Genomic DNA, 112,420 nt, shown 5'->3' on the forward strand with positions numbered 1-112,420 from the left:
CCAGGTACACAAAGACGAACAGGGACAAGCCCGCGGCAAGCCAGGTCATGGTGGGTATCTCCAATGCAATCGCGCCGCCCCGGCGGCCTTCAGATGCGTTCGCAGCCGAGCAGGAACAATCCGCACAGGCCGATGCCGGCAAGGCCCAGCGCGAACAGCAGGGGAAGCCATAAGAAGAGGTTCATGAGCGTGTGCTCCACGTCGCCTGAAGCGCTGTGCCGGCCCGTCGGAGGCTGATACGGGAGGGCGCGCGATATCTGCATTAGCTATAGCCGTGCCGGCGGCATCATGCGGTAAAGATGGGCGGGCCCGATGTCAAATTTCCGTAAAACAAAAAAGGCGGCGTGCCGCGGCGCGTTCGCGGGTGAAGGATGTTTACGAAAAAAATATGCGGCTATCTGTGTCTTTACAGAATCTTTGCGGGATCCGAACTTATATGGAATCGAGATGACCGGCCGATACACGCCGGTAGCGAAACGATCAAGGATCGAGACAAGGGAAGGGGGCGACATGCTGAGAGTTCTGGTACCCGTCAACGGCTCCGCGCACGCGCTGGATGCGGTGCGTCATGCCGCCTTCATGTTCCGGGACCGCTGTGTGTCCGAGGTGGTCCTGCTCAATGTCCAGCCGCCGCTGGAATTCGGTCGCGCCTCGGCCTTCCACTCGCTGGCCGCGTTGCGCAAGCTGGAGGAGGCGAGCGGGGAGGCTGCGCTGCGCGATGCACGCAGCATCCTGGACGACGCCGGGGCCAGGTATGTTGCGCAGATCAAGGTGGGCGACGTGGCGCACACCATTGCGCAGGCCGCGGCCGCGAACGACTGCGATGCCATCGTGATGGGCACGGCCGGGCGCACGGCCGTGGGCGCGTTGCTGGCGGGACGGCTGACCAACAAGCTGATACGCATGTCGAGCGTGCCGGTGACACTGGTCAAGTAGCTCGCACTCTCACGGCACTCTCACGCCACGTTCATCGGCAGCAGCACCATCTGCTTTCCTTGCAGGTGCAGCCGTGCCTGAAGCTCGGCGGGGGTCTGGTTGTGCAGCCTGGCGGTGAGGAAATTGACGTGCTGGAAGATCAGCTTGCTGGCAAAGCAGACGCTGTTCGGGTACTCCGCCGTCACGGCATCGACCAGCGTCATGAACTCGAGCACCGGGTTTGTGCCGAATGCCGCACGCGAATCGGCCGCCAGGCCGTGGCGCTGGCAATTGGCGACGTAGTAGCGCAGTGACTCGCCAATCGCCTGCTGAAGGTGGTGCAGGGTTTCCTGGCCCTCGTAGCTCTGCGCATCGACCTCTCCTACGGCCAGGAAGATCATGTTCTTGAAGTGTCCCGGAAACAGGCGCTCGACCCAGAGCAGTGCATGCATGCTGGCGCCGCGATGCTTGCCCACCAGTACGATCGCGGTGGGCAATGTGCGGTCGAGCGGCCGCACGCGGCTGGCATCGACCAGCGGCGGGCTGCCGGCGAACAGGGCATCCGCACGGGCGAGCTCGGTGCGGATGGTCGTGTAGTGCCGCTTGACCAGCACGCACAATGCGATCACCAGGCCCGTTACCAGCACGGTCAGCCAGCCGCCGGCGGTGAATTTTTCCACCAGCGTGATCACCAGGACCGTAGCGGTGACCGTCAAGCCCAAGAGAGAGGGCGAAGCGCACGATCCAGCGCGGCTCGCCGCGATGGCGCCACCAGTAGATGCACAGGCCAAGCAGCGACAGGCTGAAGGTCAGGAACACATTGATGCTGTACAGCACCACCAGGACCGCAACCTGGCCGTGCGTCCACAGCAGGATCAGCAAACTGGCCACGCCCATGACGATGACGCCGTTCTGCCGCACCAGCCGGGCGGAGAGATCGCGGAAATGCCGCGGCACCCAGTAGTCCGCTGCCATGTTCGACAGCACCGCCGGGCCGTCCAGGAAGCCGGTCTGCGCGCCCACGAGCAGCAGCCCGGCCTCGGAGGCCAGCAGCACCGCGAGCAACGCATGGCGGGACCATGCCGAGCCGAAGCCGAGATGGTCGATGATGCGGTCGAAGACCACGGCGTTCAGCGTCTTGCCCTCCACCGGGGATGCATTCCAAAGCATATACAGCAAGATAATCCCGCCCGCCGTGAAGGCCAGTGAAGTCGCCATGTAGAACATCGTCCACTTGCCGTTCGGCACCCGCGGCTCGGCCAGCATGTTCACGTTGTTCGAAACTGCCTCCAGCCCGGTGTAGGTACCACCACCCAGCGAGAACGCGCGCATCAGCAGCGCAGCCACCACGATCGGCCCCATCGCCTGCGACATCCCGGACGCCTCGCCAATCGCGTTGGGCACGACCGCGCCAAGGTGATCGCCGTGCGCGGCAACGCCATACACGATCAGCCCGAGATGCAAGACCACGAAGGCCAGGAAGATCGGCATCAGCACCAGGATCGATTCCTTCATGCCGCGGAAATTGAGGCCCGTCATCATGACCACGATCGCCAGCTCGGTTGCCAGCTTGAGGGGTTGCGCCTCGACCGGCAGCAGGCTGAAGAACGCGTCGACGCCGCTGGCCAGCGAGGTCGCGACGGTGAGCACGTAGTCGACCAGCAACGCCGCGCCCGACACCAGTCCGGGGCGCGGCCCCAGCAAGGCCGTGGCCACGCGGTAGCCGCCGCCGCCGGTGGGGAACAGCTCGATGACCTGGTTGTAGCCGACCGCGATGATGAATACCGTGCTGGCGGTGGCAAGGGCAAGGAAGAGTGCCAGCGGCGTGTGGGTGCCAAGGGCCAGGAATGCCTCCTCGGGCCCGTAGCACGAGGAGGAAAGCCCGTCGGCGCCCAGCCCCACCCAGGCCAGCACCGGCACCACGGCGATCGCGTGGCGGGTTTCCGGCGCGAGCGGGTCGAGCGGCTTGCCGGCCAGGTGCCTCCACCACTTCGACAATGCCGCCATGTTCGCCACCTGGGATGCGATTGGGACGCGATCGGGACGCGATTGCGGCTGGCGGCGTCGCTGCCCGCGTGCCAGCACCGGGAGCTCGGCGCTCCCATGGAAGTAATGTAGGCGGCGAGCAGGCCGATTCGCAAGCACGGGTTCAACGCCGTGCTACGACGCCGGCTCGCCCCGCAGCGCGTCGATCACCTGTGCCAGCCGCGCGATCAGCCCGTCGATGGCGCCGGCCGGCACGCCGGCGTAGCCGAACACGAAGCCGTTGTACTGCGCCAGCGGCGTGCCGGGCAAGCGGTAGGTGCTCAGCGGCCGCACGATCAGTCCTTGCGCGCGGGCCGCGCGGGTGACCACGGTATCGGCAAGAGGCAGTTCCAGGCGCGCGGACAGGTGCATGCCGCCAGCGCTGGCCGATACCGTCACGCTGCCGCGCAGGTGGCGCGCCAGTGCAGCCTCCAGGGCGTCGCGGCGCAATCCGTAGCGCTGGCGCATGCGGCGCAGGTGGCGGGCGAACTGGCCGCTGTCGATGAAGTCGGCCAGTGCGATCTGCTCGGCCACGTGGCCACGCCGGGTGATCTCGCCAAGCGTGCCGGCGATGGTCTCGGCCAGGTAGCGCGGCACCACCATGAAGCCCAGGCGCAGCGCCGGGAACATGGTCTTGCTGAACGTGCCCAGGTAGATCACCGGCGCATCCTCGCTGAGCCCCTGCACGGCCGAGAGCGGCACGCCGCCGCGGCGGAACTCGCTGTCGTAGTCGTCCTCGACGATCCAGGCGCCGGCGGCGCGGGCATCTTCGATGAGCTTGAGGCGCCGTTCCAGGCTGAGGATGGAGCCCAGCGGATACTGATGGGATGGTGTGATGTAGATCAGCCGGGGCGGGGCGTCGCGCCACTGCTCGGGGCGGGGCGCCAGTCCGTCCGCATCCACCGCCACAGGCTCGAGCACGAGCCCGGCCGACTGGAAGGCGGCCCGCGCGCCGCCGTAGCCGGGATTCTCGATCCAGGCCGTGTCGCCGGCATCGGCCAGGATGCGCGCGCACAGGTCCAGGCTGGTCTGCGTGCCGTCGGTGATGAAGACCTGGTCCATGTCGCAGCGCACCCCGCGCGAGACCTTCAGGTACTCGGCGATGGCGTGGCGCAGCGCGGGCTGCCCTTCGACCTTGCCATAGCCAAGATGGCGGGGACCGAGCTGGCGCCAGGCGCGTTCGATGCAGCGCCGCCACGCGGCCAGCGGAAAGCCATCGAGGTCGGGCACGCCCGGCACGAAAGGCAGCAGGTCGTGCATGCCGTCGGCATCGCGCCGCAGTCCGCGCACGCGCTGCGACAACGCGGCGACGCGCTTGACCGCCCCCGCGCTGTGGCCGGCTTGCACCAGGCCCACGCGCGCCACTGTGGTGCCGTGCCGCGTCGGCACCACGAAGCCTTCCGCCGCCAGGCTCTCGTAGGCGTAGATCACCGAGTTGCGTGCCATGCCGAGCTCCGCCGCCAGCGTGCGCGTGGCGATCAGCTGGCTGCCCTGGGCGATCCTGCCGTCGAGGATGGCGCCGCGCAGGCATTCGTACAGGAGCCGCTGCTGGGTGAGCTTGCGGCCATCGAGCTGGCGCGTGAAGGTCGAGACCAGCAGGCCGTAGTCCATATCGTGGTTTCCGTGGGTTCCGTGTTTTCCGTGGTTCTAAAAACCGTGCGTTCGTTGGGTCTAGCCATGGTGCCACGAAAACCCTATCTTGGCTGCATCGCCGCAACGCGATGCATTGCCGTGCGGCAAGCCCACCCCCAACCCCATGACAAGGAGCCACCATGAGCCAGAAACCCATGCCGCCGAGCGAGCGTACCCGCGTGCGGCGCGTTGCCGAGCGCGGCCATTACGATCGCGCGACCCTGCATGCGATCCTCGACGATGCTTACCTGTGCCACCTGGCCTTCACCGACGATCACGGCACCCACTGCATTCCCACCGCGTGCTGGCGCGAGGGCGAGCACCTCTACATCCATGGCTCCAATGGCAGCCGCATGCTGAAGCTGGCCGCGACAGGCAGCCAGGTCTGCGTAACCGTGACGCACCTCGACGGCCTGGTGATGGCGCGATCCGCGTTTCATCATTCGATGAACTACCGCTCGGCGGTGATCTACGGCAGTTTTGAAGTGGTGGGTGGCGCGGCGAAGGCGGCGGCGATGGATGCCTTCCTGGAGCGCATTGCGGTGGGGCGTTCGGGCGAGGCGAGGCCAGGGGATGCCAATGAGCTGGCGGCGACCACGGTGTTGCGCATCGGGCTGGAGGAGGCGGCCACCAAGATCCGCAGCGGCGGGCCCAAGGATGACGAGGCCGATATGGCGTTGCCCGTATGGGCGGGCGTGCTGCCGCTGAGCCTGCAGGGGCAACGGCCGGTGCCGGATGGCTTGCAGCGCAGCGTGCCGGATTATGTGCGGCACTGGGGGAGGGCGCTTGCGCCGAGGCGGAGGTGCCGGGCAGGACAGTCGCAGTCGATGCTTGAGCCGGCAGCACGCCATGGCCATCCCTGTGCTTTCACGTCGAGAGGCCATCGCGCTGCTGGCCGTGGTGGGGCTGCTGTACGGCGGGGTGTTCGGTATCGCGCTGGCTTACCTGGCGCTGACCACGGTGAACCGCGCACTGCCGGCCATGGCGACGTCGCTCGGCCTGCTGGGGGTGCCGGTGTCCGGCAGCCTGTGTTCGGCCCTGGCGCTGGGCGAGCCGCTTGGGCGGCCGCTGCTGGGCGCGATGGCGATGATCGTGGGCGGCGTGGCACTCGGCATCTGGCATCCTGCCGGGGCGCCGCCGCGCCCGTTACGCTGAGCGCGGCCAGGCGGCCGCGCTGCGTCGCTGCCGAGGTCCTTAGCGGGCCGGCTTGGCGTTGTCCACCGAGAACGGGGACAGCAGGCGCACCATCTGCGCGAATGCCTTGGGGTTGCCGGCCAGCACTTCACCCTGCTCGAGCTGGCGCGCTTCGCCCGAGTAGTTGCCCACCAGGCCGCCGGCCTCGGTCACCAGCAGCATGCCGGCGGCCATGTCCCACGGGTGCAGGCCTTGCTCGAAGAAACCATCGGTGCGGCCGCAGGCCACGTAGGCCAGGTCCAGCGCCGCGGCGCCCGGGCGGCGCAGGCCGGCGCAGCTTCGCGTCATCAGCGCGAACAGTTCCATGTACTGGTCCAGGCCTTCCATGTCGCGATAGGGGAAGCCGGTGCCGATCAGGCAGTCGGCCAGCTTGTCGCGGCGGGACACACGGATGCGGCGGTTGTTCAGGAACGCGCCGGCCCCCTTGCTGGCTGTGAAGAGTTCGTCACGCGACGGATCGTAGACGACGGCTTGTGCCGGCACGCCCTTGTGCAACTGGGCGATGGAAACCGCATACTGCGGGAAGCCATGGATAAAGTTGGTGGTGCCGTCGAGCGGGTCGATGACCCAGACGTATTCGCTGGTGGGTTCTTCGCCCTCGGCCCAGGACTGGCCGGACTCTTCCGCTAGAATGGCGTGATCCGGGTAGGCCGTGCGGATGATCTCGACGATCGCGGCCTCGGCGGCGCGGTCGACTTCGGTGACGAAATCGTTGTGCTGCTTGCGGGAGACCTGAACCCGGTCGACGTCCATCGACGCGCGGTTGATGACGGAACCTGCCTTGCGGGCCGCCTTGACGGCAATATTTAGCATCGGATGCATGAATCTCTCCAGGCCGGCCAAGGGTGCGCGGCCTGGCGCAAAAGGCCGGCGCGCTGCCCTTCGGGGCGGCTGACAACACAACGGATTGTAGAAGAACGGGCGCGTCGCTATCGCATAAAACGGGCGGCGCACCGAAGATGAAGCCTGAATTGTATATGAACCCGCAGAACCAGACGAGCGCGGACGCCAGCGGCGCCCCCGCCGCAGCCCCCGCTACCCCGGCCGGCCCGGAGCTTGATCCCCCATCTGGCGCGACTTCCCAGGCAGTTTCCGCTGTCGCTGCGCAGGCCGCAGCCGCTGCGGCCCTGACGGCCCCCGCCGCGTTCGCCGCCGTGCGCTTCGTGCTGGTCGAGACCAGCCACCCCGGCAATGTCGGTGCCGTCGCGCGGGCCATGAAGACCATGGGTTTCGGTACCGAGCCGGGCAGCCTGGTGCTGGTTTCGCCACGTGAGCCGGCGGTGCGCGAGCATCCGGATGCCATCGCCATGGCCAGTGGCGCCGACGACGTGTTGGCGGGCGCGGTGATCGTCGAGAACATCGAGGCCGCGCTGGCCGGCACCGCTTACGCAGTGGCGCTCACTGCACGCCAGCGCGAGTTCGGGCCGCCCCGCCTGCTGCCGCGCGACGCGGTGGCGCAGGCCGGGGCCCGCATTGCCGCCCTGCAAGCAACCCCGCAAGCCACCCAGCAAAGCACCGCCGCCGTCGGTGCCCACGTAGCCTTCGTGTTCGGCAATGAGCGTTTCGGCCTGCCCAACGAGGTGGTCGACCGCTGCTCGGCGGTCACCCATATTCCCGCCAATCCCGCTTACACCTCGCTCAATCTTGCCCAGGCCGTGCAACTGGTGGCCTACGAGATGCGCCTGGCGCTGCTGGAGGTGAGGGCGACGCCGCTCGCCGAGATCGGCTATGCTGGCGAACCGGCCACGGCCGAGCAGATCGAGGCCATGTTTGGCCACCTGCAGTCGGGGCTGGAAGCCATCGGCTTCCTCGATCCGGCCAGCCCGAAGAAGCTCATGCCGCGCCTGCGCCGGCTGCTCGCACGCAGCGGGCTGGAGCGCGAGGAAGTCAATATCCTGCGGGGCATCGCCAAGCACATGCTGGCGGCCGCGCAAGGCCCCGGCGCACGGGCGCCAACCAAACAGGAGAAGTGAGCAGGTGGAGATTCCGGCCTACTACATGCGTGGCGGCACCAGCAAAGGCGTCTTCTTCCTGGCTGACGACTTGCCCACCGATCCGGGCGACCGCGACGGCGTGCTGCTGCGCGTGATCGGCTCGCCCGATCCGCATGGCCGGCACAGCGATGGCATGGGCGGCGCCACTGCCAGCACCAGCCAGGTCGTGCTGGTGCGTTCCTCGCAGCGTCCCGATTGCGATGTGGACTGCCTGTTCGGCGCGGTGGCCATCGGCGAGCCGCGCATCGACTGGGCCGGCAATAGCGGCGACCTGCTGGCGGCGGCGGGCCCGTTCGCGATCTGGCGCGGTTTCGTGCCCGCGCGCGACAGCGTCACCCCCGTGCGCATCTGGCAGCAGAACGTGGGCCAGGCCTGCGTTGCCCGCGTGCCTTGCCGCAATGGCCATCCGCTCGAGGATGGCGATCTTGCCGAGGACGGCCTGCCGTTTGCGGCGGCCGGGATCGTGCTCGACTACCTCGCGCCGGCCGGTGCGCCATTGCCTTCGCGCCCCACCAGCGCCCGCCGCCTGATGACCGGCCTGGTTCACGTGCCCGAGCGATGTTGATCGCAGGCGCCGCCTGTCCCGGATGTTCCACATGTCCCGCGGACCAGTCGGCGTCATTGCAGTCAATGTCCATGGCGGCAGCAGGGTAGCAAATCTCTTACACTCCCTGATCCCGTTTTCACCGGCCAATGACCATGCTGGCGATCGCGCGCCAGCCCTGGTGACCCAGGGCGCGCGGCGCACCGCGTGGCAACACGACACGACCAAGATGTTCACTCGCCTGAAGGAAGATATCGACGCCATCATGCGGCGCGACCCCGCCGCACGCAGCCGTCTGGAGGTACTGACCTGCTATCCCGGCTTTCACGCCGTGATGTTCCATCGCTTCGCGCATGCCTGCTGGAATGGAGGGTTTCACTGGCTGGGCCGCTGGATTTCGCACTGGGCCCGTTTTTTCACCGGCATCGAGATCCACCCCGGCGCCAAGGTGGGGCGGCGCGTGTTCATCGATCACGGCATGGGCGTGGTGGTGGGCGAGACCGCGGAGATCGGCGACGACTGCACCATCTACCAGGGCGTGACCCTGGGCGGGACCTCGCTCTACAAGGGTGTGAAGCGCCATCCCACGCTGGGTGCGAATGTGGTGGTGAGCGCTGGGGCCAAGGTGCTCGGTGGCTACACCATCGGTGACGGCGCGCGCATCGGCTCCAATGCCGTGGTGCTCAAGCCGGTGCCGCCGGGCGCCACCGCGGTCGGCATTCCGGCGCGCATCATCTTGCCGGACGCGCCCAGCGGGCAGCAGGGCGCCAAGCAGGAGTTCTCCGCCTATGGCATCACGCCAAACGCGGACGACCCAGTCTCGCTCGCGCTCAAGAGCCTGATCGACAACGCGGCGCAGCAGCACGAGCGACTGGAGACCGTGATGGCCGCGCTGGATCGCCTGGGCGAGCATCTCGAGAACACGCCGAACGACCGCTTCGATGCGAGCGAGCTGCGCAAGTTGATGAAGTGAGTTGATCGGGATGCGCGTCAAACCTCGGCCTTTCAGGTCGAGGAAGGATAGCGCGGACGCCGTAGGCGTCCAATGCTGAGCTTAGTGCGGCATTTTCTGCTGTTCGATGTATTGCCGCACAATCTCGATAGGCGCACCGCCACAGCTTCCAGCGAAGTAGGACGGCGACCAGAGAGCGCCGCCCCATAGTTTCTTGCGGATGCTGGGGTATCCCTTTTCTCGAATCGTGCGGCTGGACACGCCTTTCAGGCTGTTCACCAAGAATGACACTGAGACCTAGGGCGGATAGTTCACCAGCAAGTGAACATGGTCGTCCTCGCCGTCGAACTCCACCAGTTCGGATTCGAAATCCAAGCAGACGCTGGCAAAGATGCCGCGCTTGTCGCCGAGTATCTCCTTGGTGAACACATTGCGCCGATATTTGGTCACGAAGACCAAATGCACGTGCATCAGGAAAACGCAATGCTTGCCGTGCCGAATGTTCTGGTTCTTTCCCATGGGTCAAGTCTAAAATGGCCCGATGCAACGACTCCAGGCTTTCAAATACGAACTCATGCCGACCGGCGAACAGCAGCGCGACATGCGCCGCTTCGCGGGGTCGTGCCGGTTCGTATTCAACAAGGCGCTGGCGTTGCAGAAAGAGAACTACGAAGCGGGCGGCAAGTTCATCGGGTACGTCGCAATGGCGAAGCGCCTGACCGAGTGGCGTAATGGAACGGAGACACCTTGGCTCAAGGATTCCCCGGTTCACCCGCTGCAACATGCGCTCAAGGCTTTGGAGCGAGCCTACAAGAACTTCTTCGGCAAACGCGCCGCCTATCCGTGTTTCAAGAAGAAAGGGCAGCGCGACAGCTTCCGCTACCCCGACTCGAAGCAGATCAAGCTCGACCAGACTAACGGACGAATCTTCCTGCCGAAATTGGGCTGGCTGCGCTATCGCAATTGCCGGGATGTGTTGGGCAAGGTCAAGAACGCCACGGTATGCCGGTCGGGTGGCAAGTGGTTCGTTTCGGTCCAGACCGAGCGGGAAGTGGAGCAGCCGGTGCCGCAGGCCACCAGTGCTATCGGGATTGACATGGGCATTACCCGTTTCGCTACGCTCAGCAATGGCACCTACCTCGCGCCGCTCAACAGCTTCAAGAAGCACGAGGCCCGTCTGCGCCGCTACCAGCGCGCAATGCGCCGCAAGACAAAGTTCAGCAGCAATTGGAAGAAGGCGAAAGCCCGTGTCCAGCGAATTCACACCCGCATCAGCAATGCCCGCCGGGACTACCTGCACAAAGCCACGACCACGATCAGCCAAAACCACGCGATGGTGTGCATCGAGGACTTGCAGGTGGGAAATATGTCCAGGTCTGCGGCGGGAAGCACCGCGGCGCCGGGTAAGAACGTTCGGGCCAAGTCTGGCCTGAACAAAGCCATCCTCGACCAAGGCTGGTTCGAGTTCCGTCGCCAGCTCGAGTACAAGCTGGCGTGGAATGGCGGCTGGCTTATTGCAGTGCCGCCGCAGCACACCAGCCAGACTTGTCCGCGTTGCAGTCATGTCTCTGCCGAGAGCCGGCAGACCCAAGCTCGGTTCGCCTGTGTGGCGTGCGGGTTCGAGGAGCATGCCGACCTGGTCGGCGCGATTACCGTTTTGGCGCGGGGACACCGCGTTGCAGCCTGTGGAGAGCCGGCGCAGTCAGGCCGCTCTATGAAGCAGGAACCCACCGAAGCGGCTACGCAAAATATCTGCGTAGCGCCGTAGAATCCCTCCCTTTCCGCCGAAAGGCGGCGGCCGCAGGCCGAGGGAGGGGAGGATGTCAAGAAGTGATTTGACGAAGCAGACGGATGCAGCAGGGAAGGGGGATTCGGCGTCAGCCCACTTGCGGCAGCACGCTGAATCCACCCGCGTCGAGTTGCAGCACGGCGGCGCGCGGCCGCTTGCCGTCGAGGTCCCAGTCGGTCAGCACCCAGCGCACGCCTTCCGGGCTTTCATGCCGGGCGGGGCGGTGGGTGTGGCCATGCACCAGGGCCGGGGCCTGGCTTGCGCGCAGTAGCGCGGCCACGGCCTGCGGCGTGGTGTCGCCGTAATCGGGCGGGGCATCGCGGCGGGCCTGTGTGCGGCCGGCCTCGCTGTCCGCGCGCAGGCGGCGCGCCACGCGCAGCCTCAGCGTCAAGGGCAGCGACAGGAAGGCACGCTGCACCCAGCGTTTGCGGGTCCAGTGGCGAAACCGCATGTAGCGCGCATCGTCGGTGCACAGCATGTCGCCATGGCTGAGCACCACGCGCTGGCCGGCGCAATCGATCACGGTGGGGTCGGGCAGCAAGGTGGCGCCTGCGGCGCGCGCAAAGCGCTGCCCCAGCAGGAAGTCGCGGTTGCCGTGCATCAGGTAGACCTTGGCGCCGCGCTCGGCAAGCCGGCGCAGGCTGGCGGCCACCTGCGCCGCGAAGGGGCTGTCGGTTTCTTCGTCGCCAACCCAGAATTCGAAAAAATCACCCAGGATGAACAGGGCGCGCGCCTCTTGCGCCGCGCGTTCGAGCACGTGCTCGAAGGACGCCAGCGTGCGCGGCATGCCGGGGGTGAGATGCAGGTCGGAAATGAACCACGCCGGCGCTGGCACCGCGAGGGCGCCGGCGGCCGGGGTGGATGGGGTCACAGTCATGCGGTTGGAAAGAGAAGCTGGCCTGACGTCATGGTGCGACCCCGCGGGGCTCGGTGAAACGTGTCCCGGGATGGCCAGTGGCTTATTCGACCACCACGGCCTTTTCGATGACCACGTCTTCGAGCGGCACGTCCTGGTGGAAGCCAGCGCTGCCGGTACGCACGCCCTTGATCTTCTCGACCACGTCGGTACCGTCGACAACCTTGCCGAACACGGCATAGCCGAAGCCTTGCGGGGTCGGCGAGGTGAAGTTCAGGAAGTCATTGTCGACCGCATTGATGAAGAACTGCGCGGTGGCCGAGTGCGGTGCGTTGGTACGCGCCATGGCAACCGTGTAGCGATCGTTCTTCAGGCCGTTGCCGGCTTCGTTCTCGATCGGGGCATCGGTGCCCTTTTGCTTCATGCCGGGTTCGAAACCGCCGCCCTGGATCATGAAGTTCTTGATCACACGGTGAAAAATGGTGTTGTCGTAGTGACCCTTGCGCACATACGACAGGAAGTTTTCAACCGACTTCGGTGCCTTTTCAGCGTCGAGTTCGATGGTGATGACACCCTGGTTGGTGTGGAGCTCTACCTTGGACATTGGATTTCCTTTGTTCGGTGTTTGTTCGGCGGTTATTTGACGACGGTAGCCGACTCGATCACGATCGGCGTGGCCGGCACATTGCGCATCGGGCCATACGAGGTGGTGGGCGCGTTCTTCATCTTGTCGACGGTATCCATGCCTTCCACCACCTTGCCGAACACGGCGTAACCATTACCGTCCGGCTGCGGATAGTCGAGACTCGAATTATCCACCACATTGATGAAGAACTGGGCGGTGGCGGAGTTCGGATCGCTGGTGCGCGCCATGGCCACCGTGCCGGCCTTGTTCTTCAGCCCGTTCTGGGCTTCCAGCGGGATCGGCGCGCGCGTGGGCTTTTGCTTCATGTCCCGGTCGAAGCCGCCGCCTTGCACCATGAAGCCGTTGATGACGCGGTGGAAGATGGTACCGCTATAGAAGCCGCTCTTCACGTACTCCATGAAGTTCGCGACGGTCTTGGGCGCGGCGTCCGGATAGACCTCGAGCGTGAACTTGCCGGCGCTGGTGACGAACTGCACCCGCTCGGTTTTTGTCTGCTGTGCCTGCGCGGCCAGCGGCGAGAGCGCCAAGGCGGCGGCGATGCCGGCAAGGACGAGGCGACGCGAAAAGATCATGCTTGACTCCGTGGATCGGGGAAACGATAGGGCCGGGCAGGGTCGCGGCCCCGCCCGTTGGGCAAGGTAATTAAGGTTTGGGCGCGGCGGCCGGCTCGCTGGCGGCCGCGCCTGGCTTGCGGGTACCGACGGCCGGCGGCTGGGTGGCCGCGACAGGCTGCAATTGCTTGAGGCCGGCAGCGGCGCCCGCATCCTTGGGATTGCGGCGCAGGGCGTTGCGGTACGCATTCTCGGCCATGCGGCGGTAGACATCGCCAAGGTTGGCATAGCCCACGGCGAAATCGGGCTTGACATCGATCGCGAGCAGCAATTCCGCTTCGGCGCGCTTCAAGTCCCCGCGCTTGGCATACAGCAACGCCAGGTTGTTGTGCGGTTCGGGCAACTCCGGGAAGTCCTGGGCCATGGATTGCAGCGCCGCGATGGCCTCGTCCTCGCGCCCGGCCTGGGCCAGGGCCCATGCACGCTCGAAGCGCGCCTGGGCATTGCGCGGGTTGGTGGCCAGCACGCGGTCGAAACGGTCGATGGCCTCGCCATACTGCTTCTGCGCTGCCGCCTTTTCGGCGCCCGCCATGCCGGGGTCGGCCGAGCGCACGCCGCCGGGCGCGCTGCCCGGCACCGCGAGCGATAGCGGACCGTTCTGCGCGCGCGCGGGCGCCGCGACGGCAACGAGGCCTGCCAGGATCGCCGCCAAGGCGAAGGAGGCGGCCGCAAGGCGTTGGCGCGCGGGCTGGGATGAAGCGGTTGCCATGGTGGGCAGGAACAGGCTCATGTATGGGCGGTCCGTTATACTCCGCGGCATTCTAGCAAAGCGCGGGCATGCCGGCCCGGGTATCGGCGCGATGGCCTCGCCGCGCGGGCTTGCGGTGCTGCGGCGCAAGGCGGGGCAACGGCCCACCGCGCCCGGGCGCTTCCGGTAAGATATGGGTCGCGCCAGGCTTTAGGCAGGCGCCAGGTAGCCGGTCTCGCGAATGGCGCGACAATGGCGCAATCCCTCATCCATTCACCTCGTTTCATGCATCCTCTGAATATCTACAACACGCTCGCGCGTGAAAAGCAGTCTTTCGTGCCAATCGAACCCGGCCGTGTACGCATGTATGTCTGCGGCATGACGGTGTACGACTATTGTCACGTCGGCCATGCGCGCGTGATGGTGGTATTCGACATGGTGCAGCGCTGGCTGCGCACCGCCGGCTACGACGTGACATATGTCCAGAACATCACCGACATCGATGACAAGATCATTCGCCGCGCCGCGGAGAATGGCGAGACCATCGGCGCGCTGACCGACCGCTTCATCCGCTACATGCACGAAGATGCGGACGCGCTCGGCATCCAGCGCCCGGACCATGAGCCCCGCGCCACCGACTACGTGCCGCAGATGCTCGACATCATCAGCAAGCTCGAAGCCCGCGGCCTGGCCTACCATGCCAGCGACGGCGACGTGAACTACGCCGTGCGCAAGTTCCCCAACTACGGCCGCCTGTCGGGCAAGTCGCTGGAGGACCTGCGCGCCGGCGAGCGCGTGGCCACCAACGAAGCCAAGCACGATCCGCTCGACTTCGTGCTGTGGAAGTCCGCCAAGGAAAGCGAGCCCGCCGAAAGCAAGTGGGACTCCAAGTGGGGCTCGGGCCGCCCTGGCTGGCATATCGAGTGCTCGGCGATGAGCTGCGCCTTGCTGGGCGAGCATTTCGACATCCACGGCGGCGGCGCCGACCTGCAGTTCCCGCACCACGAGAACGAGATCGCGCAGTCCGAGGGTGCCAGCGGCAAGACGTTCGTCAACCTGTGGATGCACAACGGCTTCGTGCGCATCAATGACGAGAAGATGTCGAAGTCGCTTGGCAACTTCTTTACCATCCGCGACGTGCTCAAGGAGTACGACGCCGAGGTGGTGCGCTTCTTCATCCTGCGCGCGCACTACCGCAGCCCGCTGCACTACAGCAATGTCCACCTGGAAGACGCCCGTCACTCGCTGACGCGCCTGTACACGGCGCTCAAGGACGTGCAGCCCGATGCCCTGCCGCTGGACTGGGAAGAGGCGCATGCGCGGCGCTTTGTCGATGCAATGGGCGACGATTTCAATACGCCGATCGCCATGGCCGTGCTGTTCGACCTGGCCGGCGAAGTCAATCGCACCGGCTCTTCCGTGATGGCGCGCCAGCTCAAGGGGCTGGCCGCCACGCTGGGCCTGCTGGGGCGCGATGCCCATGCGTTCCTGCAAGGCGGCAAGCCGGCCGATGGCCTCGAGCCGGAGCAGATCGAAGGGCTGATCGCGGCGCGCAAGCAGGCCAAGGCCGATCGCAATTTTGCCGAAGCCGACCGCATCCGAGCCGAGTTGCTCGCGGGCGGCGTGGTTCTCGAAGACAAGCCCGGCGGTGCTACCGAGTGGAGGCGCGCTTGAACGCTGCCGTGCGCAAGACGGCGACGCCCACGGCGCCGTCCAAGACTGCTGCGACCACCAAGGCCAAGTCCGCGGCCAAGCCGCTGGCGCCCGCGAAACTGCTTAAGGCGAGCACGGCGGCGAAGGTGGCCAAGCCCGCCAAGCCAGCCAAGCTAGTGAAGGCGGCCGCCAAGGAAGCTGGCAAGTCACTTGGCCCGGTGCTAAAGGCGGACGGCAAGCCCGCGCTCAAGACCGGCGCGCGCGCGGCCAGGGCGCCTGTGCTGCCTGAAGCCGAGGCGCTGCCGCTGCCGGTTGAAACGGTGGTGGATGCCGTGCGCCCGGCCTACTGGGATGAGGCCTGCGCCGACCTGATGAAGCGCGACCGCATCCTGCGCAAGATGATCCCCACCTACGGCCCCGCGCACCTGATCTCGCGTGGCGACCCGTTCATCACGCTGGCCCGGTCCGTGGTGGGCCAGCAGATCTCGGTGAAGGCCGCGCAGACGGTGTGGGAGCGGCTGGTGGTGGTCTGTCCCAAGCTCACGCCGGCGCAGATGCTCAAGGCGGGTCACGACAACCTGGCCGCCTGCGGCCTGTCGCGCCGCAAGGCAGAATACATCGTCGACCTTGCCGAGCATTTCAAGGCAGGGCGCGTGCATGTGAATAGCTGGACCGAGATGGATGACGAAGCCGTCATCGCGGAGCTGACGCAGATCCGCGGCATAGGCCGCTGGACCGCCGAAATGTTCCTGATGTTCAACTTGATGCGGCCCAATGTGCTGCCACTCGATGACGTTGGCCTGATCAACGCCATCTCGGCGAATTATTTCAGCGGCGAGCCCGTCACGCGCAGCGAGGCGCGCGAGGTTGCGGCCAACTGGGAGCCGTGGCGCACCGTCGCTACCTGGTATATGTGGCGTAGTCTTGATCCCCTGCCTGTGACGTATTAGGCTGGAAGGCAGCAAAATTTGCACGGAAGTGCGCGAGACTGCATCCGCAGACTTGCGGTTTAGTGGGCGAATTCCGGTAGAATGCGCTCCTTCACAGACAGGTACGCGAGTCTCATGAAAACCACCTTCCTAGATTTTGAGCAGCCTATTGCCGAACTCGAGGCAAAGATCGAAGAACTGCGATTTGTGCAGGACGATTCGGCTGTCGATATCTCCGAAGAGATTTCGCGGCTGGCCGGCAAGAGCCAGCAGCTTACCAAGGACATCTACGCCAACCTGACCCCATGGCAGGTGGCACAGATCGCCCGGCACCCGCAGCGTCCTTACACGCTGGACTATGTGCGCGAGATCTTCACCGATTTCCACGAACTGCACGGCGACCGCGCCTTTGCCGACGATCTGTCGATCGTGGGCGGCCTGGCTCGCTTCAACGGGCAGGCGTGCATGGTGATGGGCCACCAGAAGGGCCGCGACACCAAGGAGCGCGCGCTGCGCAACTTCGGCATGTCCAAGCCCGAGGGCTATCGCAAGGCCAAGCGCCTGATGGAACTCGCCGACAAGTTCGGCCTGCCGATCTTCACCTTCGTCGACACCCCGGGGGCATTCCCCGGCATCGACGCCGAAGAGCGCGGCCAGTCCGAAGCCATCGGCCACAATCTCTATGTCATGGCAGGCCTCAAGGTGCCCCTGATCGCCACCATCATCGGTGAAGGCGGCTCGGGCGGCGCACTGGCGATTGCCGTGGGCGACGTGGTGCAGATGCTGCAGTTCGCTACCTACGCCGTGATCTCGCCGGAAGGCTGCGCGTCGATCCTGTGGAAGACCGCCGAGAAGGCGCCGGAAGCTGCCGAAGCCCTCGGCCTGACCGCGCACCGCCTCAAGGCGCTCAGCCTGATCGACAAGATCGTGAGCGAGCCGCTGGGCGGCGCGCACCGCGACGTCAAGGGCATGGCTGCCATGCTCAAGCGCTCGCTGGCGGATTCGCTGCGCCAGTTCCAGGGCATGAGCGTGAAGGAGCTGCAGGCACGCCGTCATGAGCGCCTGCTGGCCTATGGCAAGTTCAAGGAAACCGGCGCACCGGGCTGACCCGTCCGCCGGCCTGACCGACAAGGTCGCACAGGCGCTTCAGGCCGGTGCGGCCTTTGTTGTTTCTGGCGACGGCGCGCGGGCAGGCACGGTGGCGGTGGCCCTTTCCGGCGGACGCGATTCGGTCGCGCTGCTGCACGCGTTGCGTGCGGCCGTGGTGGCGTCATCGCTGCCGCTGCGCGTGGTTGCGCTGCATGTGCATCATGGCCTGCAGGCCGAGGCGGACCAGTGGGACGCTTTCTGCGCCTCGCTGTGCAGCGACTGGCAACTGCCGTTTTTCAGCCGCCGCGTCACCGTGACCCAGGGGCAGGGCGAAGGGCTGGAGGCAGCGGCGCGCCGCGCGCGCTACGCTGCGCTCGAGGCCATGTGCGATGAGGCCGGGGCGCAACTGCTGCTGTTCGCGCATCACCTGGACGACCAGGTCGAGACCGTGCTGTTGCGCCTGTTCCGCGGCAGCGGGCTGGCCGGGCTTGGCGGCATGCCGCGCCTGCGCCGGCTTGGGGAGAGGCAGCAGATCGTATTGCTGCGTCCCTGGCTTGAGGTCGGCCGCGACGACATCGATGCGTACTGCGCCATCCACGCGCTCCCCTGGATCGACGATCCTTCCAATGACGATGCCCGTTTCGCCCGCAACGCGCTGAGGCAGCAGATGCCGGCGCTGGCTGCCGCGTTTCCTGCATTGCGTGCCAACGTGGCGCAGGCTGCAGCGCACCTGGCGCAGGCCGGCGAATTGCTCGACGCGCTCGCCACGCAGTGGATGTCGGGGTTGGTGCGCACGCCGCGCGATGCCAGCACGCTGGCCGAGCTAGATCTCGCCGGGCTGCGCGCGCTGGCGCCGGCCCAGGCCGATGCCGTGCTGCGCCTGTGGCTGCGCGAGCTCGGCACGCAGGCCCCATCCACCGCGCGGCTGTCCGCCATGCGCGCGCAACTGATCGAGCACGAAGGCGGCGAGCCCGCCATCCATCACGAGGCCCTGGTCTTGCATCGCTTCCAGGGGCGCGTGCTGGCACGCTGCGCCGGGCCGGCCATCGTGTCGGAAGACCTGGCGCTGCATTGGCAGGGAGAAGCAAGCCTGCCTGTGCCCGCGTGGCATGGCGAGCTGCGCTTCACGCGCGACGATACCTTCGGCCTGCCGGAAGCGGCGCTGCGCCGCCCCATGCGCCTTGCTGCGCGGCAAGGCGGCGAGCGCATCGTGCTGCGCCCGGGCGGGCCAGCGCGCGCGCTCAAGCAGGCCTACCAGGAGGCTGGTGTGCCGATGGCGCGCCGCGCGCGGCTGCCGCTGCTGTGGTCTGGCGACCAGCTTGTGTTCGCGGCTGGCCTGGGCATGCACCGGCGCTGGCCGGATGCGCCGGCCGCGCCACGCTGGCGTGTCGAATGGGTCGAGTGGGTGGATGGGCCGGGCCACATCGCGCCGATCGATTGAGCGCCGGTAAGCCGCTTTCGGGCCGTTTTCAGGCCGCTTTCTGGCCGCAGCAACCCTTGCGCTCCACTTGCCGCGGCCGTCGTCCGATGCCCTCACGCCTTGCCTTGGGTCGCCCCTTCGTGTATTTTCAGGGGTTTTGCACAATCGCTGGTGTCGACAAACAGATGGCTCTCATCGTTCACAAATACGGTGGCACTTCGATGGGTTCTCCGGAACGCATCAAGAATGTCGCCAAGCGCGTTGCCAAATGGCATCGTGCAGGTCACCGCGTAGTCGTGGTGCCTTCGGCCATGTCAGGCGAGACCAATCGCCTGCTTGGCCTTGCCAAGGAAATTTCGGCGCAGCCGAGCCCGCGTGAGCTGGATATGCTGGCCGCCACCGGCGAGCAAGCCAGCTCCGCCTTGCTCGCGATTGCGCTGCAAGGCGAGGGCGTCGACGCGATCAGCTACACCGGCTGGCAAGTGCCGGTGAAGACCGACTCGTCCCACACCAAGGCCCGCATCGAGTCCATCGATGACGAGCGCATCCTGGCCGATCTCGACGCCGGGCGCGTGGTGGTGGTCACGGGCTTCCAGGGCATCGACGACAACGGCAACATCACCACGCTGGGCCGTGGTGGCTCCGACACCTCGGCCGTGGCGATCGCCGCCGCCATCGAGGCTGAGGAATGCCTGATCTACACCGACGTGGACGGGGTCTACACCACCGATCCGCGCGTGGTCGAAGACGCTCGCCGCCTGGACCAGATCACCTTCGAGGAGATGCTGGAAATGGCCAGCCTGGGCTCCAAGGTGCTGCAGATCCGTTCAGTGGAATTCGCCGGCAAGTACCGCGTGAAGACCCGCGTGCTGTCGTCGCTCACCGACCCCCTGATGCCCCTCGAGCAAGAAATGCACTCGGGCACGCTGATCACTTTTGAGGAAAATTCTGAAATGGAAGCAGCCGTCATCTCCGGCATCGCCTTTGCCCGTGACGAGGCGAAGATCACCGTCCTGGGCGTGCCCGACAAGCCCGGCATCGCGTACCAGATCCTGGGCCCGGTTGCCGACGCCAACATCGACGTCGACATGATCATCCAGAACCAGTCCGTCGACGGCAAGACCGACTTCACCTTCACCGTGCCGCGCGGCGAATACCAGCGCGCGCTCGCCATCCTCAACGATGGCGTGAAGGCCCATATCGGCGCTGCCAGCGTATCGGGCGACCCGAAGGTGTCGAAGGTCTCGGTAGTCGGCGTGGGCATGCGCTCGCACGTCGGCATCGCCAGCAAGATGTTCCGCACGCTGTCCGAAGAAGGCATCAACATCCAGATGATCTCCACCTCGGAAATCAAGATCTCGGTGCTGATCGACGAGAAGTACATGGAGCTCGCCGTGCGCGCGCTGCATAAAGTGTTCGAGCTGGATCAGGCGTGATCCATGCGAAGGCCGCGTGCGGCCTGCGCTTCTGACGGGCCGAGCAAGTTTTTTAAATTAGTCATCGAATCACCGTTGACCAATTGAAATTGGCCCGATAGAATACGCGCTTCGTTGTGTGGCCTCCCTCACACAACGGCAGATTTGGGAGACGTGGCCGAGAGGTCGAAGGCACTCCCCTGCTAAGGGAGCATCCGGGCCAAAACCTGGATCGAGGGTTCGAATCCCTCCGTCTCCGCCACTACACATCGTATTGGCGGCGGAACCCCGGAAGATTGCGGTCTTCCGGGGTTTTGTTTTTTGTGGCGTCGAATCGTGCGAGCGTGCGGCATGCGCGTTCCAGCGCGGAGTGGCACATCGATTGCCACTAGATGAAATCGCGCGGCAACGCGATGAACATCGACGACGGCGCCAGCCGGACCTGAGCCAGGTGCTGGAGCGGGTGGCGGGCTTCATCAAGGACCGCGTGGGGCACGGCTGAGAGCGAAGATCGGATTAGAATGCGCGTGCCAGCGCATGTTCACGCCTGACCCGGCGCCACCCCGGCGCGGCGGCGCATGCGTTTGATTGGCGGCTTTCAGGTTTTCAGGCTTACATCGTGACCATTCGCAGCTTCCAGGGCAAGGCCCCCAACTCGGCGACCGCGCGTTCGTCGACCCCAGCGCCGTCGTGATCGGCGACGTAGAGATCGGCGCGGACAGTTCCATCTGGCCGCTGGTGACCATCCGAGGCGACATGCATCGCATCCGCATCGGCGCGCGCACCAGCGTGCAGGACGGCAGCGTGCTGCACATCACGCATGCCGGGCCGTTCAACCCCGAGGGCTTCCCGCTCACCATCGGCGACGACGTGACGATTGGCCACAAGGCGCTGTTGCATGGCTGCACGGTGGGCAGCCGCATCCTGATCGGCATGGGCACCATCGTGATGGACGGCGCGGTGATCGAGGACGAAGTGATCCTCGGCGCCGGCAGCCTGGTGCCGCCGGGCAAGGTGCTAGAGAGCGGGCATCTCTATGTTGGCAGCCCGGTGAAGCAGGCGAGGCCGCTGACGGAGAAGGAGCGCGGTTTCTTCCGCTATACGGCGGCCAACTACGTCAAGCTGAAGGACCAGCACGTGGCGGAGTTGAAGGGCGCCTGAGCGCCTGCCCGCCGCCGCATTCGCCTAGACCACCTTGCCCGGATTCATCCGCCCCTGCGGATCCAGCGCCTGCTTGATCGCCCGCATCATCGCCAGTTCCACTTCGCTCTTGTAGCGCCGGTTCTCTTCACGCTTGAGTTGGCCGAGGCCGTGTTCCGCCGATATCGATCCCCGATGCGCGTGCACACTGTCATGCACGATCAGGTTGATGGCTGCCGAATTGCCGAGGAATGCATCATGGCTCTCGCCCACCGGGGGCGAAACGTTGTAATGCAGGTTGCCGTCGCCGAGATGGCCGAAGGTGACCATGCGCGCGCCGGGAAAGGCTTGCTGGATCAGGGCGTCGGTGGTGTCGATGAAGTCCGCGATGCGCGAGATGGGCAGGGCGATGTCGTGCTTGATGTTCTTGCCTTCGTCGACCTGGGCGAGCGGGATATGCTCGCGCAGGTTCCAGAAGTCGCGCGACTGCTGCACGGACTCGGCGACTACCGCGTCTTGCACCACGCCGGCTTCGAAGGCGGTTTCCATCAGCGCTTCGAAGATGGCGCGCGCATGGTCTTCGCTTTCGTTGTCGGAGAGTTCCAGCAGCACGACTTGCGGATGCGGCCGGTCGAACGGATAACGCAGTTGCGGGTAGTGGGTCGTGACCAGCGACAGGCACCGCTCCGACATCAGCTCGAAGCCGGTGAGCATGGCGCCGGCGCGCTGCTGTGCGATAGCGAGCAAGGCCAGCGCCGCGCGCGGGCTGGCCACGGCGGCCAGCGCGGTGACGCGGGCGCGTGGCAGCGGGTAGAGTTTCATCACGGCGGCGGTGATGATGCCGAGCGTGCCTTCCGCGCCGATAAAAAGGTCGCGCAGGTCGTAGCCGGTGTTGTCCTTGCGCAGGCCGCGCAGGCCGTCCCAGATCTCGCCGGCAGGCGTTACCACTTCCAGCCCCAGGCAGAGCTCGCGCGTATTGCCATAGCGCAGCACGGCCGTGCCGCCCGCGTTGGTGGAGAGGTTGCCGCCGATGGTGCAGCTGCCTTCCGCGGCCAGGCTCAGCGGGAACAGCCGGCCGTGCTCGCGCGCGGTGTCTTGCAACTGCTGCAGGATCACGCCGGCTTCCACGGTGATGGTGTTGTTGAGCGGGTCCACCTGCCGCACCCGGTTCAGGCGCTGCAGCGAGATCACCACCGACGCGGGTTCCGCCTGCGGCGTGGCGCCGCCGCATAGCCCCGTATTGCCGCCTTGCGGCACCACGGCCAGCTTGTGCGCGTGGCAGGCGTGCACGGCGGCGGCGACTTCCTCCGCCGAGCCCGGCCGCAATACCGCCACTGCCTCGCCCGTGTAGCGCTTGCGCCAGTCGGTCAGGTAGGGGGCCTTATCGGCGGCGTCGGTCAGCACGTGCTGCTCGCCGAGCGCGGCGCGGCAAAGGGCAAGGAAGGAGTCGAGGTGCGAGGCGTTCATGGCGGTGGGTCCGGGAGGGCGGCCGCCGTGGCGGCGGCCGCGCTGGGATGGATCGGTGCGGGCTGACGGCGAGCTCGCCGGCGTGGTCATTTGCCGGGCTTGGGCGGCTGCAGGGCCTTGGCGCGGCGCTTGTAAGGGCGCAGGTAGAGGATGGTGCCGAAGAAGAACACAAGCGTCAGCGCGACCTCGATCCACGCCAGCGTGGAAGATGGCGCGCGGTCGCTGGTGGCGCGCACGATGCCTTCGGTGAAGAACAGCAGGATCAGCATCGAAGACCACTGCATGGTGTAGCGGTTGCGGGTCAGCACGCCGCGCAGCGGCAGCAGCAGCGGCAGGAACTTGAGGATCAGCCAGGAGCCGCCAGGGCGCAGCGGCGCCAGGAACCATTCCCAGGCGATGCACAGCACGATCAGCGCGATCAGGCTGCCCGCGCTCAGGCGCCACAGGGCGGCATTGTGCAGCGCGCCGTCGCTGGCGTTGGCGGCGGACGATGCCGCGGGGTTCGGGGCGGCGCTCATGCGCGGCTCCCGCCGGCCAGCCGCAGCGCAGTCTCGGCCAGGCGCTTGCCCATGGCGCGCGCGAGCGCGGCTTCATCCTCGGACACCGGCGCGCTGTTGTCCACGCGCGCGTGGTGGCTCGGGCCGTAGGGCGTGCCGCCGCCGGTGGTGGTCATCAGCGCGCTTTCCGAATAGGGCAGGCCCATGACCAGCATGCCGTGATGGAGCAGGGGCAGCATCATCGACAGCAAGGTGGTTTCCTGGCCCCCGTGGAGGCTGCCGGTGGCGGTGAACACGCAGGCAGGCTTGCCGGTGAGGGCGCCCGACAGCCACTGGGCCACGGTGCCATCGAGGAAGTACTTCATCGGCGCGGCCATGTTGCCAAAACGCGTGGGGCTGCCCAGGGCCAGGCCGGCGCATTCCTCCAGGTCGCGCAGTTCCGCGTACGGCGGGCCATCAGCGGGGATATCCGGGGCGGTGGCTTCGCTCACGGTCGAGACGGGCGGCACTGTGCGCAGGCGCGCCTGCGCGCCGGGTACGCTGTCGACGCCGGTGGCGATGCATTCGGCCAGCTTGCGGGTGCTGCCGTGGCGGCTGTAGTAGAGGACTAAGAGTTCGGTCATGGACAGGGCTGCGGCGCCCCACGGGTAACCGGGGGGCGCCAGGATGGGGCGGTCCCGGGAGGCAGGCCGGGTTTGTGCCTTGCGCGGCGCGCGAAGGCGATGCGCGTATTATAGTTGCGGCCCCGCCACTGAATCCGGTTAGGAGTTTGCCCCAGCATGTTTGCCGCCCGCATCGTTCGCCTGCGCAGGGAATGGAACCTGCAAAAACTGCGCGCGCTCACCCGCTACGCGCTGCGCCGCGCCGGCGAAGGCCGCTTGCCGCAGGTCGCGGCCAGCCTGACATTCACCACGGTGCTGGCGGTGGTGCCCGTGCTGACGGTGGCCTTTGCCTTGCTGGCGGCCTTCCCGGTGTTCCGCGAGTTTCGCAGCGAGACCGAGTCGTTCCTGTTCCAGAACCTGATTCCGGGCAACGTCAGCAATTCCATTACCAGCTACCTCGGCCAGTTCGCCAAGAACGCCAAGGGCCTGACCGCCGTGGGCCTGGGCGGCCTGATGGTGACTTCGGTCCTGACCATGCTGACGGTGGAGGACGCGCTCAACGCGATCTGGCGGGTCAAGCAGCGCCGCCCGCTGGCGCAGCGCGTGCTGGTCTTCTGGGCCGTGCTGACGCTGGGCCCCGTGCTGATCGGCGCCAGCCTGTCGATCAGCTCCTACCTGATCTCGGTCTCGGCCGGCTATGTCGGCACCATGCCGTTCGGGCTGGGGCTGGTGGTGAGCCTGACGCCGGTGCTGCTCTCGGCGGTGGCTTTTGCCTTTCTCTACACCGCCGTGCCCAACGCCAACGTGGAATGGCGCGATGCGATTGCCGCCGGCCTGGTGGCGGCGCTGGCCTTCGAGCTGGCCAAACGCGGCTTCGGTTACTTCGTCACCCATATCCCGACCTACACCGCGGTCTACGGCACCTTTGCCGCGCTGCCGATCTTCCTGCTGTGGATCTACCTGAGCTGGCTGGTGACCTTGCTGGGCGCCACCATTGCCGCCAACCTGCCGGTGATCCGGCAGGGCTACTGGCGCCGCCGCACCTTTGCCGGCAGCGAGTTCTTCGACGCGCTTGGCGTGCTCTACCTGCTCTACCGGGCGCGGGACGAAGTGCCGCGCAGCGCTGGCGAGCTGGACCTGGGGCGAAAGCTGCGGGTCGAGGCGGATTACCTGGCGGACCTGCTGGGCAAGCTCAAGGCCATGCATCTGGTCGGCAGGCTGGCGCAGGATCGCGGCCAGGCGCACTGGGCGCTGCTGTGCGACCCGGGGCAGGTGACGCTGCGCACGCTGCACGACCGGCTGGTGCTGAACCTGCCGCGCCTGCCGCGCACGGCCCTGGCGCAGCAGCTGCAAGGCGCCGATGCACTCAAGCAGGTGCTGGACAACCCACGCCTGGACCAGCCGCTGGAGGCGGTGTTCCGGCGCCAGCAACAGGATCAGCAGGGGCAAGCGCAGGCAGGGTCGGCAACCCAGGAACGCCCGGCCGATCCCGCACGGCGCACCCTTGAAGTGGTGCCACCCGGTTGGCACGGCCAGGTTTGATGGCCGCGTGGGCTAGAAGGGAATCCTGCCGCGCCAGATCTCGCTGTACATGACCCAGTCGCCCATCAGGCTGTAGAGCGGATGGCGGAAGGTGGCGGGGCGGTTCTTCTCGAAGGCGAAATGGCCGACCCAGGCGAAGGCATAGCCTGATACCGCGGCCGCTGCCAGCCACCACCAGTTGCCGCTGAGGATCAGCGCGAGCAGGCACAGCAATGCCACTGTGGAGCCGGCGAAATGCAGGCGGCGGCAGGTGGGGTTGCGGTGTTCGTTCAGGTAGAACGGGTAGAAGGCGGCGAAATTCTCGAACTCACGGGGGTGGGCCTGGGGCATGGCGGGTTCCTGTGGGGGGTTCGGGGGAGGTTTTAGTTTATTTGGGGTGTGGTGGTGACTGCAACTGCAACTGCCTAACGTCAAAGGCAACTGCAGTTTCACCTCCCCTTCGGGGAGGCGACCTACTTTTTTGTCTTGCCAAAAAAGTAGGCAAAAAAGCGCGCCGGATGGGGCGACACCCCCTCGGGATTCGACGAAAAGAGCGGCCGGGACCCAAACTCGCATCGCCTTAAGGCGATACTCAAACATGGGTCCCTCTTTTCCGCTCTTTTCGCCGAATCCCGAGGCGCCCCATACGGCCTTGGCACACCTCCACGGCTCGCTTCGCATCGCGCGTGGGTGTTTCCCGCCCCTTCGGGCGGGAAACACGGCTACCACAGTTGGTTGATCTTGCCGCTGGTTTGCTCCCCTCTCCCACTTGTGGGAGAGGGGCCGGGGAGAGGGCGGGCGCCCGCGGCGCTGCAGCGTTCAACCTGCCGCTACCACCTTGCGCGCAAACGCCGCCAGTGCGTCGAGTACCTCGTCCGGCCTTTCCCCCATCAGCGCGTGCCCGCAGGGCACCGTGACCGTGCTGGCCGAGGCCATCTTGGCCGCGAGTGCTTGCGCGGCTTTGGGCGAGGTCATCATGTCCTTGCTGCCGCTGATGAACAGGGCGGGGCAACGCACGCCGGCCACGGCGGCGTCGCCGTTGGCGTAGGCGTTGCAGGCGGAGAAGTCGTTGTGGAAGACGTGGCCTTCGGGGTTGCGTTGTGCCACGCGTTCCATCAGGCGCTGGCTGCCGCCTTGCATCCACGAACCCGGTCCCGGCGAGGAAGGCTTGTTGGCTAGGCTGGAGTGCGACCAGGCGTTGACCATGGCGATGGCCTGGTCCACGCGGTTGAGCGAGGCGTCGAGCAGGGCGTCGGCGACTTTCATCGGGTAGGCCGTGGCGAGCAGGGCGATGGCGCGCACCGCGTCCGGGTGGCGGGCGGCGGTTTCCAGCGCGATCAACGAGCCCATGCTGTGCCCGAAAACCAGCGCGGGGGCGCTGACCCCGGCCGCGCGCACCAGCTCGACCACCCAGTCGGCCATGGCCTCGACCGTCTTGAGGGGCGCGCCCTCGCTACGGTTGTGGCCGGGCAGGTCGACCGCCAGCACGCTGAAGCCATGGTTGGCGAACCAGCGCGTCTGCAGGGCCCAGACGCTATGGTCGTTCTGCGCGCCGTGCACGAACACGGCGCAGGGCAGGGCCGGGTCGAAGGGTTTGCCTCCGGTGTAGGCGTAGGCCTTGCGGCCTGCGATCGTCAGTTCCATCAGGCTTGCCCTCCCTTGGCGCTCATGGCTTTCTCGGCGGCCTTGAGGCCGCGCTTGAGGTCGTCGATGAGGTCGTCCGGGTCTTCCAGGCCGACCGACAGGCGGATGGTGCCTTCGCTGATGCCGGCCGCCTGCAGCGCCGCGGCGTCCATGCGGAAGTGGGTGGTGGAGGCGGGGTGGATCACCAGCGAGCGGGCATCGCCCACGTTGGCCAGGTGCGAGAACAGCGCCAGGTTTTCGATGAAACGCTGGCCCGCGGCGCGGTTGCCCTTGAGGTTGAAGCTGAACACGGCGCCCGCGCCGCGCGGCAGCAGGCGCTTGGCGAGCTCATAGTCAGGGTGGGATTCCAGCTCCGGATAGGCCACCGACTCGACCATCGGGTGCGACACCAGGAACTGCACCACCCGGCGCGCGTTCTCCACGTGGCGGGCCATGCGCAGCGGCAGCGTCTCGATGCCCTGCAGCAGTTGCCAGGCGGCCATCGGGCTCAGGCAGGCGCCGAAGTCGCGCAGGCCTTCGCGGCGCGCGCGCAGCAGGAACGGGGCCACCGTGCTTTCCTCGGTAAACACCATATTGTGGAAGCCCGCGTAGGGCTCGGACAGCTCGGGGAAGCGCCCCGAGGCGTCGAAGTCGAAGGTGCCGCCTTCCGCCAGCACGCCGCCGATGGTGGTGCCGTGGCCGCCCAGGAACTTGGTGGCCGAGTGATAGAGCAGGCCGGCGCCCAGGTCGAAGGGCTTGAGCAGGTAGGGCGTGGTGAAGGTGGAGTCGACCAGCAGCGGGATGCCGTTGTCCTGGCCGAGCTGCGCCAGGGTCGGGATGTCGAGCACGTCCAGCCCGGGGTTGCCCAGGGTCTCGCCGAACAGCAGCTTGGTCTCGGGCCGGATGGCGGCGCGCCAGGCGTCGATGTCGCGCGCCTGCACGAAGGTGGTCTCGATGCCGAAGCGGCGCAACGTGTAGTGCAGCAGGTTGTGCGAGCCGCCGTACAGGGCGCTGGATGCCACGATGTGCGAGCCCGCACCCATCAGCGTAGCCACCGCCAGATGCAGCGCGGCCTGGCCCGAAGCCACGCCGATCGCGCCGGCGCCGTTCTCCAGGGCGGCGACGCGCTCTTCGAAGACGGCGACCGTGGGGTTGGAGATACGTGAGTAGACGTGGCCCGCGCGTTCCATGTTGAACAGCGAGGCGGCGTGCTCGCTGTCTTTGAAGACGAAGGATGTCGTCAGGTGGATGGGCGTGGCCCGCGCCCCCGTGGCGGGGTCGGGGGCGGCGCCGGCATGCAGCGCCAGGGTGTCGAAACGGGTACCGGACATGGCTTCAAGGGCTAGAGTTGTCTCCGGATCGCATCGTAGCATCCGCTGCCGCCGCGGAGCACGGCAAATGGCCCTGGCGGCCCCGGCGGCGGCCCGTGCTTTACTTGGGCGGCTGGTTTCGGCTAGGATCGGCGCATCAGGCCATGCCGGCAGCGGCAGGCAATAAACAGCAAAACAGCAGATTCAGCAAGCGGAGACCATCATGAAAGTCAGCGACATCCTGCAGATCAAGGGCAACACGCTCTATACGGTGAAGCCGGAAACGTCACTGCTGCTGGCGGTCAACATCATGGCCGAGCACGATATCGGCTCGCTGGTGGTGATGGAATACGGCGACCTGGTCGGCATGCTGACCTTCCGCGAGATCATCAAGACGCTCTCCGCCAACGGCGGCAACGTCGGCACCACCAGCCTGCGCAAGGTCATGGACGACGCGCCGCTGACCTGCACCATGGAGACGGACGTCAATGAAGTCCGCCGCATGATGCTGGAGCGCCACACCCGTTACCTGCCGGTGCTGGATAACCGGACGCTGATGGGCGTGATTTCGTTTTACGACGTGGCCAAGGCCGTGGTGGAAGAGCAGAGCTTCGAGAACCGCATGCTCAAGGCCTACATCCGCGACTGGCCGGAAGAAAAGACCGAGTAAGCCGCTCGTTGCGCGCAGGCGCCAGGTAGCGGCGGGCGGCGGCCTTGGCCGATCGAGGTGCTGCGGGTTGCCCTGGTCCGGCAGCATGTGCACCCTCCTGGGGCACGGCCCGTAATCCGTATAAATGATAAATGCCGCGCAACGACGCGGCATCTTTTTGAGCCGACCGCTACATGAGCGCTACATGAGCCAACAAAACCAGTTCCGTCTGCTCCGCACGCGCCGCTTCGCGCCGTTCTTCTGGACCCAGTTCCTGGGCGCCATGAACGACAACCTGTTCAAGGTCGCCTTCACCTCCCTTGTCACCTACCATACGGCCCTGTTCGACGGCGTTGACGCCAAGAGCGCGGCGTTCCTGATCTCGGCCATCTTTATTGCGCCGTTCGTGCTGTTCTCGGCCACCAGCGGCCAGATCGCCGACAAGATCGAGAAATCCCGCCTGATCCGGCTGGTGAAGACGCTGGAAATCGCCATCATGCTGCTGGGCCTGGCGGGCTTTGCCATACACAGCGCGCCCTTGCTCTACACGGGTACCTTCCTGATGGGGCTGCACTCGACGCTGTTCGGCCCGGTCAAGTTCGCCTACCTGCCGCAGCACCTGGACGAGACCGAGCTGGTGGGCGGCAACGGGCTGGTGGAGATGGGCACCTTCGTCGCCATCCTGCTTGGCACCCTGCTTGGCGGCGAACTGGCCGGCCTGACCCATGGCGAGGAGATCGTGGGGCCGCTCTATGTCGGCGCCGCCTGCGTGCTGCTGGCGCTGGTCGGGCGCATGGTGTCCGCGCGCGTGCCGGATTCGCCGGCGCCGCAGCCTGACCTGCGCATCAACTGGAACCCGTTCTCCGAAACCTGGCGCAACCTCAAGCTGGCGCGGACCGACCGCACGGTGTTCCTGAGCCTGCTGGGGATTTCCTGGCTCTGGTTTTTGGGCGCGACGTTCCTCACCTCGTTTTTCAGCTTTGCCAAGGACGTGCTGGGCGGCGACCAGAATGTGGTGACGCTGCTGCTGGCGGTGTTCTCGGTCGGCATCGGCACCGGCTCGCTGCTGTGCGAGCGGCTGTCCGGGCGTCAGGTGGAGATCGGTCTGGTGCCGTTTGGCTCGATCGGCATGACGGTGTTCGCGGTCGACCTGTTCTTTGCCAGCAACGGCGAGCATCATGCAGAACTATCCGGGCTGGCCGGCTTTGCCGCCGACCCGCGCCACTGGCGCGTGCTGATCGACCTGTTCCTGCTGGCGATGTTCGGCGGCTTCTACAGCGTGCCGCTGTACGCGCTGATCCAGAGCCGCTGCGCGCCGACGCACCGGGCCCGCATCATTGCCGCCAACAACATCCTCAACAGCTTTTTCATGATCGGCTCCTCGCTGCTGGCGGTGGTGCTGACCCAGGCCGGTTTCAGCATTGCGCAGCTGTTCCTGGTGGTGGGGCTGCTCAACGCGGTGGTCGCCATCTACATTTACTCGCTGGTGCCGGAGTTCCTGCTGCGCTTCATTGCCTGGATCCTGGTGCACACGGTGTATCGCCTGAAGCGCGTCAATGCCGAGCACATTCCGACCGAGGGTGCGGCGGTGCTGGTGTGCAACCACGTCAGCTTTGCCGATGCGGTGGTGCTGATGGCCGCGAGCCCGCGTCCGGTGCGTTTTCTGATGGACCACCGCATCTTCAAGGTGCCGCTGATGTCGTGGTTCTTCCGCCAGGCCAAGGCTATCCCGATCGCGCCGGCGCACGAGGACCCGGTCATGCTGGAGCGCGCCTACGACGAGGTCGCGCGCGCGCTGGCCGACGGCGACCTGGTCTGCATCTTCCCGGAGGGCAAGATCACGGCCACCGGCGAGCTCAATCCCTTCAAGCAGGGCGTGCAGCAGATCATCCGGCGCACCCCGGTGCCGGTCGTGCCGATGGCGCTGCGCGGGCTGTGGGGCAGTTTCTTCTCGCGCAAGGGTGGCAACGCCATGTCCCGGCCATTCCGGCGCGGCATCCTCAACCGGCTGGAACTGGTCGTGGGCGACCCGATTGCGCCGGAACTGGCCACGCCGGAGGGGCTGCAGCAGGTGGTGCAGGGCCTGCGCGGCGAGTGGCGCTAACGACAAGCGGAAGGCGGCAACCATGATCACCCTTTACACCTTTGGGCCGGCCTTCGGCCTGCCCGATGCCAGCCCCTTCGTCACCAAGGCCGACATGCTGCTCAAGCTCGGGGGCTGCCGCACCGCTGCGCCCAGGGCGGATTGCGGCGCGCGCCCAAGGGCAAGCTGCCCTATCTCGACGACGAGGGCCGCGTGGTGGCGGACTCCACGCTGATCCGCTGGCACCTGGAGAAGACCTACCATATCGACTTCGACGCAGGGCTGACGCAGTCCCAGCGCGGCACGGCCTGGGCGGTCGAGAAGATGCTGGAAGATAACTTCTACTGGGCGGTGGCCGACGCGCGCTGGAACCACGACGCCAATTTTGCCCGGGGTCCGGCAACGTTTTTCCGCGCCGTACCTTGGCCGCTGCGCGGCCTGGCGATCCGTTTTGTGCGCTCGAAGATCCGCCGCATCCTGTGGACGCAGGGGCTCGGGCGCCATAGCCCCGCCGACCTGGCCGCGATCGCCGGCCGCGATGTGGCGGCCGTGGCCGACGTGCTGGGCGAGCAGCCTTACCTGATGGGCGACAAGCCTTGCGGCGCCGACGCCACCGTCTTCGCCTTCATGGCCGGCGCGCTGTGCCCGTTGTTCGACACGCCGATCCGCACCGCGGCTGAATCCCACCCCAACCTGGTGGCCTACGTGGCGCGCATGCGCGAGCGCTACTATCCAGACCTGCAGGCGGCGCCAGCGCGCTGAGCGCGAGCCGGGGCGGGCCTGAAGGGCGGCAAAAGCCTTACAATGTAGCCCGTTCCCCAATTCTCACGCCCCGCGCGGTCTCCCATCATGTCCGGCAATACTCTCGGCCTGCTCTTCACTGTCACCACTTTCGGCGAATCGCACGGGCCGGCCATCGGCGCGGTGGTGGATGGCTGCCCGCCGGGCATGTCCCTGACCGAGGCCGACATCCAGATCGACCTGGATCGCCGCAAGCCCGGCACCTCGCGCCACGTCACGCAGCGCCAGGAGCCCGACCAGGTCGAGATCCTGTCCGGCGTGTTCGAGGGCAAGACCACCGGCACGCCGATCTGCCTGCTGATCCGCAATACCGACCAGCGCAGCAAGGACTACGGCAATATCGTCGAGACCTTCCGCCCGGGCCATGCCGACTACACCTACTGGCAAAAGTACGGCATCCGCGACTATCGTGGCGGCGGCCGTTCGTCGGCGCGCCTGACGGCGCCGGTGGTGGCGGCGGCGGCCGTGGCCAGGAAGTGGCTGCGCGAGCAATACGGCACCGAGATCCGGGGCTATATGTCGCAGCTGGGCGAAGTCCGCGTGCCGTTCGTGGACTGGGCGGAAGTGCCGGAGAATCCCTTCTTCGCGCCCAATGCGGAGATCGTGCCGGAGCTGGAAACCTATATGGACGCGCTGCGCCGCGACGGCGACTCCGTCGGCGCGCGCATCGAGGTGGTGGCGAGCAATGTGCCGGTGGGCCTGGGCGAGCCGCTGTTCGACAAGCTCGATGCCGATATCGCGCATGCCATGATGGGCATCAACGCCGTCAAGGGTGTGGAGATCGGCGCGGGGTTCGAGAGTGTCAGCCAGCGCGGCAGCGTGCATGGTGACTCGCTCAGCGCGGAAGGCTTCCGCGGCAATAACGCCGGCGGCATGCTTGGCGGCATCTCGACCGGCCAGGACGTCACCGTCTCGCTGGCGATCAAGCCTACCTCCAGCATCCGCACCCCGCGCGAATCCATCGACAAGGCCGGCCAGCCCGCCACGGTGGAAACCTTCGGCCGCCACGATCCCTGCGTGGGCATCCGCGCCACCCCCATCGCTGAGGCCATGCTGGCGCTGGTGTTGATGGACCACGCGCTGCGCCACCGTGCCCAGTGCGGCGACGTCAAGGTCGATACCCCGCGCATTCCCGCCCAGTCGCCGCAGTCCGGCCAGTCGCGCTGAGTTGGCGCAGGCGGAACAACACGCCCGCGCCGCGGGCGCCGGGCGTGTCTCCGAGACGCGCTTTGGCCTGTTTTACCTCGGCTACTACGGCTACGTCGGCGTCATCTCTCCCTATGTGAGCCTGTTTTTCGCCGGGCGCGGTTACTCCCCGGTGCAGATCGGCGTGCTCATGGCCTGCTTCCAGGTCAGCCGTATCGTCGGCCCGTATTTCTGGGGCTGGCTGTCGGACGTGATGCACACCCGGGTGCGCCTGCTGCGCCTGGCCGCCGTGACTTCCTTGCTGGCGTTCCTGGTGGTGCCCGGCGTCACCAGCTACGGCGGCATGATGGCAATGATGATCGGGCTGAACCTGATCACCAGCGCCATGTCGCCGCTGGGCGACGCGCTCACCATCTCCACGCTGCGCCGCTACGGCGCCTTCGATCATCGCTACGGGCGCATCCGCATGTTCGGCTCGGCCGGCTTTATCGCGGCCGTGCTGCTGGGCGGGGCGCTGTTCGAGCGCTACGGCATGGAGGTGTTCCCGTGGCTGGCGAGCGCCATGCTGGCGCTGTTCCTGGTGGTGGTGTTCGGCATGCGCGATGCGCCCGACGAGGGGCCACGCGTCAAGCCGCCCCCGGCGCTGCCGCTGCTGCGCCGTCCCGATGTGAGCTGGTTCTTCGGCTCGGCGTTCCTGATGATGTTCGCCCACGCCGCGCTGTACGTGTTCTATTCGCTGTACCTGGAACAGCTTGGCTACAGCAAGTTTTCCATCGGTGTGATGTGGACCATCGGCGTGGTGGCTGAGATCGTTTTCTTTTTCTACCAGGGACGGCTGTTCGGCAGCGTCCCGCTGCGCACCATCCTCGCCGGCACCTTCGTGCTGGCCGCGATCCGCTTCGGCCTGACCGGCTACTTTGCCCAGTTGTCATGGCTGATGGCGCTGGTGCAGGTCCTGCACGCGGCCACCTTCGGCGCGCACCATAGCGCCAGCCTGAAGCGCCTGCAGCGCTGGTTCGCCGGGCCGCTGCAGGGACGCGGCCAGGCACTCTACACCGGCCTTTCCTACGGCCTTGGCGGCACCTGCGGCGGCCTGGCGATGGGGTGGACGTGGAAGGCGCTTGGGCCCGCCCACACGTTCGGGCTGGCGGCGCTGGCGGCGGCGGGCGGCGCGCTGTGCGCGTTCATGACGTTCCGTACGGAGGCGGCTTCGGACGCCAAGGCAGACGCTGCCACAGCCGGGCGCTGACTGGCGCCGGCGTTTGGCGTTTGCTGAGGCCAGGGCTTCAGAGCAGGCTTGCCACGTGCTCGGCCAAAGCCAGCGAGGAGGTCAGCCCGGGCGACTCGATGCCGAACAGGTTGACCAGCCCCGGCACGCCATGGGTGGCGGGGCCATCGATGCGGAAATCCGCCGCCGGCTCGCCCGGCCCGCTGATCTTGGGGCGGATGCCAGCGTAGCCCGGCTGCAGCGCGCCATCGGCCAGCCCCGGCCAGTAATTCCGCACTTCCCCGTAAAAGCTGTCGGCATCGGCCGGATCCACGCCGTACTCGATCTGGTCGATCCAGCGCACATTGGGGCCGAAGCGCGCCTGGCCGCCCAGGTCGATGGTCAGGTGCACGCCCAGGCCGGCGGCCTCCGGCACCGGGTAGATCAGGCGCGAGAATGGCGCACGCCCGGCCAGCGTGAAATAGCAGCCCTTCGCGTAGTACTGCGGCGGAATGTGTTCGGCAGGCATGCCCTCGATGCGGCGCGCCAGCGCCGGCGCGGTCAGGCCGGCCGAGTTGATCACGGTACGGGCCAGCAGCGTGGTGCCCGCCGCGTCATCCTGGCTGCCCACCTCGAGGCGGATGCCATCCGGCGTCACCGCGCCGCCTGCCACGGGCGACTGCACCGCCAGCATGGCACCGGCATTCTCGGCATCGCCCAGCAACGCCAGCATCAGGCCATGGCTGTCGACGATGCCGGTAGACGGCGAGAGCAGGGCGGCGCGGCATTGCAGGTTCGGCTCCAGCGCCTGCGCTTCGGCCTGGCCAAGCCATTGCAGGTCGTGCACGCCATTGGCCGCGGCCTTGGCGCGGATGGCTTCCAGCGTGGCTACCTGGGCCTCGGTGGTGGCTACGATGAGCTTGCCGCAGCGCTGGTGGTGGATGTGATGCGAGGCGCAGTAGTCGTACAGCATGGACTTGCCGCGCACGCACATCGCCGCCTTGAGCGAGCCGGCCGGATAGTAGATGCCGGCATGGATCACTTCGCTGTTGCGCGCGCTGGTGATGGTGCCGAAGGCGTTCTCGGCTTCCAGGATGATGACTTCGCGGCCCTGCATGGCCAGTTGTCTCGCCACGGCCAGGCCAACCACGCCCGCGCCGATTACCACGCAATCTACTTGTTCCATTGTTGTTCTCTGCTGTTGCGGCCGGCGCCTGTCATGCCATGCGTGCCGCGGGTCCCTGGATTGTGTTGTGCCGTCGATTGGCCCTGTGCCTTGCGCGCCAGGGCTTAACTCAATGTCAGCCCCATGCGCTTGGCCGCCGCACCGAGGTGCCGGCGGGCGGCCTGGCGCGCCGCGCTGGCGTTGCCGGCGGCGATGGCCGCAACAAGCGCGGCGTGCTCGCTGTCCGCGCCCTGCGAGCCGCCGCGAAAGCGCGCGGCGTTTTCCCAGGCCGTCTGCCGCGCCGCCAGCATGTGCTGGCCAACGAAATCGGTCAGGCCGGTGAAGCAGGGGTTGTGCGCGGCCTGCGCGATGGCGTGGTGGAACGCCACGTCGGCGGCTGCGGCACTGGCGAAATCTTCAGCGTGCTCGCGCATCGCGCACAGCGCGGCGTGGATGGCGCGCAGGTCGTCGTCGGTGCGGCGCAGCGCGGCCATTTCGGCGCAGGCGCATTCCACCACCATGCGCAACTCGAACAACTGGGCCGGAGTCGGGCCGCCTTGCAGTTCGGGGGCCATGCGCCATACCTGGCCGCCGGGCATGTCCGATACATAGGCGCCCGAGCCCTTGCGCGTGACCAGCAGCCCGTCCGCCTTCAGCTGTGCAATGGCCTCCCTGACGATGGGGCGGCTCACGCCAAAGGTCTCGCCAAGGGCGGCTTCGGCCGGGAGCCGGGCGCCGGCGGCAAAACGGCCGGCCGCGATGTCGGCGCGCAGGGCGTCGGCGATACGTGCGGCAAGCGAGGCGGGGCGGCTCAGGACGGTCATCGATAAATATGTAAGGCTGTCTGACAGCTTGTGGTGGGATTTTGCGAGGAAAGCGGGGCGGCGTCAAGGCAAGCCTGCGCCATGGATTTGCGGATCGTCCTCAAGGTTTACTGGGAATGCGCCGATAGCAAGCTGAATGAGATGCGCTATTCACCTGGTACCTCGCGGCGGCCCACAGCAGCCGCGCCTGCCGCGCCGTGCACTGAGCGCCTCGCTAGGTGGTGGCCGGGCCGTACGTTCGTGCGTTCCCGTGGCCGCCGTTGGATCTGCCACGCCTGCTGCCTGGGCGTTCACCGGGGCTTCCCATGATTGCACTTACCCCTAACGATCTCCCCGTCGGCCAGCCCTTGCCCTGGTCCTTGCTGGACGAGGCGGGCAACCTCGTGCTCGGCAGCGGCAGCGTGATCCCCGAGGACCGCGACGTTGCGCTGGTGTTCCGGCATGGCACGGTATGCCGGCCGGAGGACGAGCCGGGCGAGCCGGTGGATAGCGGCCGGTTCGCCAATGTGGGGCCGCTCGGCCTGCAGGTTGGCACCCTGCTGCAGGTCAAGTCGCCGGGGCAGGCAGGGCGCGCCGCTGCCAGCCGGCTGATCGGCTTTGTCGAGCAGGGCCTGTTCGCGACCTGGCCGCAGCTGGGCGGCAAGGAGTTGCAGCTTCAGCCTGGCGAGAAGGTGCTGCTGCGCGGTTTTTCCGGTCACGCCATCCTCAGCTTCGAGTCGACGGTGACCGCGATCTGCCGCAGTCCCTTCCGTTACCTGGTGTTGTCGGCGCCGGCCGATCCGCAGCAGATGCCGGTGCGCAAGGCGACCCGCGTGCCGACACGGCTGGCGGCCTACCTGGTGGATCCCGGCGGCACGGACGACGATGCGCCGGCCTCTCACCAGCCAGCCCGGCTGGTGCTGCTGACCGACCTGAGCACCGGTGGCGCGCAGATCCAGATCGCCGGCGCGGTGCCGGCGCCTGGCGCGGCGGTGCGCTTGTGCTTCCATCTGCGCACTGCCGCGCTGGACAGCGAGATCATGGTCGACGGCGTGGTGCGCAACGCGTCGCCCGCCGAGGGAGACGTGGAGTTTCCCACGTTCGGCGTTGCGTTCGATGCGCTCGGCGAGCGCGAGCTGACGCTGCTCCAGTGCTTTATCTATGAGCAGTTGCTGGCAGGCGCCAGCATGCAGGTCAGCGCCTGATGCCGGCGTTTGGAGTCAACCTGCTAACGCAGCCTGTTGCCCGAAGCCCGTTTCCCGTCTCTACTGTCCTCCTGCAAAAAGTGGATACGGCATTTCGGAATGCCGATAACCCGACCACCATCACGAGGAGACAGCATGAAGCGGAACCCGCGTTTCGGCGCGCGCCTGCGCGCGCCCATCCTGGCGGCCCTGCTGGCCGTGGCCATGCCCGCCATGGGCAATGTCGCGCAGGGAGCAGGCCAGGCGAGCACATTGTCGAGGGATGAGCCCGCGCTGGGGTTGGAAGCTTTCTCAAGCTCAAGCTCAAGCTCAAGCGCTGGCAAGCCTGCCGGCAGCGACGCCGGCACTGACGGTGCGCGCCTGCTGGTCGGGATGTCGCCCCTGGATATTGCCTCGGCCACCGCCCTCGGCAAGCCGCGCGAGGCTGGCGGCATGACGGATGTGGTGCTGGCCCTGATCGACGGGATCGGCCAGGTGCCGCTCGCCGGCCCGGCACTCATCACGCTGATTGCCGGCGTGGCCGATGTGATCGGCTGGTATCAAAGCGTGGCGGACGACAAGCCGCTCTACCACGATTCGCTGACGTCGCCCGCGACGTCGAGCCCGCAGGTCTGAGGCAAAAAAACGGCACCGAATCCGGTACCGTTTTTCTTGCCATGCGGCGAACTTACATGCCCACGTAGTTCGGGCCGCCGCCGCCTTCCGGCGTCACCCAGACGATGTTCTGCGTGGGATCCTTGATGTCGCAGGTCTTGCAGTGCACGCAGTTCTGCGCATTGATCTGCAGGCGTTCCTTGCCGTCTTCGTTCTGCACGAACTCGTACACGCCGGCCGGGCAGTATCGGCTTTCGGGGCCGGCAAACTTGTCCCAGTTGACGTTGACGGGGACGCTGGCATCCTTGAGCGTCAGGTGGGCCGGCTGGTTTTCCTCATGGTTGGTGTTGCTGATGAACACCGAGCTGAGGCGGTCGAAGGTCAGCTTGCCGTCCGGCTTGGGATAAGCGATCTGCGGGCACTCGGCCGCTGGCTTGAGGTAGACGTGGTCGGGCTTTTCGCGGTGGATGGTCCAGGGCGGGTTGCGGATGCCCAGCTTGGGCAGCAGCCATTGCTCGATGCCGGTCATCAGCGTGGCGGTGGTGCGGCCCTTCTTGAACCACTGCTTGAAGTTCTTGGCTTGCAGCAGTTCCTTGTGCAGCCAGCTGTTCTCGAAGGCGGTCGGGTAGGCCGCGAGTTCGTCGTGCTGGCGGCCGGCCTGCAGCGCATCGTAGGCGGCTTCGGCGGCCATCATGCCGGTCTTGATGGCGGCGTGGCTGCCCTTGATGCGCGAGGCGTTGAGGTAGCCGGCGTCGCAGCCGACCAGGGCGCCACCCGGGAATACGGTCTTGGGCAGCGACAGCAGGCCGCCTGCCGTGATGGCGCGCGCGCCGTAGCTGATGCGCTTGCCGCCTTCGAAATACTTGCGGATTTCCGGGTGCGTCTTGAAGCGCTGGAATTCCTCGAAGGGAGACAGCCAGGGGTTGGTGTAGTCCAGGCCTACCACGAAGCCCACCGCGACCTTGTTGTCTTCCATGTGGTACAGGAAGGAGCCGCCGTAGGTGGCCGGGTCCAGCGGCCAGCCGGCGGTGTGCACCACCAGGCCTGGCTGGTGCTTGGCGGGATCGATCTCCCACAGCTCTTTGAGGCCGATGCCGTAGCTTTGCGGATCCTTGCCGTCGTCGAGCTTGTATTTCGCGATCAACTGCTTGCCCAGGTGGCCGCGCGAGCCTTCGGCGAAGATGGTGTACTTGGCGTGCAGCTCCATGCCGAGCTGGAAGTTCTCGGTAGGCTCGCCTTCCTTGTTGATGCCCAGGTTGCCGGTCGCCACGCCCTTGACGGAGCCGTCGTCGTTGTAGAGCACTTCGGCAGCGGGGAAGCCGGGGAAGATCTCGACGCCCAGGCCTTCGGCCTGCTGCCCCAGCCAGCGCGTGAAGTTGGACAGGCTGATGATGTAGTTGCCGTGGTTGTGGAAGCATTCCGGCAGCAGGGCGGACGGCGTGGCCTTGGAACCGGTTTCGTTGAGGAACAGGAACTTGTCTTCAGCGACCGGTTGGTTCAGCGGGGCGCCGAGTTCCTTCCAGTTGGGGATCAGCTCGTTCAGCGCACACGGGTCCATGATGGCGCCGGACAGGATGTGGGCGCCGGGTTCGGAGCCCTTCTCCAGCACGCAGACATTGACCTCGGTGCCTTTCTCCTGGGCGAGTTGCTTCAGGCGGATGGCGGTTGCCAGGCCGGCGGGGCCGCCGCCAACGATGACTACGTCGTATTCCATGGCCTCGCGGGGGCCGTACTGCTCCAGGAGCTGTTGCTGATTCATTGTCTCTAACCCTCTATTCTTGGCAACTTGCGCGCAATTGTGGGAAATGCCGTGTTCGTGGTACCGGGGATGCGATGATCGGGGGGAACTTGGGGCAGGGGCGGGGCGGCGCGGGCGCTAAATCGTGGCTGCCATGCGCGTTTTTCCTCTTTCCCTTTGTGGCCCGAGTTCTTAGAATCTCCGGCATTGTCCGGGACTCGCCATGGTCAGGCAAGATTTTTTTGGAACGACCGTTCTTTTTTTGATATGCTGCCTTCGGTTTCAGCAGGCAGATTTCGCGAGGAGCGCCCGTTGGCCGTGGCCATGGCAGGCGGCGCCGGGGGCTCCCGAACATAGAGGCCATTATGGGTTTGTCGATCAATCTGGAAGGCAAGGTCGCGCTGGTGACAGGCGCTTCAAGCGGTCTGGGCACGCGGTTTGCCCACGTCCTGGCGAGCGCCGGCGCCAAGGTCATCCTGGCGTCTCGGCGCACCGAGCGGCTCAAGGAGCTGCGTGCCGCGATCGAGGCCGAGGGCGGCAGCGCGCACGTGGTGCAGCTCGACGTGACCGACCACGACAGCATCCGCTCGGCGGTGGCGCATGCCGAGACCGAGGCCGGTGCGATCGACATCCTGGTCAATAACTCGGGCGTCTCCACCACCCAGCGCCTGACCGACGTGACCCCCGACGACTTCGATTTCGTCTTTGACACCAATACCCGGGGCGCTTTCTTCGTGGCGCAGGAAGTGGCCAAGCGCATGATTGCGCGCGCCAAGGGCGCCGAGAAGAACGGCAATCCGCTGCCGCAGTCACGCATCGTCAATATCGCGTCGGTCGCCGGGCTCAAGGTGCTGTCGCAGATCGGCGTGTACTGCATGAGCAAGGCCTCGGTGGTGCACATGACCAAGTCGATGGCGCTGGAATGGGCGCGCCATGGCATCAACGTCAACGCCATCTGCCCCGGCTATATCGATACCGATATCAACCACCACCATTGGGACACCGACGCCGGCCAGAAACTGATCCAGATGCTGCCCCGCAAGCGCGTGGGCAAGCCCGAGGACCTGGACGGCCTGCTGTTGCTGCTGGCGTCCGACCAGTCGGCATTCATCAACGGCGCGATCATCACCGCCGACGACGGCATGGTGTGACCGTCGCAAGGGGCGGCGCACCCTTGCGTGCGCTTGCCGGCAGGTCGGCCCTGGCCCGCGCCAAAAGCGGGGCGGGGCCCGCGATTCTCGGTCCCCGGGCTTATCCGGTCCCCTTGGGCACCTTGCGGAATCGATGACCTGCCGGGTCGCCCCAATGGCCCGATAGCCGCCAGTTGGCGCGAGCCAGCGCGGGGCGCATGGGTGCCCCTGTCCAACAGGCGCGACGCGCGCAATGGAGCAAAAGTTCCCGCGCGTTCTGCAAGTCTTGGCATAATCCGCCATGTCTTGAGATTAAGTCTTTACATAATTCAAAGAGAAAATCCGCGCGCAGCCTGCGGCGCCGCGCGGACCGGACCGGAGGCCGGGGAGATGCAAGCAGAACAGGAGGGGCGGCGCGATGCCGACCCAAAACACGTCACGGCCATGCCGGACGAGACTGGCGCCAGCCAGCAAGAGGACAGCGGCTTCAAGGTATCGCCGCGGATTGAAGACTGGGTTGGCGTGATCGTCATGGTGCTGCTGGTGTGCATCACCTTCGCCAACGTGGTGGTCCGTTATTTCACTGATGAATCGTTTGCCTGGACCGAGGAATTCTCGGTCTTCCTGATGATCGTGCTGGCCCTCGTGGCAGGCAGCGCGGCCGTGGCGCGCGACCGCAACATCCGCATCGAGTTCTTCTTCGATCGCGGCAGCGCGGCACGGCAGCGGCGCCTGGCGGTGCTATCGGCGGTGGCCGTTGCGGTCATGTTCATCGCGCTGGCGGTGCTGGGCGCTCGCGTGGCGTGGGACGAATACACGTTTGGCGAGACCTCGCCGGGCATTGGCGTGCCTAGCTGGTGGTACTCGGTCTGGCTGCCGGTGCTGTCCGCCGCCATCGCGCTGCGGGCGCTCGGCGTAGCGGTGCGCAACCTGCGCGCGCTCAAGGCCCTGCATGCCGAGCGCCTGAATGGCGTGGCGGCTTCGGAGGCCGCGCCATGACGCTGATTGCCATTACCTTGTTCGTGGTGTTCCTTGGCCTGATGATGCTGGGCGTGCCGATCGGCGTGTCGCTGGGTCTCGGCGGCCTGGTGGCGATCGGCCTGTCCAACCTTGACACCCAGATGTTCGGCCTGCTGGCCGTGCCGCAGAATTTCTACGCCGGCCTGGGCAAGTACCCGCTGCTGGCGATCCCGATGTTCGTGCTGGTCGGCTCGATCTTCGACCGTTCCGGCGTGGCGCAGCGACTGGTGACCTTTGCCATTGCCATCGTCGGGCGCGGTCCCGGCATGCTGCCGCTGGTGGCCATCCTGGTCGCGATGTTCCTGGGCGGCATCTCCGGCTCCGGCCCGGCCAATGCGGCCGCGGTGGGCGGGGTGATGATCGCGGCGATGTCGCGGGCCGGCTATCCCGGCGCGTACAGCGCGGCCGTGGTTGGCGCTGCCGCCGCGACCGATATCCTGATCCCGCCGTCCGTTGCGTTCATCATCTACAGCGTGCTGGTGCCCGGCGCCTCGGTGCCGGCACTGTTCGCCGCCGGCATGATCCCCGGCATCCTGGCCGGCGTGGCGCTGATCGTGCCGGCCGTCTGGCTGGCGCGCAAGCACAATATGGGCGCCATCGAGGCCGGCTTGCCGCGTCCGCCGTTCTGGAAGAGCCTGCGCGAAGCGGCCTGGGGCCTGGTCGCGCCGTTCCTGATCCTGGGCGGCATGCGCGCGGGCTGGTTCACGCCGACCGAAGCCGCCGTGGTGGCGGTGGTCTACGGCCTGTTCGTCGGCATGGTGATCTACCGCAGCATCGGCATGCGCGATTTGTTCGTGATCTTCCAGGAGGCGGCGGAGACTTCCGCAGTGATCCTGCTGGTGGTGGCGCTGGCCGGCATTTTTGCCTACGCGCTGTCCACGCTGGGCGTGATCGATCCGCTGGCCAATGCCATCGCGCATTCGGGACTGGGCGAATACGGCGTGCTGGCGCTGATCGTGGCCTTGCTGATGACGGTGGGGATGTTCCTCGACGGCATCTCGATCTTCCTGATCTTCGTGCCGCTGCTGCTGCCGATCGCCAATGCCTTCCACTGGAACCCGGTGTGGTTCGGCGTGGTGCTGACGCTCAAGGTGGCGCTCGGCCAGTTCACGCCGCCGCTGGCGGTGAACCTGATGGTCTCGTGCCGGATCGCGCGCGTGCGCATGGAAGAGACCGTGCCCTGGGTGGTGTGGATGCTGCTGGCGATGTTCGTCGCCATGCTGATGGTGCTGGCCTTCCCGCCGCTGGCGACCTGGCTGCCTGACTACCTCGGTTATTGAAGTATCGACGTATTGACGTATTGACGTATTGAAGTCTTCGTTGCCCATAAGAAACACACAACAGATCCTGAGAGGAGAGAACGCATGAAACGTCGTGCCTTGATGCTGTCGCTGGCAGCTACCATCGCTGCTGCCGCCCTCGCGCCCGCTGGCGCCATGGCGCAGAGCTACAAAGCCGAATACAAGATGTCGCTGGTGCTCGGCCCGGCCTTCCCGTGGGGTAAAGGCGGCGAGATCTGGGCTGACCTGGTGCGCCAGCGCACCAGCGGCCGCATCAACATCAAGCTGTACCCGGGCACCTCGCTGGTGGCCGGCGACCAGACCCGCGAATTCTCGGCGATCCGCCAGGGGTGATTGACATGGCGGTCGGCTCGACCATCAACTGGTCGCCGCAGGTCAAGGAACTGAACCTGTTCTCGCTGCCGTTCCTGATGCCCGACTACAAGGCACTTGATGCGCTTACGCAAGGCGAAGTCGGCAAGTCGATCTTCGCGACCCTGGACAAGTCCGGTGTGGTGCCGCTGGCCTGGGGCGAGAACGGCTTTCGCGAAGTCTCCAACTCCAAGCGCGAAATCCGCAAGCCGGAAGACTTGAAGGGCATGAAGCTGCGTGTGGTGGGCTCGCCGCTGTATATCGAGACCTTCAATGCGCTCGGCGCCAACCCGACCCAGATGAGCTGGGCCGACGCGCAGCCGGCCATGGCCTCGGGCGCGGTGGATGGCCAGGAAAATCCGCAATCGGTGTTCGCAGCCGCCAAGCTCTACACGGTGGGCCAGAAGTACGTGACCACCTGGGGCTACGTGGCCGACCCGCTGATCTTCGTGGTCAACAAGCAGATCTGGGAAAGCTGGACCCCGGCCGACCGCGAGATCGTCAAGCAAGCTGCCATCGACGCCGGCAAGCAGGAAACGGCACTGGCCCGCAAGGGCCTGGTGGAGGAGGGCGCGCCGGGCTGGAAGGACATGGAAACCCATGGCGTCAAGGTTTCGCAACTGACGCCGGCTGAGCACGACGCCTTCCGCAAGGCTACCGGCAAGGTCTATGAGAAGTGGAAGAAGCAGATCGGCGTGGAGCTGGTGAGCAAGGCGGAAGCCTCCATCGCCAAGCGCTGAGCCGGGGCCGGAGCGCTGGGGGCGGCGTCAACGCTCCCCCACCGCCCGGGGGTGTTGCGGGAATGGCACATGCTGGCAATTGTTACAAAACGCGGCCTGAGGCGGGCAAGCTTGTTACAATCCGCGATCGGCGGGGTGCGCGAAGCGCATCATCGCCCAGTTTGGGTGTCGCATGGCGCACCCCGATTTTCTTGAACCATCGTGCCTGTCCAAGCCGGAACGCCATGTTGAATCATTCCTGCCGCGCCCCTTGCTTGCCAGCCTCATCGGCTTGGCCCTGTCCTTGTCCGCCTCCGGCGTACTGGCAGCGGGCGAGCCCATACCTCCCTTCGCCGCACCGGCGCCGCTGACGGCCATCGTTAGCGGTCCCCAGGCCTCCGCCTCGTCACTGGGGCTGGTATCGGAGCTCCAGCAGCGCCTGCGCGACCGGTCGGTGCGTGAGCTGCGCACCAGCTACAACGGCGATTACGGCACCACGCTGATGCTGGCGGACGACCAGGTGGTTTGCTACGTGGCGCTGTTCTACCAGAAGAACCTGTGGCGGGTGTTCCGTTTCGAATCGATCGGCCCGGCCGAGCAGGCTTATCGCCAGGTGACCCAGCAAAGTGCAACCTGGGCCAGCGACGATATCCGCCGCCAGGTGCTGGCTTCGCAGAAGCGGGCATTCGACAAGGCTTTGCAGGAAACCGAGGCGCGCGCCAATGCGCTCAATGAGGATGTGCGCGTGATGCAGGCACAGCGCCAGCGCATCGCCGAGGAGCAGAAGGCGTCGCGCGCCGAGGTCCAGAGCGCGGAAATCGAAAGCCGTGCCTCGCGTATCCGCCTGGAGCAGCTGCAGCAACAGATTCGCCGCATGGAGTCGTCGCTGGCGGACTCCGGCCTCGCCGTTCCCGGCCAGGTGCCGGATGGCAACCGCCCGGCCCGCCGCCAGTAAGGCACTTTGCCATGCCGGCGGCCCGCGCCGCCGGTTGTCCGGTCTTTCTCCTGCGGCCAGGATGGCCCACGCTCGCCCCCGTTCCTTGTCACGCACTTGCGTGCAGGTCCCGATTGAGGAATTTTCCGTACCCAGAAAGAGATCCGTCTGATTTCTCCGCAGGGACTGCGGCGCTATGATTTTTCGCTGACCCGCTATCGCTCGGATAGGCCGGCGCGGCCGGGTCTCGCATGCGCTGTAGAGGTGAGCCGTGTCTCGTTTCCCCGTGTCCCGTTCCCCATACCCGTCTCCATCTCCGCCTCCCACGCTCGATGTGCCGCCCCCGTGGGGGACGAGTTTCGATGTGCGCGATACGCTGAAGACATTGCGCAGCGAGGCCATCCGGGACCATCTCGCGGCCACGGCGCCTGTCCATGCCCAGGCATTGCGCCGCGAACGCCAGCGGGGAATGGCCACCGGCGCCCTCGGCGGTGCTGCGGCCGTGCTGCTCGCATGGTTCGCCGCGGTCATGCTGGCGAGCCCTGAGCCCAGGCCCAAGCCCAATCCGTTGGCCGCTTCGGCAGCGGCCGAAGCGCAGGCCGACATCCCGGCGGCCGTGGCAGCGGAGGCTCCGCTCGCGCCGCCCGAGCCTTTCGCGCCCTCGCTGGCGGAAAGCGCCAGCCCGCAGGCCGCCCCGTCCGCCATCGACGAACCCATGATCATGGACCCGCGGGACCGGGTGCGGGTCCGTGAAAGCCGCGCACTGGGCATGGTGGCGTTGCCGGACGCCCATGCGGCGCCCCGCACGCAAGCGGTTGCCCTTGCGGCGCCGCCATCCAGGCGGCCCCGCGCCGCGCCCGTCCTGGCCGCCCCGGCCGCATACGCCAGCAGCATCCTGCATCCGCGCGCCGAGGCCGGCGACCCGCCGCTTCCCCCGCGCCGGATATCGACCTGCGCCCGAACGCGGTGGCCTTCCTGCCGCCCGAAATGGGCTTCGAACTCCCCGGGCACGCCCGCTTGATCGACAATTGATGGACGACTGAGACGGCATGCCTGGCTCGGCGCGGCGGAACCGTCGTTTCCGCCGAGAGGAAACGGCGCGTCGCCGTGGTAGGCTCGGGTGCATGAAACCCGTATTCACTCTGCGCATGCCCATCCGGTGGGGCGACATGGACGCCATGGGCCATGTCAACAACACGGTCTACTTCCGCTACCTGGAACAGGCGCGCATCGCCTGGTTCGAGTCGCTTGGCCACGGCGGCAAGGATGCCAGCGGTTGCGGGCCGGTCATCATCAACGCCCACATGAGCTTCCTGAAGCAGTTGCGCTATCCCGGGGATATCGAATGCCGGATGTTTGCCGGCGAGCTGGGCCGCACGAGCTTCGAGACCCGCATGGAGATACTGCGCACCGACCAGCCGGACGTGGTGTATGCCGAGGGCGGCGCCAAGGTGGTCTGGTGCGACTACGAGGCCGAGAAATCGGTGCCCGTGCCGGCGGCGCTCCGGGCGCTGATGGAGTAGGGCAGTGGCACTGGTCCGCGGACTAGTGGTTGACCAGGCGCTGCACCAGGTCGACCGAGGTATGGGCCCCGTATTTCTTCATCAGCCGGGCCCGGTAGATGTCCACCGTGCGCGGGCTGATGGACAGCAGCTTGCCGATCTGCTTGCTGGTCTTGCCGTCCACCAGCTGCGCGGCGATGTCGCGCTCGCGCGCCGTCAGCTCGGCGGTGACCGGGCGCTTCTGCGAAAGGTCCTCGAAAGTCCAGATGCCGGCGCCCAGCGGCTGCCGGCGGTCCAGCGCGCGCCCGGTGACATGGCACCAGAACAGGTCGCCGCCGGCGCGCTTCATGATGCGCTCGTCGGAGTAGGTGCCCTTGGCGTTCATGATCGGCACGATGCGCGCGCCGGTGCGCTCGAACTCATCGGCGGTGGGATAGAGTACCTGGAACGACTCGCCGATCAGGGCGGCCCGGGTGGTGCCAAAGATGCGGCAGAGCTCGTCGTTGCAATCCTCGATCATGCGCTCGCGCGACAGCACGAGGCCGACCGGGGCGAGCTGGAAGGCGGTCTGGTAGTCGATAGCGGGCATTTGCTTATGTAATTGTACGTATTGGCGTGGGATGCAACGCTTGCGTATGCTGTCGGACGGTTGGCAGCCGGACGATCTCCGTCCGATTGTACCGTTACAATTTCCCTGCGTGACTCGCCGGCATCACCCGGAGGCGGGCGCAATGACAGGAAATCACCGAGGAAGGAGCAAACATGAACAAGGTCTACGCCAGCGCCGCGGAGGCGCTCGCGGGCGTCGTTCGCGACGGCCAGACGATCGCGGTTGGCGGTTTCGGTCTGTGCGGCATCCCGGAGGCGCTGATTGCCGCGCTGCGCGACAGCGGCGCCAAGCAGCTCACCTGCATCTCGAACAACGCCGGTGTCGACGGTTTCGGCCTGGGCCTGCTGCTCGCTACGCGCCAGATCAAGAAGATGATTTCGTCGTACGTGGGCGAGAACAAGGAGTTCGAGCGCCAGTACCTGGCCGGCGAACTGGAGCTGGAGTTCACCCCGCAGGGCACGCTGGCCGAGAAGCTGCGCGCCGGCGGCTCGGGCATCCCGGCCTTTTTCACCAAGACCGGCGTGGGCACCATCGTGGCCGACGGCAAGGAAATCCGCGAGTTCGATGGCCAGCAGTACGTGATGGAGCGCGCGCTGACCGCCGACGTGGCCCTGGTCAAGGCCTACAAGGCGGATCGCGCCGGCAACCTGGTGTTCCGCCGCACCGCGCGCAACTTCAACCCGATGTGCGCGATGGCGGGCAAGGTCACCATCGTCGAGGTCGAGCACCTGGTCGATACCGGCACGCTGGATCCGGATGAGGTCCACACCCCGGGCATCTTCGTGCAGCGCATCGTGCTGAACGCCAACCCCGAGAAACGCATCGAGCAGCGCACCGTGCGTGCCGCGGGCTAAGGAGAAACATCATGGCATGGACACGTGACGAAATGGCGGCGCGCGCCGCGAGCGAGCTGCAGGATGGCTTCTATGTGAACCTGGGCATCGGCCTGCCGACGCTGGTGGCCAACCATGTCCCGCAAGGCATGGAAGTGTGGCTGCAATCCGAGAACGGCCTGCTGGGCATCGGCCCGTTCCCGACCGAGGCCGAGGTCGACGCCGACATGATCAACGCCGGCAAGCAGACCGTGACCACCCTGCCGGGCTCGTCGATCTTCTCCTCGGCGGATTCCTTCGGGATGATTCGCGGTGGCCATATCAACCTGGCCATCCTGGGCGCCATGCAGGTCAGCGAGAAGGGCGACCTGGCCAACTGGATGATCCCGGGCAAGATGGTCAAGGGCATGGGCGGCGCGATGGACCTGGTGGCCGGCGTGGGCCGCGTGGTGGTGCTGATGGAACACACCGCCAAGAAGAAGGACGGCAGCGAGGACATCAAGATCCTGGCGTCGTGCGCGTTGCCGCTGACCGGCGTGGGCGTGGTCAACCGCATCATCACGGACCTCGGCGTGATCGACGTGACCGAAGCCGGCCTCAAGCTGGTGGAGACCGCGCCGGGCGTGAGCCGTGAGGAGATCCAGAGCAAGACGGGCGCACCGCTGCTCTGATCCGCTGCTGCCGTAGTAAAAAACCCCGCGAGCTTGCGTTCGCGGGTTTTTTATTCACGGCGCCTGAGCGCCTTGGCCATTGTCAGGTGCTGCGCTTGTTGTAGCTGGCGAAGACCGATGCGCCACCATCGGCGCGGACCAGCAGGACATCGAACGGGTCCTTGCGCGAGCCCTGTTCCATGCCCGGCGAGCCGACCGGCATGGCGGGCACCGCCAGGCCCACGGCCTTGGGCTTGCTGGCCACCAGCCGCTTGATGTCGGCAGCGGGCACGTGGCCTTCGACCGCATAGCCTGCGATGCGGCCGGTATGGCAGGAGCCGAAGCGCTCGGGAATGCCGAAGCGGGCGCGATAGACGCCGGTGTCTTCCACGTCGCGCACGGTCACGGCAAAGCCGTTCGCGCGCAGGTGCTCGACCCAGCCCTCGCAGCAGCCGCATTGCGGGCTCTTGTAGACCTCGATGGCGAGCGGTGCCGCGGCGGCACTCGCGCCGGCGCGCAGCCCCAGCGAGACGGTGGCGCCCATGGCCAGGGCGCGGAGAAAGTGGCGTCGTTGCATGGTTTGTGGTTTTCCTGTCATTGCGCTCCTTGCGCTCATTGCGCCACCCAGCCGCCATCCATGTTCCAGGCCGCGCCGCGCACCTGGCGGGCCGCGTCGCTGGCCAGGAACACGGCCAGCGCGCCAAGCTCGTCGGGGGTGACGAACTGGCCGGAAGGCTGCTTCTCAATCACCAGTTCGTGCTTGGCCTGCTCAACGGGAATGCCGTCCTTCTGGGCGCGCGCTTCCACCTGCTTTTGCACCAGTGGGGTCAGCACCCAGCCCGGGCAGATCGCATTGGCGGTCACGCCAGTCTGCGCGGTTTCCAGCGCGGTGACCTTGGTCAGGCCGACGATGCCGTGCTTGGCGGCCACGTAGGCGGATTTCTGCGCGGAGGCCACCAGCCCGTGGGCGGAGGCGATATTGATGATGCGGCCCCAGTCCTTGCGCTTCATGCCGGGCAGGGCGAGGCGGGTGGTGTGGAAGGCGGAGGTCAGGTTGATGGCGATGATCGCGTCCCCGCGCTCGGGCGGGAAATCCTCGATATTGGCCACGTGCTGGATGCCGGCGTTATTGACCAGGATGTCGGCGCCGCCGAATTCCGCATCGGCGTAGCGCATCATGTCCTCGATCTCGGCGGACTTGCTCATGTCCGCGCCGTGATAGCCCACGCGGATACCCGCGCCGGCCTGCGCGATCTCGCGCTTGGCGGCGTCCGAGTCGCCGAAGCCGTTGACGATGATGTTGGCGCCCTGGGCGGCGAGCGCATGAGCGATGCCGAGCCCGATACCGCTGGTGGAACCCGTGACCAGTGCCGTCTTGCCTTTAAGCATGTTTGCCTCTTCGTCGGAGTGTTTTGGACGTTGGATTTGGACTGCGCGAAGGACCCGTCGCGCGCCAGCGGCAAAGGCATGGCGGCGAGAACCCCGATGCTGTGGCATTGTAACTGCTGCAGCGTACAATCCACCTTTGCCCAACCTGGGCGCCGCCATGCCGGCGGCGCCGTTCTTGCTACCGTCTTGCCAGGGAGTTCAGATGTCGTCAGTCAGTCCGCGCCTCGGCTTCGTCCAGTGCATCAGCCCGGCGGGCCTTCACCGCATGGCCTATCACGAATGGGGCGAGCCCACCAATCCCCGGGTGCTGATGTGCGTGCATGGCCTGACGCGCACCGGCCGTGACTTCGACACGGTGGCCGCCGCCTTGTGCGGCGAGTACCGCGTGGTGTGCCCCGACGTGGTCGGGCGCGGCCGCTCGGACTGGCTCGCGGACCCGCGCCGCTACGTGGTGCCGCAGTATGTGTCCGATATGGTCACCCTGATCGCGCGGCTCAATGTCGAGCAGCTCGACTGGTTCGGCACCTCGATGGGCGGCCTGATCGGCATGGGCCTGGCGGGGCTGCCCAAGTCGCCGGTGCGCAAGCTGCTGCTCAACGACGTGGGCCCGCGCATTGCCGCCTCGGCGGTGGAGCGGATCGGCGCTTACCTGGGCCTGCCGGTGCGCTTCAAGACCTTCGAGGAAGGCCTGGCGTACCTGCAGACCATCAGCGCGTCTTTTGGCCGTCACACGCCCGAGCAATGGCGCGAGCTCAACGGCGCCATCCTCAAGCCGGTGCAGGGTGCCGAAGGCCTGGAATGGGGCTTGCATTACGATCTGGCGATGGCGCTGCCGTTCCGCGAAACCACGCCCGAGCAGGTGAGCGCTGGCGAAGTGGCGCTGTGGCAGATGTTCGAGGCCATCCAGGCGCCCACGCTGGTGGTGCGCGGCGCGCAGTCCGACCTGCTCACGCGCGAGACGGTGGCGGAGATGGTGGCGCGCGGGCGCAACGTGACCTCGGTGGAGGTGCCGGATGTGGGGCATGCCCCGACGTTCATCGATCCCGCGCAAGTGGTCATCGCCAAGCAGTTTTTCCTGGGTGCGGCCTGAGGTTTGAAGCCTGATGCGGCCGCGGCCCGGATCCGATGCCTTTGATGTTTTACCCGACGACTAAAGTATTGCCATGAGTACCAATGAACTGAAGCGCGCCCATGTGGGCAAGCGCCTGTCCGAATACGCGATCTACAACGGCGTGGTCTACCTCGCCGGCCAGGTGCCGGAAGTCGATCCCACCGCGGACCTGCGTGGCCAGACCGGCGAGGTGCTGGGCCATATCGAGCGCCTGCTGAACGAAGCCGGCAGCGACAAGAGCCGGATTCTCTCGTGCCAGATCTTCCTCACCGACGTCGACCAGATCGGCATCATGAACGAGGTCTGGGACGAGTGGGTGGTGCAGGGCAATACGCCCCCGCGCGCCACCGTGGAGGCACGCCTGGCCAATCCGCAATACCTGATCGAAGTGGTGGTCACCGCCGCGCTCAAGTGAGGCCGGGGCAGCGAGATGGTGACGTCGACTGACCTGACCGGGCAGATTGCCGGCACGCCCGATGCCGGGCTGGTGGAGCGCGCCCTGGCGTTCGTGCGCGAGCGCGGCAGCGCCGCGTTGCTGCCCACCGGCGAAACCGTGCTCTCGCATGCCGAGGGCATGCTGCGCATTCTCGATGGCCTGCGCGTCGATGATGCTGCGCGCGCGGCGGCCTGCCTGTTTGCGCTGGCCGCGTTCGTGCCTGGCAGCGAGGTGGAAATCGAGCCGCTCTTCGGCGAAGAGGTGGCGGGGCTCGTCAAGGGCGTGCGGCAGTTGTTGCGCATCGGCGCGATCGCGGTGGGCCACAGCGGCGCGCCCGAGACCACCAAGGACGAAATCGCCGCGCGCCAGGAGCAGGTGGAGGCGCTGCGCAAGATGCTGCTGGCCTTCGCGCAGGACATCCGCGTGGTGCTGGTACGCCTCGCCTCGCGCCTGCAGACGCTGCGCTGGCTGGCGCAGGTCAAGGCGCAGCCGCTGCCGGGCGTCGCGCGCGAAACGCTGGACATCTACGCGCCACTGGCCAACCGGCTGGGGATCTGGCAGATGAAGTGGGAGCTGGAGGACCTGGCCTTCCGCTTCGAGCAACCCGACACCTACAAGCGCATCGCGCGGCTGCTCGACGAAAAGCGCATCGAGCGCGAAGGCTATATCGCCAGCGCCATCGCGCGGCTGCAGTCCGAGCTGGCATCGGCCGACATCCGTGCCGAGGTGAGCGGGCGCCCCAAGCATATCTACAGCATCTGGAAGAAGATGCGCGGCAAGGAGCTCGACTTTGCCGATCTCTACGACGTGCGCGCGTTTCGCGTGATCGTCGAGGACATCAAGGATTGCTACACCGTGCTGGGCATCGTGCACCATATCTGGCAGCCGATCCCGCGCGAGTTCGATGACTATATTTCCCGGCCCAAGTCGAACGGCTACAAGTCGCTGCACACGGTGGTGATCGGCGACGACGGGCGCGCCTTCGAGGTGCAGATCCGCACCCAGGAGATGCATCACTTCGCCGAGTACGGCGTGGCCGCGCACTGGCGCTACAAGGAAGCGGGCAGCAAGGGCTATAGTGGCCAGTTCTCCGCCAGCGAGCGCTACGACGAGAAGATCGCCTGGCTGCGCCAGCTGCTGGCGTGGAAGGACGACGCCGATCATTCGGTGGCGCACGACGAGTCGCCGTGGGAGCAGCTCAAGCACGCGGCCATCGACGACCACATCTATGTGCTGACGCCACAGGCGCGCGTGGTGGCGCTGCCGCAGGGCGCCACGCCGGTGGATTTTGCGTATTACCTGCATACGGACCTCGGCCATCGCTGCCGCGGCGCACGCGTGGATGGCACCATGGTGCCGCTGAACACGCCGCTCAAGAACGGGCAGACGGTGGACATCATCGCCGTCAAGCAGGGCGGGCCATCGCGCGACTGGCTCAACGCGGAACTGGGCTACCTGGCCAGCCCACGGGCGCGCGCCAAGGTGCGGGCCTGGTTCAATGCGCTGGACTCGCAGGAGACCATGTCGCAAGGCCGCGCGCTGATCGACAAGACCTTGCAGCGCGAGGGCAAGACCGCGGTCAACCTGGATGACCTTGCCACGCGGCTCGGCTTCAAGACGCCGGACGATTTGTTCGCCGCGGTCGCCAAGGATGAGTTCAGCCTGCGGCATGTGGAGCAGGCGCTGCGGCACCCCGAGGGCGAAGCCGCGGTGGTGCAGAGCGAGGAAGAGGCCGTCACCAAGAAGAGCCGCGCCACCAGCGTGGCGCGCGGCGCCAAGAGCGGCGTGCTGGTGGTGGGCGTGGATTCGCTGCTCACGCAGATGTCCAAATGCTGCAAACCCGCACCGCCGGACGAGATCGTGGGCTTTGTCACGCGCGGGCGCGGCGTCTCCATTCATCGCCGCACCTGCCACACCTTCGGGCAGCTCTCGGCGCGCGCGCCGGAGCGCGTGATCCATACCGAGTGGGGCAAGCGCAGCGATGCCGTGTATCCGGTCGACATCCAGGTGGAGGCGATCGACCGGCAAGGGCTGCTGCGCGACATCTCCGAAGTGCTGTCGCGCGAGAAGATCAACGTCACCGGCGTGAAGACGCTATCGAGCAAAGGCGTCGCGCGGATGCAGTTCACCGCCGAGGTTTCGGAGGCCACGCAACTGCAGCGCGCACTCGGTTTGATCGAAGATGTGGTGGGGGTCTTGCAGGCGAAAAGAAAGTGATGCTATACTTTCGTTCTCCGTAGGCTCGTAGCTCAGCTGGTTAGAGCACCACCTTGACATGGTGGGGGTCGTTGGTTCGAGTCCAATCGAGCCTACCAACGAACAAGCAGTAAGAAGTCATTGCAGCAGGACTTCGGCAGTAGAGTTTAAGCAGTACCGTTCAAGCAGTACCATAGGCTCGTAGCTCAGCTGGTTAGAGCACCACCTTGACATGGTGGGGGTCGTTGGTTCGAGTCCAATCGAGCCTACCAACGCATAGCAGTAAGCAGTAAGCAGTAAGTGGTAAAGCAGTAGTGGTAAAAGCAGTAAATCAAGCAGTACCGAAGCAGTCCGGTTGATCCCGATAACCTGGAACGGAAAAGGCGCCATGTTCAAGACACAGCGAACTACTACCGCTAATTAGCGACAGTAGTCGAGGTGCGCCTTCGGACCCGGTGGATTGGGGTTGAATCGAAAAACAACGCAGCCTTGGCTGCGTTTTTTTCGTCTGTCGCTTCTTGGCTCCCTGCTATCCTGCTCGATCGCCCGTGGGTGGATCCGAGCGAAGTCCCCGCTGCCGGGTCCATGCTGGTTTGACAAAGTGGCATGAGCCCGGCGCTACAAGATGCTTTTTATTCGCTTGCCGGCGCAACGGCGCCGGCGGGTGGAATTCTGATGAGGTGCAAGATGATCGCAATCACGCTGCCGGATGGTTCCCGACGCGAATTCCCCGGCCCGGTGACGGTCGCCGAAGTGGCGCAGAGCATTGGCTCAGGCCTGGCCAAGGCTGCCCTCGCGGGCAAGGTGGATGGTCAGACGGTCGACACCAGCTTCCTCATCGAGCGCGATGCAGCTCTCGCCATCGTCACGGACAAGGATGCCGACGGCGTTGATGTGATCCGTCACTCGACGGCCCACTTGCTGGCCTACGCTGTCAAGGAGCTGTATCCCGAGGCGCAGGTGACGATCGGCCCGGTGATCGAGAACGGCTTCTACTACGACTTCGCCTACAAGCGCCCCTTCACGCCCGAGGACCTGGTTGCCATCGAGAAGAAGATGGCCGAGCTCGCCAAGAAGGACGAGAAGGTAACGCGCGAGGTCTGGAGCCGCGATGAAGCCGTGAAACTGTTCGAATCGATGGGCGAGAAGTACAAGGCCGAAATCATCGCCTCGATTCCGCAGGACCAGGAGATCGGCCTGTACCGCGAAGGCAAGTTCGTCGACCTCTGCCGTGGCCCGCACGTGCCGTCCACGGGCAAGCTCAAGGTCTTCAAGCTGATGAAGGTGGCTGGCGCCTACTGGCGCGGCGACGCCAAGAACGAGATGCTCCAGCGCATCTACGGCACGGCCTGGGCCAAGAAGGAAGACCAGGAAGCCTACCTGCACATGCTGGAAGAGGCCGAGAAGCGCGACCACCGCAAGCTGGGCAAGCTGCTCGACCTGTTCCACCTGCAGGAAGAGGCGCCGGGCATGGTGTTCTGGCACCCGAAGGGCTGGCAGGTGTGGCAGGCGGTGGAGCAGTACATGCGCGGCCGCCTGACGCAGGCTGGCTATGAAGAAGTGCGCACACCGCAAGTGATGGATCGTTCGCTGTGGGAGAAGTCGGGTCACTGGCAGAACTACAAGGAGAACATGTTCGTCACGGAGTCGGAGAAGCGCGACTACGCGATCAAGCCGATGAACTGCCCCGGCCATGTGCAGATTTTCAATCACGGCCTGCGTTCGTACCGCGACCTGCCGCTGCGCCTGGCCGAGTTCGGCGCCTGCCATCGCAACGAGCCCTCGGGCGCGCTGCATGGCTTGATGCGTGTGCGCGGCTTTGTGCAGGATGACGCGCACATTTTCTGCACGGGAGAGCAGATCGTTGCGGAGGCCAAGGCCTTCAACGAACTGGCGTTCTCCGTGTACGACGATTTCGGCTTCAAGGACATTGCCGTCAAGCTGTCGCTGCGCCCTGACCAGCGCGCCGGTTCCGACGAGGTCTGGGACCATGCCGAGGAAGGCCTGCGCCTGGCGCTGCGCGCCTGCGGCGTGGAGTGGGAAGAGCTGCCGGGCGAGGGCGCCTTCTACGGCCCCAAGGTGGAATACCATATCAAGGACGCCATTGGCCGGTCCTGGCAATGCGGCACGCTGCAGCTGGACCTGGTGCTGCCGGAGCGCCTGGATGCCGAATACGTCTCGGAAGACAACTCGCGCAAGCGCCCGGTCATGCTGCACCGGGCCATCCTGGGCTCTTTCGAGCGCTTCCTGGGCATCTTGCTGGAAAACCATGCCGGCGCGCTGCCTGCTCGGCTGGCGCCGGAGCAGGTCGTGGTGTTGAATATTGCCGACTCGCAGGCGGAATATGCCGAAAACGTCGTGCAACTGCTGCAAAAACAAGGATTTAGGGCTAAGGCGGATTTGCGTAACGAGAAAATTACGTATAAAATCCGCGAGCATTCCCTTCAGAAGATTCCCTACCTCCTGGTAGTGGGCGACAAAGAACGGGATGCCAGTCAAGTGGCCGTGCGTGCCCGTGGCAACGTGGATCTGGGCGTTATGCCCGTTTCCGCGTTTGTGGAGCGTCTGCAACAGGACGTTGCCAGCAAAGCCTGATGGGATGAGCACGGCTTGTTTTTTGTCTTCTTGAGGTAACGCAACATCGCTACAGACAAAGGTCATCGCATCAATCGCGAAATCAGCGCACCCGAATTGCGCCTGGTCGGGGTTGATAACGAGCAGCTCGGCATCGTCAAGTTCATGGACGCGCTCCGCCTGGCTGAGGATAAGGACTTGGACTTGGTGGAAATCGCTCCTACAGCGGTGCCGCCGGTTGCCCGTATCATGGATTACGGCAAGTTCAAGTACGAGGAAGCCAAGCGCGCGCACGACGCCAAGCTGAAGCAGAAGATCATCCAGGTCAAGGAAGTCAAGTTCCGGCCGGGTACGGATGATGGCGACTACAACGTCAAGCTGCGCAACCTGAAGCGCTTCCTCGAAGACGGCGACAAGACCAAGATCACGCTGCGTTTCCGCGGCCGTGAGATGGCGCACCAGGAAATCGGCGCGCGCGTGCTCGAACGCCTGAAGGCGGACCTGGAAGAAGTTGGCCAGGTCGAGCAGATGCCGAAGATGGAAGGCCGCCAGATGGTGATGGTGCTGTCTCCCAAGAAGAAGAAGTAAGATTTTGCGCGTCGCTGCGGCCTGGAGGGGAATCCCTCCGGGCGCGGCGTCGTGCGAAAGCAGCGCAGAGGCCGCACGCGGCTTTAGCGCAACAATAAGTGGATGCGGGTTTTGCAAGTGTCGGCGCCAGCTGGCCACCTGCATGCATGTCATAGAAGCTGGAGTATTTCATGCCGAAGATGAAGACCAAGAAAAGCGCCTCCAAGCGCTTTACTGCGCGTCCGAATGGTTCGTTCAAGCGTGGCCAAGCCTTCAAGCGTCACATCTTGACCAAGAAGACCACCAAGAACAAGCGCCAGTTGCGCGGCACCCAGGACGTCCATGAGACGAACCTGAAGTCCGTTCGCGCAATGATGCCTTACGCATAACCCTAACGAAAACGAAAGGAGCATTACATGCCTCGAGTAAAACGTGGGGTCACTGCACGGGCCCGCCACAAGAAAGTCATCGTCGCTGCCAAGGGTTTCCGCGGCCGCCGCAATAACGTCTACCGTATCGCCAAGCAGGCGGTCATGCGTGCTGGCCAGTACGCATACCGCGATCGCCGCAACAAGAAGCGCGTATTCCGCGCTCTCTGGATTGCGCGTATCAATGCTGCTTCGCGTGAGCATGGCATGACCTACAGCGTGTTCATGAACGGCCTGAAGCGGGCTTCGATTGAGCTGGACCGCAAGGTGCTGTCGGACATGGCTATCCATGACAAGCCTGCCTTTGCCGCCATCGTCAACCAGGTGAAAGCCACCGTTGCCTGATGCCGGCTCCGGGGCGCCGCGCTAGTGTCTGGCGTGGCTTCCCGGGCAAGCACCGACCGCAAGGTCGACAGCATTTCCGCTGAATTTGCCTGAGCAGCGCTCGTCGCCGCGACGGCGATTCAGCCGGACCTGCAGAAACGGGGCTCCTCACCGAGCCCCGTTTTTATTTCGAATGCCGTTTTGCATCGTAGACGACATCCGAAACGAAGCCCGCGCCGCCCCCGGTGCCGCGCGGACTCTGCACCCACATCGCACCTAGTGCCAACCCACGCCCGGGCCCAGCGTGACCCGGACGCCAAATTTATCGCCGACCGCCGCCATGTCTCTGGATCCGGATCAAATCGTCGCCGACGCCCAGGCCGCCTTCGCTGCAGCCAACGACAACGCCACGCTGGAAAACGAGAAAGCCCGCTTTCTCGGCAAGACCGGCGCGCTTACCGAGCTGCTCAAGAGCCTCGGCAAGCTCGACCCGGAAACGCGCAAGAGCGAAGGCGCGCGCATCAACCAGGCCAAGCAGCAGGTCGAGGCCGCGCTGCAGGCGCGCCGCCAGGCGCTGGCCGATGCGCTGATGAACGCGCGGCTGGCCGCCGAGGCCATCGACGTCACGCTGCCGGGCCGGGCCGTTGCCCGCGGCAGCCTGCATCCGGTGATGCGTACCTGGGAGCGGGTCGAGCAGATCTTCGGCTCGGTCGGCTTCGACGTGGCCGATGGCCCCGAGATCGAAACCGACTGGATGAACTTCACCGCGTTGAACAACCCGGACAACCATCCGGCCCGTTCGATGCAGGACACCTTCTACGTGGACGGCCGCGACAGCGAAGGCAAGCTGCTGCTGCTGCGTACCCACACCAGCCCGATGCAGGTGCGCTACGCACGCATGCACGTGGAGAAGTACAAGGGCCGCGAGATGCCGCCGATCAAGGTGATCTGCCCGGGCCGTACCTACCGCGTCGACAGCGATGCCACGCACTCGCCGATGTTCAACCAGGTCGAAGGGCTGTGGATCGGCGACGACGTGAGCTTTGCGGATCTGAAGGGCGTGTACACCGATTTCCTGCGCAAGTTCTTCGAGCGCGATGACATCCAGGTGCGTTTCCGCCCCTCGTACTTCCCGTTCACCGAGCCGTCGGCGGAAATCGACATGGCCTTCGGCAATGGCAAGTGGCTGGAGATTTCCGGCTCGGGCCAGGTGCACCCCAACGTGCTGCGCAATATGGGCCTGGACCCCGAGCGCTATATCGGCTTTGCCTTCGGTTCCGGCCTTGAACGCCTGACCATGCTCCGCTACGGCATCAACGATCTGCGCCTGTTCTTCGAAGGCGACGCGCGTTTCCTGCGCCAGTTCGCCTGAGGCGCGCACGCGCGCCAGAGCACATCGTCACCGACACCACAGAACAGAATACTTACCGGATCAGAAGCGCCATGCAATTCTCGGAATCCTGGCTTCGCAGTTTCGTCAATCCCGACAAGATCTCCACCGATGCGCTCTCGCACAGCCTGACCATGGCCGGGCTGGAAGTGGAAGAGGTCGGCCCCGTTGCGCCGCCCTTCAACAAGGTGGTGGTGGCGCGCGTGCTCTCCACCGAGCGCCATCCCAACGCGGATCGCCTCAACGTTTGCCAGGTCGATGCCGGCACCGGCGAGACCCTGCAGATCGTTTGCGGCGCGCCCAACGTGGCGCCCGGCGTGCTGGTGCCGTGCGCGCTGGTCGGCGCGGTGCTGCCGCCGTCAGAGGCGGGCGGCAAGCCGTTCGAGATCAAGGTGGGCAAGCTGCGCGGCGTGGACAGCTACGGCATGCTTTGCTCGGCGCGCGAACTCAAGCTGTCGGAAGACCACGGCGGCCTGATGCTGCTGCCCGAAGATGCCAGGATCGGCATGGACATCCGCGAGTACCTGGACCTCGATGACCAGGTCTTCGTCATCAAGCTGACCCCCAACAAGGCCGACTGCCTGTCGATCCACGGCGTGGCGCGCGAAGTTGCCGCGCTGACCGGCGCCCAGCTGCACTTGCCGGAGATGAAGCCGGTGGCTGTGACGCTGGCCGACAAGCTGCCTGTGAAAATTTCGGCGCCCGACCTGTGTGGCCGCTTCTCCGGCCGCGTGATCCGCGGCGTGAACGCGCACGCGGCCACGCCGGCATGGATGGTGCAGCGCCTGGAGCGGGCAGGGCAGCGCAGCCTCTCCGCGCTGGTCGACATCTCCAACTACGTGATGCTGGAGCTCGGCCGTCCGTCGCACGTGTTCGACCTGGACAAGATCCACGGCGGGCTGGATGTGCGCTGGGGCCGCAAGGGAGAACAGCTCAAGCTGCTCAACGGCAATACCGTGGAGCTCGACGAGCAGGTCGGCGTGATCGCCGACGACAAGGAGATCGAGAGCCTGGCCGGCATCATGGGCGGCGACAGCACCGCCGTGACGCTGGACACCACCAACATCTACCTGGAAGCCGCCTTCTGGTGGCCGCAAGCCATCCAGGGCCGCTCGCGCCGCTTCAACTTCTCGACCGATGCCGGGCATCGCTTCGAGCGTGGCGTGGACTACGCCACCACGGTTGAGCATATCGAGCGTATCAGCGCGCTGATCCTCGAGATCTGCGGCGGCCAGGCCGGCCCGGTCGACGACCAGGTCGTCAACTTGCCGCAGCGCAAGCCGGTGCGCTTGCGCGTGGCGCGCGCCGAGCGCGTGCTCGGCATCGAGCTGTCGCCGGCGGTCATCGCCGATGTGTTCCAGCGCTTGCAACTACCGTTCACACGCGAGCAGGGCGCGCACGGCGAAGTGTTCGTGGTCACGCCGCCGAGCTATCGCTTCGACCTCGAGATCGAGGAAGACCTGATCGAGGAAGTGGCCCGCATCTACGGCTTCGAGCGCATCCCGGCACGTCCGCCGATCGCCGAAAGCGAGATGCGCCCGACCGACGAAGCACGCCGCTCGACCCATGCCGTGCGCCACGCGATTGCCGCGTGCGACTACCAGGAGGTGATCAACTTCGCCTTCGTTGAAGAGAAGTGGGAGCGTGACTTTGCCAACAACGACAACCCGATCCGCCTGCTGAACCCGATCGCCAGCCAGCTGGCGGTGATGCGTTCCACGCTGATCGGCGGCCTGCTCGACAAGGTGCGCTACAACCTCAACCGCAAGGCATCGCGCGTGCGGATGTTCGAAGTGGGCCGCGTGTTCCATCGCGACGCAACGGTCGCCGACGGCGGCCTGACGGTGGCTGGCTATCACCAGCCGATGGTTGCCGGCGGCATTGCCTACGGTCCGGCCTTCGAGGAGCAGTGGGGCATTGCCACCCGCCCGGTGGACTTCTTCGACGTCAAGGGCGATGTCGAGTCCTTGCTGTTCCCGCGCGTGGCGCGCTTCGAGCCGGTATCGCACCCGGCGCTGCATCCGGGCCGCGCCGCACAAGTGGTGATCGACGGCAAGGTGGCCGGCGTGATCGGCGAGCTGCATCCGCGCTGGCTGCAGGAGTACGAGCTGGCGCAAGCGCCGGTGGTGTTCGAGCTGGACCTGCAGGCACTGCGTGAAGTCGGCCTACCCGGCTACACTGAAATCTCCAAGTTCCCGGCCGCCGTGCGCGACCTGGCGCTGGTGGTGAAGCAGTCGGTGCGTGTGCAGGATCTGCTCGACGTCATGCGCGAGGCCCTGGAAAAACAAGGCTTGGCCCGCTATTGCCAGAGCCTGGTGCTGTTCGACGAGTTCCGCCCGAAGGCGGCTTCGGCGGCCATCGGCGCGGACGAGAAAAGCCTTGCGTTCCGCCTGACCTTGCAAGATACTGGGGCGACCCTCCAGGACGAAACCGTCGACAGTGCGGTGCGTTGCATGGTCGAAGCCGCCAGCGCTGCATTCCAGGCGCGGATGCGCGGCTGATCCACCAGCTGACATGACAATGGAGCGCCCGGACTTCCGCATCCGGGCGGATCGCCACACTGAATGACAATGAACGATCGACACGCGTATCTCATGGCCTCTGCAATGGGTGAAGCAGGCGACCGCCAGGCCGCCTCACTCGACGACGATACGTCCGACGCCCGCGCCGCTGAAGTACCGACCCTCACCAAGGCCGAGCTCGCTGAAATGCTGTTCGACCAGGTCGGTCTCAACAAGCGCGAGTCCAAGGACATGGTCGAAGCTTTCTTCGACGTGATTCGCGAAGCGCTGGAACAGGGCGACAGCGTCAAGCTCTCCGGCTTCGGCAATTTCCAGCTGCGCGACAAGCCGCAACGTCCCGGCCGCAATCCCAAGACGGGCGAGATCATTCCCATCACGGCACGACGCGTGGTGACCTTCCATGCCAGCCAGAAGCTCAAGGGCCTGGTGGAAGAGCGTGCCGGCCTGGTAGCGGTGCCCGGCTGATCGTTTGCCAGCAGCACGACGACTCGTTATCCTGCTTGTTTCGTGTATCACGCTTGTTCGCGCGCTAGCCCGCGCGAAAACCACAACCTCTCCCGGCACGGCCTGAAGCCCGCCCATTCACCGTATGTCGGAAAGATCCAGCGAACGCATTTTGTTGCCGCCGATTCCCGCCAAACGCTACTTCACCATTGGTGAAGTCAGCGAGCTTTGCGCCGTCAAGCCGCATGTGCTGCGCTATTGGGAGCAGGAGTTCACGCAGCTCAAGCCCGTCAAGCGGCGCGGCAACCGGCGCTACTACCAGCACCACGAAGTCCTGCTCATCCGGCGCATCCGCGACTTGCTGTACGAGCAGGGCTTCACGATCAATGGCGCGCGCAATCGCCTGGACGAAGGGCGACAGCACAGCCATGCAGCCGCCGAAGACGAGCAAGCGCTGGCTGCGGAGGCCGCCGGTGAAGCGCCGGTTTTTTCGCTCGACCTCAGCAACCTGCGCAACGAACTGGTGGAAGTGCAGCACCTGCTCGCGCAGCTTCAACAGATCGCAAAGCACGAATAAAAAGTGCACTAACGACTAGCCATTTTCAAAAAGCTTCTGATATAATCTTTTTCTTTCGGGGCGTAGCGCAGCCTGGTAGCGTACCTGCATGGGGTGCAGGTGGTCGGAGGTTCAAATCCTCTCGCCCCGACCAGTACACAACCCGCACAGTCATTGGCTGTGCGGGTTTTTTACTTTCTGCCGGGTAGCGATTTAAATCGTTTAGCCGGATGACATCCAATTAAGCAGCGGCAAGGTGTAAATGCCCTTGAAACCGGCATCGTTGAAACCGGCACGTCGCGCTGTTTAATATATCCCTCGGTTGTTGCGCGGTCCGCATGGGCGCCAGAGACCTGCAGGGCGTCGATGCAGGTCCTGCTCGCTCATCCATCTTGTGTCCAGCGGCTTCTGCTCCCAGTCTTGCCGGGTTGTCCCAATCATGCGTTGTGCTGCTTTGTTCATATCTTGTATGGCTGCGGCCGAACTTTGGCTGCGATGTATAGCGGGTGCTTCGGGCTCCCGTCCTGGTTCAGCCCGAGCTGGTGGAGCAGGGCGCCGCGGCCGCACATCCTGACCATGCGCAGCACCTCCGCCGCGCGCGCCGGCGCCGCCTTGTGCGCGCCCCAGGCGCAGATCACCAGCGAGCAGCGGTCCAGTGCATCCATGATCGAGCCGTTGGCCGTGTCCACGCAGCCAAGCGGCGCCGGGTGCGTCAGCAGGCCGTCCGGGTCGGTCGAGCGCAACGGGAACAGGTTCACCACCTCCAGGCGGCCATAGCGGCGGCTGGCCAGCGCGCGCTGCAGGCAGCGGGTGATCGTCGGGTCGTTGACCTGGTGATCGGCGGTGGACGGGTTGAGCATGATGAAGCCCAGGGCCGGCCGGGCGGCGTCCCATTCGCGCCAGAGGCGGTAGCGGTACTGCTCGCAGTCGGATAGGATCGCACCGGCCTCGCCGTCGATGCTCTGCGTGGTTAGGTGCTTCATACTGGAAGCCTTAGGAACGTTTGGGGAGCGCTATGGCCATCGAAAGCTACAACGAATACACAGTTCGCGGCTTCGCGAAACCACTGGTTGATGGGATGTTCGAAGCAACGGGTGCCGTTGAGAAAGATGGTCGGATCCTTGAGGGTTCTGAGCCACTTGGTTACTACGCGTCGTTCGAGACGGCGGTCGCGGCAGGGATCGCATGGGCAAAGGAGTGGGTCGATGCTCACAGTTGAATCCTCCTGAACTTGACCACCCACACCCAAGGGTTGGCATCCCAGTCGCCGCCGGTGGAGTTCCAGAGCGCCGAGAATGCCCAGCGCCCGGCAGAGACCGGGGAACCCGCATTGGCATGGTTCTCGCCCTCGTTGTAGCCGGGTCCCGCTGCCCATGTCTCGCGCACGTACAAGCGGTCGCCAGGCTTGCAGCGGGAGCACAATGAGTTAGCGGGATCCGCGACATACTCAGGCGTGAACCCGTCCGGCGCGAGCAGCCCCAGGGAAGCCCTTCGCCACACGCCGAGTCGGCGTCTTCCGGCCGTCCAGGATGGCGCGCACCATGGCGCCGCTGAAGAGGATGGGGCGTTCTTTGGTCATGCTAGGATTTCCTTGATCTTCCACTGCAGGAGCTCGTCATGAATTGGTTCGTGGTTCTTTCTGGCTCGCACTGGCGAAATATTTCCAACGTGGTGTTCCAAGAACACAGCCGAATGGATGAATGGAGCCAGGTGTTCTGTGATGGATTTGATGCAAGTGGCGCGATGGTCGAGCTGCAGAAAAATGGCTCCACGATTCTTGTGCCGCATAGCTCCGTCATCGTCGCCGTCAACATGAAGGACAGGACGCACCCATTGGGCTTCATTGATGCTGAGGACGGTGCGAGCTAGAGCTACGTGGGAAAGAGCTTTGTCCGAGTTCATGCCGAGCCACCTCGAGCGTCCGGATTGCTATCGTGTGCTGCACGCCGTCGCGTAGGCGGCCAGTGGCCTTCTTGCCGACTTTTGTCACCGGGTAGCGCCAGCCGTAGCAGGGTTCAATGACGCATGCCCAGGTAACGTGGTGCATATGGTGGCAACCGCTCATGCATAGGCGCTCGTTCTGGGGATCCCGCTTGGCGAACCTCGGGTATGGCTCGATCTCGCTCATGCTACGATCCTCTGGAGCGATAGGGGGCGAGCCATGGCGAATTTCGAAACCGATGCCGAAATACTCGATTGGATTGCTAAACACAGCGAGGACGAATTCCGGCAGTACGTAGAGCACCACACGTTCGGCGACAGGCGTTTAGAGTACGCTCGGGCGTATCTCGAGAGGATCGACGGCCAGCGAGCGGAGATACGCGAGGATCGGGCGCTTCTGGCGACGGAACAGGCGGCGGGAGCAGCGCTAGACCAAGCCGAGACTGCGCGACAAGCACTCCGCATTTCCAAATGGGCCTTCGGTATAGCTATCGTTTCCGCATTTGTGACAGTGGCTGGCTTGTTATCCGGCAGATAGCCCATTGCATCACCTCCGCAGGTTGCGCCACCGACAGCGCCACGGCCACCGGCCGCACCCTCACACCGGCGTGGCCGGCAGCATGAACGTCTCGCCTGGCTCGGCCAGCAGCAGGGTGGTGTCCATCACACGGCCGCAGAGCCCAGCACCCGGTGTCCTAGACTTCAAACTGTGGCTCCAGTGTTGGGAGCGTTCGACGAGGAGAGTGCTATGAAACGTACTCGGAATTTGCCTCTGGTTTTGGTCGCAGTTGCACTTGGTGGCTGCGTATGGGCGCCTGGCGATTCGCGGCCGGGTCGCTATGATCAGGGCAGTGGCTACCGGCAGGAAGGGCGCGGCGACCAGCGCACGGAACGTGGCGACCAGCGCGAACGTCGGGATGATCAGGACAAGCGCGGGGGTGATCAGCGCAGCTATTGAGCGACGCGCCGAAACTTCGGTCCGTTGGGGCGTAAGTGCGGCGTGGGAGGGCATAGGCTCTCGGCGGATCCATTCGCGCTCCTCCTTCTTGCTCAGCGAGTAGGCCACGCCAGCGCACGGCGCCGAGGTGTACATCGTACCCGGCTGCTCGGCCGGGCGCGCGCGTCGGGTAGCGATCCGCGCGGCGTCGACAGTGGCATCCAGCTTGGTGCCCGTGTTTTTGATAAGGATGCCGTTGCGGCCGATGCTCACCGGGGTATTGCGCGCAGGCCGCGTTGGGGGGCGATCCTTCCTTGCGGATGCAGCGCTGGAAGTGGGATTGGAGGGAGATGGTCGCGGGACGGTAGGTGTTCGTGGCTTATTGTTTCCCGCGGGCAACCGGCTTGACCACGAAATCGGGCGCATTGAATTCGATGCGCGGGAGCTCCCCTTCGGCTTGCAGACGACGCACGTCGACATGAACGTGAGCGGCGACGTGGCCGCGCATCGCCTTGCCATAGGCAAGGCCGCCGATATGGTATGAGCCGCAGGAGGGACAGACATACGAATAGCCGTCGTGTGAGCGGAGGGGCGCTCGCTCGGCAGGAGATCTGCACAGAGGGCAGTCGGCAGGTTCGAGTGACATATCGGTCTCCTTTTGGTTGCTGGTGGATGGAGATAACAATCCTTTCACCCCGACCAGTATCAAGAAAATCTCGCACAGCATTTGTTGAGCGGGTTTTTTTGTTACCTGTTCAAAACGCCTGCATTTAGCCCGACAAAAACACGCGGCAACCAGTACTGATCGGCCGGCTCCTCGAGCGTGGCATAGTGGCGCTCGCCACGTGTGCGCACGCGAAGCGATCTCGCGTCGAGAAAATCGATGCCTTGCGCGAGCGAGAAGCGCAGCCGCGCTCCATCGTGCTCGATCACCAGGCTGTCGATAGGACGGGGCAGGGCCTTGAGTGCGGCAGTGTCGATGCCCATCAGATAGAGCGTTGCACCGGCGGCCTGCGCGGCGGCCTCGGCTTCCGGGTTCCAGGTATCCGCCGTGAGCAGTGGGTCGTCCACGGTCAGTGTCTGGCACGTGATGGCCACGCCGTGCGTGTCGCCGATGTTGTGGGTGTTGGGCGTGTCGTGGGTGTAGAGATAGATGATGCCCGGATCGCAGGTGAACATAGCTTCACTCAAAAAACACTGTATGGATATACAGTATAGCCGGACTATTTGCGTCCAGCCAGGCCCTCTGTCGCCTGTGCTAACGTATCGGCGTCCAGACCATCCGGCGAGTGAGAATGGGGGAATTTCTAGTTTTTCTCGGAGCGCAGATTGCTGACGCTGTAGCCAGTTACATTGGCTACACCCGGAACCCGGCGAAGAATCTCTACCTCTGGATATCCGGCCTGATCATCCTCGCTTGCCTTGCGGCGCTGGTGGTGTCGCGCCGGTAGCGCTAAACGAACTAATGCATCTGTCCGATGGCGTTGCCGACGAAATGTTTCACCATTGGATGATGGCCGCGGTTGGCGATCCCACCGGGGTCTGAGCAACTCTTTGGATTACGGAGTTCGCTCCACAGTGGAGAGCGCCATGATGCCGCCCGTGAAAACCAAGCATACCAACCTCGTGGTCGGGGAACCCCTCGACTGGGATGCCGCCAGGCAGGGCGAATTCTCGGGGCTGCCGGTGCACCTGGATACGCTGAATGGTGTGATGCATTCTTTCTGGCAGCCCACGGAGCAGGATATTGCCAACATACTGGCCGGCATGCCCATTCGCCTCTCCGTATTCGGTGAGATGCACCCGCCCGTGGCGGTCGCGGTGACCAATGACGTGATGGACTAGCGAAGCCTTCGCCAATCAATCAGGTTTGTCGCTAAGCGGCGGCGGACTCTACAATCAAGCCATGGACCGCGCGGTGTGCATGTCTCTTCAGGTAGACGTTTGCTGTGCGCGTGGTCCCGGGGCACTCGTTTGGCCGGATGCCGTTTACCATGTGTTGCGCATACGATAGGAGTACACGATGGCCAAACGCGAGCGCGCTGCCAGGGCCTTGCAGGACGAGGTGAGCCGGCGCATCCAGCGTATCGATGACATTGTGGAGGACGGCGCGAAGATCCGGGTGCCGGCGCCGCAAGCGCATGCACGCGATGCGCGTGGGCGCAACTGGGATATGAAGGTCTTCGGCAATGCCGCGGGCTATGAGCGGAGTATCCGGGCCGTGGTGGACAAGGCGCGTGACGAGTTCGACCTGACCGAGGTGCCGGGCCAGCAAAGCGCTGATCCCTTTGGCACTCCGCCCTCGCTGGAGTGAGCGTTTCGTTGGAGTCAGTCATGCAGGCTTGCGATCTCTGCCATCTTCTCGTTGGTGCGCCGACCACGGTGGAGCCGCATGAGAATCTGGCCGCATCGGGTGCGGGCGCACTTGGCATGAACATCAACTCGCGCTGGGTGGACCGGCCCTGGCGGTGCACGGTCTGCGGCGCCTGGATGTTTCAGAATGCCGCCCACGGCGAGCCGCCCAATGTCTGGCGCATGGGGCGCCGCCCACAGGATCGCCCGCAGGGCCGGACCTAGGCCCGGCACTTCCACGGCTGCTGGCCGGACGCTGCGGCATGCTACGATGGCCGGCAAAGGGAGACGCAATGAATGAATCCAGAACACAGCATTACCGAGGCTACGTGATTTTGATCTCGGTGCAGCAGCATGAGCGCGGATGCCTTGTTAGTGCCTCGATTGTCCAGGAGGCCAAAGGCGCGGTGCGCAATCCGTCGCCGCTGCAGTCGTGGGTGGGGCATGAGCAGGGCGAACTGCTGGAAGTCGCCGACCGGGCCCAGGCCCGCGCTTGCCGGCTGATCGACGCGACGGTGGACCATGTTGCCTATGCCGCGGGCTGATTGATTGGTCTGGACGGCCTGCGTGGCCATGCTTTGGCTCGCGCAGAAGTTTTGCCGGTTAGCCTACATGGCGCGGGATCGCTGTCGTTAATCCGGGTATGAACTCATTCGATGCTTCCGAAGAATGCGCCGCAAACGCCGATGCCATGGGTTGGGGCTCGTCGCCGCCGCATGTGCTGGCCGCGGTGCTCAATACCGCCCTGGCCGCTGAGGACCTGAACGGCTTTGCCGCGCTGTTGTCCGATATGGCCCGCGATCGCGGCCTCAAGGGTGCGCGTGGCTCGCACCAGTCCATCTACGACATGCCCTATGCCAGTTTGTTGCCGCGCCAGCGGCATCTGCTGGCCGATGCGTTCGAGCTGTTCATGCGCCTGGGCCTGGAGTTGCAGCCGCGCAGGCCACGCATGCTCGGCGACAGCCCGGGCAGCCTCCTGGCGCATGGCAACCACGAGATTCCAGCCGACTAGCCGCCAGACAGAGTCCACGCGGTGGTGCGCCACGCGCGCCACGTGCGCCATGGATGCCACGACGGCCACGCTGCGTGCTAGCATCACGCGAAAGCAGGGTGGTGGCACAGCGTGGCGCTAGCCCTGATCAACCAGATTGCCGCACTGACGGCGACGTATTGCCCGGTCCGATGCCGATCCCGACCTGGCGATGATGCTGACACGGCACGCGCGCGCACGGCCGTGGTGTTCGAGGGAGCGATCGCGTGTCGTGGAGGTTGCAATGGACGAAGACGAACCTTTCGGGGTAGTGTTCGAGGATTTTCGCGTCATCTGGGTGGCGGAGCGCTTGCAGGACGGCACATGGACGGCGCGTTATTGCTGGAGTCCCGGCACGTCGGAGGCATCCGGCAAGGCACTCCAGGAGGCGGTGCTCAGCGGCAAGTCAAAGCGGCTGCTGGGCGATTTCAAGACCGAAGAGGAGACCATCGACGCGATCAAGGCGGCGGTGCTGCTCGAGGCGAAATGGGGCCGGTGAAGCCTGGCATTAAAGCCTAAGGCCAGAAAAAGCCTTAGGCCAATCAAGGCCTAAGGCTTGGAAAACTCCGGCAGCACGACGCTGCTCCATTTCCACGTCCATATGCCTTGGCGCGTCAGGCCAATGAGAATACGGTCGCCATTGTCCTTGGTGGCCGAGGCTTCCACGGTGTTCAGTGCCCGATAGGACAAGCTGTACTTGAGCGCGTCCTTGGCGGCCTCCTCCTCCTTCTTGGCCGGCCTCGCTGGTTCGCCTTTGTTTTCCGCAGGGGCGGGCGGCGTGGGGGGCTTTGGCTGCGGCGTCGAGGCGGGCTTCTCGCCGGCCATGAGCGCCATGACGCCGGCGGGCGACACCATGGTGTCGATCATGGTGTTGATGACCGCCAGGCCGATCGCCTGCCCGATCCCGGCAAAGGGCGTGTTCTGCAAGGCGGGCGTGCCGAGCTTCTGCTGCAGGCTCAGTGTCAGTTGCGCCTTCAGGCTTTCCCGCAGGGCCGGATAGTCGACATAGCGGGAGAACCTGTCAGCATCGCGCGCTTCGATGGCAGAGCGCATCTGGTAGATCGCCCAGTAAGGGCTGGCGTAGCTGGTGGCAGCAACGACGATTACCGCGGCAATCGCGGCTTTGACGGGTTTGTTCATCGGGTGTCCGGTGCAAGCGCGCTGGCTAAGGCCCCCATTGTCTCCAATCGGCCGCGCCTGCGTCTACCCGCCCTGCTGGCTGCGCTCCAGCAAGCCGATTTCCCGTACCGCCACCGACAGCATCGACAAGCCGGCCGCGCCCGATGCACGCTGATCCGCCAGCATGCGCGAGAAGCGCTCGATCTGCGCCTGGCGCCCGCCGCGCCATGCCTCGATCAGCTGTGCCGGCGTATCCAGCTCCTGCGGCTGCGCCAGCACGCTGACCGTCAGCGCGCGCTTGAGGCGCCCGAGGTCTTCCAGCGTCGTGGTGCGCGCCAGCAGGTCCCAGTGGCTGTCGGCGGGCAAGGCCAGGGCGCGTTCGCGCAGCCAGCCAAAACTGAACTCCGTATCGAGCGCGAAATAGACGCCTGCCACCAGTGCCAGGCCGCGCTGCGTAGCCGCCGCCACCTCGGCGATATCCAGTGCCGCCGCGGAGATTTCCCCGCGGCTACGCACAGGGCCAGTTCATCGTCCACGCCGGACTGGCTCAGAGCCTGCCGCCGTTCCGCCAGCGCCGTGGCCTCCGGCCCGGCCAGCAACGCGGGCAGCTGCGGTGTGAGCCAGGCCGCGGCTTCGGCGTAGCGCGCGCTGTTGCCATCGGTGGGGCCGCCCGCGTGCGGATGCCGCAGGAACCACAGGCTGGCGTGTTCCAGCAGCCGTCCCACGGCGACGAACATGCGCGCCTGCACGTCGTCGTCGACCCGGTTGTCCAGCGCGTCGATGCGCAACCAGAGCGGGTCCAGGCCGAACACGTCGCGCGCAATCAGGCAGGCGCGCACGATGTCCGCGGGACGCGCATCGGTTTCTTCCTGCATGCGGTGGACAAAGGTGGCGCCGATGCGGTTGACCAGCGTGTTGGTGAGGTGCGTGGCCAGGATCTCCCGGCGCAGCGGATGGCGCAGCATGGTGTCGGCGTGCCGCTCGCGCAGCGGCTGCGGGAAATAGGCGGGCAACAGGCCGGCCACCAGCGGGTCTTCTGGCAGCGCCGACGTGAGCAACTCGTCGTACAGCCACATCTTGCTGTAGGCCAGCAGCACCGCGCGTTCGGGCGAGGTGAGGCCAAGCCCGGCGGCTTTGCGCTCACCCAGCTCGTCCTCGGTCGGGAGGAACTCCAGCGCGCGCTTGAGGCGGCCGGCGCGCTCCAGCCAGCGGATCAGCCGGCCTTCCGCGTCGAGCAGCGCGGCCGCGTTGCGCCCGGCAACCGACAGCGCCTGGCTCTGGTAGTAGTTGTCCTCGAGCACCAGCAAGCCGACTTCGTCCGTCATTTCCGCCAGCAGCTTGTTGCGTTGCTTCTCGGTCATCTCGCCATCCGCCACCACCAGCCCCAGCAGGATCTTGATATTGACCTCATGGTCGGAGCAGTCGACGCCGGCGGAGTTGTCGATCGCATCGGTGTTGATGCGCCCGCCATTGAGCGCGAACTCGATGCGGCCAAGCTGCGTGAAGCCAAGGTTGCCGCCTTCGCCCACCACCTTGCAGCGCAGTTCGGCGCCGTTGACGCGCACCGCGTCGTTGCTGCGGTCGCCCACTTGCAGGTGGCTCTCGCGGCTGGATTTCACATAGGTGCCGATACCGCCGTTGTAGAGCAGGTCGACCGGCGCCAGCAGGATCGCGTGGACCAGTTCGGCGGGCGAGAGCGTCGTGGCGCTGATGCCAAGGCAGGCCTGCACCTCGGGTGTGATCGCGATGGTCTTGGCCGTGCGCGGGAACAAGCCGCCGCCGGCGGAGACCAGGCTCATGTCATAGTCGGCCCAGCTGGAGCGCGGCAGCTCGAACATGCGCTGGCGCTCGCGCAGGCTGGTGGCGGGGTCGGGGGTGGGGTCGAGAAAGATATGCCGATGGTCGAACGCGGCCACCAGCTTGATGTGGGGCGACAGCAGCATGCCGTTGCCGAAGACATCGCCGGACATGTCGCCGATCCCGGCGACGGTGAAATCGGTGGACTGGATGTCGGTGCCCATCTCGCGGAAATGGCGCTTCACCGATTCCCATGCACCCCGCGCGGTGATGGCCATCTTCTTGTGGTCGTAGCCGACCGAGCCGCCTGAGGCAAAGGCGTCTCCGAGCCAGAAGCCGTACTCCGCTGAGATGGCGTTGGCATAGTCGGAGAAGCTGGCCGTGCCTTTGTCCGCCGCAACCACCAGGTAGGGATCGTCGCCATCTTCGCGCACCACTTCCGGCGGCGGCACCAGGGTGCCGGCGACGCGGTTGTCGGTGACGTCGAGCAGGCCGCGCAGGAAGGTCTGGTAGCAGGCAATGCCTTCCTGCAGGAAGGCGTCGCGGTCGTTCGCCGGCGGCGGGCGCTTGACCACGAACCCGCCCTTGCTGCCCACCGGCACGATCACCGTGTTCTTCACCATCTGCGCCTTCATCAGCCCCAGCACTTCGGTGCGGAAATCCTCGCGCCGGTCGGACCAGCGCAGGCCGCCGCGCGCCACCGGGCCGCCGCGCAGGTGCACGCCCTCCACGCGCGGGGAGTAGACCCAGATCTCGAACATCGGGCGCGGCTGGGGCAGGCCAGGCACCAGCGCGGGATTGAACTTGAACGACAGGTAAGGGCGCGGCCCGCCGTCGGGGCCGTTGCGGAAATAGTTGGTGCGCACCGTGGCGTTGATCACACCCAGGAACAGGCGCAGGATGCGGTCCTCGTCAAGGTTGGGCACTTGGTCCAGCGCCGTGCCGATGGCCTGCTGCAGGCTCTCGCAGCGCGCCGCGCGGGCGGCTTGCGTGGCGGGGTCGAAGCGCGCCACGAACAGTTCCACGAAGCGGGAGGCAATGGCCGGGTTGCCGGTCAGCGCCCGCTCGATGTATGCATCGCTGAAGGTCGACCCGACCTGGCGAAGATAGCGGGCATAGGCGCGCAGGATGGTCACGTCGCGCGCGGCCAGCTCGGCGCGCAGCACCAGGCGGTTGAAGTCGTCGTTCTCGATCTCGCCGTTCCAGGCGCGCGCGAAGGCGTCCTCGAACAGCGCCTTGATGCGCGCGATATCGGCCCCGAGGTCGATGCCGGCCGCGACGCCATCGGCCATTTCCAGCCCGAAATCATGGACCCACACCGGCGCCGCGCCGTTGGGCTCGATCAGGTAGGGACGCTCTTCGTCCACGCGCACGCCAAGGTGCTCGAGCATCGGCAGGCTGAGCGACAGTGCGATCGGCTCGCGCGCGCGGTAGACCTTGAAGCGGAATGCGCCGGGCGCGGCTTCGATGGGCCGGTACAGGTTCATGGCGATGCCGCCGGTGGCCTGCGCCGCCTCCATCAGCTCGATGTCCCGCACGGCGGTGCGGGCCGGGTAGTCCTCGCGGTAGCCGGCCGGGAAGGAGTCGCCGTAGCGGCGCAGCAAGCGGTTGCCTTGCTCCTCGCCGGTGCTGTCGAGCAGGGCGGCGGCGAGGTCGTCCTGCCAGCGGCGGGCGGCCTGCAAGATGCGCTCTTCCAGCTCGTCCGGGTTGACCTCGGGCATGGTGCCGGGCTCGCCGCGCACGATCAGCTGGATGCGCGCGAGCGGCGACTCGGACAGTTGCGGCGTGAATTCGCAGCTGTTGCCGCGAAAGGCGGTCATCAGCAGCTTCTGGATGCGCTGGCGCAGGTCCGTGTTGTACTTGTCGCGCGGCACGAAGACCAGGCAGGAGACGAAGCGGTCGAAGCGGTCGCGCCGCACGAACAGCCGGATGCGCTGATGCTCCTGCAGCCGCAGGATGCCCAGCGTGATGTAGAACAGTTCGTCTTCCTCGGCCTGGAACAGTTCGTCGCGTGGGTACTGCTCGATGATGGTCACCAGCGACTTGTAGAGATGGCCCTTGGTCAGGAAGCCCGCGCGCGCCAGGATGTTGGCGAACTTGCGCCGCAGCAGCGGGATGTCCGCGCACGACATCATGTAGGTGGTGGAGGTGTAGAGGCCCACGAAGCGCCGCTCGCCAAAGAGCTTGCCGTTGGCGTCGGTCAGCTTGATGCCGATGTAGTCCAGGTAGCCGGGCCGGTGCACGGTAGAGCGCGAATTGGCCTTGGTGACGAAGATCGGCGATCTGCCTTCGATGACCGAGGTGGCCGCCGCGGGCAGCTCGGTCAGCGTTTCCGCCTCGGGCGGGCGCAGGCTCTCGCTCAGGATGCCGGCGCCGGAGCCGGGCACGCCGCGCAGGTAGAAGCGGTCGTTCTGGGTAACCAGTTCATAGTCGCGCTGGCCGAGGAAGGTGAAGTGCTCGTCCAGCATCCACTGCAGGAAGGCGCAGGCTTCCTGCGTCTCGGGCTGCTTGCCCTCCGGGCCCTGCGCCAGCGTGTCGATGGTGGCGCGGGTGATGGCGGTCATCGCCGGCCAGTCTTGCACCGCAGCGCGCACATCGCCCAGCACGCGGGCAATGCCGTTGCGCAAGGCCTCCTGCGTGGCGGTGTCGCCGCAGCGGTCCACTTCGAAATGGATGAAGGATTCGAGCCGGGGGCCACCGGCGGGCTCGCTCGCGGCGACGTCGCCCTCGCTGCCCAGGCCCACCTTGGCGATGGTGCCGTCCGCGTTGCGCCAGACCCGGAACACGGGGTGGATCGCGGAGTGCAGGGCCAGCCCGAGCCGGTTGATCTCCATGGTGACCGAGTCGACCAGGAACGGCATGTCGTCGTTGACGATCTCCACCACCGTGTGGTCGGAGTGCCAGCCGTGCTGCTCGAGGTTGGGGTTGTAGACGCGCAGCCGTGCACTGCCCGGGACAAAGCGCTGGGCGGTCTGCCAGTGCGCCATGACCGCGCCGTAGAGATCGGCTACGTCCCGCTTGAGCAGGTCGTCGGCGTCCGCCAGGTCGTAGTAGTGCCGCAGGAATGGCTCGGCCTGGACGAACATCTCGCCGGGCAGGCGCCCCTGGGCGAACTGCATCAGGTCGGCCAGCAACTGGGCCAGTCGCGCTTCGCTTTCCGCAAGCATGGTGTCTCCCCCAGACGGCTGTTTTTTGGCAGTCGGTTGCCGGCGCTGGCCCGCGCGTCGCGCGGTGCCTGCGCCCTGGCAGCATGATCGTGCTAACTACTGTAGAGCATAAGGGGGGCACCGCGCACAAAGTGCGCTGCAGGGCAGGGCCGGCTGGCCTTGCCCGCGCCAGGCTGCGCGGGCGTCGGGGTGTATGAGATTTACGACTGGCTTTCATGATTTTATATCGCCGCAGGAATGTACCTGCCGTGGCTACACTGCCTGTCTGCGCCTTACCCGCCGGTAGGAAGCGCGAGCCGAGCTGGGCGCCGGGCCTTGCCGCGGCGCGCGGCACGGCCTCACTGGCCGGGACAGGCATCATGGAGACATAAGATGTACAAGGAACGTATCCGGCTGGCCAGCCTGCTCGACAAGGTCATGCCGGCCGAGGCCGCGGCGGCGATGATCCGGGACGGCATGACCGTCGGCATGAGCGGGTTCACCCGCGCAGGCGACTGCAAGGCGGTGCCGCAAGCGCTGGCAAAGCGCGCGGCGCACGAGCCGCTGCGCATCACGCTGATGACCGGCGCCTCGCTGGGCAACGACACCGACAAGATGCTGGCCGAGGCCAACGTGCTGGCGCGGCGCCTGCCGTTCCAGGTGGACGCCACCTTGCGGCGCAAGATCAACGCGGGCGAGGTGATGTTCGTCGACCAGCACCTGTCCGAAACCGTGGAGCAACTGCGCGGGCGCCAGATCGCGCCGGTGGACGTGGCGGTGGTGGAAGCGGTTGCGATCACCGAATCCGGCGGCATCGTGCCGTCGACTTCGGTCGGCAACTCCGCGAGCTTCGCGATGCTGGCGCAGAAGGTGATCGTCGAGATCAACCTCAATATGCCGGCCGACCTGGAAGGCCTGCATGACATCTACCTGCCGACGCCGCGGCCCCATCGCCAGCCCATTGCGCTGGTCTCGGTGGACCAGCGCATTGGCTTGCCCTATATCCCGGTGGACCCCGCGAAAATCGCTGCCATCGTGATCACGCAAAAGGACGACAGCCCGTCCAATGCGCTGCCGCCCGACCAGGAGACGCGCCAGATCGCCGGGCACCTGAACGATTTCCTGTCGCATGAAGTGCGGGCAGGCCGGCTGGCGCCGTCGCTGCAGCCACTGCAGGCCGGCATCGGCACGATCGCCAATGCCGTGCTCCATGGCCTGATCGATTCCCCCTTCCGCGACCTCACGATGTATTCGGAGGTGCTGCAGGACAGCACCATCGAGTTGCTCGACGCCGGCCGGCTGCGCTTTGCCTCGGCGTCGTCGGTGACCTTGACCGGCGCCGTCTATGCGCGCTTCCTGGCAGACCTGGAGCGTTACAAGACCCGCGTGATCCTGCGCCCGCAGGAGATCAGCAACCATCCGGAGCTGCTGCGCCGGCTCGGGCTGATCACCATCAACACGGCGCTGGAGTGCGATATCTACGGCAACGTGAACTCCACGCATGTGGGCGGCACGCATATGATGAACGGGATCGGCGGGTCGGGAGACTTCGCGCGCAATGCGCATTTGTCGGTGTTCGTCACCAAGTCGGTGGCCAAGGCCGGCGCCATCTCCAGCATCGTGCCGATGGTGTCCCACGTGGATCACACCGAGCATGATGTCGACATCATCGTGACCGAGCACGGCCTGGCCGATCTGCGCGGCCTGGCGCCGCGCGAGCGCGCGCAGCAGGTCATCGCCAATTGCGCGGATCCGCTGTATCGGGAGTTGTTGCGTGATTACGCGGCGCGCGCCACGCGCCGCGGCGGGCATACGCCGCACCTCATCGAAGAGGCGCTGGCCTGGCACGCGCGCTTGCGCGAGGAAGGCACGATGGGTGGCACGAAGGCGGCCCTGGCCGCAGCCTGAGGCGGCTTGTGCTTTGAGCTTCCTCGTCGTCCTTCAGCGTTATCCCTTGAAGATGAGCACAGCCAGCACCAGGGAGGAAGCCATTAGGATCAGCAGGTCTAGCATGATGGTCTCCGAAAGGGAGAGGTCCGGGATAGCGAAAAGGTAAGCCTGCGCTACGGTTCACGCTGCAGGCGGGCTTCCGAATGCATTCTCGGATATCTCGCACATTTCCACATGCGGCGCCATCTGGCTCAGACGGCGTTTCAAGCGGGCGTTGGGCATGGCCGTGTCGATCCCGCTGGCTGGATCTTGCCTCTTCCCTGCGGCCCGGATGGTGCGCTGGCGCACCATCCGGCGGGACGGGCTGCTGCTTGCTGCTGCTGCTGCTGCTGCTGCCGCGGCTTACTGCTTGGCCTTGGCGCCGTCGGTATAGGGATCGAACTTGCCGGCCTTGGCACCGTCGGTGTAGGGATCGGGCTTGCCAGCCTTTGCCCCGTCCGTATAGGGATCGGCCTTCTTCTTGGTGCCGGAAGCGTTCAGGTTCGACCTGGTCGATTTCTTCGCGCCATCCGTGTATGGATCGAACTTGCCCGACTTGGCGGCGCTCTTGTTCGGGTCGGTCTTGTTGGTATGGGCGCCGCCGTAAAGGTCGCCACCATCGGTGTAGTTCTTCTGGGCGTGCGCCAGCTGCGCGCCGCCAAAGGCGGTCAGGGCGGCGATGATCAGGGCGGGTACGGTCTTGTTGCGCATTTTCATCCTCGTGAGTAAAGCGTGGGTAGTTCGTGAGCAATGGCCACGGGCAGGGGGCATGGCCGCAAAAATGGTCGTCAGACCAGGGTGACTCTACCGACTTGGGATGACCCTGCGAAGTTAATCTTTCTTCCCACTGTATTGAACCGCGTATTTGCCTGGCAGGTTCTGCGCCAGATCAAGGCAAGCGTTTTTTCGGGGGAGCGCTTATGGGAAAGGGGAAAGGGGAAAGGGGGCTGGAGGGATGCCTTAGGGCGGGGTGCCGAAGGCGCGAGCCCTGGCAAGGCCCGGCTGCAGGCAGCCGGGCCATTGCGACGTTACTCGAGCGTAATGTTCTGGTCGTGCGCGATCTTCTTGCGCACTTCCAGCTCGCGCTTGATCTGCGCGGCGTACTGCTGCGGCGTGTTGCCGTCAGGGTAGGCGCCGCTTTCCGCCAGGCGGCGCTTCACGTTCGGGTCCTGCAAGGTCTTCACGGCGGCGTCATGCACCTTGGCGATGATCGCGGCAGGCGTGCCGGCGGGTGCCACCAGGCCGTACCAGGCCATGTTGTTCATGTCCTTCATGCCGGCTTCGGCAAAGGTCGGCACATCGGGCAAGCCATCCACGCGCTTGGGCGCCGCCACCGCGAGGGCGCGCAGCTTGCCGGCCTGGATGTGCGGCATGGACGAGGGCAGGTTGTCGAACTGGCCGCTGACCTGGCCGGCCAGCGTGTCGTTCAGCGCGGGGCCCGATCCACGGTAGGGGATGTGGACCATGTCGGTCTTGGTCAGGAACTTGAACAGTTCGCCGTCGAGGTGGGAGATGCTGCCTTTGCCTGCCGACGCGTAGCTGTATTTGCCGGGGTTAGCCTTGACCAGCGCGATGAACTCCTTCAGGTTCTTGGCCGGCACCTTGGGGTTGATCGTCAGCACGTTCGGCACATTGACCAGGTTGGTAATGGGCGCGAAGTCCTTGATCGGATCGTAGGGGTTGCGGGCGTTGGTGGCGGGGTTGGTCGCCATGGTGCTGACCGTGGCAATGCCCAGCGTGTAGCCATCGGGCGCGGATTTGGCCAGCGCGTCGGCGCCGATCGCGCCGCCGCCGCCGCCGCGGTTCTCTACCACCACGACCTGGCCAAGCTCACGGCCGATGCCGTCGGCCACCGCGCGGCCCACGATGTCCGTGGTGCCGCCCGCGGCGAACGGCACGATCAGGCGGATCGGCTTGGTCGGGTAGGTTTGTGCAAAGGCGCTGTGGCACAGGCCAAGGAGGGCCAGGCAAGCTGCGCTGCCGACATTCAATACTGCTTTCAAGAGAGGCTCCCGAGGGTTCTAGGTCTAATGACGGCCCGGGCGGGCGCGGGTTGGGGCACGGCGATCTGCGTCGCGCTTGTTGCCCTCGTTCCTGCCTGCCGCGGGACGCTGGAGATGTTGGATGGGTTCCGTGATGCGGAACCATGTTCCGCATTGTGCTCCAGGCGCAATTCAACCGTGAAAGCGTAGCCGGCGGAATCGGTATCAACCCGCGTATGTGTCGTGGTGTGGGAGGGGTTGGCGCGCCAATGGACGCCAATGGAAAAAGCCGGAAGCATTGCTGCTTTCCGGCTTTTAGAATTCGCTGGTGGGGCGTGAGTGACTCGAACACTCGACCTACGGATTAAGAGTCCGCTGCTCTACCAACTGAGCTAACGCCCCAACGAAGTCCAAGATTATAGGGGACGGATTGTGGCATTGCAACAGCTATTTGCGCTTAGATATGTGCCGCCGGGCCCAGCGCGAATTTGCGGCAGTGTTCGAGATAGCCGACCTCATGGCTGGCAATCAGGTCCAGCACGCTGGTCCATAGCCAGGACGGCGCATCCAGCTGCTTGGAGCGATTGCGCGCCAGCTCGCCCAGCCAGATGCGCTGGGTGGCCAGATCCATCTGGCGCGCGTGGGCGTTGCCGAGCACCTCGCCCAAGTACATCGCGACGCGGCTGGCTTCGTCCTGTGGCAGCGTCTCGATTTCCAGCTTCAGGTCCTGGGGCAGCAACTCGCGGATGAAGACCGCCTTGTCGAGCAATTGCGAGGAAAGAATGCGATCGCCCAGTGCCGGCGAGAGATGGCGGGCGCCTTCCACTACCCGCTCGCCATTGCCGCGCGGCATGTTCGCCTTGGGGTAGCCCGGCGCGGCAGCCTGCACCGCTTCCTTGATATCGATCAGGCAGATTTCGGAGTTGGGGCTGTCATTGCTGCCTACGGACAGCAGTGCGGCGAAGCGCAATCGTCCCAGCGAGCTGCAGCCCTTGACCCAGTAGGCGGCGTCCATCACCTCCACGCGCGCGCCTTCGTCGCGGGAGGTCAGCTGCGTGGCGAGGTGGGCGATCTCGCGCCGCTCGAAGAGGGAGCGGATTGCGCGCCGCTCGTCCGGGGCGAGCCGCCAGAACCGTTTGCCGAGCGGAATGGAGGGGGTGGTGTCCTGCAGGCGTTCGCGCGCGAGATGCTTCCATTTGCGCCCCAGGGCCTGGCGCATCACGGTACGTACTGCGACAGGCCGGCGCGAAGTCAGGCCTGCCGCGGCGTCGGGATTATCGAAAGCGCTTTCATAGCCCACCATCAGGCTTTCCAGCATGCGCGCGGTAATCACGCCCGGCAGGTCCGAGCCGCGCGCGGCGGTGGCCAGCGACAGCGCGAGGCGGATCAGGTCGTGCGCCGGGTTGCCGATCACGGTCTGGTCAAGGTCGCGGATCTGGATGTAGACGTGGCCCTGGATATCGGCGATCGGACCAAGGTTGCCCAAATGGCAGTCGCCGCAGATCCAGATGGCCGGGCCCTCGGGCAGGGCGTGCGGCTGCTTGGCCTCCAGCCATTCGTAGAACTTGCGCGTGTTGCCGCGCACGTATGCATGGGCAGAGCGCGCCATCTTCAGGTTCCGGCACCGCATCAGTTCTTCCTGGCGTTTTGCCGGGCCGGGCGTGCGTGGCTTGGCGCGGCGTTTTCCGGCGGTCTTCGTGCCGGTTTTTTTGCTGCTTGTCTTCGTGGCCATGGAAGTCGGAGCGCCGAGCGCTGGCAGGATATCGAGGCGGGCCGGCCACCATCGGCTGGCAACTGATGTCAGCGTACTCCATGCCGCCTGGAAAGACTGTCAGCGCAACACGGATTTCGTGCGCCTGGCCAGCGGCTACAATGCGCTCGTCTTCCCAGGCGCGGGATGCCGCTGCCGCGCTGAATCCAACGCCAGAATCCGGAGTCCGTCATGCATGCCAGAGTCCTGCGCTACCTCGACGAGGTGGTGAGCCGCGGATCGATCCGCCAGGCCGCGCTGCATCTGCACGTGGCGCCGAGCGCGATCAACCGGCAGATCCTGGACCTGGAGACGGAACTGGGCGCGCCCTTGTTCGAGCGCATCAACAAGCGCCTGCGCCTGACCCCGCTGGGCGAGATGGTGCTGGCGCACGTGCGCCAGACGCTGCGCGAGCACGCACTGCTGCGCAGCCGTATCGAGGCCGTGAAGGGCGTGCGCCAGGGCGAAGTCACCGTGGCTACCACGGCCGGCCTGGCCGGCTCGCTGATGCCGTCGCTGGTGCATGCATTCCGCCAGCAGTATCCGGGCATCCTGGTGCGCCTGCTGGATCTGCCCGTGGCCGATATTGTCAGCGCCGTGGAGCGCGGCGACGTCGACCTTGGCCTTGCCTACGACCTGCCCGATATCGCCGCCTTCCGCATCCTGGCCAGCAACGACTGGCATATCGGCGCGGTGGTGGCGCCCGGGCACGCGCTGGCCGCGCTCCCGTCGACACTGCTCAGCGAGTGCCTGGCCTGCCCGGTGATCCTGCCCGCGCCGTCGATGTCGATTCGCGCCATCCTCGATGAGGCCTTCGCGCGAGCCGCGATCGAGGTGTTGCCGGTGACCGAGACCAGCTCGACCGCGCTGATGCGCCGCCTGGTCATGCTTGGCGCCGGCATTGCTTTCTTGAATCCGCTCGACGTGCTGGAGGAGCGGGAGCGCGGGGCGCTGGCCTGGGTACCACTGCGCGACGGCCAGTTGCCGTGCCAGACGCTGCGGCTGGTTGCGCGCGCGCGCAATCCGCTGAGCGCCGCGGCGGAACTGATGGCGGAGCGGATTGGCGAGGGCCTGGTGGCACTGTTTGCGGCGGTGCGTTAGCGGCGCAGTGCGCTCGGTTGTGCTGTTTTTGCGCACACCGTCGGTGGAAATCGATGCTTTGCCAAGGCCCGCTGGCGTCTTAGACTGTCTGGGCCGGGCCGCATGATGCGCCGGCCCCGTGTCCACTCCCTTGCGCTGCCCACCCGAAGACCCTGCCATGACCCTCATCCTTATCAATGCCGACATCCTGGTGACCATGGATGCGCAACGCCGCGAGATTCCGGGCGGCGCGCTGGTGGCGCAAGGCCCGATGATCGAATGGGTAGGCGCCACCGCCGAGCTGCCGCCGCAATACCGCCGGCTGATCGACGAGGGCAGTGCCGAGGTGATCGACATGCGTGGCAAGGTGGTGATCCCCGGGCTGGTCAACACGCACCACCACATGTACCAGAGCCTGACCCGCGCCGTGCCGGCGGCGCAGGACGTCGAGCTGTTCACGTGGCTCACCAACCTCTATATGTTGTGGTCGCACCTGACGCCGGAAATGATCGATGTGTCGACCCGCACCGCGATGGCCGAGTTGATGCTGTCCGGCTGCACCACCACCAGCGATCACCTGTACCTGTATCCCAACGGCTCGCGCCTGGACGATTCCATTGCCGCCGCGGCAGCAATGGGCATGCGTTTTCATGCCGCGCGCGGATCGATGAGCGTGGGCCGCAGCAAGGGTGGCCTGCCGCCCGATTCGGTGGTGGAGGAGGAGCACGCCATCCTGAAAGACAGCCAGCGGCTGATCGAGCAGTACCACGACGCTTCGCGCCACGCCATGCTGCGCGTGGTGGTGGCGCCGTGCTCGCCGTTTTCCGTCTCGCGCGACCTGATGCGCGAGTCGGCGCTGCTGGCGCGCAACTATGGCGTGTCGATGCACACCCACCTGGCCGAGAACGATAACGACATCGCCTACTCGCGCGAGAAGTTCGGCCTCACGCCGGCCCAGTACGCCGAGGAACTCGGCTGGGTCGGCCCCGACGTATGGCACGCCCACTGCGTCAAGCTGGACGATGAAGGCATCGCGCTGTTTGCCCGCACCGGCACGGGCGTTGCCCATTGCCCTTGCTCGAACATGCGCCTGGCGTCGGGCATTGCGCCGGTGCGCACAATGCGCGATGCCGGCGTGCCGGTCGGCCTGGGCGTGGATGGCAGCGCGTCGAACGATGGCGCGCATGTGCTGGGGGAGGTGCGCCAGGCCATGCTGCTGCAGCGCGTGGGTTACGGGCCCGCCGCCATGAGCGCGCGCGAGGCGCTGGAGATTGCTACGCTGGGCGGCGCGCGCGTGCTGGGCCGCGACGATATCGGCGCGCTGGCACCTGGCATGTCGGCCGATTTCGTGTCCTTCGACATGGAGCAGGTGGGCTATGCCGGCGCGGGCCACGACCCGGTGGCGGCGCTGGTGTTCTGCACGCCGGGCAATGTCGCCACCAGCGTGATCAACGGCAAGGTGGTGGTGCGCGATGGGGAGTTGCAGACGGTGGAGTTGCCGCGCGTCCTTGCACAGCATCGCGGGCTCGCGCGTGAATTGTTCGAGCGCGCGAGACAAGCTTGAGGCAATGACCGAATACGCCGCGCGTGCGACCCCTCTCGAGTGGGGTCGCGTCATGTTTGCAATGTATTCACACTAGCCCCGGGTCGTTCCCTGAACGCCCCTGACCCTTCCCCAGCCCGCCATCGATCGCGGGCTTTTTTCGGGTTCTTCGCCGAATTGCGGGATGGGAGAGTCGAGGCGGCCGGGGGGCGGTATCAGGGATCGCTCCGAAGGCTGAGTTCGGGCCAACTCCGGTCACTGACCTTCACCCCTACCTCATTCTCGAAAGCTGCCGTGCGCAAGTGCGGTCAAGTCTGGTTGGACACGGCTCATTGAACCGCTGTTGGCACGTGCGCCGAGAGAAACTCGGTGAACGCGCGCACCGAAGGAAGCAGGCCACGGCGAGACGGCATCAGCAGACTTATCGTCGCGACGCCCGCTATCCACTGAGGCAAAACACGGACCAACTGGCCCCGCTCAACCTCGCCGCGGCCCACGTAACCGGGCAGGGCCACGATGCCCAGACCCGCGCAGGCGGCGGCCTTCAGCGTTGCCATGTCATCGCTCTGAAGACTCGGCGTGAACGGAACCGTAACAACCTGATCGGCATCGCGCACATCGCTCAGGCGCCATGCATAGCTTTCCTGCGCACCAGCGAGCGCGATACCGTCATGCTCTGAGAGTGCATTTGGCTCACCGGGCGTGCCCTTGCGGGCGAGATAGCTTGGGCCCGCGAACAGGTACCAGGGGATCTGAGCCAAGTGGCGCTGCACCAAGGACGAACTGGGCAGCGCCTCGGTATGTGCTCGCAGGCAGAGGTCGAAGCCTTCTTGCACAGGATCCACGTGGCGATTCGTTGCGTGCTGCACGATGCGCACGCGCGGATAAGCCGCCATGAACCGTGGCATCAGTTCGGCCAGGGCCAGTTGGGCGAACGCGACCGAACAGGTGAATCGGATGGTGCCGCTCGGTTCGGCGGTGCGACGCCGCACGACGCTTTCCGCCGCCTCGGCTTCAACCAGCATGGCCAGCGCGTGGCGATGGAACTCCGCGCCTATTTCCGTCACGACGAATTTCCGTGACGTGCGCTGGATCAGTCGCGCGCCCAGCGACGCCTCCAGTGCGAGAATGCGCCGGCTGATGCTGGACTTTGGCACGTCGAGCGCCCGAGCAGCGGCCGTGATGCCGCGGTGCTCGACCACTTTGGCGTAGTAGTAGACATCGTTCAGATCGAGCATCGTCGGACCCAGGTGTCCTTGGCGGTACCGGCGCCGCGCCCCGGCTGATCGTCCCATTTCATGGACGATTGTTCCCATTCTGACAGATTGTTCTTCGATTGTCCCAATACTAGATTTCGTTCCAAGCCGATACGCGATCCATCAATGCGCCGGCGACAGGAGCCAAAGATGAACCGTCGCCAGTTTCTGAACCAGTCCAACGCCGCAGTTGCTGTGGCCGCGCTCGGTGCCAGTGCCGCCGCCACCGCGGCGATACCCACGCCCCAGCCCACCAAGGAAACCCTTGCCATGAACTCGCCCCATCTCTATGAACGCCTCACCCGCGACAACGCCGTCCTGCTGCTGGTCGACCATCAGGTCGGCCTCTACACCGGCGTGCGCGACATCGAAACGCTGGAGCTCAAGCACAACGTCGTCGGCCTGGCCAAGGCAGCGCTGGCGCTGAAGGTGCCGGTCATCGTCACCACGACGACCGAAAAGATGTGGGGTCCGTTGATCCCCGAACTCGCGGAAGCGCTCCCCGGCGTGAAGCGCATCGAGCGCACCACCGTCAACGCCTGGGACGAGCGCCGCGTCGTCGATGCGGTCAAGGCGACCGGGCGCAAGAAGCTGATTGTCACCGGCATCTCGACCGACGTTTGCCTCGCCTTCCCGGCGATCTCGGCAATCGCCGACGGCTACAACAGCTACGCAGTGATCGATGCTTCCGGGGGCTTCACCAAGACTCAGGTTGAGATGGGCGTGGCGCGCATGCAGCAGGCCGGCGTGATCCCCGTCGGTTACTCGAACGTCGCCGTCGAGATCCTGGCCGACAACGCCGCACCGGAAGCCGACGCCGTCTACGCCGCGCTCGGCATGCCCTTCGGCGGCCTCGTGTACGGCCTGAAGCAGTACTTCTCGCGCGGCTGAGCCGGTGTCAACTGGACGTACGCTGACGGCGGGCCCGCCGCGCGTCGGCGTGTTCGCGGATCATGTCGATCAGCGCGCGCAGTCCGGCCGGCACGTGGCGGCGGCCCGGATAGTATAGACAGAGGCCGTCGAGCGGGGGTGTCCAATCGTCCAGCACGCGAACCAGCGTGCCAGCTTCCAGATCCGCGGCGACGTTCCATTCGGTCAGATACGCAAGACCGAGACCGGCACGCGCCGCCGCCAGCATCAGGCCCGGCTCGTCGAGCGTCAGCGCGCCTTTGCCGTCGATACGCAACGTTTCGCCGTGCCGCTCGAACTCCCACTGATATATCGCGCCGCTCGGCATGCGTGACCGGATGCAGCGGTGTGCGTTCAGATCGGCGGGCGTGCGCGGCGGCTTTTGCTGCGCAAAATAGGCTGGACTGCCGACCACGGCAAAGCGCTGCCTGTCACCGAACGGCACCGCGATCATTTCCTGCGGCACCGTATCGGTCAGCCGAATGCCAGCATCGAAGCCTTCGACGACGATATCGATCAGGCGTCCTTCGGTGACAAGGTCGAGCCTCATCTCCGGATAGCGCTGCAGGAATGCGATGAAGAGCGGCATCACCTGCCTGGCCGCGCCGGCTGACGCATTGATGCGCAGCGTGCCCGACGGCGTGTCACGGAAGCTGCCGGCCTGTTCGATCGCGACGCGGATCGTGGAGAGTGCGGGCGCGACGCTGTCGACGAACTGCGCGCCGGCTTCCGACAGCGACACGCTGCGCGTCGTCCGATTGAAAAGCCGTACGCCGATACGCGCTTCGAGCGCCGCCACCGCATGGCTGAGCGCAGACGTTGACATGCCCAGGTCCGTCGCGGCCGCGCGAAAGCTGCGATGACGCGCGACGGCCAGCACCGCCTCCAGTTCGCCCAAGCCCGATGTCTTCATTGTCCTAATTTGTTCAATGACGCATGCAATATTGTACGACTAGTCAGCGCAATGCATCGGACCTATCTTTAGTCGTCTGGAACGTCTTCTGGGAGCAGCCATGCAGATCATCGACAAAATCTATATCGACGGCGCGTTCGTTACACCGCACGGCGACGAACTGTTCAACCTCTACAATCCGGCGACCGAGCAGGTAATCGGGCGCGCGCGTCTCGCCGATGCGCAAGACGCGCGCGATGCGATCGCCGCCGCAAAGCGCGCGTTTCCCGCGTTCTCCCGCACCAACAAGCGCGAGCGCATCGACATGCTCAAGCGCATGCACGAAGCCGTCGTCGCCAAGGAGGACGAGTTGTACGAAGCGATCACGGAGGAGTATGGAGCGCCCGTATCGCGCGGTCGCTGGATGGCGCAGCACGCGAGCAATGTGCTGCTCGAAGCGGCCAAGGTGCTGCAGGACTATGCGTTCACGCATCGCGCAGGCACTGCTGAGGTCGTGATGCAGCCGCTAGGTGTCGCCGGTCTGATTACGCCGTGGAACAGTAACGCGGGCTTCATCTGCGGCAAGCTCGCCGCCGCGCTGGCTGCGGGCTGCACGGCCGTCATCAAGCCAAGCGAGATGAGCGCGATCCAGACTCGCATCGTCACCGAAGCGTTGCACGAAGCCGGCTTGCCGCCGGGCGTGTTCAACATCGTGACGGGACGCGGCGAAACGGTCGGCGCGCAGATCAGTTCGCACCCGGACGTCGCAAAGCTGTCGTTCACCGGTTCGACCGCGGTCGGCAAGACGATTCTGCGCGCGGGTGCCGAGACGTTGAAGCGCGTGACGCTCGAACTTGGCGGCAAGTCGCCGGTGCTCGTGCTCGACGACGCGAACTTCGACGAGGTGGTACCGCTCGTGATTCAGGCCGGCTTCATGAACAGCGGACAGGCGTGCATCGCGGGCACGCGTATTCTGGTGCCGCAGCAGCGGCTCGCGGAATTCGAAGCGCGGGTGCAGGAAGAAGTTGCACGCACGCAGGCAGGCGATCCGCGCGATCCGCGCACGACTGTCGGCCCAATGGTCAGCCAGAAGCAGTGGGAACGCGTGCAGCGCTATATCCGGATCGGTATCGACTCAGGTGCACGTCTGATTGCGGGAGGCGAAGGCCGGCCAGATGGCATCGACGCAGGATGGTTCGTGCGTCCGACCGTCTTCAGCGATGTGGCCAACGACATGGCGATTGCCCGCGAAGAGATCTTCGGTCCTGTGCTGTCGATTATCACGTACCGCGATACTGAAGATGCGGTTGCTATCGCCAACGACACCGATTACGGCTTGCAAGCGTACGTGTTTTCGGCGGATGACCAGCGTGCGCGCGAGCTCGCACGGCGAATCGAAGCGGGCCGAGTACTAGTCAACACGCTGGCACACGAACCGGCCGCGCCATTCGGCGGCTTCAAGCAATCTGGTATCGGCCGCGAATACGGCACGTTCGGGCTCGAGGCTTTTCTCGAGCCGAAGGCCGTTCTCGCTGTATCGGCAAGGATCGCCAAGGCCTGTTAGCAGCGGTACACATTGGTGGCCTACAGTGCGCGCTTCCACGCTATGCAATGCCCTAGCGCAGGTTCCGCGCACACTGCGTAAGAAGCTGCTGCAGCAGCGCCACGTGCTCAGCGGCAATCCCGTCCAGCATCTCTCCTTCCAGTCGCTTCATCGTTTCGTCGCAGCTCGCTAGCAGCGCCCGCGCGCTGTCGGTCAGGCTCAGCTTGACGATACGGCCATGCAGCGGGTCCGGCTCACGAATCAACCAGCCTTTCGCCTGCATTGTTTTGACGATCTCGTTCGCCGACTGCGGCGACATGAATGAGCGCTCTGCCAGTTGCGCGTTGGACAGGCTGCCGCGTGCGTGCAAGACCGACATCGCGGTGAACAACGGCAACGTCAGGCCGTGGGGCGCCAGGGCTTCGCTCAAGCGGCGCTTTACCACGCGGTCGGTGCGGCCGATGAGATAGGGGATACGTATCGGCGCTGGCGGCACACCGGCCTTTTCCACCTCCCCGCCAGGGGTTGCATGCGCTTTTGCCTTGGCGCTTTGTCTTGTCTGAGATGCCATTGTGATGCTCGATCCTCGTCGGCGTGGACTGCGGTTAGGGGTTTACGCGCGACAATGATAATCTACTTGTCGTATCAGGCTACCTGATACTATATTGGCAACTCGTTAGCCCGCCACTGATTGAGGAGCCACTGAAATGAGCAACTACGAAGGACGCTGGAAGACTGTCGATGTGAAGGTCGAGCAGGGTATTGCCTGGGTGACGTTCAATCGCCCGGAAAAACGCAACGCGATGAGCCCCACGCTGAACGCCGAGATGGTGCAGGTGTTGGAAACGCTCGAACTCGATGCCGATGCGAAAGTGCTGGTGCTGACCGGTGCCGGTGATGCGTGGACAGCCGGCATGGACCTGAAGGAGTACTTCCGCGAAGTCGACGCGGGCCCGGAGATCCTGCAAGAAAAGATCCGTCGCGATGCCTGCCAGTGGCAATGGAAGCTGTTGCGCATGTATGCCAAGCCGACTATCGCCATGGTCAATGGCTGGTGTTTCGGCGGCGGTTTTCCCCGCTGGTTGCCTGCGATCTGGCGATTGCCGCGGACGACGCCGTTTTCGGGCTGTCCGAGATCAACTGGGGCATCCCGCCGGGAAATCTCGTGAGCAAGGCGATGGCCGATACGGTTGGCCATCGCAAGGCGCTGCACTACATCATGACGGGCGACACATTCACCGGCGTGGAAGCCGCTGCCATGGGCCTGGTCAACGAAAGCGTGCCCAAGGCGAAACTGCGCGAGCGTACGACCGCGCTGGCCGGCAAACTGCTGGAAAAGAACCCTGTGGTGCTGCGTGCGGCCAAGCACGGCTTCAAGCGCTGCCGCGAGCTGACGTGGGAGCAGAACGAGGACTACCTCTACGCGAAGCTTGACCAGGCACAACTGCGCGATCCGGAGCACGGACGCGAGCAAGGCCTCAAGCAGTTTCTCGACGACAAATCGATCAAGCCCGGCCTGCAGACCTACAAGCGCGACTGAAGACGCGGTACCTGGGGCGCCATATCGCCCCGGGCGAGCAGAACGAGGAGACATACCCATGCATGAAGTCACCATGCTGATCGACGGCCAGCCGTGTGCGGCCGAGAGCGGCAAGACGTTTGAGCGTCGCAATCCCGTCACCGGCGCGCCGGCCTCCCGCGCGCCTGCTGCAAGCCTGGCCGATGCTACGCGCGCCGTGCAGGCGGCCGCGGATGCGTTTCCCCGCTGGGCGGCACTGGCCCCCGGCGAGCGCCGCCAGCGCCTGTTGAAGGCCGCCGATCTGATGGACGCGCGCATCGACGAATTCGTCCGTATCGGCGCCGCCGAAACGGGTGGCATGGCCAACTGGTATGGGTTCAACGTCACGCTGGCGGCGAACATGCTCCGCGAGGCCGCGGCGATGACCACCCAGATCGACGGCAGCATCATACCGACCAACTTGCCAGGCAATCTGGCGATGGCCGTGCGCCAGCCGTGCGGCGTCGTGCTCGGCATTGCGCCATGGAATGCCCCGGTTATCCTGGGCACACGTGCATTGGCCATGCCGCTGGCCTGCGGCAACACGGTCATCCTGAAGGCTTCGGAGTCGTGTCCCGGTGTCCACCGGCTTATCGGCACCGTGCTGCAGGAAGCCGGCCTCGGCGACGGCGTGGTCAATGTGGTGACGAATGCGCCGGAGGATGCCGCTGCGGTGGTGGAGCACCTGATCGCGCAGCCTGCCGTGCGGCGCGTGAACTTTACCGGTTCCACCCACGTCGGCCGCATCATTGCCCAGCATGCAGCGCGCCATCTCAAGCCCGCGCTGCTGGAGTTGGGCGGCAAGGCGCCGGTAGTCGTGCTCGAGGACGCCGACCTGGACGCTGCGGTGGAAGCCGTGGCCTTTGGCGCCTTCTTCAACCAGGGCCAGATCTGCATGTCGACGGAACGTGCGATCGTGCACGAGGCGATCGCAGACGATTTCGTCGAAAAACTCGTGGCCAAGGCGCGCACATTGCGCGCCGGCGATCCGACCGATGCCGGCAGCGTGCTGGGCGCGATGGTCAGCGAGCAGGCCGTGCGGAAGATTGCGGCGCTCGTCGAAGACGCACGAACGCAAGGCGCCAGCCTGCCGCTTGGCTTGCACAGCGACGGCGCGATCCTCCAGCCGGTGATCGTGGACGGCATCACGCCCGGCATGAAGCTGTATCGCGACGAGTCCTTCGGCCCCGTGGTGACCGTCGCCCGTGTGAAGGATGACGATGAGGCAGTCGCCATGGCCAATGACAGTGAGTATGGCCTGTCCGCGGCCGTGTTCAGCCGTGACATCTCGCGTGCCTTGCTGGTCGCGCAGCGGATCGAGTCCGGCATATGCCATATCAACGGCCCCACCGTGCATGATGAAGCGCAGATGCCGTTCGGCGGTGTGAAGGGCAGCGGCTATGGCCGTTTCGGCAGCAAGGCGTCTGTCGCGGAGTTTACGGATCTTCGCTGGATAACGGTGCAGAATGCACCGCGCCACTATCCAATCTGAAGTCAAGGGCCGCTACGGCCCGCAATGACCGCCTGCCTGGCCCAGGGCAGGCGGGGAATAATGGGAGACACGGCGTGAATGCAATCGCCTCGACTATTCAGGAATCGGCTCCGCGCTACCGCACCGTCGCCGTCAGCACCGCCACAGCGATTTGCCACAAGGATGGAGACGTCTGGCGCATCACATCCGCCGAAGCACTGGCGGACTACCCCGGCCGGATGACCGATTGCCTCGCCGCCGGTGCCGAGCGGCATCCCGACCGGGTGCTTGTAGCTCAGCGCGGCGCGCAGGGCAACTGGATCGAGATCACGTATCGCGAGATGCTGGCCCGTGCCCGTGCGATCGGCCAGGCGCTGCTCGACCGTGGGCTTTGCGCGCAGCGCCCGCTAGCGATCCTGTCGGGCAATGACCTCGAGCACCTGCATTTATCGCTTGGCGCGATGTGGGCCGGCATTCCTTTCTCTTCGGTGTCGCCGCCTTACTCGCTGGTGTCGACCGACTACGGCAAGCTGCGCCATGTGTTCGAGGTGCTGACGCCCGGCCTCGTGTACGCAGCGGACGGCGCGATGTTCGCGCGGGCAATCGGCGCCGTGGTGCCAGCCGATATGGAGGTAGTGACGCGCGATGGAAGCTTGCCCGGGCGCACGGCCACGGCGTTTGACGCGTTGGTCCGGACGCAGCTAACCAATGTGGATGACGCACAAGCCGCCGTTGGGCCCGAGACGCTGGTGAAGTTCCTGTTCACGTCGGGCTCGACGCGCCAGCCCAAGGCCGTCCCGACCACGCATCGGATGCTCTGCAGCAACCAGCAGATGCTGCGGCAAGCCATTCCCGACTTCACGATCGAGCCGCCGGTACTGGTCGACTGGCTCCCCTGGAACCATACGTTTGGCAGCAGCCATAACTTCGGCATCGTGCTGTACAACGGTGGCACCCTTTACATCGATGACGGCAAACCGGCGCCGGGCAAGTTCGAGGAAACGCTGCGCAACTTGCGCGAGATCTCCCCGACCGCTTACTTCAATGTGCCAAAGGGGTGGGAAGAGCTCGGCCTCGCGCTGGAGCGCGATGCGGCGTTGCGGGAGAGGTTCTTCTCGCGCGTCCGGATCTACTTCTTCGGCGGCGCCGGGCTTTCGCAACAGGCCTGGGACCGGCTGGAGCGCGTGACGCAAGCGCATTGCGCAGAGCGCATCCGCATCATGGCCGGGCTTGGCATGACCGAGACATCGCCATGCTGCCTGTTCACCACGGTCCCCATCATGCGCGCAGGCTATGTCGGCACGCCGGCGCCGGGATGCGAAGTCAAGCTGGTGCCCGTCAACGGCAAGCTCGAAGCCCGCTTTCGTGGTCCCCACGTCATGAAGGGCTACTGGCGGATGGCGGAAACACCGGCACAGCCGGTCTTCGACGAGGAAGGCTTCTATTGCAGCGGCGACGCGCTGAAGTTTGTCGATGCGGAGCAGCCGGAACTCGGATTCATGTTCGACGGCCGTATCGCGGAAGACTTCAAGCTCAGCTCAGGCACGTTCGTCAGCGTCGGGCCGCTGCGCGCGCGCGTGCTTGCCGCGGGAGCGCCGTACGTCCAGGACGTGGCCATCGCCGGCATGGATCGCGACGACATCGGCTTGCTGGTCTTTCCGCGCATGGAGGATTGCCGCCGCCTTTCCGGGCTGGCGCCGTCGGCCAGTCATCGCGAGGTACTCGCGGCGCCAGCGGTCAGGTCTGCCTTCAGCCAGATGTTGACGATCCTTAACGAGAGCGCGACAGGTAGCGCATCACGCGTTGCCCGCCTGCTCCTGCTCGACGAGCCGCCCTCGCTGGATCGCGGCGAAATGACAGACAAGGGCACGCTAAATCAGCGGGCAGTGCTAACCCACCGCGCCGCACTTGTCGACGCCCTCTACGGCACCGTTTCTGAAGACGTGATCACGATATAGACGAAGCGACGCCCCTTTCGCTTCGTCGCTTCCTAGCCTTAAGCAGCAGAGAACTGCAGGCCTTTCCAAAAACTGGAGACATTCCATGAAGCCAATGTTTGCCGGTGGCGCCGTGCTGGCCACCGCGGTAGCGCTCGTCTCGCTTTCGCTGTAGCTGAAAGCCGGCGCAAACGCCGCCCGGCCTCGTTACAGACGTGGCCGGGTGACTGACTGTTTCGAAAAGGGGAGTAATCATGCAAGCGTCAACCACTGTACGCGCCGAAGCGACTTCCGGCGTTGCGCTAACACTCGGCCTGTGTTTCGTGGTCGCACTTCTGGAAGGGCTGGACCTGCAATCGATTGGCGTGGCCGCGCCGCGCATGGCGCGCGAGTTCGGGCTCTCCGTTGGCCAGATGGGACTGGCCTTCAGCGCCGGCACGTTCGGGCTCTTGCCGGGCGCCATGCTCGGCGGCCGCTTGGCCGACCGGATCGGCCGCAAGAAAGTCCTGATCGTGGCGACCGCGCTGTTCGGGATCTTCTCGATCGCTACCGCGCAAGCCTGGGACTTCTGGAGCCTGCTTGCGATCCGTGTTGCGACCGGCATCGGGTTGGGCGGTGCCATGCCGAACCTGATCGCCATTTGCTCCGAGGCCGCGCCATCACGGCTGCGGAACACCGCCGTCAGCATCATGTACTGCGGCATTCCGTTCGGCGGCGCCATCGCGGCCATCATCGCCATTGTGTTTGCCAGCGATACCGGCTGGCGCCATATCTTCTATGTGGGCGGATTCGGCCCATTGGTGGTCATTCCGCTGCTATTGATGCTGCAGGAGTCGCGGCGATTCGACCGGCCCGCGGGCGACGCCATCAAGCCCCACCCGTGAGCTGGGCGTTGTTTGGCGAGCGGCGTGCCACGGCGACATTCTGCATCTGGATCAGTTATTTCTTCACGCTGATCGTTCTCTATTTCCTGCTGAATTGGCTGCCTTCGCTAATGGTCTCCAACGGCCTGACGCGCGCACAGGCCGGATGGGTGCAGATCCTGTTCAACATCGGCGGCGGCTCGGGCGCCCTGTGCATCGGCATGCTGATGGACCGTGGCCGCCCTGCCGCGGTGGTCTCGGGTATGTACGTGGGGGTCATCGTCGCGCTGGCTACCCTGGCCGGGGCGTCGGGGATGAACTGGATGGCGATGGGTGCGTTTATGGCAGGCCTCTTCGTCATCGGCGCCCAGTCCGTGCTGTATGCGCTGGCCGCTGCCTACTACCCGATGGCCGTACGCGGTACCGGTGTCGGCGCCGCCGTAGCGGTGGGCCGTCTTGGCTCGATTGCGGGGCCCATGCTCGCGGGGCAGTTGCTGTCGATGGGGAAGAGTTCGGCAACCATCATCGGCGCCAGCATTCCCATCACTATCATCGCCGCCCTTGCTGCGCTCGTGCTGTTGCGGCGTCCCGCTGCAAAGGACTGACTACGCCGGAGAACAGCACGACTTGAGGGTCGCCGGGCAAGAGCCGGATGACCCGATCCCAACAAAAAGAATCATCCACTCGCGGGAAAGAGGAGAAGCGGGACCATGAAGAACGAGCAGAAGGCATGCAGCGCGCGCATTGTGTTGGCGGCGTTGGCATTGTCGGCATTGCCGACCGTGGCGTCGGCACAGTCGGTCACGCTTTACGGCGTGGTCGATACGGGCGTCGAGTATGTCAGCAACATCGGCGCGGCCAAGCAAAGCGTGGTGCGAATACCCAATGTCACCGGTACCGTGCCGTCGCGGTGGGGTCTGCGCGGCACGGAAGACTTGGGCGGCGGGCTGAAAAGCGTCTTTGTCCTGGAGTCCGGCTTTGCGCCCGACGCGGGCACTTCGGGGCAGGGTGGCCGGCTTTTCGGACGGCAGGCCCTGGTCGGCCTGTCAGGGGACTGGGGCCAGATCGCGCTGGGACGACAGTACACCATGCTGTTCTGGGCAATGCTCGATCCCGACATCCTCGGCCCTCAGGTCTATGGAACGGGATCCCTCGACAGCTATATACCGAACGCGCGGGCCGACAATGCAGTTTCATACAAAGGCACGTTCGGCGGGCTGACCGTGGGTGCCACCTACAGTTTCGGTCGCGATACGGTCAACGCCGGGCCCAGCCCGGTCGGCACCAACTGCGCGGGGGAGAACCCTAGGGACAAATCTGCCTGTCGGGAGTGGTCCGCACTGATCCAGTACGCCACCAAGACCTGGGGTGTGGCTGCGGCCTACGATTCGCAGCGCGGCGGCCCTGGCGCCTTTGCCGGCCTCACCAGCAGCGGCCTGAAAGATGACCGCCTGTCGCTCAATGGCTACGTGCTGCTGGACAGGACCAAAATCGGGTTGGGTGTCATCCGGCGCGACAACGAGGGCAGCCCGACGCCGCGCAGCGAACTCTGGTATGGCGGTGTCGCTTACGACATCACCCCGGCCTTCACCCTTGCAGGGCAGGTCAACTACCTGAAGTTTCACAACAGCGACAACAAGGCGATCCTGTACGCATTGCGCGGCACCTATGCCTTCTCGAAGCGCACCTCTGTCTACACGACAGCCGGCTACATCAACAACGGCGGTCAGCTTGCACTATCTGTCAGCAGTGGTGCGGCGGGAAGTAATCCGCAACCCGGGGCTCACAGTTCGGTGTCATGATGGGCGTCAAGCATATCTTCTGACGCGCGCTGTATGCCGGGCCTGGTTAAGGCGGGCGTGATCAAAGCGAGCGATATCGGGCGTTGGTGGGAACGGCCTTGGCGAAGCGTGGTGAGGCGGGTCTCCGACTCCCAGGTGACGGCCATGCGATCTACGAACTTGTTCCCCGATTGCCTATCGTCGCGCGACCGCGGCATAGCCCATGCTCAGGGCAGCGTGTTGGAGGATGTCAGCAATCCAGCTCTGTCCAGACCCTTCGCGATGCGGCCCAGATCCTCCGGATTCCTGAAGGGCATACGGGCGATGCGATCGGCGAACGAGTAGGCCGGGTTGATGGCGATGAGCTCGTCCCAGACGCCACGCGCTTCGTCGAGATATCCAAGGTTCCCGAGTGCCGAAGCGAGATAAGCCCGGCTCATGTCTGTCTGAGGGACAAGGAGGATGCGCTCCCGCAGGATCGCTACGGCTGTTTCATAGTCGCCGGCAACGATATGGGCCACGCCAAGATGGTGCAGATAGCCCTGGGTGAAATAGGGATCGAGCCGCATGGCCCGCTCCAGATCGCGAATCGCCACCCGAGGGTGCCCCGAATAGATATTCAGCGTTGCCCGGAGAGACAGTGCTGGGGCGAAATTCGGGTTGAGCGAGAGCGCTTCGTCGACTTCGAGAGCCCAGCGCCTAAAGTCTTTCCGGTACATCGCGACCAATGCGGCCACGCCGTGCGCGAACGGCTCGCCCGGGTCGCGCACGATCGCTTTGTCGACCAGATCCTCGGCTTCGGCGAGCGAGCGTTCGGGGTCGTCGGTCCAGCGGTTGTAATAGGCATGGGCGAGGGCCATGCCTAGCGCCGCATAGGGGGCCGGATAGTCGGGATCGAGCGCGATCGCCTGCCGGAACAGGTCGCTCGTTCGCTCGAAGACGGCGACATTCTGCGTCGCGCCCCGCTGCATCGCTCGGCCTCGCAGGAAGCACTGGTAGGCTTCCATATGCGTCGTTCCACCGGATGCAACGCCGGGGCATAGGGCGACCTCAACTGGGCTCAACGCGGCGCTTAGCTCAGCAACGATCTTTCGAGCGATCTCGTCCTGCACCGCGAACATGTCATGAAGTTCCCGGTCGTATCGTTCGGCCCACAAATGGCTACCGCTCACCCCATCACTCAATTGCGCGACCACGCGGATGCGGTCGCCGCTCTTCCGAATACTCCCTTCGACGATGTAGCGGGCGCCGAGCTCGCTGGCGATGCGTCGCACGTCCATGGGCTTGCCCTTGTAGGCAAAGCTGGAGCTTCGGGCGATCACGATCAGGCCCGGGAACTTCGATAACGTCGTGATGATCTCGTCGGCCAGCCCGTCGGCGAAGAAGTCCTGATCGGTATCGTTGCTGAGATTGGCGAACGGGAGGATCGCCAGCGACGGCTTTGGTGAAGGCTGGTCGACAGCGTCTTCGGACGTCGTAATCGAGCCCTTAAAACAATATCCAATGCGCGCAATGGTGGTGATCCACACCTCGCCATCGGGCGCGAGGCCAACCGCCTTTCGCAGCAGAGCGATCTGGACCGAAAGATTGCTCTCCTCGACGACGGTCCCAGGCCAGGCCGCGTCCATGAGCTCCGCTTTGGTGACAATCTCTCCCTGCCGCTTGAGCAGAGCGGCCAACAGCAAGATGCCCCGGCGCCCAACCGCCACGCGCTCCCCTTCCGCTGCAGCGTCCCGTTGTCGAGATTGAGTAAGAACGGCGCGAAGGTGAAACGCTGTCCCTGCATATGACTCCGTGCTGCAACGGTTTTGGGAATTATTCGGACATTATTCGGCAGCCCTTCAATACTCCAGCGCTTGCTGTCGCGATACTGCTCCACGCCGCGGCCCTTTGGTCCATTTTGGCAGCCGCAGAAAAACGGGCCGCCGTACAAAAAGGGGAGGCAGACGAAATGACAATCCTACCATCGCCCGCGCCGTCAGTCGCGAGCCAGACGGCCATCGTGCTCGTGCATGGCGGCTTCGTGGATGGCTCCGGCTGGGAAGGCGTCTACAAGATCCTGAAGAGGGACGGCTACGACGTCAATGTGGTTCAGAACGACACCCGATCGCTTGCCGGCGACGTGGCGGGGACCCATGCCGCCATCGACGCGCAGGACAAGCCGGTGATCCTGGTCGGCCATTCCTATGGCGGGGTGGTCATCACGGAGGCTGGCAACCATGCCAAGGTGGCGGGGCTGGTCTATATCACGGCGTTTGCACCGGACGCTGGCGAGTCCGTCGCGACGCTGATCGCCAATCCCGCGCCAGGCGCGCCGGTTCCTCCGATCCTGCCGCAGCAGAACGGGTTTCTCCTGCTGGACAAGACGAAATTCGCCGAGGCCTTCGCGGCGGATCTCGACCCTGCCAAGGCGGCCTTCATGGCCGACTCCCAGATCCCGTGGGGCCCGGACGCACTGAATGGCGCGGCCACCGTTGCGGCCTGGAAGACGAAGCCGAGCTGGTATCTGGTCGCCAAAGACGATCGAATGATCCCGCCCGACGCTCAGCGCGCCATGTCAGAGCGTGCCGGTTCCACCGCCGTCGAGCTCGAGGGAAGCCATGTGATCTATATGTCTCAGCCCGGTGGTGTGGCCGAACTGATCGAGGCGGCCGCCGAAGCGGTCACGGTTTCCGGGAGCACAAGTTCCGCAGTGCAATTGACCTCGGACAGCAGTAACGCCTGACGAGCACACACTTCCATCACACTTTATCAATGAGGTATCAGATGCGACCCAATTCTTTCTCCTCCTGGCGCACCGTTCTTGGCATGCTGGGCTTTACGTCACTGGCCATCGGCGTCATGGCGCCAAGCCCTGCCGCGGCCGAGCGTGTCAACAACGTGGTGCTCGTCCACGGCGGCTTCGTCGACGGTGGTGGCTGGGAATCGGTATACAAGCTCCTGAAGGCCAAAGGCCTCAATGTCAGCATTGTTCAAAACCCCACGACGTCGCTCGCGGCCGACGTGGCTGCCACCAAAGCGGTGGTGGACGCGCAAGACGGCCCCGTGGTTCTGGTGGGCCATTCGTACGGGGGGTGGTCATCACGGAGGCCGGCAATGACCCCAATGTCTCGCGCCTGGTCTACATTGCGGCGTTTGCCCCGGACAACGGCGAATCCGTTCAAAAACTGATCGCCAATCCCCTCCTGGCGCTCCGGTGCCCCCATCCTGCCGCCGGTCAATGGCTTCCTGATGCTGGACAAGACGAAGTTCGCTGCGGCCTTCGCTGGCGACGTAAAAGCTGAACGTGCCGCCTTCCTGGCGAACGCCCAGGTGCCATGGGGCGTGGACGCTCTGGCTGGTGAAGTCGCCTCGGCTGCCTGGCGTACGAAGCCGAGCTGGTACCTGGTCACCAAAGACGACAAGATGATTCCACCGGACGCTCAGCGCGCGATGTCCAAGCGCGCCGGCGCCACGGTGGTTGAAACTCCGGGGAGCCATGCCGTAGTACGAGTCGAAGCCTGCTGCTGTCGCGGCCCTCATCGAGCGGGCCGCTACTTCGAAAAACTAGGCACAGCGCAAAGCGCATGACGCCCTTCGAGCTGAGCCTTGAAGGGCGTTTTGCCAAGCGGGCCTTACAAGTCACGTCCACGCAAGTCTCTTGCGGCAGCATGACAGGGTCCAGCAGCCGCTCCAGGGACAGGAACCGTACGCGCTGGCACGGCCGGCAGCTTCGGGGTGTCGCGGTCGGCTTCCTCCTGGTTGCAGATGGCGGCGCCGCGAGGTGCGTGACCTGAGACGAAGGCGGCGGCCGCTGAACTTTGGATCTCGCGCCAGGCGTTGTATCGCATTCTGGCGACTGCCGGCACTATCGACCCTCCCCACTGGACTATGACAGTTTAGTGACTGCCTGATCTAAAACTAGGTGTTCATGTAATTCTCCTGCCACATTCCTACCGCATCCTCCTGGCGAACTCAACAGGGGAGCAATCATGAGAAAAAGCCAATACTGGTGGCGGCGATGATGTCGATGGCCTTGGCTGCATGCGGTAGCGATGGCGACAGCGCCAGCAATGGCGGTGCCGGCAAGGCTGCCATACCCGCCACGGCGCCAACCAAGAACGTAGTGTTCTTCCTCGGCGACGGCATGGGCCTGGCCACGATGACCGCGGCGCGCATCTACAAGGTGGGCGAGGATGGCGAGCTGACCATGGACACGCTGCCGGAAACCGGCTTCGTCCGCACTTACTCGAATAACGCCCAGGTCACGGACAGCGCGCCTTCCATGGCGGCCTACATGACCGGCGTGAAGATGAACAACGAGGTTATCTCCATGTCGGCGGACACCAGCGCCTTCGACATCAATGGCAAGGATTACCTGTCGGGCGCCGACAGCACCTGTCCCACCTCAGGCAATGGCACCAGTGTGCCGACCTTGCTGGAGCAGATGAAGGCCGCGGGCTACGGTACCGGCGTGGTCACCACCACCCGCATCACCCACGCCACCCCGGCAGCTACCTACGCGCATATCTGCCACCGCGACGGCGAGAACACCATCGCCGCCCAGATCGTGCCCAACGGCCCGGGCTACAACACCGCGCTCGGCGATGGCGTCGACGTGATCTTCGGTGGCGGCCGCAAGCACTTCCAGCCGACGACCGTCAGCGGCGGCGCGCGTACCGACAAGCGAGACCTGCTGGCCGAGCTCAAGACCGCGGGCTACACCTACGCGGCCAACCGTGCCGACTTCGACAAGATCGATCCGGCGTCGGCCAAGAAAACGGTGGGCCTGTTTACCGCCAGCCACATGGCCTACGACCTGGATCGGGTGCCCGCCGACGAACCCAGCCTGGCCGATATGACCGGCAAGGCGATCGACCTGCTGGCAGCGAAGAAGAAGGGCTTCTTCCTGATGGTCGAGGGCGGCCGGATCGACCATGCGCTGCACGAGACCACCGCGCGCAAGGCGCTGCAGGATACGGCCGCGTTCGACGATGCCATCAAGTCTGCCATCGCCAAGCTCAACGTCATCGACCCGGGCCTGAAGAATACGCTGATCGTGGTGACCGCCGACCATGACCACACCCTGGTGCTCAACGGCTACGCCAAGCGCACCGGCCCGACCAGCGACAGCAACCCCGGCGTGCTGGGCTTGCTGAAGAACTATGTCACCGGCGCCTACAACACCGACACCACCGGCAACCCGTTCACCATCATCGGCTTCGGCAACGGCGAGAACCGCCCGGCCGCGCGTGGCGCGCTCACCGATGTCCAGGTGTTCGACAAGTCCTACCACCAGGAAGCGGTCATTCCGATGGCCGCGGGCGGCGAAACGCACGGTGGCACCGATGTCTTCATCGGTGCATTGGGCAACGGCGCGAGCAATTTCACCGGGGTGATGGACAACACGGAAGTGTTCGGCCTGATCAAGAAATCATTGGGTCTGTGAACCCAACGCTGACGGAATAAAACCATGAAAAATACGATGATCGGCCTGTCGGCTGCCGCGCTTGCCGCCGCCTGCCTCGCCACGCCCGCGCTGGCCGCGGGTGAAGCCCGCAACGTGATCTTCTTCCTTGGTGATGGCATGGGCCCCACCACGGTCACCGCCTCGCGCATCTACAAGTATGGCGAGAGCGGCAAGCTGAACATGGAATCGCTCAAGCGCACCGCGCGCATCAAGACCTATTCGAACGATGCGCAGACCACCGACAGCGCGCCGTCGATGGCGGCCTACATGACCGGCGTCAAGATGAACAACGAAGTCATCTCGATGTCGGCCGACACCAAGGCCAGCGATGCCACCGGCAAGGGCTATGTGTCGGGCTCCGACACCACCTGCCCGGCAGGCAACGGCTCGCCGGTGACCACGTTGCTGGAGTTGTCCAAGGGCGCCGGCAAGGCGGTGGGGGCGGTCACCACCACGCGTGTCACACACGCCACGCCGGCAGCCACCTTCTCGCATATCTGCCATCGCGACGGCGAGAACCAGATCGCGGCCCAGGCCACGCCCGGCAACGTTCTCTTCAATCCTGCGCTCAAGGATGGCCTCGACGTGCTGCTGGGCGGCGGGCTGCGCCACTTCATTCCCCTGGGCGCCCCCGGCACCAAGCGCACGGATGCCACCAACCTGACTGCACAATTCCAGAGCGCCGGCTACACCTATGTCAACACCGGCACGGCGCTGCGCGCGGTGGATCCTGCCGCCACCGGCAAGCTGCTCGGCCTGTTCAACCTCGACCACATGAACTACGAACTGGATCGGGTCAAGAACAACGTCGACGAGCCTAGCCTGGCCGACATGACGGAGAAGGCCATCCGCGTCCTGGGCAAGAATCCCAAGGGCTATTTCTTGATGGTGGAAGGCGGCCGCATCGACCACGCGCTGCACGGCACCAACGCCAAGCGCGCCCTGGAAGACACCATTGCCTTCGACGACGCCATCAAGCGCGCGCTGTCGATGGTCGACCTATCCAACACCCTGGTGGTGGTCACGGCGGATCATGACCACACCATGACCATCAATGGCTATTCGCATCGCGGCAACCCCATCCTGGGCAAGACCACCGATGTGAAGACCAAGCAGCCGCAGGCCGCGGCCGACGGCAAGCCTTATACGACCCTGGTGTTCGGCAACGGCGGTACCCCGCGCAAGCCGACGCGCGACGACCTGACCTCGGTGGACACCACGGATGATGCGTATCTGCAGGAAGTCGGTGTGTTGCTGGGCACCCCGGGCGCGGAAACTCATGGTGGCGGCGACGTGATGCTGTTTTCCGGCGGTGCGGGCAGCGGGCCGCTTAAGGGCACCATTGACAACACCAAGGTGTTTGGCGTGGTCAAGACGGCGCTGGGCTTCTAACGCCGACGATCCGACGAACTGAGGTGCATTGCACGCCGGCACTCTGCCGGCGTGCCCATATCCCGAGAACGAGATGCAAGCTTGCAGCATATCTGGCCGACCTACCACTCGGCCCATGGCCGCTTTTTAGTGCGCCGGACGATCTCTGTGCTAGGTGGCCTGCTGGTCTGCCTGGCCGCCATCGCGAGCCCCGCGGCGCTTGCCGCGTCAGCCAAGACACCCTCGCGCTGCGCGTCGAGCATCAGCTCTCGTCGCATGGTAGTGACGGCGTCAAGCGCGACGTTGCCTTCGCGGAGCACGTCTACCGCTCCGGCGACGCTGTGTGGATCGAACGCGAACTGCCACCCGGGGCGGGGCATGCAGCTGAGCATGCCTCGGCCGGCGCCGGCCACAAGCATGCCGATCTGTCCACGGCGGCCCGTTGGATCGAACAAACGCCCGGGGGAAAGCTATCGGTGCGCTTGGTCAGCGATCCTTTGAAGAAGACCTTCGCTGTCAACCCGGCAGAATACGGCAATATCGGCTTTGACGGCTCCTGGGCCACTGCCTACCATCTGCTGGATCCGGCTGCGCTCAAGAAAATGAAGGCGGTGGGGCCAGTACGCGGCGGCGCGCAGCAATACGAATTGCGGCGCGCGGATGAATCCGTCATGGTTTTGTGGGACGTCGCGGGGCAGTTTCCGCGCTCAGTGCAGTCGCGCAGTGCCGGGGAAAGTCCACCAAGTACACGCGGGTGACCGTCGTGGCCACACCGCAGCGCGCGCCATGGGCACGCACCGCGCACTACACGCGCGGCGAGTACACCGATCTCATGGACTGAGGACGCTCACCTCGTGCAACGTGTACATCGCGCTCCCCGTGGGCGCCTGCGGACGCACGCGCGGTGGTGGTCGTGGTTTCAAGGGGGGCGGTGGCGGAGGCAGTTCCACACCCTGGGATAGGCTGTGCAAGAAATTGCTCAACCGACCCGCTGAGGTGACGCGCTCTTCGCAGCCGGGTCACAAGCGCGGCGCCTCGCCCAGTGGCCGCTCCCACCACTGGGCTCACGTCCATTCGCCGGATCAATCCTTCTCGATCCTTCTTTGATCAGCAGCCTGTATTACTCGCGGACGAAGCGCGCTCCGGTAGTGGGCCGTACGGCACGCAGACGACGGCACGCAGACGATTGGCCCCGGGAATCGGTGAAGAACTTTTTTGCGTGTTTTCTTTTGAGGGGGGTGAATCGCCGGGACTGGAGGGCCGACAGAAGCGGAGCGCCAATGGAAAAAGCCGGAAGCATTGCTGCTTTCCGGCTTTTAGAATTCGCTGGTGGGGCGTGAGTGACTCGAACACTCGACCTACGGATTAAGAGTCCGCTGCTCTACCAACTGAGCTAACGCCCCAACGAAGAAAAAGATTGTATCACCGTTTTTGAGTTTGTCAAACCCCCTGCGTAATTTTTCCTGCGCGAGGGTGCTCTGGAAATGCCACGTGCGATTTCGCCGTCGTGCGTGCAACGCCCTGGCAGCCTTGTCCCCGCGCCATGCACCGAACACAGGCACTCACGCCGCGGGAACTCGCCCGAGGCTTCGGCAGTCTTGCTTGGGGGTGAGCGAGGCGTAGGCCTTTGCGGACGAGTCGGGCCGACCCATGTTAGGATGATTCTTCACTTGCAATGGAGGGCTGCACCGATGGATATCAAGTTCCAAGAGCAAGAGCGTTACGATATCAACAATGAAGGCTTGCTATTTCACGCCGTTGTCGACGGCCAACCAGTCACCTGCGTGGTGACCCGTGAAGCGCTGTGGGAAGGCTTCAGTGCCGACCAGGTGTTGTCGCTGGAAGAGGCATTCCGCGCCGGACGTGAAACCATCGAGCGTGCTGCGGTGGTGCTGATCGAGCAGGGTGCTGCCCAGCCAGTGGTAGTCAAGCGCGCCCATGTGGCGCCGCTCTGAAGCGGATCCCAGTCCGGGCCGGTCATCGGTCCGATCCCGGGCTACCGCTTCAAGTCATTGCGGCTTCTCGCCGCCTGGCGCCGGTTTCCCGCCGGCGTTTCTCTTTTCATTCCCCCGCTCATCACTGATCTTCCCGGTCTCGCTGGTTGCATTGATCGCGCTGGCCACACTCAAGCCGGTTTTGCCTGATAGCTCGGCCCGCCCGGGCGGCTCGCGCATTCTTCGAAGATGCGTGCCTGGCATTGCGCACAGCCTGCGGGATCGAGGCGCGCAATGATGGTGTGCAGCGCCTGCCGCTTGGTGGAAAAGATGTGGCCCTCGCCTAGCTTCAGTGCGAAGCCGGTCTGGTCCCACGTCTGCAGCACCTGCGTGCGCGGACGATGGAAATACAGGTCGCCGCCAGTGGCGCGCCGCTCGCTCAGCTCGCTTTCCCACATCTCGGCGCCGGCCAGGTCGATGAAGTTCATGCTCTTGGTCATGGCCAGCAGATGGATCTGGCCGGGGTAGGCGCTGCGTGCCTCGTGCAAGCGGTCCGTCACGTACTGGACCGCGCCGAAGTAGATCGCGCCTTCCATGCGCAGCAGCTTGAGCTGGGGGCATTCCGGTTGCGGACGATGCAGTTCGTCGAGCGGCGTGAAGCGCCGGTCGGGGTCGTCGGCGTCCGGGACCAGGCTGCGCACCGCCGGGCGCGAGGTGCGATAGAGATAGGCCACCAGCGACAGGATGGTGCCGAGCAAGACCGCCATCTCCAGGCGGATGGCCAGCGTGGCGACAAAGGTGCTGATGGCGATGGCGAATTCCGTGCGGCTCAGGCTGGCAATACGGCGCAGCCGGCTGAGATCGAACAGGCCCCAGGCCACTAGCAGCAACATCGCGGCGATGGCGGCCAGCGGGATCTGCGCCAGCAGCGAGGCACTGGCCGTGACCAGCACCACCAGCAACAAGGCCGAGAAAATGCTGGCCAGCGGCGTCTGCGCGCCGGCCTCGTAGTTGGGCATGGAGCGGTTCAGCGAGCCGCAGGAAATATAGGCGGAGAACAAGCCACCCGCGATATTCGACAGCCCCTGCCCGATGAACTCGCGGTTGGCATCGATGTGCTGGCCCGAACGCAGCGCCACCGCCTTGGCGATCGAGATCGACTGGCCGAGCGCCACGATGGTCAGCGCTGCGGCAATGCCCAGCAGGTCGGGGATCGCCTGCCAGGAAATACTCGGCAGGTGGAAGGGCGGGATGGCCGACGGAATCGGGCCGACCACATTGACGTGGCGCGCGCCCGCGCTCCAGCCCGGCGCGTTGAGCAGCAGGGCGACGCCGTAGCCCGCCAGCAGGCCGATCAGCATGAAGGGCAGGCGGCGCGAGATGCGCTTCACCGCAATGGTCACCGCCAGCGTGATCGCGGCGACCGTGAACGCGCTCCAGTTGATGCCGTCGGCATTGTCCAGCAGGAAGCGCACCACGCCGAAGGCGCTCGTGCCCGTCGGCACGGCCAGCCCGAACAGGTCCTTGAGCGCATAGAGCCCGATCAGCGTCGCCGCGCCGCACGTGAATCCAAGCAGCACCGAGGGCGAGATGAAGTTGGCCAGCGTGCCAAGGCGCAAGGTGCCCACGGCAAGCTGCAGCAAGCCAACCATGATGGTGACGGCGAGCGCCAGGTTGATGTACTCGGGACTGCCGGCAAATGCCACCGGGCTCAGCATGGCGAACAGCGCCAGCGAGTTGGCGTTGGTCGGGCCGGACATGACATGCCAGCTGGAGCCGAACAAGGCTGCCACGATGCAGGGAATGACCGCCGCGTAGATGCCGTATTGCGGCGGCAGGCCGGCGAGCGTGGCAAAGGCCACGCCCTGCGGCAGCACCAGCACCGCGCCGAGCAGGCCCGCAACCAGGTCCGCACGCAAGGAGGCGCGGCTCACGCGGTGACGCCATGCCGGCAACAGGCGCCCGAGCATCCGGTCGCTTGTGCCCCGCGCAGCTGGGGCCGTCATGCTTGCGGGTCTCGCTCGCCGAGGCTCACCAGCAATTCGTCGATGGCGCCATAGACCTTGCCCAGCCGCTCGGCGCCGATCATCTGCTCGAGCTCCTCATAGCGGCGGTCGATCAGCGGCTCCATCTCGGCGATCAGGACGCGGCATTTGTCGGTCAGCGAGATCAACTGGCGGCGCTGGTCCGTGGTGGAGCGCGAGCGCAGGATCAGGCCCGCTTCCTCCATGCTCGACAGCATGCGGGTAAGACTCGGGCTCAGGATCAGGCAGGCATCGGCGAGCTGGTTGGGCTCCATCTCGCCTTGCTCGTTGAGGGTGCGCACCACGCGCCATTGCTGCTCGGTCATGCCGTGCTGGCGCAGGATGGGCCGAAAGCCCGCCATCAACGTTTCGCGGGCTTGCAGCAGCAGGTGGGGAGGTTGCGGTGGCGGAAGGTAGCCGGTTTCATGCCCGCAAGTGTAGCCGTGCAGCCGCCCGGACGCGAGCCGGTGGCTACCCGGATATGCTGAGCGCTGGCTGGGCGGCTGGCGCTCTGGCGCAACGCCTCAGCCCAGGTCGAGCGTGGCCACCACCGGTGTGTGGTCCGACGGCTGCTCCCAGGTGCGTGGCACGCGATCGATCACGCAGGCGCTGCACGCCTCGCGCAGGGCCTGCGACAACAGGACGTGGTCGATGCGCAGGCCGGCGTTGCGGCGGAACGCAAACATGCGGTAGTCCCACCAGGAGAAGCTTTTCTCCGGTTGCTCGAACATGCGGAACGCGTCGGTCAGCCCAAGCGCCTCCAGCGCCCGGAACGCGTCGCGCTCCGGTGGCGACACCAGGTTCTGCCCCTCCCACTTCTTGGGATCGTGCACATCCCGGTCTTCGGGCGCGATATTGAAGTCGCCCAGCAGCGCGAGCTTCGGGTACTTCACCATCTCCTCCTGCAGCCACGCGGTGATCGCCTTCAGCCAGCCCAGCTTGTAGGTGAACTTGTCGGAGTCCGGGGCCTGCCCGTTGGGGAAGTACGCGCACACCAGGCGCACGTCGCCATAGGTCGCCGCCACCACGCGCTGCTGGGCGTCGTCAAAGGCGGGGATATTGCGCACCACGTCGGTTGGCGTCGCCATGGTGGCATTGCGCGCCAGGATCGCCACGCCGTTGTACGTCTTCTGGCCGGTGAACACGCTGTGGAAGCCCGCGCTCTCCAGCTCGGCCAGCGGGTACTTGTCGTCCGGCATCTTCAGCTCCTGCAGGCACAGGGCATCGATCGGCGTGTCGGCCTTTTCCTGCTCGATCAGCCAGTCCAGCACCTGCGGTAGCCGGACCTTGAGCGAGTTGACGTTCCAGGTTGCGATTCTCATGTTTGTCCTAGCTATTTGAAAATTAGTGCGAGCGGGGCGTAGTGTTATCGGGGCCCGCCATGCCGGCCTGTAGTTTTATCACGCCTCGGCTGAAAGTCCACTTCCGCTTGACCGCATGCATCGCACGGTTGTGCTAGACTAGTCAGGTAACTAGTCATTCTGTGATCATGAAAACCTGGCCTGTGCAAGACGCCAAAGCGCGTTTCAGCGAATTCCTCGATGCGTGCCTAGCGGACGGGCCGCAAATGGTGACCAGGCGCGGTGCCGAAGCAGCCGTGCTCGTGCCGGCGGCGGAGTGGCGCCGATTGCAAGCCGCCGCCAGGCCGTCCCTCAAGGCGTTGCTGCTGTCGGACAGCGCGCGTACCGAGTATCTGGTGCCGTCGCGTGGTGCGGCGCGCCGTCGGCGCGTCGTGCCAATTCGATAAGCGGCTCGCATGTATCTGCTCGACACCAACGTCATTTCCGAACTGCGCCGGCCTCGCCCGCATGGGGCGGTTGTCGCCTGGCTCCAGTCGGTAGCCGACAGCGCCCTGCATTTGTCGGCCGTCACCCTCGGCGAGATCCAGGCCGGCATCGAACTGACGCGCGATCAGGACGCCGCGAAGGCGGACGCGATCTCGCAGTGGGCCGATCAGGTCTGCGCCGCGTATAACGTGCTTCCCATGGATGCGCAGACTTTCCGCCTGTGGGCATGCCTCATGCACGGCCGCTCTGACACGCTGTATGAAGATGCGATGATCGCGGCCACGGCGAAGCGGCACAAGCTCACCGTGGTAACGCGCAACGTCAGCGACTTCGCGCATTTTGCCGTCGACGTATTCAATCCGTTTGAACCGAGTCCGGGCTGAGGGAGGCCTGAAAAAGCTGCGCGTTGATTCGCCTGGGGTGTGGTTGGGCAGTGGAAGGGGCAGCGTTGATCGGCTTCTACTACATCAGGCAGCGCGCTTGCAGCGTGTTGCGCCGGCGGTGCGCGGATGCAACCTGCCTGGGCCAGAATCCTCAGGCCCAGGTCTCATGCAAGTGTCGCCACGTGATACGCGCATCGTCCCCAGCCGCGAACAGCGCCGTGGCACGCCGTTCGGACGTGCCCGTGTTCCAGGCCTGCGTCTCCCGGTAGCTGACCGTGGCCGAGCGCGCGTCCACGTGCGCAAGCGTCAATTCATCGATCTTGATCTGCAGCCCGGGCCGGGCGCCGCGCAGCCGTGCGAACAGCGCGGGAAAGCCGCCTTGCTCCATGCGCGCACCGGTTGGCGAAATCATGCTGAAGCCCGGCCCAAACCGTTGCAGCAGCGTTTCCAGTACGGCGTCGGGGCAAGCGGCGCTCGACAGCCATTGCTCGATCAGCACATGGGTCTCAGCAACTTCAAGCAGGCAAAGCTTTGCGAGGTCAGGCATGGATGGGTGTTCCTTTGAGAGTAGGCGGGTGCGTTGCCCTGGAGGTTAGCGAGGCGTTGATGATGCCGCTGGCTGGCGACCGTCGTCCAGGCGCCAGACGACAAGCAGCGGCACGAGGGTGCATAAGCTGGCGATGAGAAAACACCCATGGAAATACCTGCGTCAGCACAAGGGCGCCGCGTGCCTGGGCGAGGTCGGCGATGCCCTGCCGGGCCAGCAGCTGCCCCAATAAAAGGCTGGCCAGGGCGACGCCGGCGCAAAACGACAATTGACGATTCAGGTTCCATATGGCGCTGGCACGACCCATCCACGCCGGGGCCACATTCAGCAGCGCCAGGGTTTGCGCAACGCTTGAGCAGATGCCGCCGCCAGCCCCCATCAGCGCGAAGGCGGCCACCATGCGCAGCGTGTCGCCAGCTTCGCTCACGGTCGCCAGCATGGCGATGCCCGCCGCGTGCGCGCCGAGAGCCGGCAGCAGCAGGAAGCGGGCCCCCAGCCTGTTGAAGAGCCGCCCGGCCAGCGTCATCCCCGCTGCGGCCGCCAGGGCGTAGGGAATCATCAGGGCCCCCGCATCGACGGCCTTCAGGCCTAGCGCGCTTTGCAGGAAGAACATATTGAGCAGGCTGACGCCGGTAAACACGCCGGGCACGAACAGGTAGACGACCATGGCTGCCCGTAGCAGCGGATCACGCAGCACGCGCAAATCCAGGACCGGGTGCTGCCGCCGGCGTACATGCCGCAACAGCAGCAAGCCGGCGGCGACGCCGCCTGCGACGAGCGCGGTGCCCACGCTATCCCCGACATGCTCGAAACGCGACAAGCCGATCAGCAGCAGCACAAGCGACAGGCTGACCAGCCCCATGCCAGCAAGGTCTGGCTGGTGTCCCTGGATGTTCTCGCCTGGCCGCAGCCAGAGCACGGCAAGCACAAGGGCCACCAGGGCCAACGGGACGTTGAGCCAGAAGACCCAGTGCCATCCCAGGCTGTCCACGACGTAGCCGCCCACCAGGGGAGACAACGCTGGCGCGAGTAGCGCGCAGGCCATCACGATCACCGACAAACGCGCGCGCTCGGCCTGGGGGTAGAGCCGGTACGTCATGGCTTGCCCGACAGGAATCAGAAGCCCGCCCCCAGGCCCTGCAGCAACCGCCACGCGATCAGCGCCTCGATGCTGCCGGCGAATCCGGCGCCGGCCGCGGCCAGCCAAAAAATTCCCAGCGATGCCACGAAGATCGCCTTGTCGCCGTAGCGGCCCGCCAGCCATGTGCTCGCCGGGATGACCAGCGTCAGCCCCAGCGTGTAGGCATTGGCCACCCACGCGACGGCCCCAACGGACGTTTGCAGCGACTGGCCGATATCGGGAAACGCGACCGACGCCATGAACATGTTGACCAGGTCGATAAAGAAGCCGAGGAGGTAGACCGACGCAACGCGTGATTTGTAGGGCATGGGAAGTCGTGCAATGGCGCCGCGCGCCATGCAGGTTCAGGCGGGAAGACGGCATTCTAGAAACCCTGGAGCGATAAAAAAACAACCTTGCGGCCGATATACTGTTCTCTGATTTTTGACAATAGGCCTGGGCCGCTGAGAACATGATCAACCTGAACCGTCTGGCGATGTTCGTGGCCGTGGTGGAATGTGGCTCGTTCACCGCGGCAGCCGACACGCTGGGCACCACCAAGGCCGTGGTCAGCTTCAACGTGAAGCAGCTGGAGCAAGAGCTGTCGGTGGCTTTGCTGACGCGCAGCACGCGGCGCCTGGCGCTGACGGAGGCGGGCGAGCGGTTCTTCCACGATTGCGCGGTCTTGTTGAAGCAGGCAGACGCGGCAGTGGAGCAGGTCCGGTCGGGACATTCGTCCTTCTCGGGCAGCTTGCGCGTGACGGCGTCAGTGGATTACGGCAACCTCGTCGTTGCCCCCGCGCTGGCCGGGTTTGCGCGCCTGCATCCCGATCTGCGGGTGAGCTACCAGGCCAGCTCGACCCACGCCGACCTGATCGCGGAGCGGTTGGACGTCGCCATCCGGGTGGGGCCGCTGGAAGACTCGGGGCATCGCGCTAACCCGATCGGGCATTTCAAGCTGGTGATCGTCGCCAGCCCGGCATTGCTGAGGACAAGCGGCACGCCCGATTCGCTGCAGGCGATGGCGGCGCTGCCGTGGCTTGCCAATCGCGCGGGGCAGAGCGGGCAATGGACCCTGTCCGACGCACAAGGCCAGCCGCACACGATCCGGGTCCGCAACGTGGCCCACGCGGATACGGCCTCGGCCTTGCTAGCGTTTGTGCTGGCCGGCTGCGGCGTCGCGGCGCTGCCCGAGTGGCTGCTTGGCGACCATCTCAAGAGCGGACGGCTCCAGATCCTGATGCCGGACCATGCCTTGCCAAGGACCGAGGTCTTCGCCGTCTATCCGGATACGCGGCACGTTAGCGCCAAGGTCCGCGGGTTTATCGACCATCTGCGCGCATCCGGGCCCGCAAAGGGCTAGGGCTTGAACGAGCCCTCGATGGTATAGCGCGACCCCGGATGCACCAGCCGCGCCAGCGTGATCGGCGAGCCCTGGCTTTCGGTGCGGCGGATCACGATCAGGCAGGGCTCGCTTGGCTTGACGCCCAGCAGCTCGGCCTCCTGCTCGGTGGGCAGTTGCGCCTCGATGGAGTATTGCGCCTCCCACAGCGGTGCCACGGTCAGCAGGTAATTGGTGGGCGTGGTCTTGGTGAAGTCCACGTCCAGGTAGTCAGGCGCGCGGGCGGGGTTGACGTAGCGATCCTCGCATAGCAGCGGTATGCCGTTCTCGCTATGCACGATCAAGGTGTGGAAGACCTTGCTGCCGACGGGCAATCCGATCCGCACCGCCAATGCCTCGGTGACGACTTCGGCGCGCGCCATATGCACGTCCGAGCGGTGGCGGTGGCCCCGCTCCGTGATCTCGTCGTGCAGGTCGCGGATGGTCAGGGTGGACGACGCGCGATAGGGCTGGGTGGCGAACGTGCCCACGCCCTGCACGCGCTCGACCAGGCCTTCGGCCTGCAACTCGCGCACCGCCCGGTTGGCGGTCATGCGGCTGACGCGGAACTGGGTGACCAGCTCGGATTCCGACGGCATCAGCGTGCCGGGCGGCCAGCGCCCGGCGCTGAGTCCGTCCTTCAGGTAGTTCTTGATGTGCGCGTAGGCGGCGGCGGGTGGCAGGTAGGTCATGGCACGCAGTTTACTTGACCACGCTT

The 112,420-nt window shown here is 65.4% G+C and carries 98 protein-coding genes, 6 tRNA genes and 13 pseudogenes (1 of these 117 cut by a window edge); 73 read left to right on the forward strand and 44 right to left on the reverse strand.

Features of this window, described 5'->3' with window-relative positions; all coding sequences use genetic code 11:
- On the reverse strand, positions 1-64 hold the 5' portion of the coding sequence (locus OMK73_RS35760; RefSeq protein ID WP_267606146.1) for a potassium-transporting ATPase subunit F. Its footprint begins 32 nt before the window's first position; only the first 64 of its 96 coding nucleotides appear in the window; it begins with the start codon at positions 62-64; its stop codon lies beyond the left edge, outside the window.
- Between the two features lie 446 nt (positions 65-510).
- Between OMK73_RS35760 and OMK73_RS35765 the strand changes: the two genes are divergently transcribed.
- Positions 511-936 (forward strand): universal stress protein, encoded by a 426-nt coding sequence (locus OMK73_RS35765; protein WP_267606147.1) that lies wholly within the window; start codon positions 511-513, stop codon positions 934-936.
- Positions 937-956: 20 nt separating this feature from the next.
- On the opposite strand, the pseudogene OMK73_RS35770 reads toward OMK73_RS35765, so the two are convergent.
- Together OMK73_RS35770 and OMK73_RS35775 are read right to left on the reverse strand one after the other, a co-directional pair.
- Positions 957-2,922: pseudogene (locus OMK73_RS35770) on the reverse strand (APC family permease).
- 153 nt (positions 2,923-3,075) lie between these two features.
- Positions 3,076-4,551 carry a PLP-dependent aminotransferase family protein gene (locus OMK73_RS35775; protein WP_267606148.1) on the reverse strand — a complete coding sequence of 492 codons (1,476 nt, stop codon included), beginning with the start codon at positions 4,549-4,551 and terminating at the stop codon, positions 3,076-3,078.
- A 161-nt stretch (positions 4,552-4,712) separates the two neighbouring features.
- Here OMK73_RS35775 and OMK73_RS35780 point away from each other — a divergent pair.
- Together OMK73_RS35780 and OMK73_RS35785 are read left to right on the forward strand one after the other, a co-directional pair.
- Positions 4,713-5,420, forward strand: a pseudogene (locus tag OMK73_RS35780) (pyridoxamine 5'-phosphate oxidase family protein); the annotation flags it as partial.
- 1 nt (position 5,421) lies between these two features.
- On the forward strand, positions 5,422-5,727 hold the full coding sequence (locus OMK73_RS35785) for a hypothetical protein (RefSeq protein ID WP_267606149.1): 306 nt from the start codon (positions 5,422-5,424) through the stop codon (positions 5,725-5,727).
- A gap of 39 nt (positions 5,728-5,766) precedes the next feature.
- On the opposite strand, the gene OMK73_RS35790 is transcribed toward OMK73_RS35785, so the two are convergent.
- Positions 5,767-6,588 (reverse strand): inositol monophosphatase family protein, encoded by an 822-nt coding sequence (locus OMK73_RS35790; RefSeq protein WP_267606150.1) that lies wholly within the window; start codon positions 6,586-6,588, stop codon positions 5,767-5,769.
- A gap of 155 nt (positions 6,589-6,743) precedes the next feature.
- On the opposite strand from OMK73_RS35790, the gene OMK73_RS35795 reads away from it, so the two are divergent.
- Genes OMK73_RS35795 through cysE form a run of 3 tightly spaced genes read left to right on the forward strand, consistent with a single transcriptional unit; the run spans position 6,744 to position 9,277 of the window.
- A complete protein-coding gene (locus OMK73_RS35795) occupies positions 6,744-7,739 on the forward strand; it encodes an RNA methyltransferase (protein ID WP_267606151.1) in 996 nt (331 codons plus the stop codon).
- 4 nt (positions 7,740-7,743) lie between these two features.
- Positions 7,744-8,325: a PrpF domain-containing protein gene (locus OMK73_RS35800; protein ID WP_267606152.1), complete on the forward strand. Its 582-nt coding sequence runs from the start codon at positions 7,744-7,746 to the stop codon at positions 8,323-8,325.
- A gap of 31 nt (positions 8,326-8,356) precedes the next feature.
- On the forward strand, positions 8,357-9,277 hold the full coding sequence (gene cysE, locus OMK73_RS35805) for a serine O-acetyltransferase (protein WP_267606153.1): 921 nt from the start codon (positions 8,357-8,359) through the stop codon (positions 9,275-9,277).
- An 81-nt stretch (positions 9,278-9,358) separates the two neighbouring features.
- Here the strand turns inward: cysE and tnpA are convergent.
- A pseudogene (gene tnpA, locus OMK73_RS35810) lies at positions 9,359-9,775 on the reverse strand (IS200/IS605 family transposase).
- 22 nt (positions 9,776-9,797) lie between these two features.
- Between tnpA and OMK73_RS35815 the strand changes: the two are divergent.
- Entirely contained in the window at positions 9,798-11,024 is a 1,227-nt protein-coding gene (locus OMK73_RS35815; RefSeq protein ID WP_267606154.1) for an RNA-guided endonuclease InsQ/TnpB family protein, read from the forward strand.
- Between the two features lie 109 nt (positions 11,025-11,133).
- Here the strand turns inward: OMK73_RS35815 and OMK73_RS35820 are convergent, their stop codons facing one another.
- The 4 genes from OMK73_RS35820 to OMK73_RS35835 form a co-directional block, all read right to left on the reverse strand.
- Complete coding sequence (locus OMK73_RS35820) at positions 11,134-11,922, reverse strand: UDP-2,3-diacylglucosamine diphosphatase (RefSeq protein ID WP_267606155.1); 789 nt, start codon at positions 11,920-11,922, stop codon at positions 11,134-11,136.
- 82 nt (positions 11,923-12,004) lie between these two features.
- Positions 12,005-12,505, reverse strand: coding sequence for a peptidylprolyl isomerase (locus OMK73_RS35825; RefSeq protein ID WP_267606156.1), 501 nt, complete (start codon positions 12,503-12,505; stop codon positions 12,005-12,007).
- 32 nt (positions 12,506-12,537) lie between these two features.
- The gene (locus OMK73_RS35830) at positions 12,538-13,119 is read right to left on the reverse strand and encodes a peptidylprolyl isomerase (protein WP_267606157.1); all 582 of its coding nucleotides are present in this window, start codon (positions 13,117-13,119) and stop codon (positions 12,538-12,540) included.
- Positions 13,120-13,189: 70 nt separating this feature from the next.
- Positions 13,190-13,888 carry a tetratricopeptide repeat protein gene (locus OMK73_RS35835; protein WP_267606158.1) on the reverse strand — a complete coding sequence of 233 codons (699 nt, stop codon included), beginning with the start codon at positions 13,886-13,888 and terminating at the stop codon, positions 13,190-13,192.
- A 243-nt stretch (positions 13,889-14,131) separates the two neighbouring features.
- Between OMK73_RS35835 and cysS the strand changes: the two genes are divergently transcribed.
- The 7 genes from cysS to OMK73_RS35870 all read left to right on the forward strand — a co-directional run bounded on the left by cysS (position 14,132) and on the right by OMK73_RS35870 (position 21,513).
- Positions 14,132-15,520, forward strand: a complete 1,389-nt coding sequence (gene cysS, locus OMK73_RS35840) for a cysteine--tRNA ligase (protein WP_267606159.1) — start codon at positions 14,132-14,134, stop codon at positions 15,518-15,520.
- A complete protein-coding gene (locus OMK73_RS35845; protein WP_267606160.1) occupies positions 15,505-16,449 on the forward strand; it encodes a DNA-3-methyladenine glycosylase family protein in 945 nt (314 codons plus the stop codon). Before cysS ends, OMK73_RS35845 begins: the two co-directional genes overlap by 16 nt.
- Positions 16,450-16,563: 114 nt before the next feature.
- Complete coding sequence (locus OMK73_RS35850) at positions 16,564-17,535, forward strand: acetyl-CoA carboxylase carboxyltransferase subunit alpha (RefSeq protein WP_006163150.1); 972 nt, start codon at positions 16,564-16,566, stop codon at positions 17,533-17,535.
- Complete coding sequence (tilS, locus tag OMK73_RS35855) at positions 17,501-18,958, forward strand: tRNA lysidine(34) synthetase TilS (RefSeq protein WP_420715695.1); 1,458 nt, start codon at positions 17,501-17,503, stop codon at positions 18,956-18,958. The genes OMK73_RS35850 and tilS overlap by 35 nt, the downstream gene beginning before the upstream one ends.
- Before the next feature lie 164 nt (positions 18,959-19,122).
- Complete coding sequence (locus OMK73_RS35860) at positions 19,123-20,373, forward strand: aspartate kinase (RefSeq protein ID WP_183030978.1); 1,251 nt, start codon at positions 19,123-19,125, stop codon at positions 20,371-20,373.
- Between the two features lie 147 nt (positions 20,374-20,520).
- Positions 20,521-20,614 (forward strand) — tRNA-Ser (locus tag OMK73_RS35865).
- Positions 20,615-21,042: 428 nt separating this feature from the next.
- Positions 21,043-21,513: a gamma carbonic anhydrase family protein gene (locus OMK73_RS35870; protein WP_267606161.1), complete on the forward strand. Its 471-nt coding sequence runs from the start codon at positions 21,043-21,045 to the stop codon at positions 21,511-21,513.
- 24 nt (positions 21,514-21,537) lie between these two features.
- Here the strand turns inward: OMK73_RS35870 and OMK73_RS35875 are convergent, their stop codons facing one another.
- From OMK73_RS35875 to wrbA, 3 genes are all read right to left on the reverse strand, one after another.
- Entirely contained in the window at positions 21,538-22,959 is a 1,422-nt protein-coding gene (locus OMK73_RS35875; protein ID WP_267606162.1) for an FAD-binding oxidoreductase, read from the reverse strand.
- 86 nt (positions 22,960-23,045) lie between these two features.
- Complete coding sequence (locus tag OMK73_RS35880; RefSeq protein WP_267606163.1) at positions 23,046-23,477, reverse strand: DUF2069 domain-containing protein; 432 nt, start codon at positions 23,475-23,477, stop codon at positions 23,046-23,048.
- Positions 23,474-24,079, reverse strand: a complete 606-nt coding sequence (wrbA, locus tag OMK73_RS35885; RefSeq protein ID WP_267606164.1) for an NAD(P)H:quinone oxidoreductase — start codon at positions 24,077-24,079, stop codon at positions 23,474-23,476. Before wrbA ends, OMK73_RS35880 begins: the two co-directional genes overlap by 4 nt.
- A gap of 156 nt (positions 24,080-24,235) precedes the next feature.
- On the opposite strand from wrbA, the gene OMK73_RS35890 reads away from it, so the two are divergent.
- Complete coding sequence (locus OMK73_RS35890) at positions 24,236-25,600, forward strand: YihY family inner membrane protein (protein WP_267606165.1); 1,365 nt, start codon at positions 24,236-24,238, stop codon at positions 25,598-25,600.
- Positions 25,601-25,612: 12 nt separating this feature from the next.
- Here the strand turns inward: OMK73_RS35890 and OMK73_RS35895 are convergent, their stop codons facing one another.
- The 3 genes from OMK73_RS35895 to OMK73_RS35905 all read right to left on the reverse strand — a co-directional run bounded on the left by OMK73_RS35895 (position 25,613) and on the right by OMK73_RS35905 (position 28,533).
- Positions 25,613-25,930 carry an Mpo1-like protein gene (locus OMK73_RS35895; RefSeq protein WP_267606166.1) on the reverse strand — a complete coding sequence of 106 codons (318 nt, stop codon included), beginning with the start codon at positions 25,928-25,930 and terminating at the stop codon, positions 25,613-25,615.
- A 468-nt stretch (positions 25,931-26,398) separates the two neighbouring features.
- Positions 26,399-27,223 carry an alpha/beta fold hydrolase gene (locus OMK73_RS35900; RefSeq protein ID WP_267606167.1) on the reverse strand — a complete coding sequence of 275 codons (825 nt, stop codon included), beginning with the start codon at positions 27,221-27,223 and terminating at the stop codon, positions 26,399-26,401.
- Positions 27,223-28,533 (reverse strand): O-acetylhomoserine aminocarboxypropyltransferase, encoded by a 1,311-nt coding sequence (locus OMK73_RS35905; RefSeq protein WP_267606168.1) that lies wholly within the window; start codon positions 28,531-28,533, stop codon positions 27,223-27,225. The genes OMK73_RS35900 and OMK73_RS35905 overlap by 1 nt, the downstream gene beginning before the upstream one ends.
- Positions 28,534-28,735: 202 nt before the next feature.
- On the opposite strand from OMK73_RS35905, the gene OMK73_RS35910 reads away from it, so the two are divergent.
- From OMK73_RS35910 to OMK73_RS35930, 5 genes and pseudogenes are all read left to right on the forward strand, one after another.
- Positions 28,736-29,182, forward strand: coding sequence for a CBS domain-containing protein (locus tag OMK73_RS35910; RefSeq protein ID WP_267606169.1), 447 nt, complete (start codon positions 28,736-28,738; stop codon positions 29,180-29,182).
- Between the two features lie 184 nt (positions 29,183-29,366).
- Positions 29,367-31,265 (forward strand): MFS transporter, encoded by a 1,899-nt coding sequence (locus OMK73_RS35915; RefSeq protein WP_267606170.1) that lies wholly within the window; start codon positions 29,367-29,369, stop codon positions 31,263-31,265.
- A 22-nt stretch (positions 31,266-31,287) separates the two neighbouring features.
- Positions 31,288-32,006: pseudogene (locus OMK73_RS35920) on the forward strand (glutathione S-transferase C-terminal domain-containing protein).
- 87 nt (positions 32,007-32,093) lie between these two features.
- The gene (aroC, locus tag OMK73_RS35925) at positions 32,094-33,212 is read left to right on the forward strand and encodes a chorismate synthase (RefSeq protein WP_267606171.1); all 1,119 of its coding nucleotides are present in this window, start codon (positions 32,094-32,096) and stop codon (positions 33,210-33,212) included.
- Between the two features lies 1 nt (position 33,213).
- On the forward strand, positions 33,214-34,440 hold the full coding sequence (locus OMK73_RS35930) for an MFS transporter (RefSeq protein ID WP_267606172.1): 1,227 nt from the start codon (positions 33,214-33,216) through the stop codon (positions 34,438-34,440).
- Between the two features lie 37 nt (positions 34,441-34,477).
- Here the strand turns inward: OMK73_RS35930 and OMK73_RS35935 are convergent, their stop codons facing one another.
- A complete protein-coding gene (locus OMK73_RS35935; protein ID WP_267606173.1) occupies positions 34,478-35,584 on the reverse strand; it encodes an NAD(P)/FAD-dependent oxidoreductase in 1,107 nt (368 codons plus the stop codon).
- A 104-nt stretch (positions 35,585-35,688) separates the two neighbouring features.
- Positions 35,689-36,387 carry a FadR/GntR family transcriptional regulator gene (locus OMK73_RS35940; RefSeq protein WP_267606174.1) on the reverse strand — a complete coding sequence of 233 codons (699 nt, stop codon included), beginning with the start codon at positions 36,385-36,387 and terminating at the stop codon, positions 35,689-35,691.
- A 305-nt stretch (positions 36,388-36,692) separates the two neighbouring features.
- Here OMK73_RS35940 and OMK73_RS35945 point away from each other — a divergent pair, with 305 nt between their 5' ends.
- Entirely contained in the window at positions 36,693-37,571 is an 879-nt protein-coding gene (locus tag OMK73_RS35945; protein WP_267606175.1) for a flagellar brake protein, read from the forward strand.
- A 135-nt stretch (positions 37,572-37,706) separates the two neighbouring features.
- On the forward strand, positions 37,707-38,186 hold the full coding sequence (locus tag OMK73_RS35950) for a hypothetical protein (protein WP_267606176.1): 480 nt from the start codon (positions 37,707-37,709) through the stop codon (positions 38,184-38,186).
- Between the two features lie 52 nt (positions 38,187-38,238).
- Here the strand turns inward: OMK73_RS35950 and OMK73_RS35955 are convergent, their stop codons facing one another.
- Positions 38,239-39,924, reverse strand: coding sequence for an electron transfer flavoprotein-ubiquinone oxidoreductase (locus tag OMK73_RS35955; RefSeq protein ID WP_267606177.1), 1,686 nt, complete (start codon positions 39,922-39,924; stop codon positions 38,239-38,241).
- Positions 39,925-40,268: 344 nt separating this feature from the next.
- On the opposite strand from OMK73_RS35955, the gene OMK73_RS35960 reads away from it, so the two are divergent.
- From OMK73_RS35960 to OMK73_RS35990, 7 genes and pseudogenes are all read left to right on the forward strand, one after another.
- Entirely contained in the window at positions 40,269-41,054 is a 786-nt protein-coding gene (locus OMK73_RS35960; RefSeq protein WP_267606178.1) for an SDR family oxidoreductase, read from the forward strand.
- Positions 41,055-41,423: 369 nt separating this feature from the next.
- On the forward strand, positions 41,424-42,032 hold the full coding sequence (locus tag OMK73_RS35965; RefSeq protein WP_267606179.1) for a TRAP transporter small permease: 609 nt from the start codon (positions 41,424-41,426) through the stop codon (positions 42,030-42,032).
- Positions 42,029-43,333: a TRAP transporter large permease gene (locus OMK73_RS35970; protein ID WP_267606180.1), complete on the forward strand. Its 1,305-nt coding sequence runs from the start codon at positions 42,029-42,031 to the stop codon at positions 43,331-43,333. The genes OMK73_RS35965 and OMK73_RS35970 overlap by 4 nt, the downstream gene beginning before the upstream one ends.
- 84 nt (positions 43,334-43,417) lie before the next feature.
- Positions 43,418-44,445, forward strand: a pseudogene (locus tag OMK73_RS35975) (DctP family TRAP transporter solute-binding subunit).
- 250 nt (positions 44,446-44,695) lie between these two features.
- On the forward strand, positions 44,696-45,379 hold the full coding sequence (locus tag OMK73_RS35980) for a DUF2968 domain-containing protein (protein WP_267606181.1): 684 nt from the start codon (positions 44,696-44,698) through the stop codon (positions 45,377-45,379).
- A gap of 265 nt (positions 45,380-45,644) precedes the next feature.
- Positions 45,645-46,379, forward strand: coding sequence for a hypothetical protein (locus tag OMK73_RS35985; RefSeq protein ID WP_267606182.1), 735 nt, complete (start codon positions 45,645-45,647; stop codon positions 46,377-46,379).
- A gap of 103 nt (positions 46,380-46,482) precedes the next feature.
- Positions 46,483-46,881, forward strand: a complete 399-nt coding sequence (locus OMK73_RS35990) for an acyl-CoA thioesterase (protein WP_267606183.1) — start codon at positions 46,483-46,485, stop codon at positions 46,879-46,881.
- Positions 46,882-46,903: 22 nt separating this feature from the next.
- Here OMK73_RS35990 and OMK73_RS35995 read toward each other — a convergent pair whose 3' ends face one another.
- Positions 46,904-47,449 (reverse strand): PAS and helix-turn-helix domain-containing protein, encoded by a 546-nt coding sequence (locus OMK73_RS35995; protein ID WP_267606184.1) that lies wholly within the window; start codon positions 47,447-47,449, stop codon positions 46,904-46,906.
- A gap of 173 nt (positions 47,450-47,622) precedes the next feature.
- Here OMK73_RS35995 and OMK73_RS36000 point away from each other — a divergent pair, with 173 nt between their 5' ends.
- Both OMK73_RS36000 and OMK73_RS36005 read left to right on the forward strand, forming a co-directional pair.
- Complete coding sequence (locus OMK73_RS36000; protein WP_043345022.1) at positions 47,623-48,324, forward strand: CoA transferase subunit A; 702 nt, start codon at positions 47,623-47,625, stop codon at positions 48,322-48,324.
- Between the two features lie 11 nt (positions 48,325-48,335).
- A complete protein-coding gene (locus tag OMK73_RS36005; RefSeq protein ID WP_267606185.1) occupies positions 48,336-48,974 on the forward strand; it encodes a CoA transferase subunit B in 639 nt (212 codons plus the stop codon).
- Positions 48,975-49,056: 82 nt separating this feature from the next.
- Here the strand turns inward: OMK73_RS36005 and OMK73_RS36010 are convergent, their stop codons facing one another.
- Positions 49,057-49,530 carry a DUF411 domain-containing protein gene (locus OMK73_RS36010; RefSeq protein WP_267606186.1) on the reverse strand — a complete coding sequence of 158 codons (474 nt, stop codon included), beginning with the start codon at positions 49,528-49,530 and terminating at the stop codon, positions 49,057-49,059.
- Between the two features lie 35 nt (positions 49,531-49,565).
- Positions 49,566-50,342 carry a 3-hydroxybutyrate dehydrogenase gene (locus tag OMK73_RS36015; RefSeq protein ID WP_267606187.1) on the reverse strand — a complete coding sequence of 259 codons (777 nt, stop codon included), beginning with the start codon at positions 50,340-50,342 and terminating at the stop codon, positions 49,566-49,568.
- Positions 50,343-50,544: 202 nt separating this feature from the next.
- On the opposite strand from OMK73_RS36015, the gene OMK73_RS36020 reads away from it, so the two are divergent.
- From OMK73_RS36020 to OMK73_RS36085, 14 genes are all read left to right on the forward strand, one after another.
- Positions 50,545-51,432, forward strand: a complete 888-nt coding sequence (locus OMK73_RS36020; RefSeq protein ID WP_267606188.1) for an alpha/beta fold hydrolase — start codon at positions 50,545-50,547, stop codon at positions 51,430-51,432.
- 73 nt (positions 51,433-51,505) lie between these two features.
- Positions 51,506-51,868: a RidA family protein gene (locus OMK73_RS36025; RefSeq protein ID WP_267606189.1), complete on the forward strand. Its 363-nt coding sequence runs from the start codon at positions 51,506-51,508 to the stop codon at positions 51,866-51,868.
- Between the two features lie 15 nt (positions 51,869-51,883).
- Complete coding sequence (locus OMK73_RS36030) at positions 51,884-54,106, forward strand: RelA/SpoT family protein (RefSeq protein ID WP_267606190.1); 2,223 nt, start codon at positions 51,884-51,886, stop codon at positions 54,104-54,106.
- Between the two features lie 21 nt (positions 54,107-54,127).
- Positions 54,128-54,204, forward strand: a tRNA-Val gene (locus OMK73_RS36035).
- A 76-nt stretch (positions 54,205-54,280) separates the two neighbouring features.
- A tRNA-Val gene (locus OMK73_RS36040) sits at positions 54,281-54,357 on the forward strand.
- 415 nt (positions 54,358-54,772) lie between these two features.
- Positions 54,773-56,680 carry a threonine--tRNA ligase gene (gene thrS / locus OMK73_RS36045; RefSeq protein ID WP_267606191.1) on the forward strand — a complete coding sequence of 636 codons (1,908 nt, stop codon included), beginning with the start codon at positions 54,773-54,775 and terminating at the stop codon, positions 56,678-56,680.
- Between the two features lie 45 nt (positions 56,681-56,725).
- Positions 56,726-57,247 carry a translation initiation factor IF-3 gene (gene infC / locus OMK73_RS36050; protein ID WP_081488948.1) on the forward strand — a complete coding sequence of 174 codons (522 nt, stop codon included), beginning with the start codon at positions 56,726-56,728 and terminating at the stop codon, positions 57,245-57,247.
- 170 nt (positions 57,248-57,417) lie between these two features.
- Positions 57,418-57,615, forward strand: coding sequence for a 50S ribosomal protein L35 (gene rpmI / locus OMK73_RS36055; RefSeq protein WP_006575466.1), 198 nt, complete (start codon positions 57,418-57,420; stop codon positions 57,613-57,615).
- 27 nt (positions 57,616-57,642) lie between these two features.
- The gene (gene rplT, locus OMK73_RS36060) at positions 57,643-57,999 is read left to right on the forward strand and encodes a 50S ribosomal protein L20 (protein WP_006163216.1); all 357 of its coding nucleotides are present in this window, start codon (positions 57,643-57,645) and stop codon (positions 57,997-57,999) included.
- A 319-nt stretch (positions 58,000-58,318) separates the two neighbouring features.
- Entirely contained in the window at positions 58,319-59,350 is a 1,032-nt protein-coding gene (gene pheS, locus OMK73_RS36065; RefSeq protein WP_267606192.1) for a phenylalanine--tRNA ligase subunit alpha, read from the forward strand.
- Positions 59,351-59,421: 71 nt separating this feature from the next.
- Positions 59,422-61,869, forward strand: coding sequence for a phenylalanine--tRNA ligase subunit beta (gene pheT, locus OMK73_RS36070; protein ID WP_267606193.1), 2,448 nt, complete (start codon positions 59,422-59,424; stop codon positions 61,867-61,869).
- A 69-nt stretch (positions 61,870-61,938) separates the two neighbouring features.
- A complete protein-coding gene (locus OMK73_RS36075) occupies positions 61,939-62,355 on the forward strand; it encodes an integration host factor subunit alpha (protein WP_267606194.1) in 417 nt (138 codons plus the stop codon).
- Between the two features lie 124 nt (positions 62,356-62,479).
- Positions 62,480-62,911 (forward strand): MerR family transcriptional regulator, encoded by a 432-nt coding sequence (locus OMK73_RS36080; RefSeq protein ID WP_267606195.1) that lies wholly within the window; start codon positions 62,480-62,482, stop codon positions 62,909-62,911.
- Positions 62,912-62,967: 56 nt separating this feature from the next.
- Positions 62,968-63,044: transfer RNA gene (locus OMK73_RS36085), tRNA-Pro, on the forward strand.
- Between the two features lie 304 nt (positions 63,045-63,348).
- Here OMK73_RS36085 and OMK73_RS36090 read toward each other — a convergent pair.
- The gene (locus OMK73_RS36090) at positions 63,349-63,873 is read right to left on the reverse strand and encodes a DUF1643 domain-containing protein (protein WP_267606196.1); all 525 of its coding nucleotides are present in this window, start codon (positions 63,871-63,873) and stop codon (positions 63,349-63,351) included.
- 32 nt (positions 63,874-63,905) lie between these two features.
- On the opposite strand from OMK73_RS36090, the gene OMK73_RS36095 reads away from it, so the two are divergent.
- The gene (locus tag OMK73_RS36095; protein WP_267606197.1) at positions 63,906-64,109 is read left to right on the forward strand and encodes a hypothetical protein; all 204 of its coding nucleotides are present in this window, start codon (positions 63,906-63,908) and stop codon (positions 64,107-64,109) included.
- On the opposite strand, the gene OMK73_RS36100 is transcribed toward OMK73_RS36095, so the two are convergent.
- Positions 64,100-64,276 carry a hypothetical protein gene (locus OMK73_RS36100; RefSeq protein ID WP_267606198.1) on the reverse strand — a complete coding sequence of 59 codons (177 nt, stop codon included), beginning with the start codon at positions 64,274-64,276 and terminating at the stop codon, positions 64,100-64,102. The genes OMK73_RS36095 and OMK73_RS36100 overlap by 10 nt on opposite strands.
- A 61-nt stretch (positions 64,277-64,337) precedes the next feature.
- Positions 64,338-64,469, reverse strand: a complete 132-nt coding sequence (locus tag OMK73_RS36105; RefSeq protein ID WP_267606199.1) for a hypothetical protein — start codon at positions 64,467-64,469, stop codon at positions 64,338-64,340.
- A gap of 38 nt (positions 64,470-64,507) precedes the next feature.
- Here OMK73_RS36105 and OMK73_RS36110 point away from each other — a divergent pair, with 38 nt between their 5' ends.
- A complete protein-coding gene (locus OMK73_RS36110) occupies positions 64,508-64,759 on the forward strand; it encodes a hypothetical protein (RefSeq protein ID WP_267606200.1) in 252 nt (83 codons plus the stop codon).
- A 292-nt stretch (positions 64,760-65,051) separates the two neighbouring features.
- Positions 65,052-65,369, forward strand: coding sequence for a hypothetical protein (locus tag OMK73_RS36115; RefSeq protein WP_267606201.1), 318 nt, complete (start codon positions 65,052-65,054; stop codon positions 65,367-65,369).
- A 60-nt stretch (positions 65,370-65,429) separates the two neighbouring features.
- Here the strand turns inward: OMK73_RS36115 and OMK73_RS36120 are convergent, their stop codons facing one another.
- The 3 genes from OMK73_RS36120 to OMK73_RS36130 form a co-directional block, all read right to left on the reverse strand.
- A complete protein-coding gene (locus OMK73_RS36120) occupies positions 65,430-66,041 on the reverse strand; it encodes a hypothetical protein (protein ID WP_267606202.1) in 612 nt (203 codons plus the stop codon).
- A 106-nt stretch (positions 66,042-66,147) separates the two neighbouring features.
- The gene (locus tag OMK73_RS36125; RefSeq protein ID WP_267606203.1) at positions 66,148-66,495 is read right to left on the reverse strand and encodes a hypothetical protein; all 348 of its coding nucleotides are present in this window, start codon (positions 66,493-66,495) and stop codon (positions 66,148-66,150) included.
- 20 nt (positions 66,496-66,515) lie between these two features.
- A complete protein-coding gene (locus OMK73_RS36130; protein ID WP_267606204.1) occupies positions 66,516-66,947 on the reverse strand; it encodes a hypothetical protein in 432 nt (143 codons plus the stop codon).
- A 411-nt stretch (positions 66,948-67,358) separates the two neighbouring features.
- Here OMK73_RS36130 and OMK73_RS36135 point away from each other — a divergent pair, with 411 nt between their 5' ends.
- The 6 genes from OMK73_RS36135 to OMK73_RS36160 all read left to right on the forward strand — a co-directional run bounded on the left by OMK73_RS36135 (position 67,359) and on the right by OMK73_RS36160 (position 69,649).
- Positions 67,359-67,613, forward strand: a complete 255-nt coding sequence (locus OMK73_RS36135) for a hypothetical protein (RefSeq protein ID WP_267606205.1) — start codon at positions 67,359-67,361, stop codon at positions 67,611-67,613.
- A gap of 178 nt (positions 67,614-67,791) precedes the next feature.
- On the forward strand, positions 67,792-68,082 hold the full coding sequence (locus OMK73_RS36140) for a hypothetical protein (RefSeq protein ID WP_267606206.1): 291 nt from the start codon (positions 67,792-67,794) through the stop codon (positions 68,080-68,082).
- 20 nt (positions 68,083-68,102) lie between these two features.
- On the forward strand, positions 68,103-68,345 hold the full coding sequence (locus tag OMK73_RS36145; protein ID WP_267606207.1) for a hypothetical protein: 243 nt from the start codon (positions 68,103-68,105) through the stop codon (positions 68,343-68,345).
- A gap of 68 nt (positions 68,346-68,413) precedes the next feature.
- Positions 68,414-68,665 (forward strand): hypothetical protein, encoded by a 252-nt coding sequence (locus OMK73_RS36150; RefSeq protein ID WP_267606208.1) that lies wholly within the window; start codon positions 68,414-68,416, stop codon positions 68,663-68,665.
- 98 nt (positions 68,666-68,763) lie between these two features.
- On the forward strand, positions 68,764-69,132 hold the full coding sequence (locus OMK73_RS36155) for a hypothetical protein (RefSeq protein ID WP_267606209.1): 369 nt from the start codon (positions 68,764-68,766) through the stop codon (positions 69,130-69,132).
- 262 nt (positions 69,133-69,394) lie between these two features.
- A complete protein-coding gene (locus OMK73_RS36160; protein WP_267606210.1) occupies positions 69,395-69,649 on the forward strand; it encodes a hypothetical protein in 255 nt (84 codons plus the stop codon).
- A gap of 50 nt (positions 69,650-69,699) precedes the next feature.
- Here OMK73_RS36160 and OMK73_RS36165 read toward each other — a convergent pair whose 3' ends face one another.
- Both OMK73_RS36165 and OMK73_RS36170 read right to left on the reverse strand, forming a co-directional pair.
- Positions 69,700-70,290, reverse strand: a complete 591-nt coding sequence (locus OMK73_RS36165; RefSeq protein WP_267606211.1) for a DUF2939 domain-containing protein — start codon at positions 70,288-70,290, stop codon at positions 69,700-69,702.
- A gap of 63 nt (positions 70,291-70,353) precedes the next feature.
- Positions 70,354-75,233: pseudogene (locus tag OMK73_RS36170) on the reverse strand (NAD-glutamate dehydrogenase).
- Positions 75,234-75,605: 372 nt separating this feature from the next.
- On the opposite strand from OMK73_RS36170, the gene OMK73_RS36175 reads away from it, so the two are divergent.
- The gene (locus OMK73_RS36175) at positions 75,606-77,120 is read left to right on the forward strand and encodes an acetyl-CoA hydrolase/transferase family protein (protein ID WP_267606212.1); all 1,515 of its coding nucleotides are present in this window, start codon (positions 75,606-75,608) and stop codon (positions 77,118-77,120) included.
- 384 nt (positions 77,121-77,504) lie between these two features.
- Here OMK73_RS36175 and OMK73_RS36180 read toward each other — a convergent pair whose 3' ends face one another.
- The 4 genes from OMK73_RS36180 to OMK73_RS36195 all read right to left on the reverse strand — a co-directional run bounded on the left by OMK73_RS36180 (position 77,505) and on the right by OMK73_RS36195 (position 80,855).
- Entirely contained in the window at positions 77,505-77,852 is a 348-nt protein-coding gene (locus OMK73_RS36180) for a hypothetical protein (RefSeq protein WP_267606213.1), read from the reverse strand.
- Between the two features lie 317 nt (positions 77,853-78,169).
- On the reverse strand, positions 78,170-79,144 hold the full coding sequence (locus tag OMK73_RS36185; protein WP_267606214.1) for a tripartite tricarboxylate transporter substrate binding protein BugE: 975 nt from the start codon (positions 79,142-79,144) through the stop codon (positions 78,170-78,172).
- 305 nt (positions 79,145-79,449) lie between these two features.
- Positions 79,450-79,525: transfer RNA gene (locus tag OMK73_RS36190), tRNA-Lys, on the reverse strand.
- A gap of 55 nt (positions 79,526-79,580) precedes the next feature.
- Positions 79,581-80,855, reverse strand: a complete 1,275-nt coding sequence (locus OMK73_RS36195; RefSeq protein ID WP_267606215.1) for a DUF2252 family protein — start codon at positions 80,853-80,855, stop codon at positions 79,581-79,583.
- A gap of 210 nt (positions 80,856-81,065) precedes the next feature.
- Here OMK73_RS36195 and OMK73_RS36200 point away from each other — a divergent pair, with 210 nt between their 5' ends.
- Both OMK73_RS36200 and OMK73_RS36205 read left to right on the forward strand, forming a co-directional pair.
- Complete coding sequence (locus OMK73_RS36200; RefSeq protein ID WP_267606216.1) at positions 81,066-81,974, forward strand: LysR substrate-binding domain-containing protein; 909 nt, start codon at positions 81,066-81,068, stop codon at positions 81,972-81,974.
- A 157-nt stretch (positions 81,975-82,131) separates the two neighbouring features.
- Positions 82,132-83,517, forward strand: coding sequence for an 8-oxoguanine deaminase (locus OMK73_RS36205; RefSeq protein WP_267606217.1), 1,386 nt, complete (start codon positions 82,132-82,134; stop codon positions 83,515-83,517).
- A 308-nt stretch (positions 83,518-83,825) separates the two neighbouring features.
- Here OMK73_RS36205 and OMK73_RS36210 read toward each other — a convergent pair whose 3' ends face one another.
- A complete protein-coding gene (locus OMK73_RS36210; protein WP_267606218.1) occupies positions 83,826-84,734 on the reverse strand; it encodes a LysR substrate-binding domain-containing protein in 909 nt (302 codons plus the stop codon).
- A gap of 168 nt (positions 84,735-84,902) precedes the next feature.
- Between OMK73_RS36210 and OMK73_RS36215 the strand changes: the two genes are divergently transcribed.
- A complete protein-coding gene (locus OMK73_RS36215; RefSeq protein WP_267606219.1) occupies positions 84,903-85,643 on the forward strand; it encodes an isochorismatase family protein in 741 nt (246 codons plus the stop codon).
- 7 nt (positions 85,644-85,650) lie between these two features.
- Here OMK73_RS36215 and OMK73_RS36220 read toward each other — a convergent pair whose 3' ends face one another.
- The gene (locus OMK73_RS36220) at positions 85,651-86,574 is read right to left on the reverse strand and encodes a LysR family transcriptional regulator (RefSeq protein ID WP_267606220.1); all 924 of its coding nucleotides are present in this window, start codon (positions 86,572-86,574) and stop codon (positions 85,651-85,653) included.
- Between the two features lie 100 nt (positions 86,575-86,674).
- On the opposite strand from OMK73_RS36220, the gene OMK73_RS36225 reads away from it, so the two are divergent.
- On the forward strand, positions 86,675-88,117 hold the full coding sequence (locus OMK73_RS36225; RefSeq protein ID WP_267606221.1) for an aldehyde dehydrogenase family protein: 1,443 nt from the start codon (positions 86,675-86,677) through the stop codon (positions 88,115-88,117).
- Positions 88,118-88,169: 52 nt separating this feature from the next.
- Here OMK73_RS36225 and OMK73_RS36230 read toward each other — a convergent pair whose 3' ends face one another.
- Positions 88,170-88,667: a MarR family winged helix-turn-helix transcriptional regulator gene (locus OMK73_RS36230; protein WP_267606222.1), complete on the reverse strand. Its 498-nt coding sequence runs from the start codon at positions 88,665-88,667 to the stop codon at positions 88,170-88,172.
- Between the two features lie 136 nt (positions 88,668-88,803).
- Here OMK73_RS36230 and OMK73_RS36235 point away from each other — a divergent pair.
- From OMK73_RS36235 to OMK73_RS36255, 5 genes and pseudogenes are all read left to right on the forward strand, one after another.
- A pseudogene (locus OMK73_RS36235) lies at positions 88,804-89,636 on the forward strand (p-hydroxycinnamoyl CoA hydratase/lyase).
- A gap of 58 nt (positions 89,637-89,694) precedes the next feature.
- Complete coding sequence (locus tag OMK73_RS36240) at positions 89,695-91,146, forward strand: aldehyde dehydrogenase (protein WP_267606223.1); 1,452 nt, start codon at positions 89,695-89,697, stop codon at positions 91,144-91,146.
- A gap of 74 nt (positions 91,147-91,220) precedes the next feature.
- Entirely contained in the window at positions 91,221-93,083 is a 1,863-nt protein-coding gene (locus tag OMK73_RS36245; protein ID WP_267606224.1) for a feruloyl-CoA synthase, read from the forward strand.
- 233 nt (positions 93,084-93,316) lie between these two features.
- A pseudogene (gene mhpT / locus OMK73_RS36250) lies at positions 93,317-94,530 on the forward strand (3-(3-hydroxy-phenyl)propionate transporter MhpT).
- 105 nt (positions 94,531-94,635) lie between these two features.
- A pseudogene (locus tag OMK73_RS36255) lies at positions 94,636-95,750 on the forward strand (porin).
- Between the two features lie 183 nt (positions 95,751-95,933).
- Here OMK73_RS36255 and OMK73_RS36260 read toward each other — a convergent pair.
- Positions 95,934-97,415 carry a winged helix-turn-helix domain-containing tetratricopeptide repeat protein gene (locus OMK73_RS36260; protein WP_267606225.1) on the reverse strand — a complete coding sequence of 494 codons (1,482 nt, stop codon included), beginning with the start codon at positions 97,413-97,415 and terminating at the stop codon, positions 95,934-95,936.
- 293 nt (positions 97,416-97,708) lie between these two features.
- Between OMK73_RS36260 and OMK73_RS36265 the strand changes: the two genes are divergently transcribed.
- From OMK73_RS36265 to OMK73_RS39515, 5 genes and pseudogenes are all read left to right on the forward strand, one after another.
- Entirely contained in the window at positions 97,709-98,431 is a 723-nt protein-coding gene (locus OMK73_RS36265; protein ID WP_267606226.1) for an alpha/beta hydrolase, read from the forward strand.
- A 116-nt stretch (positions 98,432-98,547) separates the two neighbouring features.
- Positions 98,548-99,276: pseudogene (locus tag OMK73_RS38570) on the forward strand (alpha/beta hydrolase).
- Between the two features lie 433 nt (positions 99,277-99,709).
- Positions 99,710-101,134 (forward strand): alkaline phosphatase, encoded by a 1,425-nt coding sequence (locus OMK73_RS36280; RefSeq protein ID WP_267606637.1) that lies wholly within the window; start codon positions 99,710-99,712, stop codon positions 101,132-101,134.
- Positions 101,135-101,158: 24 nt separating this feature from the next.
- Positions 101,159-102,547 (forward strand): alkaline phosphatase, encoded by a 1,389-nt coding sequence (locus OMK73_RS36285; RefSeq protein WP_420715634.1) that lies wholly within the window; start codon positions 101,159-101,161, stop codon positions 102,545-102,547.
- A gap of 129 nt (positions 102,548-102,676) precedes the next feature.
- Positions 102,677-103,367, forward strand: a pseudogene (locus OMK73_RS39515) (hypothetical protein).
- A 486-nt stretch (positions 103,368-103,853) separates the two neighbouring features.
- Here OMK73_RS39515 and OMK73_RS36300 read toward each other — a convergent pair.
- A tRNA-Lys gene (locus OMK73_RS36300) sits at positions 103,854-103,929 on the reverse strand.
- 288 nt (positions 103,930-104,217) lie between these two features.
- Here OMK73_RS36300 and OMK73_RS36305 point away from each other — a divergent pair.
- Positions 104,218-104,481 carry a DUF1488 domain-containing protein gene (locus tag OMK73_RS36305; RefSeq protein WP_006159541.1) on the forward strand — a complete coding sequence of 88 codons (264 nt, stop codon included), beginning with the start codon at positions 104,218-104,220 and terminating at the stop codon, positions 104,479-104,481.
- A 170-nt stretch (positions 104,482-104,651) separates the two neighbouring features.
- Here OMK73_RS36305 and OMK73_RS36310 read toward each other — a convergent pair whose 3' ends face one another.
- From OMK73_RS36310 to xth, 3 genes and pseudogenes are all read right to left on the reverse strand, one after another.
- Positions 104,652-106,430 (reverse strand): SulP family inorganic anion transporter, encoded by a 1,779-nt coding sequence (locus OMK73_RS36310; RefSeq protein WP_267606639.1) that lies wholly within the window; start codon positions 106,428-106,430, stop codon positions 104,652-104,654.
- Positions 106,431-106,462: 32 nt separating this feature from the next.
- A pseudogene (hpaR, locus tag OMK73_RS36315) lies at positions 106,463-106,911 on the reverse strand (homoprotocatechuate degradation operon regulator HpaR).
- 97 nt (positions 106,912-107,008) lie between these two features.
- Positions 107,009-107,806, reverse strand: a complete 798-nt coding sequence (xth, locus tag OMK73_RS36320; RefSeq protein ID WP_267606231.1) for an exodeoxyribonuclease III — start codon at positions 107,804-107,806, stop codon at positions 107,009-107,011.
- A 167-nt stretch (positions 107,807-107,973) separates the two neighbouring features.
- On the opposite strand from xth, the gene OMK73_RS36325 reads away from it, so the two are divergent.
- Together OMK73_RS36325 and OMK73_RS36330 are read left to right on the forward strand one after the other, a co-directional pair.
- Positions 107,974-108,231 carry a type II toxin-antitoxin system Phd/YefM family antitoxin gene (locus OMK73_RS36325; protein WP_267606232.1) on the forward strand — a complete coding sequence of 86 codons (258 nt, stop codon included), beginning with the start codon at positions 107,974-107,976 and terminating at the stop codon, positions 108,229-108,231.
- Positions 108,232-108,240: 9 nt separating this feature from the next.
- On the forward strand, positions 108,241-108,654 hold the full coding sequence (locus OMK73_RS36330; RefSeq protein ID WP_267606233.1) for a type II toxin-antitoxin system VapC family toxin: 414 nt from the start codon (positions 108,241-108,243) through the stop codon (positions 108,652-108,654).
- A gap of 151 nt (positions 108,655-108,805) precedes the next feature.
- Here the strand turns inward: OMK73_RS36330 and OMK73_RS36335 are convergent, their stop codons facing one another.
- Positions 108,806-109,201 carry a hypothetical protein gene (locus tag OMK73_RS36335; protein WP_267606234.1) on the reverse strand — a complete coding sequence of 132 codons (396 nt, stop codon included), beginning with the start codon at positions 109,199-109,201 and terminating at the stop codon, positions 108,806-108,808.
- A pseudogene (locus OMK73_RS36340) lies at positions 109,194-110,680 on the reverse strand (MFS transporter). The gene OMK73_RS36335 and the pseudogene OMK73_RS36340 overlap by 8 nt, the downstream one beginning before the upstream one ends.
- A gap of 113 nt (positions 110,681-110,793) precedes the next feature.
- On the opposite strand from OMK73_RS36340, the gene OMK73_RS36350 reads away from it, so the two are divergent.
- Entirely contained in the window at positions 110,794-111,684 is an 891-nt protein-coding gene (locus tag OMK73_RS36350; protein ID WP_267606237.1) for a LysR family transcriptional regulator, read from the forward strand.
- Here the strand turns inward: OMK73_RS36350 and hutC are convergent.
- A complete protein-coding gene (hutC, locus tag OMK73_RS36355) occupies positions 111,681-112,394 on the reverse strand; it encodes a histidine utilization repressor (protein ID WP_267606238.1) in 714 nt (237 codons plus the stop codon). The two genes, OMK73_RS36350 and hutC, sit on opposite strands and share 4 nt — an antisense overlap.
- Positions 112,395-112,420: the final 26 nt, after the last annotated feature.

It is taken from the genome of Cupriavidus sp. D39, from assembly GCF_026627925.1.
Taxonomy (GTDB): domain Bacteria; phylum Pseudomonadota; class Gammaproteobacteria; order Burkholderiales; family Burkholderiaceae; genus Cupriavidus; species Cupriavidus ulmosensis.

Bases quoted from the DNA above. Each gene is read 5' to 3' on its own strand.
- OMK73_RS35765 (WP_267606147.1), top strand. From the start codon at position 511: ATGCTGAGAGTTCTGGTACCCGTCAACGGCTCCGCGCACGCGCTGGAT.
- OMK73_RS35775 (WP_267606148.1), bottom strand. From the start codon at position 4,551: ATGGACTACGGCCTGCTGGTCTCGACCTTCACGCGCCAGCTCGATGGC.
- OMK73_RS35785 (WP_267606149.1), top strand. From the start codon at position 5,422: ATGGCCATCCCTGTGCTTTCACGTCGAGAGGCCATCGCGCTGCTGGCC.
- OMK73_RS35790 (WP_267606150.1), bottom strand. From the start codon at position 6,588: ATGCATCCGATGCTAAATATTGCCGTCAAGGCGGCCCGCAAGGCAGGT.
- OMK73_RS35795 (WP_267606151.1), top strand. From the start codon at position 6,744: ATGAACCCGCAGAACCAGACGAGCGCGGACGCCAGCGGCGCCCCCGCC.
- cysE (WP_267606153.1), top strand. From the start codon at position 8,357: ATGTCCCGCGGACCAGTCGGCGTCATTGCAGTCAATGTCCATGGCGGC.
- OMK73_RS35815 (WP_267606154.1), top strand. From the start codon at position 9,798: ATGCAACGACTCCAGGCTTTCAAATACGAACTCATGCCGACCGGCGAA.
- OMK73_RS35820 (WP_267606155.1), bottom strand. From the start codon at position 11,922: ATGACTGTGACCCCATCCACCCCGGCCGCCGGCGCCCTCGCGGTGCCA.
- OMK73_RS35825 (WP_267606156.1), bottom strand. From the start codon at position 12,505: ATGTCCAAGGTAGAGCTCCACACCAACCAGGGTGTCATCACCATCGAA.
- OMK73_RS35830 (WP_267606157.1), bottom strand. From the start codon at position 13,119: ATGATCTTTTCGCGTCGCCTCGTCCTTGCCGGCATCGCCGCCGCCTTG.
- OMK73_RS35835 (WP_267606158.1), bottom strand. From the start codon at position 13,888: ATGAGCCTGTTCCTGCCCACCATGGCAACCGCTTCATCCCAGCCCGCG.
- cysS (WP_267606159.1), top strand. From the start codon at position 14,132: ATGCATCCTCTGAATATCTACAACACGCTCGCGCGTGAAAAGCAGTCT.
- OMK73_RS35850 (WP_006163150.1), top strand. From the start codon at position 16,564: ATGAAAACCACCTTCCTAGATTTTGAGCAGCCTATTGCCGAACTCGAG.
- tilS (WP_420715695.1), top strand. From the start codon at position 17,501: ATGGCAAGTTCAAGGAAACCGGCGCACCGGGCTGACCCGTCCGCCGGC.
- OMK73_RS35860 (WP_183030978.1), top strand. From the start codon at position 19,123: ATGGCTCTCATCGTTCACAAATACGGTGGCACTTCGATGGGTTCTCCG.
- OMK73_RS35875 (WP_267606162.1), bottom strand. From the start codon at position 22,959: ATGAACGCCTCGCACCTCGACTCCTTCCTTGCCCTTTGCCGCGCCGCG.
- OMK73_RS35880 (WP_267606163.1), bottom strand. From the start codon at position 23,477: ATGAGCGCCGCCCCGAACCCCGCGGCATCGTCCGCCGCCAACGCCAGC.
- wrbA (WP_267606164.1), bottom strand. From the start codon at position 24,079: ATGACCGAACTCTTAGTCCTCTACTACAGCCGCCACGGCAGCACCCGC.
- OMK73_RS35890 (WP_267606165.1), top strand. From the start codon at position 24,236: ATGTTTGCCGCCCGCATCGTTCGCCTGCGCAGGGAATGGAACCTGCAA.
- OMK73_RS35895 (WP_267606166.1), bottom strand. From the start codon at position 25,930: ATGCCCCAGGCCCACCCCCGTGAGTTCGAGAATTTCGCCGCCTTCTAC.
- OMK73_RS35900 (WP_267606167.1), bottom strand. From the start codon at position 27,223: ATGGAACTGACGATCGCAGGCCGCAAGGCCTACGCCTACACCGGAGGC.
- OMK73_RS35905 (WP_267606168.1), bottom strand. From the start codon at position 28,533: ATGTCCGGTACCCGTTTCGACACCCTGGCGCTGCATGCCGGCGCCGCC.
- OMK73_RS35910 (WP_267606169.1), top strand. From the start codon at position 28,736: ATGAAAGTCAGCGACATCCTGCAGATCAAGGGCAACACGCTCTATACG.
- OMK73_RS35915 (WP_267606170.1), top strand. From the start codon at position 29,367: ATGAGCCAACAAAACCAGTTCCGTCTGCTCCGCACGCGCCGCTTCGCG.
- aroC (WP_267606171.1), top strand. From the start codon at position 32,094: ATGTCCGGCAATACTCTCGGCCTGCTCTTCACTGTCACCACTTTCGGC.
- OMK73_RS35935 (WP_267606173.1), bottom strand. From the start codon at position 35,584: ATGGAACAAGTAGATTGCGTGGTAATCGGCGCGGGCGTGGTTGGCCTG.
- OMK73_RS35940 (WP_267606174.1), bottom strand. From the start codon at position 36,387: ATGACCGTCCTGAGCCGCCCCGCCTCGCTTGCCGCACGTATCGCCGAC.
- OMK73_RS35945 (WP_267606175.1), top strand. From the start codon at position 36,693: ATGATTGCACTTACCCCTAACGATCTCCCCGTCGGCCAGCCCTTGCCC.
- OMK73_RS35950 (WP_267606176.1), top strand. From the start codon at position 37,707: ATGAAGCGGAACCCGCGTTTCGGCGCGCGCCTGCGCGCGCCCATCCTG.
- OMK73_RS35955 (WP_267606177.1), bottom strand. From the start codon at position 39,924: ATGAATCAGCAACAGCTCCTGGAGCAGTACGGCCCCCGCGAGGCCATG.
- OMK73_RS35960 (WP_267606178.1), top strand. From the start codon at position 40,269: ATGGGTTTGTCGATCAATCTGGAAGGCAAGGTCGCGCTGGTGACAGGC.
- OMK73_RS35965 (WP_267606179.1), top strand. From the start codon at position 41,424: ATGCAAGCAGAACAGGAGGGGCGGCGCGATGCCGACCCAAAACACGTC.
- OMK73_RS35970 (WP_267606180.1), top strand. From the start codon at position 42,029: ATGACGCTGATTGCCATTACCTTGTTCGTGGTGTTCCTTGGCCTGATG.
- OMK73_RS35990 (WP_267606183.1), top strand. From the start codon at position 46,483: ATGAAACCCGTATTCACTCTGCGCATGCCCATCCGGTGGGGCGACATG.
- OMK73_RS35995 (WP_267606184.1), bottom strand. From the start codon at position 47,449: ATGCCCGCTATCGACTACCAGACCGCCTTCCAGCTCGCCCCGGTCGGC.
- OMK73_RS36000 (WP_043345022.1), top strand. From the start codon at position 47,623: ATGAACAAGGTCTACGCCAGCGCCGCGGAGGCGCTCGCGGGCGTCGTT.
- OMK73_RS36005 (WP_267606185.1), top strand. From the start codon at position 48,336: ATGGCATGGACACGTGACGAAATGGCGGCGCGCGCCGCGAGCGAGCTG.
- OMK73_RS36010 (WP_267606186.1), bottom strand. From the start codon at position 49,530: ATGCAACGACGCCACTTTCTCCGCGCCCTGGCCATGGGCGCCACCGTC.
- OMK73_RS36015 (WP_267606187.1), bottom strand. From the start codon at position 50,342: ATGCTTAAAGGCAAGACGGCACTGGTCACGGGTTCCACCAGCGGTATC.
- OMK73_RS36020 (WP_267606188.1), top strand. From the start codon at position 50,545: ATGTCGTCAGTCAGTCCGCGCCTCGGCTTCGTCCAGTGCATCAGCCCG.
- OMK73_RS36025 (WP_267606189.1), top strand. From the start codon at position 51,506: ATGAGTACCAATGAACTGAAGCGCGCCCATGTGGGCAAGCGCCTGTCC.
- OMK73_RS36030 (WP_267606190.1), top strand. From the start codon at position 51,884: ATGGTGACGTCGACTGACCTGACCGGGCAGATTGCCGGCACGCCCGAT.
- thrS (WP_267606191.1), top strand. From the start codon at position 54,773: ATGATCGCAATCACGCTGCCGGATGGTTCCCGACGCGAATTCCCCGGC.
- rpmI (WP_006575466.1), top strand. From the start codon at position 57,418: ATGCCGAAGATGAAGACCAAGAAAAGCGCCTCCAAGCGCTTTACTGCG.
- rplT (WP_006163216.1), top strand. From the start codon at position 57,643: ATGCCTCGAGTAAAACGTGGGGTCACTGCACGGGCCCGCCACAAGAAA.
- pheS (WP_267606192.1), top strand. From the start codon at position 58,319: ATGTCTCTGGATCCGGATCAAATCGTCGCCGACGCCCAGGCCGCCTTC.
- pheT (WP_267606193.1), top strand. From the start codon at position 59,422: ATGCAATTCTCGGAATCCTGGCTTCGCAGTTTCGTCAATCCCGACAAG.
- OMK73_RS36075 (WP_267606194.1), top strand. From the start codon at position 61,939: ATGAACGATCGACACGCGTATCTCATGGCCTCTGCAATGGGTGAAGCA.
- OMK73_RS36080 (WP_267606195.1), top strand. From the start codon at position 62,480: ATGTCGGAAAGATCCAGCGAACGCATTTTGTTGCCGCCGATTCCCGCC.
- OMK73_RS36090 (WP_267606196.1), bottom strand. From the start codon at position 63,873: ATGAAGCACCTAACCACGCAGAGCATCGACGGCGAGGCCGGTGCGATC.
- OMK73_RS36095 (WP_267606197.1), top strand. From the start codon at position 63,906: ATGGCCATCGAAAGCTACAACGAATACACAGTTCGCGGCTTCGCGAAA.
- OMK73_RS36105 (WP_267606199.1), bottom strand. From the start codon at position 64,469: ATGACCAAAGAACGCCCCATCCTCTTCAGCGGCGCCATGGTGCGCGCC.
- OMK73_RS36110 (WP_267606200.1), top strand. From the start codon at position 64,508: ATGAATTGGTTCGTGGTTCTTTCTGGCTCGCACTGGCGAAATATTTCC.
- OMK73_RS36115 (WP_267606201.1), top strand. From the start codon at position 65,052: ATGGCGAATTTCGAAACCGATGCCGAAATACTCGATTGGATTGCTAAA.
- OMK73_RS36125 (WP_267606203.1), bottom strand. From the start codon at position 66,495: ATGCTGTGCGAGATTTTCTTGATACTGGTCGGGGTGAAAGGATTGTTA.
- OMK73_RS36130 (WP_267606204.1), bottom strand. From the start codon at position 66,947: ATGTTCACCTGCGATCCGGGCATCATCTATCTCTACACCCACGACACG.
- OMK73_RS36135 (WP_267606205.1), top strand. From the start codon at position 67,359: ATGATGCCGCCCGTGAAAACCAAGCATACCAACCTCGTGGTCGGGGAA.
- OMK73_RS36140 (WP_267606206.1), top strand. From the start codon at position 67,792: ATGGCCAAACGCGAGCGCGCTGCCAGGGCCTTGCAGGACGAGGTGAGC.
- OMK73_RS36145 (WP_267606207.1), top strand. From the start codon at position 68,103: ATGCAGGCTTGCGATCTCTGCCATCTTCTCGTTGGTGCGCCGACCACG.
- OMK73_RS36150 (WP_267606208.1), top strand. From the start codon at position 68,414: ATGAATGAATCCAGAACACAGCATTACCGAGGCTACGTGATTTTGATC.
- OMK73_RS36155 (WP_267606209.1), top strand. From the start codon at position 68,764: ATGAACTCATTCGATGCTTCCGAAGAATGCGCCGCAAACGCCGATGCC.
- OMK73_RS36160 (WP_267606210.1), top strand. From the start codon at position 69,395: ATGGACGAAGACGAACCTTTCGGGGTAGTGTTCGAGGATTTTCGCGTC.
- OMK73_RS36165 (WP_267606211.1), bottom strand. From the start codon at position 70,290: ATGAACAAACCCGTCAAAGCCGCGATTGCCGCGGTAATCGTCGTTGCT.
- OMK73_RS36175 (WP_267606212.1), top strand. From the start codon at position 75,606: ATGTACAAGGAACGTATCCGGCTGGCCAGCCTGCTCGACAAGGTCATG.
- OMK73_RS36180 (WP_267606213.1), bottom strand. From the start codon at position 77,852: ATGCGCAACAAGACCGTACCCGCCCTGATCATCGCCGCCCTGACCGCC.
- OMK73_RS36195 (WP_267606215.1), bottom strand. From the start codon at position 80,855: ATGGCCACGAAGACAAGCAGCAAAAAAACCGGCACGAAGACCGCCGGA.
- OMK73_RS36200 (WP_267606216.1), top strand. From the start codon at position 81,066: ATGCATGCCAGAGTCCTGCGCTACCTCGACGAGGTGGTGAGCCGCGGA.
- OMK73_RS36205 (WP_267606217.1), top strand. From the start codon at position 82,132: ATGACCCTCATCCTTATCAATGCCGACATCCTGGTGACCATGGATGCG.
- OMK73_RS36210 (WP_267606218.1), bottom strand. From the start codon at position 84,734: ATGCTCGATCTGAACGATGTCTACTACTACGCCAAAGTGGTCGAGCAC.
- OMK73_RS36215 (WP_267606219.1), top strand. From the start codon at position 84,903: ATGAACCGTCGCCAGTTTCTGAACCAGTCCAACGCCGCAGTTGCTGTG.
- OMK73_RS36220 (WP_267606220.1), bottom strand. From the start codon at position 86,574: ATGAAGACATCGGGCTTGGGCGAACTGGAGGCGGTGCTGGCCGTCGCG.
- OMK73_RS36225 (WP_267606221.1), top strand. From the start codon at position 86,675: ATGCAGATCATCGACAAAATCTATATCGACGGCGCGTTCGTTACACCG.
- OMK73_RS36230 (WP_267606222.1), bottom strand. From the start codon at position 88,667: ATGGCATCTCAGACAAGACAAAGCGCCAAGGCAAAAGCGCATGCAACC.
- OMK73_RS36240 (WP_267606223.1), top strand. From the start codon at position 89,695: ATGCATGAAGTCACCATGCTGATCGACGGCCAGCCGTGTGCGGCCGAG.
- OMK73_RS36280 (WP_267606637.1), top strand. From the start codon at position 99,710: ATGTCGATGGCCTTGGCTGCATGCGGTAGCGATGGCGACAGCGCCAGC.
- OMK73_RS36285 (WP_420715634.1), top strand. From the start codon at position 101,159: ATGAAAAATACGATGATCGGCCTGTCGGCTGCCGCGCTTGCCGCCGCC.
- OMK73_RS36305 (WP_006159541.1), top strand. From the start codon at position 104,218: ATGGATATCAAGTTCCAAGAGCAAGAGCGTTACGATATCAACAATGAA.
- OMK73_RS36310 (WP_267606639.1), bottom strand. From the start codon at position 106,430: ATGCTCGGGCGCCTGTTGCCGGCATGGCGTCACCGCGTGAGCCGCGCC.
- xth (WP_267606231.1), bottom strand. From the start codon at position 107,806: ATGAGAATCGCAACCTGGAACGTCAACTCGCTCAAGGTCCGGCTACCG.
- OMK73_RS36325 (WP_267606232.1), top strand. From the start codon at position 107,974: ATGAAAACCTGGCCTGTGCAAGACGCCAAAGCGCGTTTCAGCGAATTC.
- OMK73_RS36330 (WP_267606233.1), top strand. From the start codon at position 108,241: ATGTATCTGCTCGACACCAACGTCATTTCCGAACTGCGCCGGCCTCGC.
- OMK73_RS36335 (WP_267606234.1), bottom strand. From the start codon at position 109,201: ATGCCTGACCTCGCAAAGCTTTGCCTGCTTGAAGTTGCTGAGACCCAT.
- OMK73_RS36350 (WP_267606237.1), top strand. From the start codon at position 110,794: ATGATCAACCTGAACCGTCTGGCGATGTTCGTGGCCGTGGTGGAATGT.
- hutC (WP_267606238.1), bottom strand. From the start codon at position 112,394: ATGACCTACCTGCCACCCGCCGCCGCCTACGCGCACATCAAGAACTAC.